At 69.0% G+C, this 113,774-nt stretch carries 111 protein-coding genes (1 of these 111 cut by a window edge); 31 read left to right on the top strand and 80 right to left on the bottom strand.

Annotation, left to right across the window (positions count from 1 at the left end):
* The first annotated feature begins 87 nt into the window (after positions 1 to 87).
* A complete protein-coding gene (locus LBN7_RS03760; RefSeq protein ID WP_116634602.1) occupies positions 88 to 492 on the top strand; it encodes a YccF domain-containing protein in 405 nt (134 codons plus the stop codon).
* Positions 493 to 502: 10 nt separating this feature from the next.
* Here the strand turns inward: LBN7_RS03760 and LBN7_RS03765 are convergent, their stop codons facing one another.
* Positions 503 to 1,489 (bottom strand): glycerophosphodiester phosphodiesterase family protein, encoded by a 987-nt coding sequence (locus LBN7_RS03765; protein ID WP_341946052.1) that lies wholly within the window; start codon positions 1,487 to 1,489, stop codon positions 503 to 505.
* A gap of 90 nt (positions 1,490 to 1,579) precedes the next feature.
* Here LBN7_RS03765 and LBN7_RS03770 point away from each other — a divergent pair, with 90 nt between their 5' ends.
* On the top strand, positions 1,580 to 2,488 hold the full coding sequence (locus LBN7_RS03770) for a Bax inhibitor-1/YccA family protein (protein WP_116634601.1): 909 nt from the start codon (positions 1,580 to 1,582) through the stop codon (positions 2,486 to 2,488).
* Positions 2,489 to 2,663: 175 nt separating this feature from the next.
* Complete coding sequence (locus LBN7_RS03775; protein WP_116634600.1) at positions 2,664 to 2,936, top strand: GlsB/YeaQ/YmgE family stress response membrane protein; 273 nt, start codon at positions 2,664 to 2,666, stop codon at positions 2,934 to 2,936.
* Between the two features lie 71 nt (positions 2,937 to 3,007).
* Here the strand turns inward: LBN7_RS03775 and LBN7_RS03780 are convergent, their stop codons facing one another.
* The 11 genes from LBN7_RS03780 to LBN7_RS03830 all read right to left on the bottom strand — a co-directional run bounded on the left by LBN7_RS03780 (position 3,008) and on the right by LBN7_RS03830 (position 14,763).
* On the bottom strand, positions 3,008 to 4,303 hold the full coding sequence (locus LBN7_RS03780) for an RNA polymerase sigma factor (RefSeq protein ID WP_407360989.1): 1,296 nt from the start codon (positions 4,301 to 4,303) through the stop codon (positions 3,008 to 3,010).
* A complete protein-coding gene (locus LBN7_RS03785) occupies positions 4,303 to 4,728 on the bottom strand; it encodes a YciI family protein (RefSeq protein WP_116634781.1) in 426 nt (141 codons plus the stop codon). The genes LBN7_RS03780 and LBN7_RS03785 overlap by 1 nt, the downstream gene beginning before the upstream one ends.
* 133 nt (positions 4,729 to 4,861) lie before the next feature.
* Positions 4,862 to 6,250, bottom strand: a complete 1,389-nt coding sequence (locus tag LBN7_RS03790; RefSeq protein WP_407360990.1) for a glycosyltransferase — start codon at positions 6,248 to 6,250, stop codon at positions 4,862 to 4,864.
* Between the two features lie 8 nt (positions 6,251 to 6,258).
* Positions 6,259 to 7,845, bottom strand: coding sequence for a glutamine-hydrolyzing GMP synthase (gene guaA / locus LBN7_RS03795; protein WP_116634597.1), 1,587 nt, complete (start codon positions 7,843 to 7,845; stop codon positions 6,259 to 6,261).
* The gene (locus LBN7_RS03800) at positions 7,842 to 8,333 is read right to left on the bottom strand and encodes a DUF3817 domain-containing protein (protein ID WP_116634596.1); all 492 of its coding nucleotides are present in this window, start codon (positions 8,331 to 8,333) and stop codon (positions 7,842 to 7,844) included. The genes guaA and LBN7_RS03800 overlap by 4 nt, the downstream gene beginning before the upstream one ends.
* Positions 8,334 to 8,489: 156 nt before the next feature.
* Entirely contained in the window at positions 8,490 to 9,467 is a 978-nt protein-coding gene (locus LBN7_RS03805) for a class I mannose-6-phosphate isomerase (RefSeq protein ID WP_407360991.1), read from the bottom strand.
* Positions 9,464 to 10,660 (bottom strand): ADP-dependent glucokinase/phosphofructokinase, encoded by a 1,197-nt coding sequence (locus LBN7_RS03810; protein WP_407360992.1) that lies wholly within the window; start codon positions 10,658 to 10,660, stop codon positions 9,464 to 9,466. Before LBN7_RS03810 ends, LBN7_RS03805 begins: the two co-directional genes overlap by 4 nt.
* 43 nt (positions 10,661 to 10,703) lie before the next feature.
* Positions 10,704 to 11,567 (bottom strand): ketose-bisphosphate aldolase, encoded by an 864-nt coding sequence (locus tag LBN7_RS03815; RefSeq protein ID WP_116634594.1) that lies wholly within the window; start codon positions 11,565 to 11,567, stop codon positions 10,704 to 10,706.
* A gap of 46 nt (positions 11,568 to 11,613) precedes the next feature.
* Complete coding sequence (locus LBN7_RS03820; RefSeq protein WP_116634593.1) at positions 11,614 to 12,459, bottom strand: carbohydrate ABC transporter permease; 846 nt, start codon at positions 12,457 to 12,459, stop codon at positions 11,614 to 11,616.
* 2 nt (positions 12,460 to 12,461) lie between these two features.
* Positions 12,462 to 13,385, bottom strand: coding sequence for a carbohydrate ABC transporter permease (locus LBN7_RS03825; RefSeq protein ID WP_116634592.1), 924 nt, complete (start codon positions 13,383 to 13,385; stop codon positions 12,462 to 12,464).
* A gap of 79 nt (positions 13,386 to 13,464) precedes the next feature.
* Positions 13,465 to 14,763, bottom strand: coding sequence for a sugar ABC transporter substrate-binding protein (locus tag LBN7_RS03830; protein WP_116634591.1), 1,299 nt, complete (start codon positions 14,761 to 14,763; stop codon positions 13,465 to 13,467).
* Between the two features lie 231 nt (positions 14,764 to 14,994).
* On the opposite strand from LBN7_RS03830, the gene LBN7_RS03835 reads away from it, so the two are divergent.
* On the top strand, positions 14,995 to 15,798 hold the full coding sequence (locus LBN7_RS03835) for a DeoR/GlpR family DNA-binding transcription regulator (protein ID WP_116634590.1): 804 nt from the start codon (positions 14,995 to 14,997) through the stop codon (positions 15,796 to 15,798).
* Between the two features lie 78 nt (positions 15,799 to 15,876).
* Positions 15,877 to 16,500: a glyoxalase gene (locus tag LBN7_RS03840; protein ID WP_407360993.1), complete on the top strand. Its 624-nt coding sequence runs from the start codon at positions 15,877 to 15,879 to the stop codon at positions 16,498 to 16,500.
* A 60-nt stretch (positions 16,501 to 16,560) separates the two neighbouring features.
* On the opposite strand, the gene LBN7_RS03845 is transcribed toward LBN7_RS03840, so the two are convergent.
* The 3 genes from LBN7_RS03845 to LBN7_RS03855 form a co-directional block, all read right to left on the bottom strand.
* On the bottom strand, positions 16,561 to 21,120 hold the full coding sequence (locus tag LBN7_RS03845) for an ExeM/NucH family extracellular endonuclease (RefSeq protein WP_407360994.1): 4,560 nt from the start codon (positions 21,118 to 21,120) through the stop codon (positions 16,561 to 16,563).
* Positions 21,121 to 21,442: 322 nt separating this feature from the next.
* Complete coding sequence (locus LBN7_RS03850) at positions 21,443 to 22,201, bottom strand: SURF1 family protein (RefSeq protein ID WP_407361696.1); 759 nt, start codon at positions 22,199 to 22,201, stop codon at positions 21,443 to 21,445.
* A 58-nt stretch (positions 22,202 to 22,259) separates the two neighbouring features.
* Positions 22,260 to 23,375: a GuaB3 family IMP dehydrogenase-related protein gene (locus LBN7_RS03855; protein ID WP_116634586.1), complete on the bottom strand. Its 1,116-nt coding sequence runs from the start codon at positions 23,373 to 23,375 to the stop codon at positions 22,260 to 22,262.
* A gap of 75 nt (positions 23,376 to 23,450) precedes the next feature.
* Here LBN7_RS03855 and LBN7_RS03860 point away from each other — a divergent pair, with 75 nt between their 5' ends.
* Positions 23,451 to 24,605 (top strand): FAD-dependent oxidoreductase, encoded by a 1,155-nt coding sequence (locus LBN7_RS03860; RefSeq protein ID WP_407360995.1) that lies wholly within the window; start codon positions 23,451 to 23,453, stop codon positions 24,603 to 24,605.
* On the opposite strand, the gene LBN7_RS03865 is transcribed toward LBN7_RS03860, so the two are convergent.
* The 12 genes from LBN7_RS03865 to LBN7_RS03920 form a co-directional block, all read right to left on the bottom strand.
* A complete protein-coding gene (locus LBN7_RS03865) occupies positions 24,551 to 26,239 on the bottom strand; it encodes an ABC-F family ATP-binding cassette domain-containing protein (protein WP_407360996.1) in 1,689 nt (562 codons plus the stop codon). The genes LBN7_RS03860 and LBN7_RS03865 overlap by 55 nt on opposite strands.
* Before the next feature lie 77 nt (positions 26,240 to 26,316).
* Positions 26,317 to 26,682 carry a type II toxin-antitoxin system VapC family toxin gene (locus LBN7_RS03870; protein ID WP_407360997.1) on the bottom strand — a complete coding sequence of 122 codons (366 nt, stop codon included), beginning with the start codon at positions 26,680 to 26,682 and terminating at the stop codon, positions 26,317 to 26,319.
* Complete coding sequence (locus LBN7_RS03875) at positions 26,679 to 26,927, bottom strand: AbrB/MazE/SpoVT family DNA-binding domain-containing protein (protein WP_407360998.1); 249 nt, start codon at positions 26,925 to 26,927, stop codon at positions 26,679 to 26,681. The genes LBN7_RS03870 and LBN7_RS03875 overlap by 4 nt, the downstream gene beginning before the upstream one ends.
* A 40-nt stretch (positions 26,928 to 26,967) precedes the next feature.
* The gene (locus tag LBN7_RS03880) at positions 26,968 to 27,519 is read right to left on the bottom strand and encodes an OsmC family protein (protein WP_116634582.1); all 552 of its coding nucleotides are present in this window, start codon (positions 27,517 to 27,519) and stop codon (positions 26,968 to 26,970) included.
* 99 nt (positions 27,520 to 27,618) lie between these two features.
* Positions 27,619 to 29,409, bottom strand: a complete 1,791-nt coding sequence (locus tag LBN7_RS03885; RefSeq protein WP_407360999.1) for a sensor histidine kinase — start codon at positions 29,407 to 29,409, stop codon at positions 27,619 to 27,621.
* Positions 29,406 to 29,753: a response regulator gene (locus LBN7_RS03890; protein ID WP_116634580.1), complete on the bottom strand. Its 348-nt coding sequence runs from the start codon at positions 29,751 to 29,753 to the stop codon at positions 29,406 to 29,408. The genes LBN7_RS03885 and LBN7_RS03890 overlap by 4 nt, the downstream gene beginning before the upstream one ends.
* Positions 29,750 to 29,893: a hypothetical protein gene (locus LBN7_RS03895; protein ID WP_165807993.1), complete on the bottom strand. Its 144-nt coding sequence runs from the start codon at positions 29,891 to 29,893 to the stop codon at positions 29,750 to 29,752. Before LBN7_RS03895 ends, LBN7_RS03890 begins: the two co-directional genes overlap by 4 nt.
* On the bottom strand, positions 29,890 to 31,377 hold the full coding sequence (locus LBN7_RS03900) for a glycosyltransferase (RefSeq protein ID WP_116634579.1): 1,488 nt from the start codon (positions 31,375 to 31,377) through the stop codon (positions 29,890 to 29,892). Before LBN7_RS03900 ends, LBN7_RS03895 begins: the two co-directional genes overlap by 4 nt.
* Positions 31,377 to 32,090, bottom strand: coding sequence for a PHP domain-containing protein (locus tag LBN7_RS03905; protein ID WP_407361000.1), 714 nt, complete (start codon positions 32,088 to 32,090; stop codon positions 31,377 to 31,379). The genes LBN7_RS03900 and LBN7_RS03905 overlap by 1 nt, the downstream gene beginning before the upstream one ends.
* Positions 32,087 to 33,076, bottom strand: a complete 990-nt coding sequence (locus tag LBN7_RS03910) for an ATP-grasp domain-containing protein (RefSeq protein WP_407361001.1) — start codon at positions 33,074 to 33,076, stop codon at positions 32,087 to 32,089. The genes LBN7_RS03905 and LBN7_RS03910 overlap by 4 nt, the downstream gene beginning before the upstream one ends.
* Positions 33,076 to 34,119 (bottom strand): response regulator, encoded by a 1,044-nt coding sequence (locus tag LBN7_RS03915; protein ID WP_116634576.1) that lies wholly within the window; start codon positions 34,117 to 34,119, stop codon positions 33,076 to 33,078. Before LBN7_RS03915 ends, LBN7_RS03910 begins: the two co-directional genes overlap by 1 nt.
* Positions 34,120 to 34,286: 167 nt before the next feature.
* Positions 34,287 to 34,598, bottom strand: a complete 312-nt coding sequence (locus LBN7_RS03920; RefSeq protein ID WP_116634575.1) for a DUF2277 domain-containing protein — start codon at positions 34,596 to 34,598, stop codon at positions 34,287 to 34,289.
* A 143-nt stretch (positions 34,599 to 34,741) separates the two neighbouring features.
* Here LBN7_RS03920 and LBN7_RS03925 point away from each other — a divergent pair, with 143 nt between their 5' ends.
* Positions 34,742 to 35,155, top strand: a complete 414-nt coding sequence (locus tag LBN7_RS03925; protein ID WP_341946084.1) for a hypothetical protein — start codon at positions 34,742 to 34,744, stop codon at positions 35,153 to 35,155.
* Between the two features lie 64 nt (positions 35,156 to 35,219).
* Here the strand turns inward: LBN7_RS03925 and guaB are convergent, their stop codons facing one another.
* Positions 35,220 to 36,722, bottom strand: a complete 1,503-nt coding sequence (gene guaB, locus LBN7_RS03930; protein ID WP_116634573.1) for an IMP dehydrogenase — start codon at positions 36,720 to 36,722, stop codon at positions 35,220 to 35,222.
* Between the two features lie 315 nt (positions 36,723 to 37,037).
* Between guaB and LBN7_RS03935 the strand changes: the two genes are divergently transcribed.
* The 4 genes from LBN7_RS03935 to LBN7_RS03950 are packed head-to-tail and all read left to right on the top strand — an operon-like array spanning position 37,038 to position 41,077.
* Positions 37,038 to 38,321, top strand: coding sequence for an ABC transporter permease subunit (locus LBN7_RS03935; RefSeq protein ID WP_407361697.1), 1,284 nt, complete (start codon positions 37,038 to 37,040; stop codon positions 38,319 to 38,321).
* Positions 38,322 to 38,326: 5 nt separating this feature from the next.
* Positions 38,327 to 39,304 carry a branched-chain amino acid ABC transporter permease gene (locus LBN7_RS03940; RefSeq protein WP_407361002.1) on the top strand — a complete coding sequence of 326 codons (978 nt, stop codon included), beginning with the start codon at positions 38,327 to 38,329 and terminating at the stop codon, positions 39,302 to 39,304.
* 52 nt (positions 39,305 to 39,356) lie between these two features.
* On the top strand, positions 39,357 to 40,310 hold the full coding sequence (locus tag LBN7_RS03945) for an ABC transporter ATP-binding protein (RefSeq protein WP_116634779.1): 954 nt from the start codon (positions 39,357 to 39,359) through the stop codon (positions 40,308 to 40,310).
* Entirely contained in the window at positions 40,307 to 41,077 is a 771-nt protein-coding gene (locus LBN7_RS03950; RefSeq protein ID WP_116634570.1) for an ABC transporter ATP-binding protein, read from the top strand. The genes LBN7_RS03945 and LBN7_RS03950 overlap by 4 nt, the downstream gene beginning before the upstream one ends.
* Positions 41,078 to 41,257: 180 nt before the next feature.
* Here the strand turns inward: LBN7_RS03950 and LBN7_RS03955 are convergent, their stop codons facing one another.
* From LBN7_RS03955 to groES, 3 genes are all read right to left on the bottom strand, one after another.
* Positions 41,258 to 42,529 carry an ABC transporter substrate-binding protein gene (locus LBN7_RS03955; protein WP_407361003.1) on the bottom strand — a complete coding sequence of 424 codons (1,272 nt, stop codon included), beginning with the start codon at positions 42,527 to 42,529 and terminating at the stop codon, positions 41,258 to 41,260.
* A 144-nt stretch (positions 42,530 to 42,673) separates the two neighbouring features.
* Positions 42,674 to 43,606 (bottom strand): EamA family transporter RarD, encoded by a 933-nt coding sequence (gene rarD, locus LBN7_RS03960; protein WP_407361004.1) that lies wholly within the window; start codon positions 43,604 to 43,606, stop codon positions 42,674 to 42,676.
* Positions 43,607 to 43,750: 144 nt separating this feature from the next.
* A complete protein-coding gene (gene groES, locus LBN7_RS03965) occupies positions 43,751 to 44,047 on the bottom strand; it encodes a co-chaperone GroES (RefSeq protein ID WP_028502311.1) in 297 nt (98 codons plus the stop codon).
* A 160-nt stretch (positions 44,048 to 44,207) separates the two neighbouring features.
* Here groES and LBN7_RS03970 point away from each other — a divergent pair, with 160 nt between their 5' ends.
* Entirely contained in the window at positions 44,208 to 45,416 is a 1,209-nt protein-coding gene (locus LBN7_RS03970; protein WP_407361005.1) for a class I SAM-dependent methyltransferase, read from the top strand.
* A gap of 6 nt (positions 45,417 to 45,422) precedes the next feature.
* Here the strand turns inward: LBN7_RS03970 and LBN7_RS03975 are convergent, their stop codons facing one another.
* The 12 genes from LBN7_RS03975 to LBN7_RS04030 form a co-directional block, all read right to left on the bottom strand.
* On the bottom strand, positions 45,423 to 46,691 hold the full coding sequence (locus LBN7_RS03975) for a hypothetical protein (protein ID WP_407361006.1): 1,269 nt from the start codon (positions 46,689 to 46,691) through the stop codon (positions 45,423 to 45,425).
* A complete protein-coding gene (locus tag LBN7_RS03980) occupies positions 46,675 to 47,769 on the bottom strand; it encodes a hypothetical protein (RefSeq protein ID WP_407361007.1) in 1,095 nt (364 codons plus the stop codon). Before LBN7_RS03980 ends, LBN7_RS03975 begins: the two co-directional genes overlap by 17 nt.
* 4 nt (positions 47,770 to 47,773) lie before the next feature.
* Positions 47,774 to 48,262 (bottom strand): hypothetical protein, encoded by a 489-nt coding sequence (locus LBN7_RS03985; protein ID WP_407361008.1) that lies wholly within the window; start codon positions 48,260 to 48,262, stop codon positions 47,774 to 47,776.
* On the bottom strand, positions 48,259 to 49,338 hold the full coding sequence (gene tsaD / locus LBN7_RS03990; RefSeq protein ID WP_407361009.1) for a tRNA (adenosine(37)-N6)-threonylcarbamoyltransferase complex transferase subunit TsaD: 1,080 nt from the start codon (positions 49,336 to 49,338) through the stop codon (positions 48,259 to 48,261). The genes LBN7_RS03985 and tsaD overlap by 4 nt, the downstream gene beginning before the upstream one ends.
* Positions 49,335 to 49,823: a ribosomal protein S18-alanine N-acetyltransferase gene (gene rimI, locus LBN7_RS03995; RefSeq protein WP_407361010.1), complete on the bottom strand. Its 489-nt coding sequence runs from the start codon at positions 49,821 to 49,823 to the stop codon at positions 49,335 to 49,337. Before rimI ends, tsaD begins: the two co-directional genes overlap by 4 nt.
* Positions 49,820 to 50,437 carry a tRNA (adenosine(37)-N6)-threonylcarbamoyltransferase complex dimerization subunit type 1 TsaB gene (tsaB, locus tag LBN7_RS04000; RefSeq protein WP_407361011.1) on the bottom strand — a complete coding sequence of 206 codons (618 nt, stop codon included), beginning with the start codon at positions 50,435 to 50,437 and terminating at the stop codon, positions 49,820 to 49,822. The genes rimI and tsaB overlap by 4 nt, the downstream gene beginning before the upstream one ends.
* Positions 50,434 to 51,633 carry a hypothetical protein gene (locus LBN7_RS04005; RefSeq protein WP_407361012.1) on the bottom strand — a complete coding sequence of 400 codons (1,200 nt, stop codon included), beginning with the start codon at positions 51,631 to 51,633 and terminating at the stop codon, positions 50,434 to 50,436. Before LBN7_RS04005 ends, tsaB begins: the two co-directional genes overlap by 4 nt.
* Complete coding sequence (locus tag LBN7_RS04010) at positions 51,630 to 53,228, bottom strand: ATP-binding protein (RefSeq protein WP_407361013.1); 1,599 nt, start codon at positions 53,226 to 53,228, stop codon at positions 51,630 to 51,632. The genes LBN7_RS04005 and LBN7_RS04010 overlap by 4 nt, the downstream gene beginning before the upstream one ends.
* A gap of 207 nt (positions 53,229 to 53,435) precedes the next feature.
* A complete protein-coding gene (locus tag LBN7_RS04015; protein ID WP_407361014.1) occupies positions 53,436 to 54,242 on the bottom strand; it encodes a response regulator transcription factor in 807 nt (268 codons plus the stop codon).
* Complete coding sequence (gene tsaE / locus LBN7_RS04020; RefSeq protein WP_341946115.1) at positions 54,239 to 54,721, bottom strand: tRNA (adenosine(37)-N6)-threonylcarbamoyltransferase complex ATPase subunit type 1 TsaE; 483 nt, start codon at positions 54,719 to 54,721, stop codon at positions 54,239 to 54,241. Before tsaE ends, LBN7_RS04015 begins: the two co-directional genes overlap by 4 nt.
* The gene (alr, locus tag LBN7_RS04025; RefSeq protein ID WP_341946117.1) at positions 54,718 to 55,824 is read right to left on the bottom strand and encodes an alanine racemase; all 1,107 of its coding nucleotides are present in this window, start codon (positions 55,822 to 55,824) and stop codon (positions 54,718 to 54,720) included. The genes tsaE and alr overlap by 4 nt, the downstream gene beginning before the upstream one ends.
* On the bottom strand, positions 55,821 to 56,180 hold the full coding sequence (locus tag LBN7_RS04030; RefSeq protein WP_407361015.1) for a holo-ACP synthase: 360 nt from the start codon (positions 56,178 to 56,180) through the stop codon (positions 55,821 to 55,823). Before LBN7_RS04030 ends, alr begins: the two co-directional genes overlap by 4 nt.
* Positions 56,181 to 56,409: 229 nt before the next feature.
* Between LBN7_RS04030 and LBN7_RS04035 the strand changes: the two genes are divergently transcribed.
* Complete coding sequence (locus LBN7_RS04035) at positions 56,410 to 57,240, top strand: DUF559 domain-containing protein (protein ID WP_407361016.1); 831 nt, start codon at positions 56,410 to 56,412, stop codon at positions 57,238 to 57,240.
* 135 nt (positions 57,241 to 57,375) lie between these two features.
* Here the strand turns inward: LBN7_RS04035 and glmS are convergent, their stop codons facing one another.
* Together glmS and coaA are read right to left on the bottom strand one after the other, a co-directional pair.
* Complete coding sequence (gene glmS, locus LBN7_RS04040; RefSeq protein WP_341946122.1) at positions 57,376 to 59,223, bottom strand: glutamine--fructose-6-phosphate transaminase (isomerizing); 1,848 nt, start codon at positions 59,221 to 59,223, stop codon at positions 57,376 to 57,378.
* A gap of 67 nt (positions 59,224 to 59,290) precedes the next feature.
* Positions 59,291 to 60,235, bottom strand: coding sequence for a type I pantothenate kinase (gene coaA / locus LBN7_RS04045; RefSeq protein WP_407361017.1), 945 nt, complete (start codon positions 60,233 to 60,235; stop codon positions 59,291 to 59,293).
* Positions 60,236 to 60,271: 36 nt separating this feature from the next.
* Between coaA and LBN7_RS04050 the strand changes: the two genes are divergently transcribed.
* The 4 genes from LBN7_RS04050 (at position 60,272) to LBN7_RS04065 (ending at position 64,021) form a co-directional block, all read left to right on the top strand.
* Positions 60,272 to 61,216: a Ppx/GppA phosphatase family protein gene (locus tag LBN7_RS04050; protein ID WP_116634552.1), complete on the top strand. Its 945-nt coding sequence runs from the start codon at positions 60,272 to 60,274 to the stop codon at positions 61,214 to 61,216.
* Positions 61,217 to 61,251: 35 nt separating this feature from the next.
* Positions 61,252 to 61,725: a VanZ family protein gene (locus LBN7_RS04055; RefSeq protein WP_116634551.1), complete on the top strand. Its 474-nt coding sequence runs from the start codon at positions 61,252 to 61,254 to the stop codon at positions 61,723 to 61,725.
* Positions 61,722 to 62,468, top strand: a complete 747-nt coding sequence (locus LBN7_RS04060) for a low molecular weight phosphatase family protein (RefSeq protein ID WP_407361018.1) — start codon at positions 61,722 to 61,724, stop codon at positions 62,466 to 62,468. The genes LBN7_RS04055 and LBN7_RS04060 overlap by 4 nt, the downstream gene beginning before the upstream one ends.
* A gap of 95 nt (positions 62,469 to 62,563) precedes the next feature.
* Positions 62,564 to 64,021, top strand: a complete 1,458-nt coding sequence (locus tag LBN7_RS04065) for a polysaccharide biosynthesis tyrosine autokinase (protein ID WP_116634550.1) — start codon at positions 62,564 to 62,566, stop codon at positions 64,019 to 64,021.
* Here the strand turns inward: LBN7_RS04065 and LBN7_RS04070 are convergent.
* Positions 64,012 to 65,100 carry a hypothetical protein gene (locus tag LBN7_RS04070; protein WP_407361019.1) on the bottom strand — a complete coding sequence of 363 codons (1,089 nt, stop codon included), beginning with the start codon at positions 65,098 to 65,100 and terminating at the stop codon, positions 64,012 to 64,014. The two genes, LBN7_RS04065 and LBN7_RS04070, sit on opposite strands and share 10 nt — an antisense overlap.
* 326 nt (positions 65,101 to 65,426) lie before the next feature.
* Between LBN7_RS04070 and LBN7_RS04075 the strand changes: the two genes are divergently transcribed.
* From LBN7_RS04075 to LBN7_RS04085, 3 genes are all read left to right on the top strand, one after another.
* Complete coding sequence (locus LBN7_RS04075) at positions 65,427 to 66,323, top strand: helix-turn-helix domain-containing protein (RefSeq protein ID WP_341946136.1); 897 nt, start codon at positions 65,427 to 65,429, stop codon at positions 66,321 to 66,323.
* 197 nt (positions 66,324 to 66,520) lie between these two features.
* Complete coding sequence (locus tag LBN7_RS04080) at positions 66,521 to 67,024, top strand: hypothetical protein (protein ID WP_165807992.1); 504 nt, start codon at positions 66,521 to 66,523, stop codon at positions 67,022 to 67,024.
* A gap of 90 nt (positions 67,025 to 67,114) precedes the next feature.
* Complete coding sequence (locus tag LBN7_RS04085) at positions 67,115 to 68,107, top strand: MauE/DoxX family redox-associated membrane protein (protein ID WP_407361020.1); 993 nt, start codon at positions 67,115 to 67,117, stop codon at positions 68,105 to 68,107.
* A 12-nt stretch (positions 68,108 to 68,119) separates the two neighbouring features.
* Here LBN7_RS04085 and LBN7_RS04090 read toward each other — a convergent pair whose 3' ends face one another.
* A complete protein-coding gene (locus tag LBN7_RS04090) occupies positions 68,120 to 69,190 on the bottom strand; it encodes an acyltransferase family protein (protein ID WP_407361021.1) in 1,071 nt (356 codons plus the stop codon).
* A 49-nt stretch (positions 69,191 to 69,239) separates the two neighbouring features.
* Between LBN7_RS04090 and lepB the strand changes: the two genes are divergently transcribed.
* On the top strand, positions 69,240 to 69,920 hold the full coding sequence (gene lepB, locus LBN7_RS04095) for a signal peptidase I (RefSeq protein ID WP_407361022.1): 681 nt from the start codon (positions 69,240 to 69,242) through the stop codon (positions 69,918 to 69,920).
* A 10-nt stretch (positions 69,921 to 69,930) separates the two neighbouring features.
* On the opposite strand, the gene LBN7_RS04100 is transcribed toward lepB, so the two are convergent.
* The 15 genes from LBN7_RS04100 to LBN7_RS04170 form a co-directional block, all read right to left on the bottom strand.
* Positions 69,931 to 71,685: a DUF4012 domain-containing protein gene (locus LBN7_RS04100; RefSeq protein WP_407361023.1), complete on the bottom strand. Its 1,755-nt coding sequence runs from the start codon at positions 71,683 to 71,685 to the stop codon at positions 69,931 to 69,933.
* 224 nt (positions 71,686 to 71,909) lie between these two features.
* Positions 71,910 to 73,037, bottom strand: coding sequence for a hypothetical protein (locus tag LBN7_RS04105; protein WP_407361024.1), 1,128 nt, complete (start codon positions 73,035 to 73,037; stop codon positions 71,910 to 71,912).
* A 37-nt stretch (positions 73,038 to 73,074) separates the two neighbouring features.
* Positions 73,075 to 74,544: an O-antigen ligase family protein gene (locus tag LBN7_RS04110; protein WP_407361025.1), complete on the bottom strand. Its 1,470-nt coding sequence runs from the start codon at positions 74,542 to 74,544 to the stop codon at positions 73,075 to 73,077.
* Between the two features lie 172 nt (positions 74,545 to 74,716).
* A complete protein-coding gene (locus LBN7_RS04115; protein ID WP_341946151.1) occupies positions 74,717 to 75,949 on the bottom strand; it encodes an oligosaccharide flippase family protein in 1,233 nt (410 codons plus the stop codon).
* Positions 75,950 to 75,962: 13 nt separating this feature from the next.
* On the bottom strand, positions 75,963 to 77,279 hold the full coding sequence (locus LBN7_RS04120) for a glycosyltransferase (protein ID WP_407361026.1): 1,317 nt from the start codon (positions 77,277 to 77,279) through the stop codon (positions 75,963 to 75,965).
* Between the two features lie 36 nt (positions 77,280 to 77,315).
* Positions 77,316 to 78,554 (bottom strand): glycosyltransferase, encoded by a 1,239-nt coding sequence (locus LBN7_RS04125; protein WP_407361027.1) that lies wholly within the window; start codon positions 78,552 to 78,554, stop codon positions 77,316 to 77,318.
* Positions 78,547 to 79,674, bottom strand: a complete 1,128-nt coding sequence (gene wecB, locus LBN7_RS04130) for a non-hydrolyzing UDP-N-acetylglucosamine 2-epimerase (RefSeq protein ID WP_407361028.1) — start codon at positions 79,672 to 79,674, stop codon at positions 78,547 to 78,549. The genes LBN7_RS04125 and wecB overlap by 8 nt, the downstream gene beginning before the upstream one ends.
* 2 nt (positions 79,675 to 79,676) lie before the next feature.
* On the bottom strand, positions 79,677 to 80,771 hold the full coding sequence (locus LBN7_RS04135; RefSeq protein WP_407361029.1) for an NAD-dependent epimerase/dehydratase family protein: 1,095 nt from the start codon (positions 80,769 to 80,771) through the stop codon (positions 79,677 to 79,679).
* Positions 80,768 to 81,817, bottom strand: coding sequence for a polysaccharide biosynthesis protein (locus LBN7_RS04140; RefSeq protein WP_116634537.1), 1,050 nt, complete (start codon positions 81,815 to 81,817; stop codon positions 80,768 to 80,770). Before LBN7_RS04140 ends, LBN7_RS04135 begins: the two co-directional genes overlap by 4 nt.
* Complete coding sequence (locus tag LBN7_RS04145) at positions 81,814 to 83,037, bottom strand: glycosyltransferase family 4 protein (protein WP_407361030.1); 1,224 nt, start codon at positions 83,035 to 83,037, stop codon at positions 81,814 to 81,816. The genes LBN7_RS04140 and LBN7_RS04145 overlap by 4 nt, the downstream gene beginning before the upstream one ends.
* The gene (locus LBN7_RS04150; RefSeq protein ID WP_407361031.1) at positions 83,034 to 83,699 is read right to left on the bottom strand and encodes a NeuD/PglB/VioB family sugar acetyltransferase; all 666 of its coding nucleotides are present in this window, start codon (positions 83,697 to 83,699) and stop codon (positions 83,034 to 83,036) included. The genes LBN7_RS04145 and LBN7_RS04150 overlap by 4 nt, the downstream gene beginning before the upstream one ends.
* Positions 83,692 to 84,312: a sugar transferase gene (locus tag LBN7_RS04155; protein ID WP_341946163.1), complete on the bottom strand. Its 621-nt coding sequence runs from the start codon at positions 84,310 to 84,312 to the stop codon at positions 83,692 to 83,694. The genes LBN7_RS04150 and LBN7_RS04155 overlap by 8 nt, the downstream gene beginning before the upstream one ends.
* Complete coding sequence (locus tag LBN7_RS04160) at positions 84,309 to 85,439, bottom strand: DegT/DnrJ/EryC1/StrS family aminotransferase (RefSeq protein ID WP_407361032.1); 1,131 nt, start codon at positions 85,437 to 85,439, stop codon at positions 84,309 to 84,311. The genes LBN7_RS04155 and LBN7_RS04160 overlap by 4 nt, the downstream gene beginning before the upstream one ends.
* Positions 85,436 to 87,244: a nucleoside-diphosphate sugar epimerase/dehydratase gene (locus LBN7_RS04165; RefSeq protein ID WP_341946168.1), complete on the bottom strand. Its 1,809-nt coding sequence runs from the start codon at positions 87,242 to 87,244 to the stop codon at positions 85,436 to 85,438. The genes LBN7_RS04160 and LBN7_RS04165 overlap by 4 nt, the downstream gene beginning before the upstream one ends.
* Positions 87,245 to 87,382: 138 nt before the next feature.
* Positions 87,383 to 88,546 carry a hypothetical protein gene (locus tag LBN7_RS04170; RefSeq protein ID WP_407361033.1) on the bottom strand — a complete coding sequence of 388 codons (1,164 nt, stop codon included), beginning with the start codon at positions 88,544 to 88,546 and terminating at the stop codon, positions 87,383 to 87,385.
* A 71-nt stretch (positions 88,547 to 88,617) separates the two neighbouring features.
* Here LBN7_RS04170 and LBN7_RS04175 point away from each other — a divergent pair, with 71 nt between their 5' ends.
* From LBN7_RS04175 to LBN7_RS04185, 3 genes are all read left to right on the top strand, one after another.
* Complete coding sequence (locus LBN7_RS04175; protein WP_407361034.1) at positions 88,618 to 89,982, top strand: polysaccharide biosynthesis tyrosine autokinase; 1,365 nt, start codon at positions 88,618 to 88,620, stop codon at positions 89,980 to 89,982.
* Positions 89,983 to 90,093: 111 nt separating this feature from the next.
* On the top strand, positions 90,094 to 91,509 hold the full coding sequence (locus LBN7_RS04180) for a polysaccharide biosynthesis tyrosine autokinase (RefSeq protein WP_407361035.1): 1,416 nt from the start codon (positions 90,094 to 90,096) through the stop codon (positions 91,507 to 91,509).
* A gap of 149 nt (positions 91,510 to 91,658) precedes the next feature.
* Positions 91,659 to 92,642: a hypothetical protein gene (locus LBN7_RS04185; RefSeq protein ID WP_407361036.1), complete on the top strand. Its 984-nt coding sequence runs from the start codon at positions 91,659 to 91,661 to the stop codon at positions 92,640 to 92,642.
* Between the two features lie 17 nt (positions 92,643 to 92,659).
* On the opposite strand, the gene LBN7_RS04190 is transcribed toward LBN7_RS04185, so the two are convergent.
* A complete protein-coding gene (locus LBN7_RS04190) occupies positions 92,660 to 93,097 on the bottom strand; it encodes a GtrA family protein (RefSeq protein ID WP_341946179.1) in 438 nt (145 codons plus the stop codon).
* 55 nt (positions 93,098 to 93,152) lie between these two features.
* On the opposite strand from LBN7_RS04190, the gene LBN7_RS04195 reads away from it, so the two are divergent.
* Positions 93,153 to 93,938 (top strand): glycosyltransferase family 2 protein, encoded by a 786-nt coding sequence (locus LBN7_RS04195; RefSeq protein WP_407361037.1) that lies wholly within the window; start codon positions 93,153 to 93,155, stop codon positions 93,936 to 93,938.
* Positions 93,935 to 95,389 carry a hypothetical protein gene (locus tag LBN7_RS04200; RefSeq protein WP_407361038.1) on the top strand — a complete coding sequence of 485 codons (1,455 nt, stop codon included), beginning with the start codon at positions 93,935 to 93,937 and terminating at the stop codon, positions 95,387 to 95,389. Before LBN7_RS04195 ends, LBN7_RS04200 begins: the two co-directional genes overlap by 4 nt.
* A gap of 86 nt (positions 95,390 to 95,475) precedes the next feature.
* Here LBN7_RS04200 and glmM read toward each other — a convergent pair whose 3' ends face one another.
* From glmM to LBN7_RS04220, 4 genes are all read right to left on the bottom strand, one after another.
* A complete protein-coding gene (gene glmM, locus LBN7_RS04205) occupies positions 95,476 to 96,834 on the bottom strand; it encodes a phosphoglucosamine mutase (RefSeq protein WP_116634524.1) in 1,359 nt (452 codons plus the stop codon).
* A 14-nt stretch (positions 96,835 to 96,848) separates the two neighbouring features.
* Entirely contained in the window at positions 96,849 to 97,334 is a 486-nt protein-coding gene (gene rpsI, locus LBN7_RS04210; RefSeq protein ID WP_046012472.1) for a 30S ribosomal protein S9, read from the bottom strand.
* Between the two features lie 27 nt (positions 97,335 to 97,361).
* The gene (rplM, locus tag LBN7_RS04215) at positions 97,362 to 97,808 is read right to left on the bottom strand and encodes a 50S ribosomal protein L13 (RefSeq protein ID WP_116634523.1); all 447 of its coding nucleotides are present in this window, start codon (positions 97,806 to 97,808) and stop codon (positions 97,362 to 97,364) included.
* A 183-nt stretch (positions 97,809 to 97,991) separates the two neighbouring features.
* Positions 97,992 to 98,744, bottom strand: a complete 753-nt coding sequence (locus LBN7_RS04220; RefSeq protein ID WP_407361039.1) for an MBL fold metallo-hydrolase — start codon at positions 98,742 to 98,744, stop codon at positions 97,992 to 97,994.
* A 70-nt stretch (positions 98,745 to 98,814) separates the two neighbouring features.
* Between LBN7_RS04220 and LBN7_RS04225 the strand changes: the two genes are divergently transcribed.
* Positions 98,815 to 99,786 (top strand): GlxA family transcriptional regulator, encoded by a 972-nt coding sequence (locus LBN7_RS04225; protein WP_407361040.1) that lies wholly within the window; start codon positions 98,815 to 98,817, stop codon positions 99,784 to 99,786.
* A gap of 11 nt (positions 99,787 to 99,797) precedes the next feature.
* Here the strand turns inward: LBN7_RS04225 and LBN7_RS04230 are convergent, their stop codons facing one another.
* The 5 genes from LBN7_RS04230 to LBN7_RS04250 form a co-directional block, all read right to left on the bottom strand.
* Positions 99,798 to 100,466, bottom strand: coding sequence for an endonuclease/exonuclease/phosphatase family protein (locus LBN7_RS04230; protein WP_116634520.1), 669 nt, complete (start codon positions 100,464 to 100,466; stop codon positions 99,798 to 99,800).
* Positions 100,467 to 100,509: 43 nt separating this feature from the next.
* Positions 100,510 to 101,403, bottom strand: coding sequence for a hypothetical protein (locus LBN7_RS04235; protein ID WP_116634519.1), 894 nt, complete (start codon positions 101,401 to 101,403; stop codon positions 100,510 to 100,512).
* A gap of 103 nt (positions 101,404 to 101,506) precedes the next feature.
* Positions 101,507 to 102,361, bottom strand: a complete 855-nt coding sequence (truA, locus tag LBN7_RS04240; RefSeq protein ID WP_341946186.1) for a tRNA pseudouridine(38-40) synthase TruA — start codon at positions 102,359 to 102,361, stop codon at positions 101,507 to 101,509.
* 41 nt (positions 102,362 to 102,402) lie between these two features.
* Positions 102,403 to 103,944: an APC family permease gene (locus LBN7_RS04245; protein WP_116634517.1), complete on the bottom strand. Its 1,542-nt coding sequence runs from the start codon at positions 103,942 to 103,944 to the stop codon at positions 102,403 to 102,405.
* 99 nt (positions 103,945 to 104,043) lie between these two features.
* Positions 104,044 to 104,409 carry a helix-turn-helix domain-containing protein gene (locus LBN7_RS04250; protein WP_116634516.1) on the bottom strand — a complete coding sequence of 122 codons (366 nt, stop codon included), beginning with the start codon at positions 104,407 to 104,409 and terminating at the stop codon, positions 104,044 to 104,046.
* A 93-nt stretch (positions 104,410 to 104,502) separates the two neighbouring features.
* Between LBN7_RS04250 and LBN7_RS04255 the strand changes: the two genes are divergently transcribed.
* Complete coding sequence (locus LBN7_RS04255) at positions 104,503 to 105,348, top strand: SDR family oxidoreductase (RefSeq protein ID WP_407361041.1); 846 nt, start codon at positions 104,503 to 104,505, stop codon at positions 105,346 to 105,348.
* Positions 105,349 to 105,421: 73 nt separating this feature from the next.
* On the opposite strand, the gene LBN7_RS04260 is transcribed toward LBN7_RS04255, so the two are convergent.
* The 4 genes from LBN7_RS04260 to LBN7_RS04275 form a co-directional block, all read right to left on the bottom strand.
* Positions 105,422 to 105,787, bottom strand: a complete 366-nt coding sequence (locus LBN7_RS04260) for a hypothetical protein (protein WP_407361042.1) — start codon at positions 105,785 to 105,787, stop codon at positions 105,422 to 105,424.
* A complete protein-coding gene (locus LBN7_RS04265; protein ID WP_407361043.1) occupies positions 105,784 to 106,389 on the bottom strand; it encodes a hypothetical protein in 606 nt (201 codons plus the stop codon). The genes LBN7_RS04260 and LBN7_RS04265 overlap by 4 nt, the downstream gene beginning before the upstream one ends.
* On the bottom strand, positions 106,386 to 106,952 hold the full coding sequence (locus tag LBN7_RS04270) for an RNA polymerase sigma factor (protein WP_407361044.1): 567 nt from the start codon (positions 106,950 to 106,952) through the stop codon (positions 106,386 to 106,388). The genes LBN7_RS04265 and LBN7_RS04270 overlap by 4 nt, the downstream gene beginning before the upstream one ends.
* Positions 106,953 to 107,028: 76 nt before the next feature.
* The gene (locus tag LBN7_RS04275; protein WP_116634512.1) at positions 107,029 to 107,442 is read right to left on the bottom strand and encodes an Asp23/Gls24 family envelope stress response protein; all 414 of its coding nucleotides are present in this window, start codon (positions 107,440 to 107,442) and stop codon (positions 107,029 to 107,031) included.
* Positions 107,443 to 107,617: 175 nt separating this feature from the next.
* Between LBN7_RS04275 and LBN7_RS04280 the strand changes: the two genes are divergently transcribed.
* The 3 genes from LBN7_RS04280 (at position 107,618) to LBN7_RS04290 (ending at position 110,313) form a co-directional block, all read left to right on the top strand.
* Positions 107,618 to 108,229, top strand: a complete 612-nt coding sequence (locus LBN7_RS04280; RefSeq protein WP_407361045.1) for a TetR/AcrR family transcriptional regulator — start codon at positions 107,618 to 107,620, stop codon at positions 108,227 to 108,229.
* Positions 108,230 to 109,915, top strand: a complete 1,686-nt coding sequence (locus LBN7_RS04285; RefSeq protein WP_407361046.1) for an MDR family MFS transporter — start codon at positions 108,230 to 108,232, stop codon at positions 109,913 to 109,915.
* Positions 109,916 to 110,013: 98 nt separating this feature from the next.
* Positions 110,014 to 110,313 (top strand): hypothetical protein, encoded by a 300-nt coding sequence (locus LBN7_RS04290; RefSeq protein ID WP_116634510.1) that lies wholly within the window; start codon positions 110,014 to 110,016, stop codon positions 110,311 to 110,313.
* 13 nt (positions 110,314 to 110,326) lie between these two features.
* Here LBN7_RS04290 and LBN7_RS04295 read toward each other — a convergent pair whose 3' ends face one another.
* The 4 genes from LBN7_RS04295 to LBN7_RS04310 all read right to left on the bottom strand — a co-directional run.
* Entirely contained in the window at positions 110,327 to 111,040 is a 714-nt protein-coding gene (locus tag LBN7_RS04295) for a TIGR00266 family protein (protein WP_116634774.1), read from the bottom strand.
* Between the two features lie 55 nt (positions 111,041 to 111,095).
* On the bottom strand, positions 111,096 to 111,368 hold the full coding sequence (locus LBN7_RS04300; protein WP_407361047.1) for a hypothetical protein: 273 nt from the start codon (positions 111,366 to 111,368) through the stop codon (positions 111,096 to 111,098).
* Between the two features lie 75 nt (positions 111,369 to 111,443).
* On the bottom strand, positions 111,444 to 113,468 hold the full coding sequence (locus tag LBN7_RS04305; protein ID WP_407361048.1) for a hypothetical protein: 2,025 nt from the start codon (positions 113,466 to 113,468) through the stop codon (positions 111,444 to 111,446).
* 65 nt (positions 113,469 to 113,533) lie between these two features.
* Positions 113,534 to 113,774 carry the final stretch of a hydroxyacid dehydrogenase gene (locus LBN7_RS04310; protein ID WP_407361049.1) on the bottom strand. 764 nt of this gene lie beyond the right edge of the window, so the window shows 241 of its 1,005 coding nt (coding positions 765–1,005); its start codon lies beyond the right edge, outside the window — the gene reads right to left on this strand; its stop codon occupies positions 113,534 to 113,536.

A 113,774-nucleotide genomic window follows, 5' to 3' on the forward strand; every position in this document is an offset into this window, starting at 1 on the left:
GGTCAGTCTGCCATCCGGGTGCAGCGCGGCCCGGGAGCTCGGGGCGGATGCTCAGCCGGCTCGGATCGCAGGTGACACAATCGATCCATGCGCACGATCCTCAACATCATCTGGGTGATCCTGGCGGGATGGGCTCTGTTCCTCGGCTACATCCTGGCCGGCGTCCTGCTGTGCATCCCGATCATCACGATCCCGTGGGCGATCGCCTCGTTCCGCATCGCGCGGTACGCGATCTGGCCGTTCGGCCGCGAGGTCGTCAGCAAGCCGACCGCCGGCGTCGGGTCGTTCCTGGGCAACGTGCTCTGGGTGATCCTCGCCGGCTGGTGGCTCGCGATCGGGCACATCATCTCGGGTATCGCGCTGTGCATCACGATCATCGGCATCCCGATGGGCATCGCCGACTTCAAGATGGTCCCGGTCTCGCTGATGCCGCTCGGCAAAGAGATCGTCTCCACCCGCAGGGGCGCGTTCGACCGCACGCTCGGATCCTGACGCCGCGAGGTCAGCTGCGGAAGAAGCTCACGCCCAGGTCGGGGTGGTCGACGAAGACGCCGTCGACGCCCGATCGGGCGATCACGCCCCACTCCGACTCGTAGTCGCCGAAGGCTCCCTTGCCGCCGGGCCCTCGGAACTCCGCCGCGAGGAACGCGTTCTCCGGGCGGCATGTCCAGGTGAAGACCTTGAGCCCGCGCGCGTGCGCGTCCGGCACGATCGTGCTGCCGCGGGCGAGCAGCATCTTCTTGTTCACGCTGATCCCGTCGACCTTGCCGACCAGCTCGTCGAGGCCGTGCGGCGTGACCGTCGCCTTGTAGGTGAGCGCCTGCTTGCCCTCGGCGACGAGCAGGTCGTACGGGCGCCCCGCCGCCTCGATGAGATACACGTACGACGCGGAGATCCCGCGTGCGCGCAGCTGGCCGAGCACGGTGGACTCGAAGCACTCGATGATCAGCGGCAGCTCGCCGTCCGCCCAGCCCGCATCGCGGAGCTCCCTCTCGATGAGCGGTGCGAGATCGAGCCCGATGCTGGCGAAGTACGTCGCGTGCTTGACCTCGAGCACGACGCCGATCTCGCGACCGTGCTCCACCGAGCCCTCGCGCACGATGTCGAGCACGTCGCGCAGGCGGAGGATCGCCTGCGCGTCGTCGAAGCTCGCACTGGAGGCGCGCACCTCGGGCAGCCGCTCGCGCCCGCGCAGGGTCGACAGCTCCGCCCAGGTGAAGTCCTCGGTGAACCAGCCCGTCAGCGCCTGCCCGTCGACGCGCTTGGTCGTCTTGCGGTCGGCGAACTCCGGATGCCGGGCGATGTCGGTCGTGCCGGAGATCTCGTTCTCGTGGCGGACGACGAGGACGCCGTCCTTCGTGGCCACCACGTCGGGCTCCACCGCGTCGACACCCATCGCCAGTGCGAGTTCGTAGGAGGAACGGCTGTGCTCCGGGCGGTAGCCGGGCGCACCACGATGCCCGATGACGAGGGGCGATTTCCTTGGCACGCTCTCAGCGTAGAACACCCCACACCCGCCACCACGCGGGTATCGTAGAGGAAAGCGACCTACGACCCCCTTTTGGAGTGAGGCCCACCAATGAGCAACTTCGCCTTCAACAACCCGGCGTTCAAGCAGCAGGATCCGCGCAATGTCGCGACCTACCCGGGCGGACCGCAGGCCGCTCAGGGTGCGCAGAACGCCTCCTTCCAGCACGCCACGATGGATGCCGCGGCCAACGCGCAGCTCGAGGGCATGTACGCGGCACCTCCCGCCGGCGCCATCGAGACCGACCGGATGTCCGTCGAGGACACCGTCTGGAAGACCGCCGGCCTGTTCGCCATCCTTCTCGTGACCGCGGCCGTCGGCTGGGTCTGGACGCTCGGCGGGGTCCAGATGAACCCCTACGGCGGCGTCTCGATGCTGCCGTGGATCATCGGCGCCCTCGGCGGCTTCGTGCTCGCCATGGTCATCACCTTCACGTCGCGCAAGAAGGTGCGCCCCGCGCTGATCTTCGCCTACGCGGCTTTCGAGGGCCTCTTCGTGGGTGGCATCTCGGCGTTCTTCGAGGTCATCTACCCCGGCATCGTCTTCCAGGCGACCCTCGCGACGGTCTCCGTCGTCGGCGTCACGCTGGCCCTCTTCGCCAGCGGCAAGATCCGCGCGTCGAAGAAGGCCACCAAGGTCTTCATGATCGCCATGGTCGGCTACCTCGTCTTCTCGCTGCTGAACCTCGTCCTGATGTGGACGGGCGTGCTGCCCGAGGGACAGGCGTTCGGCCTGCTGAGCGCGTCGATCGCCGGAATCCCGCTCGGACTCATCATCGGTGTGCTCGTCGTCATCATGGCCGCGTACTCGCTGGTGCTCGACTTCGACCAGATCCAGCAGGGCGTCCGCAACGGCGCTCCGCGCCAGTTCGGCTGGATGGGCGCCTTCGGCATCATGGTCACGGTCGTCTGGCTCTACGTCGAGATCCTGCGCATCATCGCGATCGTCCGCAGCAACTGATCACGATGATCAGCTGATCAGAGACCTCGTCGAGAGGCCCGTCTCCCCTGGGGAGGCGGGCCTCTTGCCATACCCGGGGAGGTGCGCGCAAGGGGGTGTCCTCGCGGATGGTCGAACGGCATAGTCATCTGCGAGACCCGACACCACGGGTATTCGCAACACAAAGGAGCAGACCATGAGTTTCCTCGGATTCCTTCTTCTCGGCCTCATCGCCGGCGCCATCGCCAAGCTGATCCTCCCGGGCAAGCAGGGCGGCGGCTGGATCGTCACGCTCCTGCTCGGCGTGGTCGGCGCCTTCCTCGGCGGCTGGCTCGGATCCGTCATCTTCGGTGTGGGCCTGGAGGAGTTCTGGAGCCTGCAGACCTGGCTCCTCGCGATCGGCGGCGCCATCGTCGTGCTGCTGATCTACGGCCTGATCGTCGGCCGCGGCAGCAAGGCTCGCAACTGAGCGGATACTGACGCCCGCACAGCACCCCAGAGGCCCGTCCCTTCGGCAGCATCAGCTGTCGGAGGGGCGGGTCATCCTTCGTGTCCGTGCGCCTTCCGATCCAGCAGCGCTCTCTCCCGGTCATTTCCGGCCAGCCCCGCTGCCACGGCGAACTCGCTCCGCGCCTCCTCCTCGCGCCCGAGACGCAGGAGCAGCTCGCCGCGCGTCGCGGGCAGCAGGTGGTAGCCGCGCAGCACGCCCGACGACGACAGCTGGTCGATGATGCGCAACGCCGATGCCGGGCCCGTGGCCATCGCCACCGCGGCCGCACGGTTCAGCTCGACCACGGGTGAGGGGGCGATGCGTCCCAGCGCTTCGTAGAGCAGCACGATCCGGTCCCATTCGGTGTCGTCGACGGATGCCGCGACGGCATGGCACTCGGCGATCGCTGCCTGCAAGCTGTAGGCGCCGCGACCGCGACCGACGGCATCCGCCGCAGCGAGAGCCGCACGACCCCGCGAGATACGGCTGCGATCCCAGCGGCGCCGGTCCTGATCGGCCAGCAGCACGGGATCGCCGTTCGCGTCCACCCGAGCCGCGAACCGCGCCGCCGTCAGCTCCATGAGCGCGAGCAGGCCGTGCACGTCGGGCTCGCCGGGCATCAGCGCCGCCAGCACTCTGCCGAGCCGGATCGCCTCGTCGCTGAGCTCCGGCCGCATCAGGTCCGGGCCGCTCGACGCGGCGTGCGCCTCGTTGAAGATCAGGTACAGCACCCCCAGGACGGCTCCGAGGCGCTGCGCGTGCTCCTCGCGGGGCGGCACCTCGAACGGGGCGTTCGCGGCGGCGAGCGTCTTCTTCGCACGGACGATCCGCTGCTGCACGGTCGCCGTCGGCACGAGGAACGCGCGGGCGATCTCCTCGCTCGACAGACCGGCGACGACGCGCAGGGTGAGTGCGACCTGCGCCTCCTTCGAGAGCACCGGGTGACAGGCGATGAAGATCAGGCGCAGGACGTCGTCGTCGACGGCATCCGGATCCCACAGCATGTCCCCCGCTTCCGCCTGCTCCCGCTCCAGGTCGTGGGCGAGCAGCGCGACGCGCTCGTCGAGCCGCTCGCGACGGCGCCACCCGTCGATGGCCTTGCGCTTCGCGACCGCGGTGAGCCAGGCCGCCGCGTTGCGCGGAACCCCCTCGACGGGCCACTGCCGCAGCGCGTCGACGAGCGCCTCCTGCGCGAGATCCTCCGCCAGGCCGAAGTCGCCGACGATGCGGGTGAGGGCACCGACGATGCGCGCGGATTCGATGCGCCAGACGGCGGCGACGGCGCGCTCCGTCGACCCCTGATCGGGGGCGGAACGCGCCGTCTCGCTGCGCGGGGAGTCGTCCATCACTGCTGTGCGCGCTGCGCCTGCTCGTCGCGCCAGCCCTCTTCCTTCTGGATCCACTCGTTGTCGGCGGGGAAGTCGGACATGTCGGTGACGCGGCGCACCTCGAGGAAGGAGCCGGGTCCGAGGGGTGCGCGGCTCGCCCACTCGGCAGCCTCCTCGCGACTGGAGACCTCGATGATCCAGAACCCGTTGAAGAGCTCCTTGGTCTCGCCGTAGGGGCCGTCGGTGATCAGGGGCGTCTCGGCGCTGAAGTCGACGACGAATCCCTCGGCGGCGTCGGTGAGGCCTTCACCCGCGGCCAGCACGCCGGCCTTGATCATGGACTCGTTGTACTTCCCCATCGCCTCGATGACCTCTTCGAACGGCATCTCCTTGAAGGACTCCACCGCTTCGTCGGTCGCGCGCATGATGAGCATGTACTTCATGATGTTCTCCTTGTTCGAGGGGCCGTCTCTCGACCCTCTCATCACAGACGTCGAACGGGAATGCCCCGGATCGACATCCTCGGGAGATTTTCTCGAGATTCTCTCTCGAGGCCGTGCCGGTCGCGCGCGGAGCTCAGCGGCGCGAAGGACGCGATACCGCGTCCCGGATCACCGCGGCGAGAGCGGCGAGGGAGTGCTCGGGGTTCCAGGCCGCTGCGACCGCGGGGGCCTCGGCGCTGAGCCGCGCGCGCCACTCGTCATCAGTGAGCACGCGCCGCAGGGCGTCGCCCAGGGCCTCGACGTCGCCGCCGGGGACCAGGACTCCCCCGCCCTGCTGCAGCACATCACGGATGCCGTAGCGCACGTCGTAGGCGATGACGGGCGCACCATGCAGCAGCGCCTCGACCACTCCGAGCGGCTGGCCTTCGAACGCCGTGGACGTCACGACGACGGACGCACGATCGAGCACCCGCCCCGGGTCGTCGGTGTAGCCCGCGAGCAGGATCCGCTCCCCCGCATCGAGCTCGTCGAGCAGGGTCTGGATCTTCTCGTGCTCGGCTCCCTCGCCCCAGATCTCCAGCCGGGCGCCCGGAACATCGGCGGCGAGGAATGCGCGGATCGCCTGATCGACGCGCTTGGCGGGAGCGAGCCGCCCGAGCACGACGACCAGGCCGTCTTCGCGCAGGTCATCCCGCCGCTCGACCGGTGTGATGGGGTTGGGGACGACGACGTGCCGCGCCGCGTCGCCGAACCGGGCCACCACGTCGTCGCGCTGCGTCTCGGTCGGCCACACGACCGCGTCGAACCGGTCGGCCAGCGCGAGCCAGCGCTTCCAGAACACGCTCATCGGCGCATCCGGCGTGTACGGCGCCTCGAGGTGGATGGTGTGGATCGGGTGGATGATGCGCACACGGGGATCCGACCAGTCCGCGACGAGCTCGCCGAGCTGTCGGGACTCGCAGATCACGACGATGCGGCGGTCGCCGAAGGACGCCGTGACGTGGTCGAGCCACGCACAGTACAGCCCGCGGAACCCGCGGACACCGCCCACGACCTCCCCCGATGCATCGTGGATCAGCACGGGCTGCTCGGTGAGATGCCAGTCGGGATTCCCGGGGATGACCGGCAGCGCCGCGAACGGGCGGCCGTCGGCGTCCTCGAGCACCCGGTACTCGATGCCGGGCTCGGGTGACGCCGCAGCATCCGCCACCGCGAGGAGCCAGGCCGCCGCTCCCCCGCCGGGCGCGGCGGCCTCGTCGAAGAGATTGCGCATCCGCGACGGGTCGGTCAGCTCGCCGTGCTCGGCGAAGAACGCCCGGTGCTCCGCGTGCGCGGCCGCCGTACCGGGATCGAAGGTGAGCAGCTGCGGCCCACAGCCGTCGGCGACGCCGGCACGGGCCAGCTGCCGGGCGCGGGCCAGCGAGGCGATCGTGTATCCGCCGTCCCGGCCCGGGATCAGACGGCTGGACAGCACCAGGTACTCGGCGTCGGGGAGCTCCCCGGCCGCCGTATCCGGGGACACGGCGTCCCCTACTCCCACTCGATCGTCCCCGGCGGCTTCGACGTCACGTCGAGCACGACGCGGTTCACGTCGCGGACGCCGTTCGTGATGCGGTTCGAGATCTTCGACAGCACGTCGTACGGCAGGCGGGTCCAGTCGGCCGTCATGGCGTCTTCGCTGGAGACCGGACGCAGCACGATCGGGTGACCATAGGTGCGGCCGTCGCCCTGCACGCCGACCGAGCGCACGTCGGCGAGGAGCACGACCGGGCACTGCCAGATCTCCTGGTCGAGGCCCGCCTTGGTGAGCTCCTCGCGGGCGATGGCATCGGCCTCGCGCAGGATCTCGAGACGATCGGCCGTGACCTCGCCGATGATGCGGATGCCGAGACCGGGGCCGGGGAACGGCTGGCGGCCGACGATCGCCTCGGGGATGCCGAGCTCGCGGCCGATCGCGCGGACCTCGTCCTTGAACAGCGCGCGCAGCGGCTCGATGAGCTCGAAGTCGAGGTCGTCGGGAAGTCCGCCCACGTTGTGGTGCGACTTGATGTTCGCGGTGCCCGCTCCGCCGCCGGACTCGACGACGTCGGGGTACAGCGTCCCCTGCACGAGGAACTTCACGGGAGCGCCGCCCGAGGCCTTCGCCTCGGCGACGAGGTCGAGCTGCACCTTCTCGAACGCGCGGATGAACTCGCGGCCGATGATCTTGCGCTTCTCCTCGGGGTCGGTGACCCCCTTGAGGTGACCGAGGAAGGTGTCGGCGGCATCGACCGTGATGAGTCGGACGCCGGTGGATTCGACGTAGTCCTTCTCGACCTGCTCGCGCTCGCCCTTGCGGAGGAGCCCATGGTCGACGAACACGGCAGTCAGCTGGTCGCCGATCGCCTTGTGCACGAGAGCCGTCGACACCGCGGAGTCGACGCCGCCGGAGAGGGCCGAGATGACGCGGGCGTCGCCGACCTGCTCGCGGATGCGCTCGATCTGCTCGGCGATCACATTGCCGCTGTTCCAGTCGGAGGCGAGACCGGCGCCCTTGTGCAGGAAGTTCTCCAGCACGCGCTGGCCGTGGTCCGAGTGCTTGACCTCGGGGTGCCACTGCACGCCGTAGAAGCCGCGCTCCTCGTTCGCGAACGCCGCGACCTTGGTGGCGTCGGTGGTCGCGAGGACCTCGAAGCCCTCGGGAGCCTTGGCGACCTGGTCGCCGTGGCTCATCCACACGTTCTGCTCCGCCGGCTGGCCGCCGAGCAGGGTTCCGCCGTCACCCGAGATGACGGCATCCGTCGCGCCGTATTCGCGCAGGCCCGTGTGGGCGACCTCGCCACCGAGGGTCTGCGCCATGTACTGGAAGCCGTAGCAGATGCCCAGCGTCGGGACGCCGAGGTCGAACACGGCCGGGTCGAGGCGCGGAGCGCCCTCCTCGTAGACGGACGAGGGCCCGCCGGAGAGGATGATCGCCACCGGGTTCTTCGCCGCGATCTCCTCGGCGGTGGCGGTGTGCGGCACGATCTCGCTGTACACACCCGCCTCACGCACACGGCGGGCGATCAGCTGCGCGTACTGCGCGCCGAAGTCGACGACGAGAGCAGGGCGCTGCTCGGTCTCGGAATGCTCGGTCAACGGACACCTTCCGGGGCATTGTTCGGGTGGGTCGCTGAGCTTGTCGAAGCGTCTGCGGCCTCCCTGGTGGCGAGATAGGTCTTCACGTCGCGGGCGACGATCGTCTCCATGATGAACGAGAGCAGCGGGATCACACCGCCGAGCGCGAGCAGGATGAAGCGCAGGAACGGCCAGCGCATCAGGCTCCACATGCGGAAGCACGCGAACAGGTAGACGACGTAGAACCAGCCGTGCGCCACGAGGATGAACAGCGACAGGTTGAATCCGTCGCCCGTGGATTCGAGGCCCTCCGGGCCCTCGACGACCGGAGCGAACCAGAGCGGTCCGCCCGAGCCCCCGGCGAAGAGTTCGAGGTGGATCGGCGTGTACTTCAGCACCATCTCGGCGACCAGCAGGAGCAGCATGACTCCGGTGATGATCGACGCGATCTGGTAGAACTTCAGCGCACCGCGGATCGCCGGAAAGCTGGCGACTTTCGGTTCGGGCATGAGTCCAGTCTAGACGGCGCGCGAACAGTCCGATTCAGGTGTCGGCACCGCCTCCGCGCGTGCACGACTTCGGAGATCGAAGGCGAATCCCCGGGCGTCCGGTCCGTTCCGGCGGCGTGTCGGGCCCCATCTCCGCGGTTGTGCACGGGATGCCGCTCAGGGCGCCGGCGGACGAGCGACCAGCAGCTCGCCGTCTCCGCTGACCTCGAGACGGCCCGCGGCTGCGGGGACGAGCACCGTCGCGCCGGCGGCGAGCTGCTGCCCGGCGAGATCGACCGTTCCGCTGACCACGACGACGATCGCGAAGCCCGGCTCGACGACGGCAGCGCCGTGGACCGGCATCCGCTCCAGGCGGAAGTACCCGTCGGCATCGCGGGGGAACACCGAGCCCGACGGCGGTGCCGCATGCACGAGCGCTCCCATCTCGGCGAGACTCCGCGCCGTCCTGGTCACGGCGGCGAGCGCGAGGTCGAAGCCGAGGCCCAGGTGCCCGTGCTGAGGGCCGTCGATCTCGAACGCCTCCCACTCGAGCAGGATCGACAGATCCTCGGGCTGCTGCAGCTCGACGAGGAGCACGCCGGCGCCGATCGCGTGCAGCTCTCCCGGCGGGACCCAGACGACGTCGCCCGGCTGCACTTCGACGGCGTGCAGAAGGCCGAGGAGCGTATCGACGTCCTGGCGCGCGACGAGATCTGCGAGGGCCTCGACCGCCACATCCTCGCGCAGCCCGACGTGGACCGTGCCGCCCTCGAGGATGTACCACGCCTCGGCCTTGCCATGCGCGCGGCCGAGGTGCGAGGCAGCGAAGTCGTCGTGCGGGTGGGCATGCACGGGCAGGCGCTGACCGGCGTCGAGGAGCTTGACCAGCAGGCGGGCGTCGGAACCCCAGCGCCGCGCGTGACGCTCGCCGAGCCACGCGACCGGATCCGCGTCGATCGCGTCGCGGAGCAGCCGCCCGTCCGGGAGGCTGGTCAGGCCGAGAGCCTCCTCGCCACGGATCGTCGTCGTGGACCCGACCCAGTCCTCCGGCTCACGGGGAGCCGCCGCCGCTTCCCCTCGGAACGCGGAGATCCGGGCGCCGCCGCGGTAGAAGCGTTCCGGCGGGCGATTCGAGGGGAGGATGATCGGTCTCACTGCTGTTCTCCGTTCCGGGCATGGGCGGCGAGGAACCCGCCGACGAAGGTGTCGCCGAGGCCGATGGTGGTGGGCGATGCGACATCAAGGGCGAACGCGGCGACGCCGACGGCATCCGGGGTGGTTTCTTCGATCGCACGGACGAGCGAGACTCCCCCGTCGTGCCGCTTCATGGCGGCCGTCGCGTCCGCGTCGGCGGCGGTGAACCCGTCTCCGAGACGATAGCGGGTCGCGGCCACCCGCACCGCGCTCTCCAACGCCGCACGATGCCGCGACGCGTCGGGTCCGACCGCGAGCGCCCAGTAGCGCGTGTGCACCACGAGGGCGGGCACGGGGATCAGCCGGTGGATCTCCCCCAGCGCCGCGGCGACCTGCGCCGGATCGAGCAGATCGACAGCCCGGCCGAGATACTCCTGCAGCTCGTCCTCGTTCATGCCGTACACGTGGATGTGCGGCAGCAGCCGCGCGCGCACCGTCTCGGCGAACGCGCGGGTGTAGAAGCCGGCGTCCTCGTAGTACACCAGAGCCCCCGCCGCCAGGCGCGCCATCGCGGTGAGGAGCTCGCTGAGTCTCCGCACCAGCAGGTCGTGGTCCTGCATCGTGTTGAACCCCGAGATGAGGAACGCGGAAGCCTCCGCGAGCGCCTCGGAGAGGCCTGCGGCGATCGCCATCGTCCGATTCGGCGGATCGTTGGCGAAGATGAGCCGATTGGCCCCGGATGAGACCACCTCGCCGTCGGTCAGGCGCACACGCGCCCCCGCCGGATACTGCACGATCAGGTGCGGATCCAGCGTGTCCCCGTCGGCGGACGACAGGATCGTGATCCTGTCGGGAAGAAGGCGACGCACGTTGTCGTCGATGCTCACCAGATGCTGCACGCTCGGGATGCCGAGACCGTCGAGCACGAGACCGGCGCGGACTCCCGTGCCGCCCAGGGTCACGTCGTAGACGAAATGCGCGGCGAAGCGCTCGACGACCTCGGAGGAGGCGACGAAGCGCTCCGCCCCGATCCCCTCTGCGGCGAAGGCGAGCACGGCGACCAGGAGAGAGCGCTCGTCGACGATCGGCCCCGTCGTGATGAGGTCGCCGACGCCCACCTCATGCTCGCCGGCGAGCCGTTCGAGCACCGCGGAGTCCCACCGCAGCTCGTAGTCGACCGTGCCGCCGAGCCCGAGCACCAGCTGCCTGCCCACATCGCCGATCATCCGTCGAGCGCCCTCCCCGTCGATTCGTGCGTCAGTACAGGCCGGCCTTGCCGTCGGCACCGAACAGCTTGATCTTCTCAGCCGCCGTGGCCTTCATGGCGGCGATCGGCTCGGGCTGGATCGCGTTCGGCTCACGCAGACGCTCGTCGGTGCCGAGGATCTCGCGCATGCGGTTGTGGTACGCGACCTTGATGTCGCTGGAGATGTTGATCTTGTTGACGCCGAGCTCGACGGCGCGGCGCAGCTCGGAGTCGGGGTTCGACGATCCGCCGTGCAGGACGAGCGGGATGCCGACGGCGGCCTTGATCTGCTCGAGCAGATCGTGACGCAGCTCGGGGTTCTTCTCGGCCGGGTAGAGCCCGTGCGAGGTGCCGATCGCGATGGCCAGGCTGTCGACCCCGGTCTCCTGCACGAAGCGCACCGCGTCGTCGGGGTTGGTGTAGATGATCTCCGCCGCACCCGACTCGCCGTAGCTGTCGTTCGCGCCGATCGTGCCGAGCTCGCCCTCGACCTGCACGCCGACGGCGTGCGCGGCCTCGACGACCTTGCGGGTCAGCGCGACGTTCTCCTCGAACGGCAGCAGCGAGGCGTCGATCATGACCGAGGTGAAGCCGGCCTGGAACGCCGTGATCATCTGCTCGTACGTGCCGCCGTGGTCCCAGTGGATCGCGACCGGGACGCTCGCCCGATGGGCACGCGAGCGCATCGCGGTGATCAGATCGGTCGTGATGTGCGAGACCTCGTCGGGGTGGATCGCGATGATGACCGGGGCGTTCAGTTCCTCGCTGATGTCGATGATGCCGGTGAACATCGCCCAGTCGCTGATGTTGAACGCCGGGATCGCGAAGTTGTTCGCATTGGCGACGTCGAGGATGGATTTGCCGGTGTAGAGCACGTGTTTCTCCTGTTTCGTGGTGGTCGTGGGTCCGGTCGGACGGAGGTCAGCTCTTCACGGAGCCGGCGGTCAGCCCGCTGATGAAGTAGCGCTGGAAGAAGAGGAAGAGCAGCAGCACGGGGATCGAGCCGAGCACGCTCATCGCCATGATCTGGTTCCACTCGTAGGAGTGCTGTCCCATGAGGAGCTGGATGCCGATGGGGACGGTGCGCATGTCGATCGTGCGCGTCAGGGTCAACGCGAACAGGTACTCGTTCCACGCGATCATGAAGGTGTAGATGCCGACCGAGACGATGCCGGGGACGGAGATCGGGACGAGGATCCGCCAGAGCGCCGTCATGGAGCCGGCGCCGTCCACGCGCACGGCTTCGTCGAGCTCGCGCGGCAGGGTGTTGAAGTAGCCGGTCATCATGATGATCGCGTACGGCAGGGTGAACACCATGTACGTGAGGATCAGGCCCGCATACGAGTTGTAGAGGCCCAGCGCCACCATGAGGCCGAAGTACGGGATGAGCAGCGTGATGGGCGGCACCGCCTGCACGCTCACGATCACCACGTTCAGGATGCGCTTGCCGCGGAAGTCGAACCGGCTGAACGCGTAGGCCGCTTGGATCGCGACGATCAGGGTGAGCACGGTCACCGCACCGGCCACGATGTAGCTGTTCAGGAAGAACCGCATGGTCTCGGGGTTCGTGAAGATCGCGATGTAGGCGTCGAACGAGAACGTGTCGGTGAGCAGCCGCGGGGGCAGCTCGAAGATCTGGGTGTTGGACTTGAACGAGCTGGACAGCATCCAGAGCACGGGTCCGGCGGCGAAGACCGCGCCGATGATCAGGCCGATGGACACACCCGCGGTGGCGACCCGGCGCTTGCCCTTGACGGTGAGAGCCATGGTCAGTCCCTCGCTTTCTGGTGACGGACGTAGAACACGGCGAGCACCATCGACATCAGCAGCACGAGGACGGCGGAGGTCGCGGCGAGCGAGAAGTCGTACTTGGCGAACGCCAGCTTGTAGGTGAAGGTGCTGAGCACCTCGGTCACGTCGATCGGACCGCCGCCCGTCGTCATCCAGATGAGGGCGAACTGCTGAGAGGTCCAGATCAGGTCGAGCAGCACGAGGCTGACGATGATCGGCCGCAGCTGCGGGATCGTGACGTTCCAGAACCGCTGGATGGCGCTCGCACCGTCGACGGTCGCCGCTTCGTTCAGCTCACCGGGGATGCCCTGGAGCCCGGCGAGCAGGCTCACCATGAAGAACGGGTACCCCGCCCAGATGTTGATGAACGTGATGGTGCCGAGCGCGAGCTGCGGCGAGGCGAGCCATTCGATGTCTGTGTTCAGCAGGAAGTTGATCACACCGTTCGGAGCGAGCAGCATGCGCCAGAGCACGGCGATCACCGCGACTGTGAAGAGCCACGGAAGGACGTAGAGGGCCCGGAAGATCGCGCGGGCCGCATGGTGGAGCAGCGTGCTGTTCAGCATCATCGCGAAGCCGAGCCCCAGGATGAGGTGGGCGATCACACTGCCGATCGTGAAGACGAGGGTGTTGCCGGTCGCCTTCCAGAATCCGGGATCGCCGAGGATCTCGACGAAGTTCGCGATGCCGACGAACTCGGGCGACTTGTTCAGGATGACGTTGTCCTGGAACGAGTAGCCGATCACCATGATGATCGGCACGATCATCAGCACGAGCAGCAGGATGATCGTGGGCGACAGGAAGGCGTAGGACTCCGTGGTCTTGCGCAGCTGACGTCGCCGGCGCGACAGCGGCACTCCCGTGACGATCACCTCGGTGTCGTCGGTCGTTCTCAGGCTCATGGGAACCGGTGCTCCTTGGTTGGTCGGGTGCCGCACCGCAGCGGCGATGCGGCACCCCGTTCATGCGGGAGGCGGGAGATCAGAACTCCGCTTTCCAGGCCTCCTGTGCCTTCTTGAGCGCATCGTCGATCGACTGCTGACCGTCGAACGCCGACTGCAGCTGCTCGCCGAGCTGACGCATGAGCTCTTCCGCGACGGGAAGACCCGTGAACTCGTTCGCCGGGTAACCCGCCTGGTAGATCTCGAACGCCTTCTTGAACAGCTCGTCGTCCTCGACGAAGGCCGGGACCGATTCCGAGTTGCCCGGGAACGCGTTGGCCATGGTCGAGAGCTCCGAGTTGGTCTCCTCGCTCATCAGGAAGGAGACGAGCTTGAAGGCGGCGTCCTTGTGCTCCGAGTTCTCGGCGACGCCGATGCCCCAGGATGCGTACGGGATGCCTCGTTCTCCGTCGTAGCCGTCCTCCGCGGGGAGCGCGGAGATGGAGAACTTCAGGTCGGGGTTCGTCTCTCGGATCAGGTTGATGTGCGCGAGCGAGTCGATCATCATGCCGGCACGGCCGTTGGTGAACTCCTCGACCTTGTCCTGCTCCTTCATCGTGAACGATCCGGAAGCGATGACGCCGTCGTCCCACAGGCCGCCGATGTACTCGACAGCCGAGGTGACGTCGCCGTTGGTCAGGTCGGGCTGCCCGTCCTTCAGCATCGAGCCGCCCGACGCCCAGACCCACGACATCACGTCGTTCTGCACGCCGTTCGGTGTCTCGAGCGACAGCGGGAGCACCCAGCCGGAGACGTCTCCGCCGAGGGCTGTGACCTTGGCTGCGGCATCCGCGAACTCCGTGCGGTTCGTCGGCGGCGCGGTGACGCCGGCCTGCGCCAGCAGGTCGTCGTTCGTGAACATCGGATAGACGAAGTTCACGACCGGGATCATGTAGGTGCTGCCGTCGACCTGGATCTGGCTGGCGAGCTGACTGTCGTCGTAGTCGTTCTCCTTCATCAGCGCGGTGAGATCAGCGATCACACCCTGCGAGGCGAAGTCGTTCACCCAGGCGCCGTCGAGTCCGACGACGTCGGGCATGGTGCCGGATGCCGCTCCGGCGAAGAGCTGCTCCTTGGTCGACGCGTACGGACCGCTGACCAGTTCGACCGTGATGCCCGGGTTCGCCTCCTCGAACTTGTCGATGAGCGCGCGGAACTCGCCGTCAGGCAGCTCCGGCTCCCACCACTGAGCGAACTCGATCGTGACATCCTCGCCGTCGCCGCCCCCGTCGCCTGAGGTGCTGGGCGTGCAGCCCGCCACCGCCAGAAGGGCAACCGTCGCGGTCGCGGCGCCGACGATCATTCGGGTTCGTCCGCGCCCTCGTCCCACTGTGCTCATCACTTCTCCTCTTCGAGATCGTGCCGCATGACGCGCTTCAATGCTTCTTCATGCGGTTTTGAGCCATGTTATGCCGACATCTGCGTGATCGTCAAGGGCAACTTTGTCGCATTTCCTCCTGCCTCTCCCAGAATCACAGGGATTTCCTGCACCGATCGCCGGTGTCGCTGATGTGCGTCTTTTTGCATGACTATGCGGTGTTGGTCTCTCGAATGTGCTAAAGATGAGGTCATGGATGCTTCCGGAACGGCGCGACGCCGCCTGCCTGCGGGCAGAAAAGCCGACCTCGCCAGCTACGTCGAGCAGACCGGGCAGGTGACGGTCAGCGATCTCGCCGAGCACTTCGGCGTCTCGATCGACACGATCCGCCGCGACCTCGACCAGCTCGACCGCGAGGGCGTGCTCGTCCGCACCCACGGCGGGGCGGTCAGCTCCGCGAGCGGCCCCCTCAAGGACCGCGCGCTCGACGTGCGCATGCGCGTGCAGACCGAGGAGAAGGAGCGGATCGCGCGCGTGGCGGCCGGGCTCGTCGAGGACGGCTCGGTCATCATGCTGAACGCCGGCACGACGACCCTCGCGGTCGCACGAGCGCTGCGGAATCATCACGACCTCACGATCGCCACGAACAACCTCCGCATCCCGGGCGAGCTCTCGCCGTCGGCCTTCCGCGACCTGTACGTGTTCGGCGGAGCCGTACGCTCGATCACCCAGGCGACCACCGGACCGGTGACGTTCACCATGACCCCCGGCGGACCGGAGGTCGACATCCGCTGCGACCTGGCACTCATCGCGGTCGGCGCGATCGACGAGGCCGGATACTCGACCTCGAACCTCGGCGATGCGGCCATGATGTCCGAGATGATCCAGCGCGCGGAGCGGACCGCGATCCTCGCCGACTCCACGAAGCTGGGTCGCCGCTTCTTCGCGCAGATCGCGCTGCTCGACCGCGCCGACTACCTGATCACCGACGCGCCGCCGCCGGCGCGCATCGCCGCCGCCCTCGCGCAGGCCGACGTGCAGGTGCTCACTCCCTGAGTCGACGACGCCCGGGCAGACGCGGATCGGTCAGGATTCGAGAAGCGCCGCCCGCTGCTGCTCCGTAGCGTCGATGACATGAACACGATCATCGATTCCGTCACCCTCGACGTCGCCGACCTCGAGGCCGCACAGTCCTTCTACGCAGACACGTTCGACCTCGGCGATCGTCTGCGATTCCGCACCTCGGATGCCGAGACATCCGGGTTCCGCGGATACACCCTCTCGCTGGTGGTCTCGCAGCCGGGGAACGTGCACGCCCTCGTCGACGCCGCCGTCGCCGCGGGAGCCAGCGTGGTCAAGCCCGTCACGAAGTCGCTCTGGGGCGTGGGCGGCACCGTGCAGGCGCCGGACGGGGCGATGTGGAAGATCGCCACCTCGTCGAAGAAGGACACCGCTCCCCCGAGCCGCTCCATCGACGAGATCATCCTGCTCCTCGGCGCCGAGGACGTCGTCGCCTCGCGGACGTTCTACACGGAGCGCGGCATCCCCGTCGCGAAGAGCTATGGCCGCAGCTACGTGCAGTTCGACACCGGGACGAGCCCGATCGGACTCGGGCTCTACCGCCACGCCTCGCTCGCGAAGGATGCGGGCGTGCCCGCTGCCGGCTCCGGATCGCACCGGCTCACCGTCAACGGCGCACTCGGGACAGCGGTCGATCCCGACGGCTTCGCCTGGGCCCCGGTGGAGGTGTACTCCTGAACGACGGAGGCCGTCGGGATCTCTCCCGACGGCCTCCGCTCTGTCATCCTGCGTGCAGGATCACCACCACCCGGTGAGCAGATCCCACAGCCAGTCGAGGATGTCCCCGATGACGCCGCCGATGCCGCCGGCGCGGTTGACCGTGACCGTGGCCGTCGCCTCGTCACCGTCCGCCTGCGCCACCGCCACCGTGTACTTGCCTGGTTGCGTCTTCTTCGGAACCGTCACCGAGGTGCTGAACGAGCCGTCGTCGCCGACCTGGATCGTGCCGACCTCGATGGCCTGCCCCTTCTTCGGGCGCAGCTCCACCGTCACGGTCTCACCGGGCTGGTAGCCCTCGCCGGTGATGGTGAGCTTCTTGCCCGCCGTCACCTTCGAGGAGCCGAGCGCGATCGTGCCGGCGAACTCCTCCTCGCCCGCGATCGTGAACGGCACCTGCACGGTGGTCCCGGTGCCCGCGACCGCGACGGTGAGCTGCTGCTCCCCGAAGACGCCCGACGGCACCGTGAACGTCAGGCTCGCACGCCCGACCTCGTCCGTGGTGTCGACGATGGCGGGATCGATCGCTCCGGCCGCGAGCTGCGTGCCGCCCAGCGAGAGCGACACCTCGCCCGGAGCCGGCTCCCCCGCGCTGAACGCGAGCGAGGAGAGCGAGACCGTCACCTGGTCACCGGCGCTGTAGCCGTCGGCATCCGCCGGGCTGATCGCGACGCCGACCGCGCGCTGGGCGTAGTCGGGGCTCGCGGTCTTGTTCGCGTCGAACCAGTCGACCATGGACTGCAGGTCGATCTTGCCGGTGTCGCGCTTGCCCGTGCCCTGCTTGAAGGTGGAGAAGTTGTCTCCACCGGCGGCGAGGAACGAGTTCGCGGCGACCGTGTAGTCGGCCGCCGGATCGATCGGCGTGCCGTCGAGCGTGATCGACGTGATCCGCGAGCCCTGCGCCCCTGCGGGGTCGTAGGTGTACACGAGCCCTTCGGAGACGCCGAGCTTCAGGAACGGCCGCGCCGAGCCCGCCGGCTGCCACTGCTCCTCCAGCACGCCCTTCAGCTGAGCACCCGTGAGGGTCAGCGTCACCAGCGTGTTCGCGAACGGCTGGACCGTCGCCGCCTCACGGTAGGTGACGTTGCCGTCGGGATCGGATGCTCCGGTCGAGGCGTACGCGAGGTTCGCCCGGATTCCGCCCGGGTTCATCAGCGCGATGTCGGCATCGGTGGACCACTTCTGCACGTCGGCGACGAAGTTGCCGATGGTGGACTCGCCACCGCGGTTCTCCGAGCCGCTGGTCTGACGCGCGCGGTTGAGGTCGGCGGTGATGTCTCCGACCTTGATCGCCCCCAGCACGTCGGCCTCGGCCTTCGCCTTGGCCACGATGTCGGCGACCTCGGGGACGGCCGGGTACAGCGGCGCACCCGCAGCCGTGAGGGGCTTGATCTCGTTGGTGATCGAGATCAGCTCCTTCGTCTTCGCGTCCACCTGGATGTTCATCAGACCGAGGTTCTCGCCGTACTGCCCCGCCGAGACGACCGGGCGGCCGTCGATGACGTGGTTGTACGCGAGGTGCGTGTGCGCCGAGACGATCGCGTTCACGTCGTCATCGACGCCGTAGACGATCTCGCCCAGCGGCGATTCCGGGGTGATGGCCCCGACATCGACGCTCTCCGCGCCCTCGTGGACGAGGAGGATGACGACATCCGCCTCGCCGTTGGACTCATCGCCGTCGCGCAGGTCGTCGGCCACCGCGTTGACCGAGTCGACGATGCTGCGCACCTCGAGGTCGGCGATGCCTTCCGGCGACACGAGCGAGTCGAGGTCCTCGGTGACGGCGCCGACGAACCCGACCTTGACGCCGTCGAGCTCCTTGACCCATGCCGGGGCGAGCGCAGGCTCACCCGTCTCCGTCATGAACACGTTCGACGAGATGTACTCCCAGTCCGCGCGGTCCTGCACGCGATCGCGCAGGTCCTCCCAGCCCTGGTCGAACTCGTGGTTGCCCGCGGCGCTGACGTCGAGGCCGGCGGCGTTGAGCGCGTCGATCGTCGGGTTGTCGTCATTGATGAACGAGGTGAACGTCGACGCGCCGATCAGATCGCCGGCTCCGGCGAAGATCGTGTTCGGGTTCGCGTCGCGGAACTGCTTGACCGCACCCGCGAGGACGGCCGCGCCTGCGGCGGCGCCGTCGGCCTCGATCCGACCGTGGAAGTCGTTGACCGTGACGACGTCGATGCTCACCGGCGGGATCTCCGAGGAGACGCCGACGATGATCGGGTCGTGGTCGCTGGAACGGTAGGGCGTGCCCGACTCGGTGGCGCCGAACGCGTAGCCGCGGTCGCTCCACTCCGGCGAGTTGATGCCCCAGACGCCGGCGCCCGTGATCGACGCGGCGAGCGACGGCGACGCGATGACGTGGTCGAGCGAGCCGAGCTCGCCGTCGAACGTGTACGTGTACTGACCGGCGGCCCTGTCGGCGACCAGGTCGCTCCAGCCGTTCGCGGTGAAGACGTCGATCGGGTCTTCCTTGCCGTAGGCGTTGAAGTCGCCGATCAGCAGCATGTCGCCGCTGCCCGATGCCTCTTCGAGGTCGGTCGTGAACTCCAGGAGCGACTGCGCCTGCGCGACGCGGTCGGCGTTGAAGAAGCCCTGGCCGTCGGCGGGCTCTGCACCCGCACCCTGGGGCGGCGACTTCGACTTGAAGTGGTTCGCGACCACGGTGACGACCCGGCCGTCGATGTCGAACGCCTGGGCGATCGGCTCACGCGCGTTGCCCCAGACGGTCTCGTCGGTGACGGTCGCGCTGTCGCCGACGGTGGTGACGGCATCCTTCTTGTAGATGATCGCGTTGGTGATGTAGTCCGTCGTCGCCGCATCGTTCAGCGCGTCAGGGGTGGGCACGTAGTCCCACACGTCGCTCCCGGCGTCCTCGTTGAGACCTGCCACCAGGTCCTCGAGGGCCGAGTCGATCGGCTCGCCGAGCTTGACGGAGTTCTCGATCTCCATGAGCGAGACGATCTCGGCATCCAGGCCGTTGATCGCCGCGACGATCTTCGACTTCTGGATGGCGAACTGGGCCGCATTCGCGGCACCACGGGCATCGGGGTTCTCGGACGTCAGCGTCGTGAAGTAGTTGTAGACGTTGAACGAGGCCACCTGCACATCGCCGCCGACCTCGGGAGCCGACTCGGTGCGCGGGTTCGTCGCCGCGAAGCCGACCTTGAGGTCTGCCGGAGAGGCATCGTCGATCGGGATGACGGGCTGCAGACGCCAGTCGTCGAAGCCCCACTGCAGCACGTAGCCGTTGTCGCCGAAGTCGACGGTGTCGCCGTTGCGGACCACCGCGTCCTTCGTGAAGTACGGCTGGGCGCCGGGGTGGCCGTTGTTCGTCACCTGGATGGACCAGCCGTCGTCGAGCAGCAGGCGGTTGGCCCGGTTTGCCGCGGCGATGGCCGCCGCCGCGTCACCGGGGCGCGTGGTCTCGGTGCTCTTGACGTTGAGGTCCGCGCCGGCGTTGAGCCAGAGCGTGCCGAAGTTGAAGAGCTGGTGGCTCGAGGCCAGACGGTAGGTTCCCTCCGGAGCCACGTACATGTTCTCGTACTGCTCGCGGTCGGCGCCGCGCACGGTGTCGGGAAGCGGAGTGACCGCGGGGACTCCGGCACCTGCCGCGAGCACCTCGATGTCGGTCACCGCGCCGGGGTTCAGCTGCGTCTGGCCGAAGTACTCGCCGACCGCGCCGGTCACGGAGACGAGGTCGCCGATCGCGAGGGTCGGGGCCAGCGCGTTCAGGAAGACGAAGATGCCGTCGGACGCTCCGGGCGTGGCGTCGGTCGCGCCGCCGGAGCCCTGGGTCTGGATGACGATCCCCTTGTAGCCGCCGGTGCGGTAGTCGGCGGTGACGACGCCCTCGACCGTGACGGTCTGGCCGCTCAGCGGTGAGACGTCGGCCGTGCCCTGCACGTCGGCGATCGCGACCGTGGTCGGATCGGGATCGGGATCGGGATCGGGGTCGGGATCGGGGTCGGTGCCGCCGGTGCCCTGCGGGGTGATGGTGGCCGAGAGCGTGAAGTCGACGCTGTTGTCGTCGGTGTCGGCGCCGCCTGTGCGGTTCAGCGACTTGACGTCGGTGTTCCCCGCCGGCGCCGTGGCCGCCGCGGTCTCGAAGGTGTTGGAGGTGCCGTAGCCGAGCAGATCGACCACGCCGTCGACGCCCGCGACCGAGCCGGGGGTGAGGGTGACGGCGGCCGTGCCCTCGACGAGCGCGAGCGTGCCGGTGGTGCCGCTCGGGGTCAGGGTGCTGACCGCGTCGGGAGCCGGGAGGTCGGCGCCGTTGGCCCCGTTGCTGTTGCCCTGCACCAGGTAGTAGCCGCCGGCCGGGATGACGCCGGTGAGCGGCGCGACGCCGTTCGAGGGCCCGGTGCCCGTCGCGGAGCGGTACTGCAGCGACATGCCGTCGAGGGTGACCGGCTCGGAGGTCGGGTTGTAGAGCTCGACGAACTTGTTCTTGAAGGCGGCCCCTGCGCTGCCACCGGAGAGGTACGCCTCGTTGATCACCACCCCCGTCCCTGCCGGATCGGCGAAGGCGGGCACGGCGGTCAGCGAGCCGAAGCCCAGCGCTGCCACACAGGTCACGGCGAGAGCGCCGACGCGCCCCCGGTTTGTACGGTGAGCGACGGGAGCCATGCGGTTCCCGTCCTCTGGAGCGGACATCATCGGTGCGGTCTCCTCGGTCGGTGGTGCGACATCTCTCATGAATCTGTCACGGCGCGCACCGGGGTCTCCCAGCCCGCACACATGTTGCGAGCATACGGAGCGCTCCGGACATCCTCAATGGAGTTCTCCGATTCGTCACCGACCGCTCACCGGATGGCCGCGGCGACCCCCGACGAAGGTCCATATCCCGGCATTCCGGCGCACATGTGCGCACGGATCTCCGCGCAGATGCGCGATGTGATCAGGCTGTTTCCGCGCTCCGCGCCTCGTCGAACTCCTCGACCTCGCGCTCCCAGGCGTCTTTCGCCAGGCGGTACCAGAGGTAGAACGCGAAGCCCGCGAAGATCGCCCACTCGACCGCGTAGAAGATGTTCAGCCAGTTGATCGGCGATTGCTCTTCCGGCGCGGGAGAGGAGATGTCGATGAGCCCGGCCGTCGCCGTGGTCGAGGCGAGATACGGGCGGTACACGTCGAGATCCGCGGTGTCGCTCCACCGGCTGAGAAGCGCTGCCGTCGACATCCGATCCATCCGCTCCGGGTCGGTGCGCGGCGGGACCGCCGGGCCCTCGTCGGAGATGATCCTGCCGCTGATCGCGACCTCGGAGCCGTCGTCCTCGGCGGCGAGGCGCTCGACGGCCGCATCCGCCGCTTCGCGGTCGGGCGCCCAGCCGATCGCGACCGCGATCGACGTGCGGTCGGCGACTCGCAGCTGGCCGGTGACCCAATATCCCTCGACGTCGTCGTTGAACCGGCTCGACACGACGAGGAAGTCGCCCTCGACCCACGTCCCCGATGTCTCGACGCGCTGGCCGACGAGAGGCTCGGGAAGGTACTGCCCCGGTTCCACGACATCGGTGAGCGGCCGCACCTGCTCGGTCGCCCCCGCCGGGGGCGGATCCGTCTCGATCGCGCGCTCGAGCTGCCACTGCCCGAGCCACGCGAACACCCCGGCGACGAAGAGGCACAGCAGGAGCATCCCGATCCAGCGTCCCCGGAGCATGACCTCACGAAGGGTCGGCGGGAACGGCGCAGGAGTGGTCACGGTGACGCGCGGAGCCTCAGGCCTCGTACGGGGCGAGCACGACCTCGACCCGCTGGAACTCCTTGAGGTCGGAGTATCCGGTGGTCGCCATGGACTTGCGCAGGGCGCCGATGAGGTTCGCGGTGCCGTCGGCGACGGGCGCGGGACCGTAGAGGATCTCCTCGAGCGTGCCGATGCCGCCGACCTCGACGCGGCGTCCGCGCGGCAGCTTCGAGTGATGGGCCTCCGGGCCCCAGTGGAACCCGCGGCCGGGAGCGTCGGTGGCGCGGGCGAGCGCGACGCCGAGCATGACGGCATCCGCTCCCATGGCCAGCGCCTTGACGATGTCGCCGGAGGTGCCGACGCCCCCGTCAGCGATGACGTGCACGTAGCGGCCGCCGGACTCGTCGAGGTAGTCGCGTCGCGCGGCGGCGACGTCGGACACCGCGGTGGCCATCGGCGCGTGGATGCCGAGCGTCGCACGGGTCGTGGAGGCCGCTCCCCCGCCGAAGCCGACGAGCACGCCCGCGGCGCCCGTGCGCATGAGGTGCAGGGCCGCGGTGTAGGTGGCGGCGCCGCCGACGATCACCGGGACGTCGAGGTCGTAGATGAACTTCTTGAGGTTCAGGGGCTCGTCGACACTGGACACGTGCTCGGCCGAGACGGTGGTGCCGCGGATGACGAACAGGTCGACGCCGGCCGCGGCCACGGTGTCGTAGTGCTCCTGCGTGCGCTGCGGCGTGAGGGAGCCGGCGACCGTGACGCCCGCCTCGCGGATCTCGGCGAGCCGGCGCGTGATGAGCTCGGGCTTGATCGGCTCGGAGTAGAGCTGCTGCATGCGGACGGTCGCCTCGCCGTCGTCGAGCCCGGCGATCTCCGTGAGCAGCGGCTGCGGGTCTTCGTAGCGCGTCCACAGTCCCTCGAGGTCGAGCACGCCGAGGCCGCCGAGCTGCCCGAGCATGATCGCCGTCTGCGGGCTGACGACCGAGTCCATCGGCGCTCCGAGCACCGGGATGTCGAAGCCGAACGCGTCGATCGTCCACGCGGTCGAGACATCCTCGGGGTTGCGCGTGCGGCGCGAGGGCACCACCGCGATGTCATCGAACGTGTACGCGCGGCGTGCGCGCTTTCCTCGGCCGAGCTCGATCTCCATGGTCACCCGTCCAGCCTACCCGGCGCCCGGACGAGCCTGCGGCTGGGAGACTGGAACCGACCACAGGAGGAGCGCATGACCAGGGATCCGGCGGACGTCGTCGTCGTGGGCGGCGGGGTCATGGGATTGGCGACGGCGTGGGAGCTGACGCGGCGCGGCATCCGTCCGCTCGTTCTCGAGCGCTTCGCCCGCGGGCACCGCGCGGGGGCCTCGCACGGCGCGACGCGCAACTTCAACAACGCGTACGACGAGGAGCACTATCTCGACCTGCTCGTGCGGTCCCGCGAGGGGTGGGACGCGCTCGGTCGTGTCGGCGGCGAACCGCTGCTGCGCCTGCACGGGCTGGTCACGCACGGCGACGTCGACATCGCATCGGTGCGCGCGCGCCTGGTCGAGCGGGGAATCGCAGCGGAGGTCCTGACCGCCGCGGATGCCTCCGTCCGCTGGCCGGGCATGCGATTCGACGACGACGTGCTCTGGTCGGCGGATGCCGGCGTCGTGCGGGCGGCTGACGCGCTGGTCGAGCTCGAACGTCGCGTCGTCGCCGGCGGAGGCGAGGTCCGCTGGAGCACGCCGGTCGCCCACATCGGCGAGGACTCAGCCGGCATCATCCTCGATCTCGCCGACGGCGGCCGACTGCGGGCCGACACCCTCGTCGTCACGGCCGGCGCGTGGACCGCGAAGCTCCTCGGCCGACTCGGACTCCCCCGGCTCACCGTCACCGAGGAGACGCCCGCGCACTTCGCCCCGCGGACGGACGCCGCCTGGCCCTCGATCAACCACTATGTGGATCCTGAGGCATACCCCGGCACCGTCTACGGGATGCCGACCCCGGGCGAGGGCGTGAAGGTCGGATTCCACCGGGTCGGCGACGAGGCCGATCCCGACTCCCGCCCGCACCGCCCGACGCATCAGGTCGCGCTGGCGGAGTACGTGCGCGAATGGATGCCGGGCCTCGACCCGGCATCCGGCGTTCCCATCAGCTGCACCTACACCTCGACCGACGACGGCACGTTCGTGCTCGACCGCCGCGGCCGGATCGTCGTCGGCGCCGGGTTCTCGGGACACGGCTTCAAGTTCGCGACCGGGATCGGCGCGGTGCTCGCCGACCTCGCCCTCGACTCGAAGGCACGCGCCGCTGAGCCGTTCCGACTGCCGGCCGCCCGTGGTGACGGTCAGCGGGAGCGCACGACCCGCCTCTCGTCCCAGACCGGCGCATCGGACTCGTAGACCTCGCCGTCCGAGCCGAACACCAGGAATCGGTCGAACGACCGGGCGAACCAGCGGTCGTGCGTGACCGCGAGCACCGTCCCCTCGAAACGCGCGAGCGCGTCTTCCAGCGCCTCAGCCGATTCCAGGTCGAGGTTGTCCGTCGGTTCGTCGAGTAGCAGCAGCGTCGCACCGGACAGCTCCAGCAGCAGCACCTGGAGCCGCGCCTGCTGCCCACCGGACAGCGAGTCGAACGTCTGCTGCGCCTGCCGGACGAGCCCGTACCGATCCAGCGCTGAGCTGGCGGCATCCCTCGGCATCCCGGCGCGGCGGTCGTCTCCGCGGTGCAGGATCTCCAGCAGCGTGCGCCCGACGAACTCGGGGTGCGCGTGCGTCTGCGCGAAGAGCCCCGGCACGACCCTGGCGCCGAGCGTCGCCGTGCCCGTGTGCGGCACCTCGCTCAGCTGCTCTCCGGTGGACGTGACGTGACCGAGGGTGGCATCCGGATCGCTGCCACCCCTGGCCAGAAGCCGCAGGAAGTGCGACTTCCCCGACCCGTTCGAGCCGAGCACCGCGACGCGATCGCCGTACCAGACCTCGGCGTCGAAGGGCTTCATCAGACCGGTGAGCTCGAGGCCTGCGGCGACCACGGCCCGCTTGCCCGTGCGCGACCCCCGCAGACGCATGTCGAAGTCCTGCGCGGGGGGCCGCTCCTCGGGCGGACCGGCCTCCTCGAACTTGCGGAGCCGCGTCTGAGCGGCCTGATACCGCGACGCGAAGCCGTCGTTCGCCGAGGCCTTCACCTTGAGGTTCGCGACCAGGGTGCGCAGCTTCTCGTGCTGCTCGTCCCAGCGTCGCCGGAGCTCGTCGAGCCGGTCCATCCGATCGGTGCGCGCCTGCTGATAGGTCGCGAAGCCGCCGCCGTGCACCCACGCGGTGGAACCTGCGCCGCCCGGTTCGAGAGTGATCAGGCGGTCCGCGGCACGAGCGAGGAGTTCGCGATCGTGCGATACGAGGAGCACCGTCTTGGGCGTCTGCCGCAGCTGATCCTCGAGCCAGCGCTTCGTCGGCACATCGAGGTAGTTGTCCGGCTCGTCGAGCAGCAGCACCTCGTCGGGACCGCGCAGCAGCGCCTCCAGCGCCAGTCGCTTCTGCTCGCCGCCGGAGAGCGTCGTGAGCTCGCGGAAGCGCGCACGCTCGAACGGCACGCCGAGCGCCGCCACCGTGCACTGATCCCACACGGTCTCGTGCTCGTAGCCACCGGCATCCGCGTACTCCGCGATCGCCGACGCGTACGCCATCTGGGTGTCGTGCTCGTCGCGTTCGATCAGTGCGTTCTCCGCCGCCGCGAGCCCCTGTGCCGCCCCGCGGATCCGCTGCGGAGCGACGCTCACAAGCAGTTCGTGCACGGTCTGACCCTGGCGTCCGTGCCCGACGAACTGGTCCATGACGCCGAGGCCGCCGTCGATCGTGACGACGCCGTCATCGGCCGGCTGATCTCCGCGGATGATGCGCAGCAACGTCGTCTTGCCGGCGCCGTTCGGTCCGATCAACGCGCTGGTGGACCCCGCGCCGACCCTGAATGTCGCCTCGTCGAGAAGCGGTCTGCCGTCGGGGAGAGTCAGAGACACTCCGGAGACATCGATGTAGCCCACTGTCCGTGGCCGTCCTTCCGCCCGCGAACAGCGAGCCGACCAGGCTATCAGCCCGCGATGGAACGGAGTGACCGGTGTCAGGGACGGAGCTGGGTGATCCGGCCCGACTCTCCCCATGCACGGTCCGCCGTGACCACCGTCACATCGAGACGTCGGGCGAGCGCGAGGCAGAGCCGATCCCCGAGCGACAACCCGCTGCCGCGCTTCCACATCGCTGCGGCGACCTCGGCGTCCGCGTGCTGCACGGGCTCGATCACCAGCTCATAGCTGCGCAGCAGTCCGGAGGCGACGCCCCAGTCGGCTCCCGACGCTCGGACCCTCTGGGCCACCTCCGCCCAGTTCGCCGCCCCGATGACCGCACCGTCCAGAAGCTCCTCGACGGCATCAGCGCCCGGCTCGGCCTGCAGGAATGCCAGGACGACTGACGCGTCGAGAACGGTCACGCGACCTCGTCCTCCGCAGCCGCTGCGGACCGACGATCGGCGAGAAGCGCCGCGACGAGGTCCTTCCCGGCGAGCTGCGACCGCACCAGGGACTTGGCCTGCTCCCGGGTGACCAGGATCACTCCGCCGTCCGTCTCGATCATCAGCAGCCGCGCACCCTGTTCCCAGTGCTGCCGCGCACGGAGCTCGGCGGGGACGACCAGGCGGCCCCGGTCGCCCATCGGAGCGACAAAGGTGGTATCCATGAGATCAGAGTACCACCGGGTTCTTGCCGATGGGTTTCCCTCAGGCGAGCGCGCTCGCCGTGGGAACCGTGTTCGCGAAGAGGTCGAGGACCGGGCAGTGCGCGTCGACGACCTGGCGGAGGTTCTCATACTGCTCGGGGCTGTCGGGGCCCGAGATGTCGACCTTCACCCGGATGTCGTGGAACCCGGCACGGCCCGACTCGTCGATGCCGAAGAGCTTCCGCACGTCGAGATCCCCCTCGGCCGTGATCTCGATCTCGTCGATCGTGAGACCGAGCGCCTGGGCGTAGAGCCGGTACACGACCACCTGGCACGACACCAGCGCGCCCAGCGCGTACTCGACGGGGCTCGCGGCCACGTCGTCTCCGGCGAGCGCGCTCGGCTCGTCCACGAGGAACCGGTGCTTGCCGGCGCGGATCTCGGTGGCGACCGACCCGATTCCTCTGCCGCTCACCCGGTAGGTCAGCTGTGCGCTGCTCGCATCGGCGGCGATGCGCTCGTTCCACGCCGTTCCCGCATCGGTCAGGCGCTGTGCGCGCTCGGCCGGCGTGACATCGGAGACGGCGGTGATCTGGTCCTGGAGAAGAGTCATGCCGCGACCGTAGCCGGGGCGTCGGCGCACCCGCACCCCCGACGTCACAGGGGTTCACGGCCCGTCATCGACCGTCACGAAGGACGGGGGGCGACGGACTCAGTCGGCGCGGCTCAGGGTCCGCAGCGTCTCGGTCTTGGCCGCCGAGGGCAGCACGAAACGGAACTCCGTGCCGATGCCCTCTTCGCTGCGCACATCCATCGTGCCGCCGTGGGCGAGGACGATGGCGCGCGTGATCGTGAGACCGAGTCCGACGCCGGGCACGGCGTTGCTCGTCGCGGTCGACGCCCGGAAGAACCGGGTGAACAGCATCCCCTGTTCGTCCTTCGGGATACCGATGCCGGTGTCGCTCACCGACAGCTCCACTCCGCCGTCGACGGGCCGCACGCGGGCGACGACACGACCACCGCGGGGCGTGAACTTGATCGCGTTGGAGAGCAGGTTGTCGAGCGCCTGTCCGATCCGGCCGGCATCGATGAGGATGCGGACGGGCTCGGGAGCGAGCTCCGCGGTGATCTCGATGCCCTCGCGCTGCGCGTGCGGCCCCGCCGACGCCACGGCGGAGCGCACGAGCTCGCCCACGTCGACCTCCGCGCGGTCCAGCGGGAACCGCCCCGACTCGACCTGCGCCGTGAAGAGCAGATCTCCCACGAGGTTCAGCAGCCGCTGGGCATTGCGCTCGATGATGGCGACGAACTCCTGCTGCTCCTCGCTGAGCGGCTGTCCTGGATCGCTCTGGAGCAGATCGAGGAAGCCGATGATCGCGCTCAGTGGCGTCCGCAGCTCGTGCGAGATCATCCCGACGAACTCGTCCTTCATCCGCGCGACCTCGACGGCCTTGCTCTCGTCGGTCACCACGAGCAGATACCCCTGCTGCGTGCCGGAGGCGTCGCGGTGGGGGTTCACGGTCACCCGCGCGGGAACCGAGGTCCCCGCCGACGTCACGATGTCGACGTCGTCCTCGACGTTCTGGTCGTCGTCCGCGCCGGCGAACAGCGCCCTCAGCCCCGGTGGCAGGTCGGAGTCGGCATCCACACGCTGTTCCTTCGTGCAGTCGCTCGCGAGCGCGGTCAACGACGCCTCCGCGAAGAAGCGATCGACGCGCACGTCGTCCATCGCCTCGCTGAACGCGACGCCGAACAGCCGCTCCGCCCCCGGATTCCAGGCGGTGATCGTGCCGTTCCGGTCGGTCGCGATCACGGCCTGCGCCGTGATCGACGACCACAGCCCCTCGTACGACTCCACCAGCGAGCGGTACTGATGCTCCTTCTCCCGCAGCTGCACGATCATCTTGACGTTGTCGGCGAGCGCCGCCGTGCGTTCGCCGACCAGCTCCTCCGCCTGCTCGGCGCGCACGCGCTGCTGACGGGAGAGCTCGTTGATCACCGCGGCGACGGCGGCGAACACCAGTGGCCCGATGACTCCGCGCAGCCAGTCGACCGCGCTGTGCGGCGGATCGGCGAAGTACGGCATGAGCAGGGCGATCGAGGTCAGTCCGCCGACGACGAAGACGTAGCGGATGCCGGGCGCCGCGGCGATCCAGATGACGGGCAGCAGCACGAGCGAGGAGAAGAGCGAGCTCGCCCCACCGGTGCCGGTGCGGAACAGACCGAGTCCGACGATGTCGATCAACGGGACGAGCAGGACGACCCACCCGTCGTACACCCGGCGAGCGCTCAGCACGGCCGAATGAGCGGTCGCGGCCAGCACCAGTCCGACACCGCACACCACCGCGACGAGGTGCGTGACGGGCAGATCCGGGATCCACCAGGTCAACAGCACGGCGGCGACCGTCGCGATGAGCGTGGGGGCCTGCTTCACGAGCGGGCTGGGGTTGTCGAAGACCTGGTACCACCGGTTCTCGGCGCGGTCCAGCGGGGTCGCCCTCATCGTGTCACCCGCTCGACGATGCCGCGCAGATCCGCACCGGTGATCGGCTTGGGCAGCGCCGCATCCGCCGGCGGATAGTCCGCGGCGTCGAGGACCGAGCTGATCACGAGGAAGCACTCCGGGAAGCGCTCCTGGACGCGTCGCGCGCACTCCTGACCGGAGATCCCCGGAAGCAGCAGGTCGATCACCGCCAGGACGGGATCGATCTCGTCGAACGCGGCGATCGCGGATTCGGCGTCGTAGGCGACGAAGGCGTCGAACCCCTCGCGGTCGAGGTAGCGACGCAGAAGGGCAGCCTGATCGACGGTGTCCTCGACGACGAGGGCCAGCGGCCTCCCGCTCATCGGAGGAGCAGCTCTCGCACGATGACGATCACGGCGACGACGGCCAGTGAGAGGAGCGCCTGTGGGACGAGTCGGCGCTCCCGACGTTCATCCGCGGCGATCTCCTCCACCTCGGAACCCTGCGGCGGCGCATCCGTCATGAGACGACCCGTCCGATCTTCTCGGTCTTTATCCACGAGGCGTCAGCACGACGCCACTCCTTGATGTACGAATCCACGGTGATCGCGCACAGCAGCGAACCGTATCCACAGATGTAGACGAGCAGTCCGGCGAAGAACCGGCCGCCCGGAAGCGGCTCGACCGCGCGGGCGAGCCAGATCCCCAGCATCGAGATCGGCCCCCAGAGGTAGAAGATCACGGCCCAGGCGAAGCGGCTCTCGTCGGTCAGGGCGAGACCGACCTGCGCGAGCCCCTCCTCGAACAGCCAGGGGAACAGTGCGAGCGCCATGAGGATCAGCGCGCCGAGCCCGGGGAACATGACCGCCTCGCGCCACGACTGCCTGCCGATGCGGGGATCCAGCTGGACGGAGTAGAGCATCGAGAACAGGTAGACGCACGCCGCGGAGATCCACATGAATCGGAACACGAACTCCGCGATGTCGCTGTGCACGAGGAGGAGTATCAGCAGGGCCGACGCCGCCAGGAGCATGAAGGCGGGAAGGAGCAGGATGACGAACCACGCGAGCCCGAAGGTGAAGCTGCCGAGGTTGTGGGTGCGGCTCGGCCGGAACCAGAGCTTCCGATAGATCGACGTCAGTTGCACGTTGCCACGGGCCCACCGGAGCCGCTGCTTCCAGAGGCTGTCGACCGTGCGAGGCTCCTCGGCGAGGACGACGGCGTGTGGCTCGAACACCATGCGCCGCCCCTTGAGCTGGCCCTCGAAGGTCGTCATCGTGTCCTCGGCGAGGGTCCCGGTCGGGATGCGCCCGCCGATCGCCTCGAGGTTCGCCCGGGAGTGCAGCTGCGCCCCGCCGGCGAGGCACGCGATCGCGCCGCCGACGTTCTGCACCCGTCGGGCGGAGAGCTGGCCGATCACGTACTCGATGGCGATGAAGCGCGTGAGGTAGTTGCGGTCCCGACTCCCCTCGGCGATGTACGCGGTGACGGCCCCGACCTTCTCATCGGCCAGGTGCCGACTGAGCTTGCGCAGCGAGTCCCTGGCGAAGATGACGTCGGCGTCCATGATGAGCACCGCCTCGGTCCAGGCGTCCGCGAGGACGACGTCGAGTCCGTGGTTGAGGGTGTGCGCCTTGCCCTCGCCGCCCTTGTCGCGACGCAGGTGCACGACGCGACCGGGATGCGCCGCCGCCATGGCCGTGACGATCTCGGGGGTGTCGTCGGTCGAGGCGTCGTCGACGACGAAGATCCGCAGGCGCTCCGGGGCGTACTCGAGCTGCAGCAGCCGTTCGATCGCCGGCCCGATGACGAGCCCTTCGTTCCAGGCGGGGATCACGACGGCGATGTTCGGGTGGTACGGCGCCGCCTTGGCGTAGTGGTTGCGGAACGCGTGCAGCGGCAGCGTGAGGAACTGCAGCGCGGTGTTGATCACGGGCAGCGTGCCCACCAGCACGCACAGCACCAGGAACACGACCAGCGTCGCCTCGGGCCAGGTGAGCTCCGCCATCAGGCTTCGCCCTCCGCGTCGAGGAGCTCGAGGACCCGCGAGTAGCGGCCGACGTCCGTTGCGACGTGGCTGTCGGTGGACGCCACGATCCGCGCTCCCGAGCGTCGCAGCGCGGCGAGCGAGCGGATGCCGGGACACCCCCACTTCTCGTTCACCTCGACGAGCGTGTCGGTGGCGGCGGCGGCGCGCGCCCACGCGTCGGTGCGCTCGTCGCCGAGGTCGTCCTCGGACAGGCCGATCTTCGGCAGGATCGAGAAGCAGTGCGCGAGCTGGTTCCCCGGGTGCCGCTGCATCGAGGCGATCAGCGCCGCGACGAGCTGGTCCAGGACATCATCGGTCGCCCAGCCGTCGGCGATCCGCTCGCGCACGGCGGTCGGCCCGAGCGGTCCGTCGACGCCGGGGAACTGGTGGTCGGCTATGAGGATGCGGTCGATGCCCGCGGGTAGAGCGGGGATGTCGAGCGTGCCCGCTGCATCGAGGATCTTCGCCTCGACGCCGGTGAGGACCTCGAGGCCGTCGGGCACGGACAGCTCCCGGACGGCGGCGAGGTACTCGGGCACCCAGGTGGTGCTCTGCCGCACATGATCCACGAGGCGCACCGTGCTCAGCCCCGCGGCCGCAGCCGCGGCGACGTTCTCCGCGAGCGTCGACACCGCATCATCCGAGAACGTCGAGTGGACGTGGTGATCCCCGCGCAGAGCGGCGTGGCTCACAACTCCTCCTGGTGCCCCGCGTGGGCGGAGACGAGCAGGTCGTCGACCTCGACGATCACATCCTCGAGGAAGCGCACCGAGGCGACCTCCCGGAACGGGACCCGCGTCGGGAGCTCGATGCCGAGGAAAAGATCGGCGACGAGCGAGGGGATGTCGACACCCGCGGCGATCGTCAGCGGGAGCGCTCCGGGGAAGCGCGGATTGACCTCGAGCAGCACGGCGCGGCCGGTGCGATCCCGACGCAGTTGCACGTTCGCGACGCCGACGAGGCCGATCGCCCTGGCGATGGACGCGGCCGTGTCCTCGAGCTCCGGGTCGCGGACGGTCTGCCCCGCGATCGCCACGCCCGAGTCGACCCTGGCGCGCGTGCGCGGGACGGCGGCGACGACGTTCCCCGCCGCATCCGCGATGACGTCGACCGAGTACTCCTCCCCCGGGAGGAAGTCCTGCACGATGAGTCCCTCGTCGGTCGGCAGCGCCTCCAGCGCGGCACGATCGGGCACGAGCCGGATGCCGCGGCTGCCGGCGCCCTGGCGCGGCTTCGCGAAGGCCGGGAACTCCCAGTCGACCTCCTCGGCATCGGGCCCTGCGAGAACCGTGCGCGGGGTGCGGCCCGTCGCGGCGCAGCGCTCGGCGAGGGCCAGCTTGTCGAGCGCGGTGTTCAGGGTGTCGGCCGAGGGCGCGGCGAGCACGGCCGGCGCCAGCTCTCCCCGGCGATCGGCCAGTGCGATGAGCTCCACGTCGACCGTGGAGATGACGAGATCGAGCGCATCCTCGGCGACCATCCGTGCGATCGCGGGAACGAAGTCCTCGTCGCGACCCGGAGGGACGAGGCGGCGCTGCGCCGGTGGGACCAGGTAGATGCCGCTCGCCCAGCCGTCCATGTCGGCGGCGAACACGGTCAGGTCGGAGCGGCGGAGGAGCGAGCGGATGACGGCCACCCCGGCCGGACCCCCCGCACCCGTCACCAGCACGCGCTTCGTCATCAGCTCTCTCTTCTCGTGAGTTCATGGGCGCCGACGAACTCCGCCGTCTCGCGCACCACCTCGAGGGGCTCCACGGCCTTGCCGCCGCCGAACCGCGACCAGTAGCGCGCCGTCGCGGTGACGAACTCGGGTTCGAGGTAGTCGCGGCTGGCGGTCTGCGACTGGAAGCGCTCCAGGAGTCGCAGCTTCTGATCGAGGTACTGGTCGATGCGCACGAACCGCGTCGGACGGAAGTCGATCGTGGCCGACGGGCTCTGGTAGCACGCCACGGTGCCGACGCGTCGGGTGGCGACGATGGTCGCCTCGCTCACGGCTCGGTGATCCTGGTGCCGATCGTGACCGGAGTGCGTGTAGACGATGGTCGGCGTGATCTCCTGCACGACCTCCTCGATGAGGCGCACCGTCGTCCCGCCCCCGGAGATCTCGGTGTCCACCAGATCCTTGACGAAGAGCCGCGCGCCCAGCATGTCGGCGGCCGCGAGGGACTCGCTCTGCCTGCTGTCGGCGTCGCCGCCGCGGGCACCGCGCGAGAGGGTGAGGATCGTGATGGCGTCCCCGGCGTGCGCGTGGGCTGCGAGCAGCCCTCCGACGCCGATCTCGACGTCGTCCGGATGCGCGCCGATGGCCAGCACGGTCTCCTTCGGCCGGGCTTCCTCACGGCGACGTCGGCCTTCGGCGGCGAGCCGTGTGACGACCTCGATCAGGCGGGCGTTGTCGAGCGGCTTGGTGAGGAACTCGTCGGCCTGCGCGCGCAGGGCCGACACCGCGTACTCCACCGAGACATGCGCCGTCATCACGATCACGGGGACGTTCGGGCTCGTGCGCCGCAGCTCCGCGAGCAGCTCCAGACCGCTCAGCCCCGGCATCTCGATGTCGGTGACGACGACGTCGGGGCGCACCTCCGCCATCCGCTCGATCGCGACGCGGCCGTCCTGCGCGATGTCGACGATGCAGCCCGCGCGCCGCTCGAGCACCGTCTTCACGAGCAGAGCGACGTCGGGGTCGTCATCGACGACGAGGACGCGCGGAGCTTCGTCAACCATAGAGCGGCTCTCCTTGGGGAGGATCCCTGCCGATGCGAAGATCGGCGTCGCGGTCTCGGTGCCCTACCACCGGGTCCGCGGGGAAAGTCGAGCGGGGTACGTCGATTCTGGCATAGGCGCCAGCGCCCGCTGCGCAGCGCCGGATCGCGGTGCGGCGCGCTCCCGTGTCAGACGGCCCTGGCTGCGCGCTTCTCCTGCTGATACACCCGGATCGCCTCATAGCGCTCGGCCGAACGGGCCTGTCGCTTGGCCGCTTCCGCCGCCCGGTTCTTCGGCGGAGCCGAGGTCACCAGGTCGTCGAGCAGCTGACGGGCCGCGCGGGCGATCTCATCGACGGCCCGGTCGAAGACCGCTTGGTTCGCGCGGGAGGGCGCGTTCGCTCCAGAGATCTTGCGGACGAACTGCAGCGCCGCGTCGTGGCACTCCTCGTCGGTCGCGGCGGGTTCGAGGTTGTTCAGCGGGACGATGTTGCGACACATACCGGCACGCTACGCCGGGCCGACGACGGACGGAAGAGGTCGATCCGGTGAACGGCATGGTGCGACGCGGGTGCTGCTCGCTACGCTCTGGCTACGAGAACCGGCGACGGCCGATCCGCCGTCTCCCTGGAACAGGAGAGAACATGACGATTCCCCAGCCCCCCGATTCCCCGCAGACTCCCCCGGCCTGGAACGGCGCGCCCACCCCGGATCCCACCGCCGCCTACGCGCCGCCCGCGCCCAACGGCGGCGCTCCCTACGCTGCAGCTCCGGTCTCCCCTCCGGGGCGCGTGCTGTCGATCATCGGCCTGGTGCTCGCCTTCGTCGCGGCGCCGATCGGCCTGATCCTCAGCATCGTCGCGGCCGTCAAGCTCGGCAAGGCCGGCGCCCCCAAGGGCATCGCCATCGCGGGCATCATCGTCGGCGCGGTCATCACCCTGCTGTACATCATCGGCATCATCCTGTTCGTGACGCTCTTCGCGGGCATCATCGGGACGTGCGCGGAGCTCGGCCCGGGCGTGTGGACCGTCGACGGCGTCACCTACACCTGCAGCTGATCTCCCCGGAGAGAGACGAAGGGACCGGATGCCGCGCGGCATCCGGTCCCTTTCCGTCGAATCCCTACTTCTTGTAGTTGGGCGCCTCGACGACGATCTGCACGTCGTGCGGGTGCGACTCCTTGAGACCCGCCGAGGTGATGCGCACGAACTTCCCGCGGGTCTTGAGCTCTTCGATCGTGCGCGCGCCGACGTAGAACATCGACTGACGCAGGCCGCCGACGAGCTGGTACGCGACCGCGGCGAGCGGGCCGCGGTACGGCACCTGCCCCTCGATGCCCTCGGGAATGAGCTTGTCGTCGCTCGGGACGTCGGCCTGGAAGTAGCGGTCCTTCGAGTACGAGGTCTGCTTGCCGCGGGTCTGCATCGCGCCCAGCGACCCCATGCCGCGGTACTGCTTGAACTGCTTGCCGGACTGGAAGACGATCTCGCCCGGCGACTCGTCGGTGCCCGCGAGGAGCGAGCCGAGCATCACGGCGTCCGCACCGGCGACGAGGGCCTTGGCGATGTCGCCCGAGTACTGCAGGCCGCCGTCGGCGATCACCGGGACACCGGCGGGACGCGCGGCGAGCGATGCCTCGTACACGGCCGTGACCTGGGGCACGCCGACACCGGCCACGACGCGGGTGGTGCAGATCGAGCCCGGTCCGACGCCGACCTTGACGGCGTCGACGCCGGCATCGACCAGCGCCTGGGCGCCCTCGCGCGTGGCGACGTTGCCGCCGATGATGTCGATGTGCTCGAACGTCTCGTCGGCCTTCAGACGGCGGACGAGGTCGATGACGCCCTGCGACTGGCCGTTGGCCGTGTCGACCACGAGCACGTCGACGCCGGCATCGCGCAGCGCCTCCGCCCGCTCCCACGCGTCGCCGAAGAATCCGATCGCGGCACCGACGCGGAGCCGGCCCTGGTCGTCCTTGGTGGCGAGCGGGTACTTCTCGCTCTTGTCGAAGTCCTTGATGGTGATGAGGCCGGCGAGCTTGCCGTCCTCGTCGATGAGAGGGAGCTTCTCGACACGGTGCTTCGCGAACAGCGCGATGACCTCGCCGGCCGCGACGCCCACGGGGGCGGTGACGAGGTTCTCGCTCGTCATGACGTCCTTCACGAACGTGGTCTGCCGCTCGAAGCCCGAGACGAAGCGCATGTCGCGGTTGGTGATGATGCCGACGAGCTTTCCGTCGTCGTCGATGACGGGAAGACCCGAGATGCGGTACTTGGCGCACAGTGCGTCGACCTCTTCGACCGTGGCGTCGGCCGTCGTCGTGATCGGGTCGGTGATCATGCCGGACTCGCTGCGCTTGACGCGGTCGACGTGAGCGGCCTGATCCGCGATCGACAGGTTGCGGTGCAGGATGCCGATGCCCCCCTCACGCGCCATCGCGATCGCCATGCGCGATTCGGTGACCGTGTCCATCGCGCTCGACAGCAGCGGGGTGGCGACCGAGATGCGGCGTGTGATGCGCGACGACGTGTCGGCCTCGCTGGGGATGACGTCGGTGTGCCCCGGAAGGAGCAGCACATCGTCGTACGTCAGTCCGACGAAGCCGAAGGGATCGTGCTGGTCCATGGAAGCTCCTCCTGCGCGAGTCGCGCGAATCCGAGTGCGAGTGGGGTGGTCGACGTCGGCCGGTGCGGGTCGAAACCCGTATGAAGATTCTAAGCGAGACACGCCCGCGAACATTCCCGGAAGCGCCCCTCGTCCGCACGGGATGCCGCCGGTGTAGGTGAATCGCAAAACGCGCACTACGCTCAAAACGTCGTCCACCCTGCGGTTCACACCCGATGCCGCAGAGAAAGCACTCACAGTGGAGGTTGCGTGGGACCCACAACAATCGCCGTGCAGCGAAAACGACCCTGGGTGGTCGCTTTCCTCGGCATCCTCATGGCGCTGACCGCGTTCCTGGTACTGCCTCCGTCATCCGCCTCGGCGGAGACCTCCGACGACGAGCAGGAGGTGACGGACTTCTACTTCGCCGGGGTCATCACCTTCGACGACGAGCCTGTCGAGGGCGTCGTCATGCAGATCGAAGGCAACGGATTCAAGGGCGAGACCGAGACCGACGTCGACGGCAAGTGGCGGCTGTACGTGCCCGAGAAGGACAAGTACACCCTCACCGTCGACGAGAAGACCCTTCCGGACGGCGTGATCGTCGACGCGAGTCTGCTGCCGGAGGGCACGCAGCCCATCGCCGGCACGACAGCCTCGTTCGAGGTCGAGTTCGGCCTCACCGGCACCAAGATCATGAACCTGTTCCTCGGCGAGGGGCAGCGGATCACGGTGTCGTTCCTCGATCAGCTGCTCTCACGACTCGTCGGCGGCCTGAACTTCGGTCTGCTTCTCGCGCTCGCCTCGATGGGAGCGGCCCTGATCTACGGCACCACCCGGCTGTCGAACTTCGCCCACGCTGAAATGGTCACCTGGGGCGGCCTCGTCGCCCTGGTGACGACCACGTTCTGGCAGCTTCCGCTGTGGGTCGGCATCATCGCGGCGGTGATCGGCGGAGGGCTCTTCGGCTGGGCCCTGGATGCCGGCATCTGGCGGCCGCTTCGGCGGCGCGGTCTCGGTGTCGTGCAGCTCATGATCGTCAGCATCGGCCTCTCGCTGGCGCTCCGCTACGCGTTCCAGTACTTGATCGGCGGCGGTACGCGGCAGCTTCCCGGTGCCAGCCCCGCCCCGATCCAGTTCGGTCCGATCTCGCTGTCCTACATCGACATGATCGGCATGGGCGTGAGCATCATCGTGATCCTCGGCGTCGCCTTCTTCCTGACGCGCACCCGCATCGGCAAGGCGACCCGCGCGATCTCGGACAACCCGCAGCTCGCCGCGGCATCCGGCATCGACGTCGACAAGGTGGTCCGCTACGTCTGGATCCTCTCCGGCACGCTCGCGGCGATCTCCGGCATCCTGTGGGCGTACTTCCGCCCCGGGGTGAAGTGGGACATGGGCGCGCAGATGCTGCTGCTCATCTTCGCCGCGATCACGCTGGGCGGCCTCGGCACCGCGTTCGGTGCTCTCGTCGGCTCGCTCATCGTCGGCATCGCGGTCGAGGTCTCGACGCTCTGGATCCCCTCCGACCTGAAGTACGCGAGCGCCCTGGTCGTGCTCATCGTGATCCTCCTCGTCAGACCCCAGGGACTGCTGGGCCGCAGGGAAAGGTTGGGCTGACCGCCATGGACTTCGGAAGCATCTTCTCCAACACCGCCGTCTACCTGTTCAGCCCGGTCACCCTGGCGTACGCCCTGGCGGCGACGGGTCTCGCGATGCACTTCGGCTTCGCCGGCCTGCTCAACTTCGGTATGGCCGCGTTCATGGCGATCGGCGGCTACGGCTACGCCATCTCGGTGCTCACCTTCGGGCTCCCCTGGTGGATCGGCATGCTGATCGGTCTGCTCGGCGGCGCGCTCTTCGCGGTGCTGCTCGGCATCCCGACCCTGCGTCTGCGGGCCGACTACCTCGCGATCGCGACGATCGCGGCCGGTGAGATCGTGCGCCTGCTGTTCACCACGCAGGTCTTCGACGAGTACACCAACTCCGCCGACGGCCTCGCCCAGTTCAACGGCGGCTTCCGCGACGCGAACCCCTTCCCCGTCGGGACCTACGGGTTCGGGCCGTGGACGTACAGCGCGGACGATCTCTGGAACCGCGTGTTCGGGCTGATCGTGCTCGTCGTCGCGATCCTGCTGGTGTGGGCGCTGATGCGCAGCCCGTGGGGCCGTGTGCTCAAGGGCATCCGCGAGGACGAGGACGCCGTGCGCTCGCTCGGCAAGAACGTCTTCGCCTACAAGATGCAGGCGCTCGTCGTCGGCGGCGTCATCGGCGCGGCGGGCGGGATCGTGTTCGTCCTCCCCTCTGCCGTCGTCCCCGGCAGCTACACGACCTCGCTGACGTTCTTCCTGTGGACGGTCCTCCTCCTCGGCGGCGCGGCCACCGTGATCGGGCCGACGCTCGGAGCGATCCTCTTCTGGGTCGTGTTCGCCTTCATGGCGAACCTGCTGCCGGCGATGGCGAAATCGGGGATCCTGCCGATGTCCGACAGCCAGGCCTCGACGCTGGTGTTCATCTTCATCGGCATCGCGCTGATGCTGCTCGTGATCTTCCGCCCCCAGGGCATCCTCGGCGACAAGAGGGAGATGACCTTTGTCAAGTGAACTGACCCCCGAGGCGGTCCCCGAGGGGACCGCCGCCCCGGCGACCGGGAGCATCCGTCGCCCGAAGACCACCGGTCTGACCACGGGCGAGGTGAAGCCCGGCGTCGCCAAGGTCGATCCGATCCTCATCGCCGACGGCGTGGAGCGGCGCTTCGGCGGACTCACCGCCGTCGACGTGGACCACCTCGAGATCCCGCGCGGCGCGATCACGGCGCTCATCGGTCCCAACGGCGCCGGCAAGACGACGCTGTTCAACCTGCTCTGCGGCTTCGACAAGCCCAACAGCGGCACGTGGTCGTTCGACGGAAAGAACCTCTCCGGCGTGCCGTCCTTCAAGGTCGCACGGATGGGGCAGGTCCGCACGTTCCAGCTGACGAAGTCGCTGTCGCTGCTGACGGTGCTCGAGAACATGAAGCTCGGTGCTCCCGGCCAGCGCGGCGAAGGGTTCTGGTCGAGCCTGTTCCCGTTCCTGTGGCGCAAGCAGGACACCGAGATCGAGGCCAAGGCCCGCGACCTTCTGGCGCGGTTCAAGCTCGACGCCAAGGAGCAGGACTTCGCAGCCTCGCTCTCGGGCGGACAGCGCAAGCTGCTCGAGATGGCCAGGGCGCTGATGAGCGACCCGACGCTGGTCATGCTCGATGAGCCGATGGCCGGCGTGAACCCCGCGCTCACGCAGTCGCTGCTCGACCACATCCTCGATCTCAAGGGCCTCGGCATGACCGTGCTGTTCGTCGAGCACGACATGCACATGGTCCGCCACATCGCCGACTGGGTCGTGGTCATGGCCGAAGGACGCGTCGTCGCAGAAGGACCGCCGGACGAGGTCATGGCGGACCCCGCCGTGATCGACGCCTACCTCGGCGCCCACCAGGACGTCGACCTCGGCGCCGTGACCGGCCGCATCCCCGTGATCTCGGAGATCGACCCGGTGAGCTTCCGCGAACAGGTCGAGGCCGAGGTCGAGGCCGAGGAATCCGCCGACGACGCCGAGGAGAAGAAGGCATGACCGACCAGACGCCTGTCCGGAACGAGATCAAGAACGACGACGTCATCGTGGAGCTGAAGGACGTGCACGCGGGCTACCTGCCCGGCGTGAACATCCTCAACGGAGCGAACCTCGTCGCGCACAAGGGCGAGCTGATCGGCATCATCGGCCCGAACGGTGCCGGCAAGTCCACTCTGCTGAAGGCGATCTTCGGCATGGTGAACGTGCGCGAGGGTGATGTCACGCTCCACGGTGAGAGCATCGTGGGACTCAAGGCCGACAAGCTCGTCAAGCGCGGCGTGGCCTTCGTCCCTCAGACCAACAACGTCTTCCCGTCGCTCTCCATCGAGGAGAACCTCCAGATGGGGCTCTACCAGAACCCCAAGATCTACGCCGAGCGTCTGGAGTTCGTCAGCAGCATCTTCGCCGAGCTCGGCAAGCGGCTCAAGCAGCGTGCCGGTTCGCTGTCCGGCGGTGAGCGGCAGATGGTGGCGATGTCGCGCGCGCTCATGATGGATCCGTCGGTGCTGCTGCTCGACGAGCCATCCGCTGGCCTCTCCCCCGTGCGCCAGGATGACGCGTTCATCCGCGTCTCCGACATCAACAAGGCCGGCGTCACGACGATCATGGTCGAGCAGAACGCCCGGCGCTGCCTGCAGATCTGCGACCGCGGCTACGTGCTCGACCAGGGACGGGACGCCTACGAGGGCACCGGTCGCGACCTCCTCAACGACCCCAAGGTCATCGGCCTGTACCTCGGCACGCTCGGCACCGAAGACGCCGCCTGACGCGGAAGAGAAGAGGGGCGGATGCTGCGGCATCCGCCCCTCTTCCGTGCCAGGACGCTTCGACAGGCTCAGCGACCCAGAGGGCTGGGTCCCTGAGCCTGTCGAAGGGCTGAGCCTGTCGAAGGGCCGAGCGCACGACGAAGGCCCCGGATGCTGAGCATCCGGGGCCTTCGCGTGTGATCAGTTCGTGCGAGTGATCAGGTTGTCCGCACCGTACTTGTAGGTACCGATCGAGGCGCCCTGCGGGTCGCCGTTCTCGTCGAACGTGACCTCGCCGGAGTAGCCGTCGTAGTCGGCCGTGCCACCGTCGTTGATGATCTTGGCGCAGTCAGCGAAGCTGGTGCACTTCTCACCGTCACCGGTGCCGCCGGAGACCTCGGCCATCTTGGCCGCGATGTCCGCGCCCTCGGTGGAACCGGCCGCGAGCGATGCGAGAGCGACGAGGACGACGGCGTCGTATGCCTCGGCGGCGTACGTGAAGTCGTTGACCTCGGGGTTGCCCTCACCGGTCCAGAACGTCTGCAGACGCTCGGTGAAGTCGTCTTCGAGCGCCGGGCCGGGCTTGGTGCCCTGCGCGCCCTCGAGCGAGAACGAGAAGTTCGTGTCGGGCGAGGAGCCGTAGTCCGACAGGTTTCCGTCGACCAGGTACCACTTGTCCGGCGTGATGCCGGCGTTCTGCAGCAGCGGGGCGATGGTCTTGAACTGGTCGAACGACACGATCGCGACGGCATCCGGGTTGGCGGCCTTGATCGTCTCGACCTGAGCGTCGAACTGACCGTCACCGACGTTGTAAGAGGCGTCGGCGACGACCTCGCCACCCGCGCCCTCGAAGGTCGACTTGATGTTGTCGAACAGACCCGTGCCGTAGGCGTCGTTCTGGTAGATGACGCCGAGAGTCTTGTGTCCGTCTTCGGCGATCAGGTTGCCGAGGACCTCGCCCTGCAGCAGGTCGCTGGGCGCGGTGCGGAAGTAGAGTCCCTTGTCATCCCAGTCGGTGAAGTCGGGGCCGGTGTTCGACGCCGAGATCTGCAGGATGCCGGCGCTCACGTTGCCGTCGAGGATGAGGCGGGAGACGCCGGATGCCGCAGCGCCGACGATGGCGGTGACGCCCGCGCCCTGGAGCATGGTGATCGAGGTCTCGTACGCCTTGGTGTCGGTGTCGCCCTCGTCTTCGGCGGTCAGGTCGATGGTGACGCCGGCGGCGGCCTCGTTGACCTCGGAGACGGCGAGTCCGACGCCCGACTCCATGGGCGGGCCGAGGAACGACAGCGAACCGGTCTGCGGCAGCAGAGACCCGAGCTTGAGTGTCAGGTCGGCGGCCGGCTTGTCGCCGCCCTCGGAGGGCGAGCCCTCCGGAGTGCTGCTGCAGCCGGCGATGACCATTGCGGATGCGCTGAGAAGCGCGATCCCTGCGAAGACCTTCGCGCTGCGCGAACCCTTCAGTGCGTTCATGATGCTCCCTTGCGTAACTGAACGTGGATTGTGACCACGCTCGGGTGCTCTAACACTAGAGCGTGGGACACGCCGTCAGGGGTCGCTAGTGTTTCGGTGCGTTAACGATCCGACACCGAGTCCGGCCTGCGACAGGACCGGGGATCAGACCGGTTCGGGCTCGGCGGCGGCGCGGCCCCGGCGAGCGGCCAGGATGAGGTCCACCACGAAGACGATGATCGCGATCCACACGATGATGAATCCGGCCCATCGCTCGGCCGGCATCGGCTCCCCGAGGACCACGACGCCGAGGATGAACTGCATCACCGGGGTGACGAACTGGATCATGCCGATCACCGTGAGGTCGATGCGTCGCGTGCCCGCCGCGAAGAGCAGCAGCGGCACGGCCGTGACGACGCCGGCGAACCCGAGCACCAGGGCGTGACCCCAGCCGTTCGCCCCCATCGTGATTCCGGCGGGCGTCTGCGCGACGATGATCAGCTGCACGACGGCGATCGGGATCAGCCAGAACGACTCGAGCGTCAGCCCGCTGACGGCGTCGACGGCAGGCCCGATCTTCTTCTTGATCAGTCCGTAGACGCCGAACGACGCCGTCAGCGACAGCGCGATCCACGGGAAGGCGCCGTACGCGACGACGATCACGACGACCGCGATCGCGGCGATGGCGATGGCCGCCCATTGCAGGCGGCGGATGCGCTCCTTGAGCACGAAGACGCCGAGCAGCACCGTGGTGATCGGATTGATGAAGTAGCCGAGGCTGGTCTCGACGACATGACCGGTGAGGGTGCCGAGGACGAACACCTGCCAGTTGATGTAGATGAGGAGGCCGGCCAGCGCGGTCCAGGCCAAGAGCTTCGGCTGTCGCAGGATCACGCCGAAGGCGGCCCAGCCGCGCGTCACCGTCAGCAGCAGGAGGCAGAAGACCAGCGACAGCAGCACTCGCCAGGCGACGACCTCCCACGGCCCGGTCGGCACGAGGAGGAGGAAGTAGAGCGGGAGGATGCCCCAGAGCAGATAGGCGCCGCCGGCGTAGGCGACTCCGGCGGTCCGAGTGGCGCGGGTCGTCTCAGGGGGCACTGCACAACCCTATGCCGCGCGACAGGCCGCGGACGCCACATGGCCATGGACCGAAGGAGTCCGGCAGGAAACCGACGCCGTCTGGCGGAAAGCAGAAGGGACCCGGATGCCGAAGCATCCGAGTCCCTTCCGAGGAACGCTGGTTCAGCGGACGACGACCGCGAGCACGTCGCGGGCCGACAGGACGAGGTACTCGTCTGCGCCGAACTTCACCTCGGTGCCGCCGTACTTGCTGTACAGGACACGGTCGCCGACGGCGACGTCGATCGGAACGCGGTTGCCGTTGTCGTCGATGCGGCCGGGGCCGACAGCCACGACCTCGCCCTCCTGGGGCTTCTCCTTGGCGGTGTCGGGGATGACCAGGCCACTCGCGGTGGTCTGCTCGGCCTCGACCTGCTGGATGACGATGCGGTCCTCGAGCGGCTTGATGGAAACCGACACGGTCTACCTCTTCTTTCTTGACGCTGACACGAAAGACTTGTTCGCACTCTCAACCCGAGAGTGCTAATCCAGTCTATGCGCTCGGCTGGCACTCATGCAATGCGAGTGCCAATGCCACCCGCCGGCTCGGCGACGGGGGCGGGGGAATTAGGCTGAGGTCGTGGAGATGTCCGAGCTGCGAGCCCTGCTGACCCCCGAGGGGCTCGAGCTGCTCGATGAGCTGGGCGCCCTCGACTCGACCGCGGAGGTCGCTCGCGCCGTCTCCCGTCTGCGCGCGGCAGGGCACTCTCCCGATCTGGTTTCCGCCGTGGTCGGTCAGGCGCACCTGCGCTCCAAGGCGACGGCGAAGTTCGGCGCGTTCGCCGGTCGGATGCTGTTCACCCGCGCGGGGCTCGAGCAGGCCACCCGGCTCGCCGTCGCCGCGCGGCACGCGCAGCGCATCCGCAGCGTCGGCATCACGCGGGTCGCCGACCTCGGCTGCGGCATCGGCGGCGACGCCCTCGCCTTCGCCGGCGCGGGACTCGACGTGCTCGCGGTCGACGCCGACGAGGTCACCTCGGTGATCGCCGCCTACAACCTCGCCCCGTTCGGGGGTTCCGCGGTCGTCCGTCACGGCACGGCGGAGGAAGCTCTCGACGTGCCCGGCGAGACACCCGGCGCCGTCTGGATGGACCCCGCGCGGCGCACCGCCGGCCACAGCGAGACGCGACGCGTGTCCGCCGACGACTACTCCCCCTCCCTCGACTGGGCCTTCGACGTCGCCGCACGGATGCCGACGGGCATCAAGCTCGGCCCCGCGCACGACCGCGACGCGCTCCCGTCCGACAGCGAGGCGCAGTGGGTGAGCGCCGACGGCAGCGTGGTCGAGCTGGTGGTGTGGAGCGGTGCTCTCGCGCGCGAAGGCGTGCGTCGTGCGGCCCTCGTGATCCGCGGCGAGCGCTCGCACGAGCTGACCTCCGGCGCAGACGCCGACGATGCTCCGGTCCGCGAGCTCGGCGCTTTCCTGCACGAACCGGACGGGGCGGTCATCCGTGCGCGGCTCATCGGCGACGTCGCGCGGAGCCTCGATGCGGGGATGCTCGACGAGCACATCGCCTACCTGACGTCGGATGCCGCGGTGACGAGCCCGTTCGTGCAGTCGTTCCGCGTGCGGGAGACCATGCCGGCCACGCCCAAGGCGATCAACGCCGTGCTGAAGGCGAACGGGATCGGCCGACTCGAGATCAAGAAGCGCGGGGTCGACGTCGATCCCGCGGCCTTCCGCAGGAAGCTCACACTGCGCGGCGACGCGGAGGCCACGCTGATCCTCGTGCGGGTGGGCGACCAGCGCCGGGCGATCCTCGCCGACCGCGTTCCCGCCGCGGCCTGACCGCCGTCACTCGCCGGGATCGTCCGGCGGAGCCTCGACGCGGATCGGATCGCCCGGAGGGGACTCGATGCGGACCGTGTCGCCGGGGGAAGAGGGCGACGTGAACGAGGAGTCCCTCGTGATGGTGAGGAACGGCGTCTGGTTCTGCGTGTTCTGCACGCCGATCGTCCAGGAGACGGGGACCCCGCCGTCGACCCCGTCGACCACCGCGAAGAGCCCCGCACCGGGCAGGTCGAAGTTCGTGCTGCACACCGGGCGCTCCTTCGGGGCGTCGATGATCATGCACTGCTCGAACGAGGTCGCGTCATCGCCGTCGGCGAACCGGGACCCCAGCCACACCGGCTCGTCCTGGAAGTAGCCGACCAGCGACAGACCCATCGAGAACCCCTGCTCGAACAGCTCCGTCGCCCTGGCGCGTTCGTCGCCCTGGAACTGGTTCACCATCGTGAGGTTCGGCGTCCACCGCTGGATCGAGACCATGGGCTCGCCCGTCGTGGAGAACATCATGTAGACGTTCACGCTGGTGCCCGAGGCGACGGCGGGATCGGCATCCGCATCGACGGTGTCCGGCACCATCACGAACGTCGACAATCCGAACGGACCGACGGCGTCGCGGTCCTCGCAGGAGTCGGACGACGCCTCCTGCACGTCCATCACCACGCAGATCAGTCGTCCGTCCTCTCTCGTGCCGTACCAGACCAGGGCGTCGTCGTCCTGCCCGACCGCGCGCAGCGTGCCCGGATCGTATTCGCCCTGCTCGTACAGTTCGAGTCGCCGCTGCTGCTGCTCCTCGGTGAGAGGGATGACCTCGGGGCGCTGAGCGAAGAGCGCCCAGCCCGCGCCCACGCCGATCGCGAACAGCAGCGCCGAGGCCGCGGCCACCAGCCCCCACCGGCGTCGAGGAACCGCGAGCCACGCGCTGCGCCGCCGCTCGCCTCCCGTCTCGGCGGTGCTTCCCGTCTCGATGGAGCTTCCCGTCTCGGCGGCGGGGCCGTCGGTGCCCGCGAACGGTTCCTGCGCCTCGGCGCCGGGCGGCACGGCGGCCCCGAGCGAAGCCGTCGCAGCTGTGCCCTGCGGCACGTGCTCGCGATCGATGAGCGTCGGCGGCTCGGCCGCGCGTGCCGGCACCGGCGGCGTCGTCGAGAGCATCAGCGCCGGCCGCGCGTCCTCGAGCTCGCGCAGCCGTCGCGCCTCGGCATCCGTCAGTCCGCCGGCGCGCCCGTAGGCCTTCCGCTGCAGTCTCCCCCGCTCCTCGGCGTCAGTCTCCCCCGGCACCGACCTCACCCCGCTCCCGGGTGATCACGAGGGCTGACGGTCCGTGCGGCGAGAACTCGAAGGTGGTCGTCGTGCCCGTCTGCGGATCGACGACGTTCAGGACGAGCCCCGCGCCCTGTTCCACGATGGTCTGCGGGTCGGCGCACACCATCGGAGACGGAGAGAGGGAGCCGTCGTAGATGAGACATGCCCCCGGCGAGTCGAGCTGCATCGCGCTCCAGATCGGCACATCGCCGTCGTAGCCGGCCACCCAGATCGAACGCGGGTCGAACCCCTCGTCGGCGAGCTTCTCCGCGATGCGCGTCTCGTTCTCGTTCGCGTAGATCATGCCGGCGGATCCCGAGCTGTAGTCGTAGCTGCTGACGGCGACGGCGGGTTCCCCCGATGCGGCGAACAGCAGCTGGGCGGAGACTTCGCGCTGCGTGACGCCGACGGAGTCGACGATGAGCGACCCGTACATGCCGGACTCGGCGACCATCTCGGTGAGCTGGCAGATCGGTGAGGTGCTCTCGCCGTCACCGAGGATCAGGCAGGTGCGCCGGCGCTCCTCCTTCGTCGCGGTCCAGACGACCACGCCCTCCTTCACGGCCAGGGCGCGGATCGACGACGGGTCGTAGTCGCCCTCGGCGGTCAGCGCGTTCTGCCACTCCTGCTGCTCGGCGGTGAGGGCGACCGCCGCGGCACGGCTCTGGCCGAACAGGAGCCATCCGATCCCGACGCCGCACAGGAGCACGACCACGGCCGCGAGCGCGATCCACCGCGCGGGCGGGCGCAGCGGAGCGGGAGCGGATGCCGGAGCCTCATCGACCGGCTCCCGGACGGCCGGGGAGGTCGCGGCGGAGGCGGGTTCCGCCGGCTCGACGGCTCCCGTGACGCGGCTCTCGGTGATGCTGCCCGCGGCGCGGGCGTCGACGGCTGTCCGCCCGCTCTCCGGTGCGACGCTCGACACCCCACGCTCGACCCCGCCTTCCTGCAGGCCGCGCAGTCGCGCGGCCTCGGCGTGCGAGAGCCCGCCGTCGCGCCCGTATGCCCGCGCCTGCAGTGCACGCATCTCCGCGAGCTCGTCGGCGTCCAGCATCCGGCTATCCGAGCCGCTCGAACTGCATACCGGCCCAGACGAGCCAGCCCAGGCTGTAGACCGTCGCGCAGAGGCCGAGCACCAGCGCCCAGCGGGCGATCGCGCGGCTCTCGACCGGCCGACGCAGCGACATGATCGCGGCGATGACCGAGACGACCGCCACCGGGATGCCCCAGCCGACGAAGAAGGATGCGCCCAGCGCGACGATGGCGGCGAGGAGCGCCCACGGCGCCAGCCGGGTGTCGTCGATCACGGCGGTGTCCGTCGTGGGCTCCCACTCGGTGTCGTCGACGGCGTCGAGGTCGGGCCCGCTCACGACCACGGGCTCGATGCCGACCGGCCCGGTGGGGAGCTTGGCGTACCCGTCCCGGCGTGCACCGGGAATCCTGGTCGCACCCGCCGGCCGCTCGACCTCGCCGCTGGGGCGCTCGATGCTCGGACGCGGGGCCGGTGCGGTCCCCTCGGCGTCGGGGGTGCGCGGGAGATCGCTCATGCCGGAACCGCCTCCGCGACCTGGATCTCCGTCACCGGGAGCGTGGAGTCCGCCCCGAACGCGAGGGTCGACGGTCCGCGCCCCGAGGAGATCAGCTCGGCGGCCAGTGCCGCGATCATCGCGCCGTTGTCCGTGCACAGCGAGAGGGGCGGGATCCGCACGGTCACGCCGGCCGCCTCGGCACGCGCGAGGGCGACCTCGCGCAGGCGCCTGTTCGCGATGACCCCGCCGCCGAGCAGCAGCCGGGGAACACCGAGATCCGCGCAGGCGGCGAGGGCCTTCGTCACCAGCACGTCGACGACCGCTTCGCGGAAGCTCGCGGCGACATCGGCGACCGGGATGGCCGCGCCCCGGTTCGCCTCGTCGGCCTCGAAGCCCTCCACCCAGCGGGCGACGGCGGTCTTCAGCCCCGAGAAGGAGAAGTCGTAGCGGTGCTTCGCCAGATCGGATGCGCGGGAGAGCCCCCGCGGGAAGCGGATCGCGTCGGGGTCGCCGTCGAGGGCCGCGCGGTCGATCTCCGGCCCGCCGGGATACGGCAGCGAGAGGAGTCTGGCCACCTTGTCGAAGGCCTCTCCGGCGGCATCGTCCATGGTCTCGCCGAGCAGCTCGACGTCGGTCGTGAGGTCGCGCACGTGCAGCAGCGAGGTGTGCCCGCCGGAGACCAGCAGTGCGATGGTCGGGTACTCCAGCGGTTCGGAGTCGGGGGTCAGGATGTCGGCGGCGATGTGGCCGACGAGGTGATTGACGGCATACAGCGGCTTGCCCAGCGACACAGCGAGGCCCTTCGCCGCACCGACGCCGACCATGAGCGCGCCCGCGAGGCCCGGCCCGCTGGTGACCGCGACCGCATCGAGGTCGTCGAGCGTCACCCCGGCCTCGGCCAGGGCCGCGTCGATGGAGGGCTGCAGCGCCTCGAGGTGCGCCCGGGCGGCGACCTCGGGAACGACGCCGCCGAAGCGCGCGTGCTCGTCCATGCTCGAGGCGATCGTGCTGGAGAGCAGGGTGCGCCCGCGGACGATGCCGATACCGGTCTCGTCGCAGCTCGTCTCGATGCCGAGCACCAGAGGCTCACTCATGCGTTCGCCTCCTGCGGCTCATCGGCGGACAGCGGATGCCGGCGCAGGTCGCGTCGCATGACGATGGCGTCCACGTCGTCCGGCTGATAGTAACGAGGACGTCTGCCGATCTCCTCGAAGTGCTCCGCGAGATAGAGGCCGGCCGCCGCAGGGTTGTCCGCACGCACCTCGAGGAAGACCTCGCGCGCACCGCGCTCCCGTGCAGCCGCCAGCAGGGCACGCAGCAGAGCGCGTCCCCGTCCCTCGCCGCGATGCTCGGCGAGGAGGGCGATGGTCTGGACGTCGGCATCCGCGCTCCCCTGCAGCGCACGGATGCCGCCGTAGCCGATGACGACGCCGTCGTGCTCGTCGATCAGGTACTGTCCGTGCGGACTGGCGAGCTCGGCGGCCATGGTGTCGGCGCTCCACGCGTCCGTCGGGAACGAGCGGTTCTCGATCAGCATGATGGCGTCCAGGTCGGCAGGGATCGCGGGGCGGAGCGTCATGACCGGACCTTCTTGGGTGCCCCGGGCAGGGTGACGTCGGGATGGCGCATGTAGAGGGGCTCGTCACCCGCGAGCGAGCGCCCGGCGGCGAGCGCGCGGGCACCCACGCGTGCGAGGTCGGCACCGGAGAGCGTCGAGACGTCGACACGGCGGATGCCTGCGAGGTGCGCGTCGGCATCGACGGCCTTGACGAGGACGGTCTCGGCGACGACGCGCGGGATGCCGTCGGCATCCGCTCCGTCGAACACCGTGATCGCGACTTCGCGGCGGCGGGCATCGGTGACGATCGCGAAGGGGCCGGACTCGGTCTCGAGAGCGGTCAGCGCGGCTCCGAGGTGGCTGGGCACGGACACCACGGGGATGCGCCGGCCGAGCGCGAACGCGCGGGCGGCGGCGATGCCGATGCGCAGGCCGGTGAAGGGGCCGGGGCCCATGCCTGCGACGACATGCGTGATGTCCCCGGGGCCGGCCTCGGCGAGCACCTGGGCGAGCAGGACGCCGATGACCTCGGCGTGACCGAGAGGATCGACGGTCGCCGCCTCGGCGCGCCGGGTCCCGTCGGCGTCGATGAGGGCGACGGCGGTGCCCAGGGAGGTGTCGACGGCGAGGATCACCTCTCCAGGGTAGTCCGGCCCGCCGGGGGCACGCTCGTCGGCGCCTCGACCTCTGCGGCGGGCGCATCCGACGAGGTCGACAGCTTCCATCGGTCTCCGCCTGCCGCACGGGCGCGGACCGCCGCCGCTCCCGCCGCGGCGGCGAGCTCGTCGTAGTCGTATCCGGTGGAGGCGACCGTCGCCCAGCCGATGCTCGCCGACGCCCGGATGCCGTCGATGGGGTCGCCCCGCTCGATGGTCGAGATGCGGGTGAGGATATCGCGCATGTGGAACCGGACCGCTTCCTCGCTCCCTCGGATGATGACGATCGCCCGGGTGTCGTCGATGCGGATGGCGTCTGCGGCAGCGGGAAGCGCGTCCTGGATGTCGTCGTGGAACCGGTCGGCGATCATCGCGAAGGTGGAGCCTGTCGATGCCTCACGCAGATCGGCGGGGTCGTCCAGGCGCACGTCGAGGAGCGACCACACCTGCTCGTTCTGGGCGCCGGCCTTCTGCAGCCGCCACCGGGCGCGCTCGATCGCGGCCTCGATCGCGGAGGGCGGTGTCGCCTCCGCCCTGACCATCAGCACCAGGGTGAAGGCGGCGCACGTGCTCAGCACGAGCGTTCCCACCGCGTTCATCCCGCGCAGCGTGCTGAGCTGCTCATCGGTGCTCACCCCCTGGTTCATGGCGGCCGCCACGGCTGCGGTGACCGCGACCACGATGAACGCGCACGAGGCCAGGGCGAGCGGGAGGAGGATGTCGCGCGGGCCCGGCTGCCGGCGCAGCAGCTCGTAGCCGACGAAGGCGGCGAAGACGCCGCTCACGACGAACACGGTGTGGAAGGTGAGCAGATACACCGGCGTCTTCGCCGTCAGCACCAGCAGCGACGGGACGATCGCCAGGTAGACCGCCACGGGCCACCCGACGACCCGCCGGCGCAGATGCATCCGCAGCCCGATCCAGACGAGCGGCTCGAAGCACAGCAGGAGGCCCGACGCGGCGGCTCTCATCAGGGGGTCCGACGTCTGGTTCCCGGCGAGCCAGAGATATGCGCCGAGCACGCCGAGCCCGAACGCGGCCCCCCAGGTGACGGTCGCCCTGCTGGGACGCGCCAGCGTCGCGAGGGTGAAGACCAGGGCGGCCAGGACCGTCACGACGGCGACCATGCTGGTCGTGATGTCGACGTGCACGGGCACATGGGCGGGCACGATCATTCCAGGACCTCTTTCACTCGCCGCTGCGGAAAACGCAGGGTGACGGTCGTGCCGGCGCCGACTCCGCTCTCCACGCCGATGCTTCCTTCATGTGCCTCGATGATGCCCCGGGCGATGCCCATGCCGAGCCCGGTGCCCGCGATACCCGCCAGGACGGCGCGGTCGGTGCGGAAGTACGGGTCGAACAGGCGCGGCAGCTCATCGGCGGCGATGCCCGTTCCGGTGTCGCTGATGACCACTTCGGCCTGCCCATCGGCCGCCGTGCCGAGGCGGACGTCGATTCGGCCGCCGGCCGGCGTGTACTTGACCGCGTTGCTGAGCAGGTTGTCGAGCACCTGCCGCAGCCGGAACGCGTCGCCGTAGATGACGAGGCTCTCCGCACCGCTGATCCCGAGCTCCTGGCGATTGCCGGAGATGAGGGGCGCATATGACGCCGCCGACGCCTCGACGACCTCGCGCAGATCGACGGGTTCGAACGGCTCCGCCGGCGCGCTCTTCGTCGTCTCCAACGTGCTCGCCACGAGACCCTCCATCCGCTCACCCGCGTTCGCGATGACCTCCAGCTGCGCGGTGACCTGTGGAGCGAGATCGTCGCGCTCCAGCAGCAGATCGACATGTCCGATGATGGCCGTGAGCGGATTGCGCAGCTCGTGCGAGACCACGGCCGCCAGCGCGCGGCGCTCCTCGGCCGCCTCCAGCAGCTCGGTGACGTCGTCGATCACCACCAGCGTGACGTGCGCGCCTTCCGCCGCGGCGGCGATCGGCTGCGTGCTCACCTGAAGGGCGCGCCAGTGCCCCTCGCTGTCGAAGAGCCAGACCCGCTCGTCGTGCAGGCGCTCGCCGTTCGCGGCGCGCGCCAGGGTCGTGCGGCCCGGCGGCACGGCGGCACCGCGCCGCCGGTCGTACTCGACCGCGGCCGACGCGAGCGTCTCGCCGAAGCGGCCTCGGCCGTACAACGCGCGGTAGGCGTCGTTCATCTGGAGGATCCGCCCGTCCGCGGCGACGACGACGAGAGCAACGCCCAGCGCGTCGATGATCTGGGTGACCCGGCGCTGGTTGGTCTCAGCCCGTTCGGCCGCGCGGTTCACCTGCTCCGAACGCCGCTCGAGAAGGCGTCGTGCGGCCCGTGCCCGCTGCGAGCCGATGCGCACCGTGACGCCGAGGAAGCTCAGCGTGATGATGACGGTGAGGACGCGCAGCAGCAGATCGGCGGTATCCCCCGTGCGCTCGGCGAAGAGCACGAGGCAGACCCCGCAGAAGGCCACCCCTGCGAGCACCCAGGGCATCGTGAAGTACGTGGCGAGCCACGTGACGGGGAAGACCCAGAGCAGTCCGAGCCGGATGTCGGGTGCACTCGTGGCGAACCCGACGGCGAGCGCGTCGAGCAGCGGAAGGACGGCCACCGCCCGGCGCGGGAGCCGGTGCCATGGCATGACGAAGGCCAGCAGCGTCGTGACGACGACGAGGGCCAGCGCCGCGATGAACAGCGGGATTCCCAGCGTCTCCGGCGTGAATGCGGTGATCATGACGACGATCGCCACGATGCTGGCTGTGAACACCAGCTGCCATCGCCAGATCGAGACCGTGCGGATCATCCTCGCCCGCCCTCCGGTCGATCCTCAGCTTTCACGCAAGATTACTCAAAGATCGGGTCACTGCGCTCTTCAGGCGGCCTCCCGGCTCTAACATCCTGAGTGGGGGCTGACTCTGCGACTGGGGATTCGCAGGCGCTGGGCCGCGCGAGTTAGGGGATTCGCAGGCGTCGGGGCCGCGGCTGGGGAGCCGCGGCCTCACCAGCAGACCTACCGCGTGTCGTCGTCCGCGGGGGTGAGACGGTAGCCCACGCCACGCACCGTCTCCACGTATCGCGGCTCCGCGGAGCTGTCGCCGATCTTGCGTCGCAGGTTCGCGATGTGCGTCTCGATGGCGCGCTTGTCGGGCTCGCTGACATGACCGGACACCCCGGGAGGCACGCCGCGCAGTCCGAGAGCCAGCTCGGCCTTGCTGCACACCCTCCGCTGCGCCGTGAGAAGCGCCGCGAGCAGCTCGAACTCGGTCGGGGTGAGGTCGATCCGCCGCTGACCCGCCAGGACGATCCTGGTGTCGAGGTCGAGGCTGAGGTCGCGGTGCACCATCCCCCGCCACGTCAGCACCGTCGCGTCGGCGCTCGGTGCCGGTGGAGTGTCCGCCACGGTGCGGGCCGCCGGCACGCTGCGCGGGTCCTCGCTGCGCGGACGGCGGAGAAGCGCCTCGATCCTCGCCCGGAGCTCGCGCGGCCGGAACGGCTTGACCAGGTACTCGTCCGCGCCGGAGGTCAGCCCGAGCACGACATCCGACTCGTCCGCCAGCGCGGACAGCATGATGATGAACGTCGAACTGATCCGACGGATCCTGCGGGCGACCTCGAAGCCGTCGATCCCCGGAAGGTTGATGTCGAGCGTCGTGATGACGGGAGCGTGCTCCTCGATCGCGGCGATGCCCTCCAGGCCCGAGCCGGTCAGGACGGTCCGGAAGCCGGCAGCGCGGAACACCTCGTCGAGCAGCGACCTCACATCGGCATCATCCTCGATGATCACGGCCACGAGAGCGCCGATGCTTCGCTCGCTCATGATGCCGCCTCCTTGCGGATCGTGACGACCCGCGGGGCGTCGGCATCCAGCTCCGACGGGTCGATGTCCCCGCCGCCCACCGGGCGCTCGAGCTCGATGTCCCACCACGAATCCGCGAGCTCCTCGGCCATCCCGCGGCCCCACTCGATCACGACCACCGACCGCGCGAGATCGAGATCGAGGTCGTCGAGCTCGGCGGCGGAGCCGAGGCGGTACGCGTCGACGTGCACGAGCGGTGCCCGCCCGACGAGGGACGGATGCGTGCGCGCGATCACGAAGGTCGGGCTCTGCACGGGTCCGCGCACGCCGAGGCCCTCCGCGAGTCCACGCGTGAACGTCGTCTTCCCCGCGCCGAGCGGACCGGTAAGGATGAGCAGATCTCCCGCCGCGAGCTGCTCGCCGATGCGCAGGCCGAGCTGCTCCATCTCCTCCGAGGTGGCGATCTCCCGGCGCCCGAGGAACGCGGTGTCGACGCTCATGATGCCCGCCGGGGCACCCGATGGCCGATGCGCGTGACGATCTCGTAGTTGATCGTGCCCGCGGCATCCGCCCACTCCGCGGCCGACGGCACGCCGAGTGTGGGGTCGCCGAACAGCACCACCTCGTCGCCGATCGAGACCGGGGTGTCGCCGACGTCGACGACGAACTGGTCCATCGCGACGCGCCCGACGTTCAGGAAGCGCCGCCCGGCGATCGACACCGGGAGCCTGCCGGAACCGCTGCGGGGGACGCCGTCGGCGTACCCCAGCGGGACGAGCACCAGCGTGGTGTCGCGGTCGGTGCGGTGGTCGTAGCCGTACGAGACGCCGGAACCGGCACTCACTCGGCGCACGGCCGCGATCGATCCGCGCAGGGTCATCGCGGGGCGCAGCCCCAGTTCGGCGGAGCGGCGATCGTCGAACGGCGAGAGTCCGTACAGCCCGATGCCGATGCGGACCGCGTCGAGGCGCATCTCGGGCAGGTCGATGGCCGCCGCGGTGGCCGCGATGTGCCGGATCTCCGGACGGATGCCGAAGGACGCCGCAGCGGCGACGCCTTCCTCGAATCGTGCGAGGGCCGCCCTGTCGTCCTCGGGCGAGGTGTTCGAGAGGTGGCTGAACAGGCCGACGATGCGCAGACGTCCGATCCGCTCGAGCCGTGCCGCCTCCGCGAGCACGCGCGCCCAGTCCGCCGGGGCGATGCCGTTGCGCGAGAGTCCGGTCTCGAACTTCAGGTGCACGCCGACAGGTCGGTCGACGCTCGCCGCGGCCGCCGCGGCCTCGAGCTGATCGAAGGAGGAGATCCCGAGCTCGATGTTCTCGGCGGCGGCGCGCTCGAACCGCTCCCCCGGCGCATGCAGCCACGCCATGATCGGGGCGTGCACGCCCTGCCGGCGCAGCTCCAGCGCCTCGGGGATCTCGGCGACGCCGATGCGGGTGGCGCCGGCGGACAGGGCGGCGACGGCGGTGGCTGCCGCACCGTGGCCGTAGGCATTCGCCTTCACGACGGCGATGATCTCGACGCCGGTGAGTCGACGGAAGTGCCGCACGTTGTCGGCGATCGCATCGAGGTCGATGGTCGCTTCGCGGAACGGGACGGTCACAGTGGCGCTCCTTCGGCGACGACGAACGCAGCGGCGAGACCGGCGTCGTGGGTGAGGGTGAGGTGGAGCGCGAGGATGCCGCGCTCCTCGACGACGGCGGCCGTCGAACCCGAGAGGACGAAGTGCGGCTTGCCCGAGGACTCCGAGGCGATCTCGATCTCGGTCCAGTGCACGCCGTCCGAGCCGCCCAGCGCCTTGATCAGCGCTTCCTTCGCGGCGTAGCGCGCGGCGAGGGAGGGAAGACGGAGGGCCCGCTCCGACGGCGCGAAGAGTCGCTCGCGCAGACGTGGCGTCCGCTCCATGGTCCGTTCGAACCGCGGGATGTCCACGAGGTCGATGCCGGTCCCGATGATCACCCGTTCAGCCTACCGAGCCGTGGCGGTTGGCCGCCGGTTCGATGGGGTTCGGCAGTTCGTCGGTCAGGATCACATCTGCAGGTCGAATCGGGCCTATCCGACCTGCACGTGTGATCTCGACCTGCAGACGGCCGACGACGAATACTGCACAGCCGTCGCCGCGCCGATATCCATCCACAATCCCCTCCTTCCGGACTGCGGCACGGCCGGAGTGTCGGAGGCTCGGGACATGATGGATCCGGCCTATCTCCTCGCCCGCTTCGGCGGCGTCGCACGGGGAACCACACTCCAGGATTACGGATGCTCGCGCACGAGGATCGCGGCCGCGGCGGATGCCGGCGAGATCCGGCGTGTGCGACAGGGGGTCTTCGCTCTGCCGAAGACGGATGCCGGAGTCCTGGCGGCCGCCGCACACGGGGGCAGCCTCACCTGCGCTGCGGCGCTGCGCGCCCACGGTGTCTGGATGCTCCCCGCGCCGAACCACGAGGTTCACGTCTGGATGGGACGGAGCGGCCGTCCGCACTCCCACGAGGGATGCTCGTGCACCACCCACTACTCGCCCGGCTCCGCGGGGCTCGGACTCGCCCCCGTCGTGGTCTGCCTGATCCACGCCTACCGCTGCCTCGATGAAGAGGCCTTCTTCGCCGCGTATGAGTCAGCCTGGAACAAGCGCCTCATCGGCGCCCACGACCGCGCACGGATCCGCCGCGAACTGCCCCGAGCGGCCGGCTGGTTGCTCGATCTCGCGCGGCCGGATGCCGAGAGCGGGCTCGAATCCCTGCTCAGACTGCGGCTGCATCTGCACGGCATCCGCCTGGACTGTCAGGTCTCGATCCCCGGCGTGGGCCGCGTCGACTTCGTCGTGGCCGGGCGGATCATCCTCGAGGCCGACGGCAGGGAGAACCACACGCACGCCAAGCGGCATGACGATCTGCGAAGGGATGCCGCGGCATCCGCCCTCGGATTCGAGACCCTGCGATTCGATTACGCCATGATCGTGCACGACTGGCCGACGGTCCTCGCCGCGATCCTTCCCGCGCTCGGACGATCCCGAGGGTGAAGCGGAGTCGGAGTCGGATCGCAGGCTGAGAATACATCTGCAGGTCGAATCAGCCCGATCCGACCTGCAGATGTATTTTCGACCTGCAAAGTGCAGGGACTGCGAAGCGCGCGACGCGCAGACCGCCGAGAGGGCCTACTCGACCGTGACGGACTTCGCGAGGTTGCGCGGCTGGTCGACGTCGAGGCCCTTGGCCGTGGCGAGCGCCATGGCGAAGATCTGCAGCGGCACGACCGCGAGCAGCGGCTCGAACATCGGGCCCGCGAGCGGGATGTGGATGACCTCGTCGGCGAAGGGCAGCACCGCGGCGTCGCCCTCTTCGGCGATCACGATGACCCGGGCGCCGCGGGCGCGGATCTCCTGGATGTTCGAGACCACCTTGGAGTGCACGAGCGCCGAGTGACGCGGCGACGGCACGAGCACGAACACCGGCTGGCCGGGCTCGATGAGCGCGATCGGACCGTGCTTGAGCTCACCGGCGGCGAAGCCCTCGGCGTGGATGTACGAGATCTCCTTGAGCTTGAGAGCTCCCTCGAGCGCGATCGGGTAGCCGACGTGGCGGCCGAGGAACAGCACGGAGCGGGTGTCGGCCATCCACCCGGCGAGCTGCGTGACGTGCTCCTGCTCGCTCTCGAGCACGCGGGCGACCTTCTCGGGCAGAGCGGCGAGCTCTGCGACGTCTGCCGACGCGTCGGAGACCGTTCCACGGACGCGACCCATGTGCAGGCCGAGCAGCAGGAGCGCGGTGATCTGCGCCGAGAACGCCTTGGTCGACGCCACGGCGACCTCGGGACCGGCGTGCGTGTAGACGACGGCATCCGACTCGCGCGGGATGGTCGCGCCCTGCGTGTTGCAGATCGAGAGGGTGCGGGCACCGCGCTCGCGGGCGTACTTGACGGCCATGAGCGTGTCCATGGTCTCGCCCGACTGGCTGATCGAGACGACGAGCGTGTCGGCGCCGATCACCGGGTCGCGGTAGCGGAACTCGTGCGCGAGCTCGACGTCGACCGCGACGCGCGCCCACTGCTCGATCGCGTACTTGCCGACGAGCGCTGCGTAGGATGCCGTGCCGCAGGCCGTGATGATCACGCGGTTGATGCCGGTGAAGAGCTCGTCGAGCCCGTCGAGCTCGGGGATGACGACCTGGCCGTCCTGGATGCGGCCGCGGATCGTGTTCGCGACGGCCTCGGGCTGCTCCGCGACCTCCTTGGCCATGAAGCTCGACCATCCGCCCTTCTCGGCGGCGGCGGCGTCCCAGGAGACATCGAACGGCTCGGCCTGGACCGGCGCTCCGAAGAAGTCGGTGACGGTGACGGCATCCGGGGTGATCGAGACGATCTGATCCTGCCCGATCGCGAGCGCCTTGCGGGTGTGCTCGATGAACGCGGCGACGTCGGAGCCGAGGAAGTTCTCGCCCTCCCCCAGGCCGATGACGAGCGGGGAGTTACGGCGAGCGCCGACCACGAGGCCCGGGTGGTCCTCGTGCATCGCGAGCAGGGTGAACGCGCCCTCGAGGCGGTTCACGACGCTGCGGAACGCGAGCTGCAGGTCGCCGCCGTTGCCGGCGTACTCGCGGCCGAGGAGGGCTGCAGCCACCTCGGTGTCGGTCTCGCTGCGGAACACGACGCCGTCGGCGAGGAGCTCCTCGCGCAGCGCCGAGAAGTTCTCGATGATGCCGTTGTGGATGACGGCGAGCTTGTCGTCGTCGGCGAGGTGCGGGTGCGCGTTGACGTCGGTCGGGCCGCCGTGCGTCGCCCAGCGGGTGTGGCCGATGCCGGTCGAGCCGTCCGAGAGGGGTGCATCGGCGAGCGAGTCGCGCAGCACGGCGAGCTTGCCCGCCTTCTTGCGCATCCCGAGCGCGCCGTCTCCGTCGATGACGGCGACGCCGGCGGAGTCATATCCGCGGTACTCGAGGCGGGCGAGGCCGGCGAGAAGGATGTCCTGGCTGGGGCGCGGGCCCACGTATCCGACGATTCCACACATGCTTCAAAGATAAGCGGCAACTTTTGCGAGTCGTCCGAACAATAGCCGGGGCCGCTCCCGTGGAAAGTCAGAGCTTGCGGAGCAGGACGGATTCGACCGTGTGGTCGGCGCCCTTGTTCAGGACCAGACGCGCGCGGTGCTTGGTGGGCATCACGTTCTCGACGAGGTTCGGCATGTTGATCTCGTTCCAGTAGCCGAGCGCCGTCGTGATCGCCTCCTCGTCGGTGAGGTGCGCGAAGACGTTGAAGTACGACGACGGATTGCTGAACGCGCCCTGCCGCAGCGCGAGGAAGCGGTCGACGTACCACTTCTCGATGTGCGAGGTGTCGGCGTCGACGAAGATCGAGAAGTCGAACAGATCGCTGACCGCGACGTCGTTCGGCGCGGGCGGCGGCTGCAGCACGTTCAGCCCCTCGACGATCACGACGTCGGGCCGCCGTACGACGACATGCGCGTCGGGGACGATGTCGTACCGCATGTGCGAGTAGAAGGGAGCGCGCACCTCGGGGGCCCCGCTCTTCACCTCGGTGAGGAACTCGATGAGGGAGCGTCGGTCGTACGACTCCGGGAAGCCCTTGCGCTCCATCAGACCCCGGCGCTCGAGCTCGGCGTTCGGGTAGAGGAAGCCGTCGGTCGTGACGAGCTCGACCCGGGGCGTGCCGGGCCAGCGGCTCATGAGCTCGCGCAGCAGTCGGGCGATCGTGGACTTGCCGACGGCGACCGAGCCGGCGACGCCGACGACGAACGGCGTCGTCGTGTCGTCCTCCTGCAGGAACGACGAGGTCGCCGCTCCGAGGCGCTTGGTCGACGTGGCGTAGAGGCTGAGCAGGCGGCTGAGCGGCAGGTAGACCTCGCGGACCTCGGTCATGCTCAGCCTGTCGCCGATGCCGCGGACCTCGACGACCTCGGTCTCGCTGAGCGGCTGATCGAGGTCGGCGGCCAGACGCGCCCATTCCGCGCGACCGATCTCACGATACGGAGACAGCGGCTGCGCGGAGTCGACGGTGGTCACTGTTCCATCGTATCGGGGCACGAGTAGTCTCTTCCCGTGCGCCTGGGAGTCCTCGACATCGGTTCCAACACCGTTCACATGCTCGCCGCCGACGTCCGCCCCGGCGGTCGCCCGCTCGCGAAGACGAGCGACCGGACGGTGCTGCGCCTCATGCGCTACCTCACACCGGAGGGTGCGATCTCCGAGGAAGGGGTCGTCGCGCTCGAGGAGGCGGTCGCGCAGGCGCGCAGGGTCGCCGACAGCGAGAAGGTCGACGAGCTCCTGGCGACCGCGACGAGCGCCGTGCGCGACGCGCAGAACGGCGTCGACGTGATCGCCCGCATCGAGGCCGCCCTCGGGCAGCCGCTCCAGGTGCTCGACGGCGAGACCGAGGCCGAGCTGACCTTCCTCGCGGTGCGCCGCTGGTTCGGGTGGTCGGCGGGGCAGCTGCTGCTCCTCGACATCGGCGGCGGCTCGCTCGAGATCGCGGCGGGTGCCGAGGAGATGCCGGATGCCGCGGCATCCGTCCCCCTGGGCGCCGGACGAATGACCGTGCAGTTCCTGCCGAACGACCCGCCCGGCGAGGAAGACGTCGAACGGCTGCGAGCGCACGCGAAGAAGACGCTCGCCGCCGTGCTGCCGCAGTTCCTCGCGCTCCCGCGTCCCGATCACGTCGTCGGCTCGTCGAAGGCGATCCGCTCGCTCGCCCGGCTCGTCGGATACCCGGCACCCGGCTGGTCGGGGACCGATCGGATGCTGCTCCCCCGCGCTTCGCTCGGCTCCTGGATCCCGCGTCTCGCGCGGCTCCCGGCATCCGCTCGTCAGGAGCTCCCCGGGATCACGCCGGACCGCACGTTCCAGATCGTCGCCGCGGCGGTCTCGCTGCATGCGGCGATGACCGTGCTCGACATCGAGGAGCTCGAGGTGTCGCCGTGGGCGCTGCGCGAGGGCGTGCTGCTGCGCTATATCGAGCAGCTGAACTGGAGCGGCACCCGAAGCTGAGAACCGGGGTCGGCTGCGGTGGCTAGCATGGCGGCATGTCCGCTCCCGCCGTCGTCCGCGCCCGCACCGGCGCCGTCGTGGCGCGGGCGCTGCTGGTCGGCTACCTGCTCTTCGTGGGCTTCACGGTATGGCTGCCCGCGACGGTCTCGGCCAAGGTCACGGGTCTCGTCGGCATCGTCGCCACCTGGGTCGCGGATGCCGGGATCGCGTCGTACTCGCGGAGCGCCTTCGTGCTGGAGATCCTCGCCAACGTGGCGCTCTTCGTGCCCGTCGGCCTGCTCCTCGCACTGGCCTGGCCGCGCCTGCGGCTGTGGCAGACCGTGCTGATCGGCGCGCTGATGAGCGTGCTCATCGAGACCGTGCAGGGGGTGATGCCCTCGCGGTTCCCGACGCTGTCGGACGTGATCGCGAACACCACGGGCACGCTGATCGGCGCGCTGATCGTGACGATCATCCTGTCTCTCGCGGGCGTCGGCCGACCGTCTCCTGCGCGTAGGCTGACGGCGTGAACGCGCATTCTCAGGACGGTCCGCCCGCCGGCATGAGCCGCCGGGAGTGGCGTGAATCCCAGGCGCCCGCCGCCGCGGCCGAGGCTCCCCCGGCGGAAGCGCCGGTCATGCCCGACTTCCTCGGGGGCCCGCCGCCCGCCGAGCAGCCGAGCGCGAGCCTCACGATCCTCACCGTCTGCACGGGGAACATCTGCCGCTCCCCTCTGGCCGAGGTGCTGCTGCGCGGCAGGCTCGAGCCGCTGGGCGTCCGCGTGCACAGCGCCGGGACGCACGCCCTGGTCGGCCACGGCATGCCCGAGCCCGCCCTCGACCTCGCGCTGAAGGCCGGTGCGGATGCGCAGGTCGCCGCCGCTCACCAGGCCCGCTATCTCGTCGAGCCGATCATCGGCGACGCCGACCTCGTCCTCGCGATGGCCCGCGAGCACCGGTCGCACGTGGTCAAGATGATGCCCAATCGGCTGCGCCGCACGTTCACGGTCCGCGAGTTCGCCCGCCTCGCCTCGACCCTGAGCACGGAAGACGCGCGCCGCGCAGCGGATGCCGCCGGCGGATCGCCGCAGGATCGGTTCGCCGCCGTGCTCCGCGCCGTCGCCGACCAGCGCGGCCTGACGCCGTCGGCCGCCGAGGACGACGACGTGGTCGACCCCTACCGACGCTCCAGCGAGACGTATGCTCGCTCCGCCGCTCAACTGGTTCCGGCGCTCGACGAGGTCGAGCGGATCGTGCGCGCGGCACTCGGCTGAGCCTCGTCTTTCCCACGGCAGGCGGTGGTTCACCGTATGCTCGATGTCGTATCTGCATCCCGAGTTCCCCACGGGATGCATGAGGGGATAAAGAGTTGGAACTCAGAGACTACGTGCGCATTCTGCGCGCGCACTGGATCGTGATCATCGTCGCCACGATCATCGGAGCCGCCGCGGCCTTCGGGTGGAGCGCCATCCAGCCTCGCGTGTACTCGGCCGACACGACCGGCATCGTCACCGCGGTCGGCGGCGACGGCACGAGCGGCAGCGCCCTCGTGGGCAACCAGCTCGCCCAGAGCCGGGTGAAGTCGTACCTGAACCTGGGCTCGTGGCGCGCCGTCGCCGAGCACGCGATCGACGAGCTCGACCTCGACACCTCCCCCGACGTCCTCGTCAACCACGTCACGGTGACGAACCCCGTCGACACGACGGCCCTGAAGGTGACCGCGACGGGTTCGACGCCCGAGTCCGCGCAGGCGCTCGCTCAGGCCTGGCTCGACGGCATGGCGATCGAGATCGAGAAGCTCGAGGGAGGGACGACGACGTCCCCCGCGGCGATCTCGCTCATGGTGGGCGATTCCGCGCGACTCCCCTCTGCGCCCTCGTCTCCGAACACCCGCCTGAACCTCATCATCGGCGCCCTCGTCGGCCTCGCCCTCGGGCTCGTGTACGCGTTCGTGCGCCACACGGTCGACCGTCGGGTCCGCCACCCGCGCGACATCGAGCGCGAGACCGGCGTCTCGGTCATCGGCACGCTCCCGCTCGAGAAGTCGATGTCCGACGAGCGCCAGGTGATCGACTTCTCGCTGGAGTCGCAGCACGGCGTCTCGCACCACACGATCGAGTCGATGCGCGAGCTGCGCACGAATCTGCAGTTCATCGACGTCGACAATCCGCCGCGCGTCATCGTCGTCACCAGCTCGGTGCCCGGCGACGGCAAGTCGACCGTGTCGGTCAACCTCGCCTCGAGCCTCGCCGCCGCGGGCCAGTGGGCGATCCTCATCGACTGCGATCTGCGTCGCCCGGTCATCGCCGACATCTTCGGGATGTCCAAGGATGTCGGCCTCACCGACGTTCTCGCCGGGCGTGCCGACCTGCAGGATGTCGCGCACCGCCCGTCGCGCGACGTGCCGCTGGCCGTCGTGGGGGCGGGGCGCATCCCGCCGAACCCGAGCGAGCTGCTCGGCTCGCACCGCATGCGCGACTTCCTGGCGGAGATCAGCAAGTCCGCGATCGTGATCCTCGACTCCCCTCCGGTGCTGCCGGTGACGGATGCCGCCGTGCTCGCCGCCGGCGCGGACGGCGTGCTGATCGTCGTGTCGTCGGGGAAGACCACCTTCGACATGCTGCAGCGCGCCATCGAGAACATCACCCGCACGACGGGTCGTGTGCTCGGCGTCGTCCTGAACCGCGTCCCCCGCAAGGGCGCCGAGTCGGCGTACTACGGCCGCGAGTACTACGGCGCGTACGAGCGGTATGCGCAGAAGGAAGAGGACACCGAAGCGGAGACCCCGGAGCCGGGCGTGCGCCGTCGCGGCGCCGCTCAGGTCTGAGTCGTCGGCGCCTGCAGGAGCCCGTCCTCGACCAGCTCCTGGAGAGCTGCCTGCACGATCGAGCGCGCGTCACCGGTCTCAGGCTCGCCGTGCGCGGTGACGACCGCCTCGACGATCTCCGTGAGGGTGTGGTCGTGCGCCGCCGCCCACAGGGACGGCCCGATGCCGTCGAGCACGTGGACCTGTCCTCCCGTCGGCGTCCGCTGCAGGATCGCGATGCGACCGTCGAGGCCGAGCTCGTCGGCCGTCGCAGCGCGCGCGAACGCGTCGGTGCGCGTCGGCGCGGCATCGGATGCCGTCGGACGGGGTGAGACCGCGTCCACCGGGCGGAGCTCGGTGCGCAGCAGACGCTCGATGATCGGATCGATATCGGCGACCTCGCGGTACCGCAGCCGCACGGCGCCGCCGGTGGCCTCGAGAAGGGCCGCGATCCGCTGCAGCGGGGCCTCTCCGTCGCACAGGTAGCTGGTCTGGGGTCCGAGCAGTTCGAGGGCCTCCGCGACGTCGAGCTCCTCGAGCGACGGCTGCTCAGGGCCGTCGGCTGACCGATCGATCACGACGATCTTCGCGACGCGCAGCGGGAACGGGAGCGGACGCCCTCCGTCGAGACTCGACAGCGCCACCTGCGCCTTATGGGTCGAGTGCGCCTCGATGATCGACAGCGGCTTCCGATACGGTTCGACACCGCCGTCGGGGGCGATCGCGATCGTCTCGTCGCTCACATACGCGTACCGCCGGGACAGGTGCCGTGCAGCCGTGGTCTTGCCTGTGCCCGACGGCGCGCTGAGCACGACGACGCGACCGCTCTCGTCGGCGAGGCCGGCCGCGTGCAGCATCCACACCGGATCGGCGCGACGGTGCGCGAGGGCGGCGATCGTCACGTCGGTCGAGAGCATCGAGAGCGCTGCGTCGTCTTCGAGTCCGTCACGCACCGCGACGATCACGTCCGGCGTCCGAGCTCCCTCGTACCAGGCATCCGCCCATGCCTCATGGGCACGGATCCGGAACTCCGCATCACGACTCGAGACATCGACATCGACGACGGCACCGACCGCGCTGACGAGAAAGCGATCAGGCATGGGAACAGCCTATCGACCGGGATGGAGCCCTCATCGAACGCACGAAAGAACACATCGCGCGCATTTAACGAACAATCTGCGCAGTGTTCTTCACTTCGATGTTCGAATTCCGCTGCTCGTCATAGCGTGACGGTATCCAGGACAGGGGAATCCTCGCGAGAAGAAATCCTCTGACTCCAGAAGAAAAGCGGAGTAACGGTCACCGCGACGGTCTTCGAGACGGTAGCGTATCGACCACGCGAAGCCAGAGTGCGGGTCGATCTGAGGGGGTCGACGAGCACGGATCAGTCTGGCGCGCGTTCATTCGGCGCACGGAAGGGTGATGCGTGGATCTCGGCAACGTGAGGGAGATCGGTCCGCAGGAGCTGATCGATCACGGCATCCGGCCGGTCGGTGACCGGGCCTCCCTGCGTGCTCGGGAACGGACTCCCGGCTCCGTCATCCTGCTGACCATGAGCGGCACGTCGAGCGAGGTCGCGATCGACACGCTGACCGCTCACCCGGAGCACGCGGTCTTCGCCTTCATCCAGGCCGAGGCCCTCTGGTCGAGGATGCAGGACGAGCCGTGGCTGCAGATCGAGAACGGCATGGTGATCGCCGCTCCCGGCCTCACGCGCGGATTGCGCTGTCAGGGCGCGTGGAGCGCGACCGTCGCACTGGTGCCCCGCACGGCGATGGCGTCGTTCGTCTCGACCCTGCCGACCGACGCCCGGATCTTCCCCGAGCGTCGCCTGCTCGACCGGGCGATGCAGGACTTCGTCGAGGGGCTGCTGGATGCCGACGAGCGGGCGACCGCGATCGAGCGCTACGCGGTCGAGCAGCTGGTCGTGGAGATGGGCGGCGCGATCCTCCTGGACCGGGTCGGCGCCGTCTCGGGTCAGGGCTCGCCGCGCGCTGTGCTGCGCGACCGTGCGATCGCAGTGATCGCCCAGCAGTGCGGGGATCCGAGCCTGACGCCGACGCAGGTCGCCCGCGAGGTGCAGTCCTCGCTCCGTCAGCTGCAGCTGGTCTTCGCCGAGGCCGAGAACAGCGTCGCCGGCGAGATCCGCCGCCAGCGCGCACGCCTCGCGCGCTCGCTGCTCGTCGACAGCCGCTACGACGTGCTGAGCATCGAACAGATCGCGCAGCGCTCCGGGTTCCAGTCGCCGATGAGCCTGCGCCGGGCCCTCGACGAGGCCTACCGGGCGACGCCGCGCGCCCTCCGCGCACGTCGTCGCGCATAGCTCGAAATCGGTCTTTTCGCTCAGATCGCGCAGGTTCGGCGCACAATGCGCTGACTTCCTCCATTCGATGTTCTCGGCCGTTCTCCCCCGCCTACGTTGATGCCTACGAAGAGGCTCCTGGGGGATGCAGACGAACGTGTCGCCTCTTCGCGACACAACGGGGAACCGTATCTGCATCTATGAGGGAGGGCACTCACGTGACCGAAGAAATCCAGAAGAACAGCGGCTTCTCGCGCCGCACCGTCGTCAAGGGCGCCGCATGGTCGGTGCCGGTGATCGCGGCTGCCGTCGCAACGCCGCTCGCCGCGGCATCCGGCGGAGACATCGGAGCCTTCGCGCTCGACGGCTCCTGTGGAGTCCTCGGCGTCCTGGGCCCTGGGTTCACGCTCGAAGCCAGTGCCACCGAGCCGATCCCGGCGGGTACCACGGTCACCATCACCGGCGGCGGCATCGCCAACATCGGTGTCTTCAGCGTCACGGGCGGCACGGCTGCCGTCAACGTCCTGTCGCCCACGAGCACCCAGATCGTCCTGAGCGCTCCGGTCCCGGCCGGCGGCACCATCGCCTTCCGCACCACGCTTTCGATCTCGGTCGCGTTCACGCTGAACGCGACGACCACGCTCCCCGCCGGTTACACCGGCACCGGTGGCAAGCCTGCCGGTTCGGTGAGCTCGACCCTCATCCTCTGCTCGGCCACCTGATCGGGCACCAGAGGATCTGAGAAGTCAGACCACCAGAGCGGCCGGATCCTTCGGGGTCCGGCCGCTCTGCTGATCCGCCAAGATGAAGTCATGCACGCATTCGTCGTCCCCCTGACGGTGTTCCTCGCCGTGGTGTTCGCCGTGAGCGCCCTCGGCAAGCTCCGGTCCGCCGACCGCGGGAGCGCGTCGTTCGCCGCCCTGCAGATCCCGGTACGCCACCCGGATGCCGCTGCAATCGCCCTGATCGCTGCGGAAGCCGTGGTCGCCGTCGGACTCGTCTCCACCGGGGGATGGCTCTTCGTCGGCTTCGCCGGGGCCGCGCTCGTTCTCACGGCCGGTCTCCTCATCGTCGTCGTCCGGGCGCACCGGAAGGGCGCCACCGATGACTGCGGATGCTTCGGCGAGTGGATCCCGTCCGCGATCGGTCCGCGACTGATCCTGCGCAACGTGATGCTGACCATCGCGGCCTCCGCCGTGCTGGCGTCGTCGATCCTCGTTCAGGCGCTCCTCGGCGGGCCCGTCGGGGTGCCGCTCGCCCTCTCGTCGCCGTCGTCGGTCGCGCCGACGGTCGGAGCGCTCGCGGCCGCGGCGCTGATCGCGGTGGCCACCTGGGCGACCGTCCGCGCCTCCGCCGCGACCCCGGCCGCCTCATCGCCCGCTGACCGCGGAGCGGGTGCGGTCGTCGTGCCGGAGACGGGCGAGATCGTCGATCTGCTCGCCGCGGGCTCCCGCGCCCGCCTGCTGGTGTTCGTCTCGCCAGGCTGCCACGCCTGCGAGACCGCTCTGACGGCCCTCAGAGCGGCCGAAGTCGACCTGAACGGGCTCGTCGACCTCTACGTCGTGCAGAGGGCCGCGTCGGGGACTGCGGACACCGCCTCCGCCCATTCCCTCCCCCGGGCAGCGCGCTTCGCGCTCGACGTCGGCGGATCGCTGAGCGCGAGTCTGGGCACGGGCCGGGCGACCCCGGTGGCCGCCCTGATCGGCACCGACGGGCTGCAGGCCGGTCCCCTCGCGGTCGGCAGCGACGAGACGGCGCTGCTCATCGACAGCATCCGCGCCCTCGCGACCGCCCCGCCGGCGTGAGCCGCCGCGGGTCTACGCCGTGCGGCGGATCGCCTTCGGTCGACCCGTGAGCCAGCCCATGACCCATTCGACGGGCCCGGTGCCGACGAAGCGCCACCACAGCCATCCGATGAGGATCATGCCGGGCACGATGACGAGCCAGCCCGGATAGAAGTTCTCGGCAGGACGACCGTAGACGTTGTTCCAGAGCGCGATGAGCCCGACGTGCAGCAGGTAGAGCGAGAGCGCGACCTGGCCGCAGGCGCGGAGCGGGACGAAGATCGCGCCCCAGACGCGCTGCGCGCGCTCCCGACGGACGGTCGCCGCGAGGACCACGCAGACGTAGACGGCGAAGACGAGACCGAAGTCCTTGAGGGTGTCGAGGTAGTCGCCCGACTGCACCGTGCCGAGACGCTGGCCGACGCCCCAGGCCAGGTACGCCAGCGGCGCCGCAGCGGCGAGCACCCAGAGCAGGCGATCCCGCTTGAGGCCGTGACGGATGAGCAGCGCGCCGATGAGGAACATCGGCAGCAGGTTGACGACCCGATACTGGGGGCCGAGGAACAGCCAGGTCATGACCTCTCGCACCGGGTCGCCGCTCGTGTAGGCCCACACCCAGGTGCGGGCGAGGGCGAGCAGGGGCTGACTCACGACGAGGATCACCACGGTCACCGCGATCACGACGGGCGTACGGGCGAGCAGGATCGGCGCCCCGATGATGATGAGCAGGCCGAGGTAGGCGAGCACCACGGCCACCCACGAGCCCCAGGAGGCCATCCAGACGCCCAGGACGACGAGGAAGAGGCCCCGGAGCGTCTGCTGGAGCAGCGTCGTCCCCACGCGTCCTCCGCGCCGCCACACCAGCTCCGCCGACATCCCCATCACGAGCGCGAACAGGGGCGACGCGACGTCGCTGAAGTTCGCCGTGATGAAATACACGGCCCACGGAGCGTTCGGCACGAAGGATGCCGCGTGGGCGATGAGCATCGCGATGATCGCGAAGCCGCGCAGGACATCAGGAATGAGAAGGCGACTCGGTGCAGACCGGAGCCGCGCGCGGGCCTCCGGCGCGTGCGTCGCCGCACTCGCAGAATATTGGTCCATTCCCTGACAGTATTGGCTGGACCCCCACGCGCGCGACCTGGAGACCGAGATGACGACCGCAGAATCCCCTGCTCCTCGTCGCCGCAGAATCGGCGGAGTGTGGCTCAACGTCGCCCTCGCGCTGGCGCTCACGGCCATCATCGTCGCGTTCCTCGGGCAGCCCTCGTCCGGCTCGATGTCTCCGACGCTCGAGCCCGGCGATCGGATCGTCGTGAACAGGCTCGCGTTCCTCGGCTCCGACCCCGCTCCCGGCGACATCGTCGTCTTCCGGCCCGACGACAGCTGGGGCGAGAAGCCCACAGCCGGCAACTGGGCGACCGGCGCGCTGCAGTGGATCGGCGAGACCACCGGCATCCGCCCGTATGTGCTCGTGAAGAGGGTCATCGCGGGCGAGGGGCAGACGGTCGAGTGCTGCGATGCCGAGGGGCGGGTCCTCATCGACGGCGAGCCGCTCGACGAGCCCTACGTCGTGAAGGACCTGCCATTCGTCAGCGGCGAGCTCGACTGCGACACCACACCCCTGTCGACGCGGTGCTTCGCCGAGGTGACGGTGCCTGAGAATTCGTACCTGGTGCTGGGCGACAACAGGGCGAACTCCGCGGATTCCGTGTTCCTGTGCCGCGGTGTCGCCGACCCGGACGACGGATGCTGGCGCTGGATGCAGCGGGACTCGGTGTTCGGCAAGGCCGGGCCGATCCTCTGGCCCGTGTCGCGCTGGGGCGGACCGTAGGCGCTGCAGATCAGCCGCAGCCGGGCGTCTCCAGGGTCACCGGCGTCGCACGCACCATCGGTGTCGTCCAGACGTCGTAGGCGCCGTAGTCCGCTCCCGTCGTGCCCTCGGCGCCCTTCATCGAGACCGTGATCGTCGCGGCCGTCTGCGGGGGTGTCACGACGTTGATGCGCACGACGGAGCGCCCGAGGTGCGTGCCCTCCGCGATCAACGCGAAGCTCTCCGCTCCCTCGACATTCCACGAATCGATCGTCGCGCCGACGGGAGCGTAGACGACGACATCCGTCGCGATGTGCCCGGGCTCGTAGTACGGGCCCGTGATGAAGTACGGGAGCGCATCGGCCTGCTCGGGCGTGATGTTGTTCGCGAACGTGATGGTCTGCTGGAAGGTGGGCGCTCCGGTTGCCGTGCACTGGTCGGTGCTCGAGACCACGCTCGCATCCGCGTAGTAGTCGGTCTTCGCGCCCGTCGTGTCGTTGAAGTACACGCCGGCGATCGTCTTGTCGTCGTTGGTCGCGGGAAGCGTGCCTGCGAGGCGGGTGTCCGACATCATCGCCTCGATGTCGGGGTTCGACGACCAGATCTTCATCCGGCTCTCATCGCTCGCCTGACGCAGAGCGTCGAAAAGCGCGAGGGGGTTCTCGACGCCTGCTGTCAGCGTGGCGAAGATCTGCGCGGCGGCGGAGGCGAAGAAGAGATCCTGGGCGGACGCGTCGACATTGTTCCCGTTGATGACCTCACCGTAGTTGAAGTACACCTCGTTGAGCAGGAGCGCGACAGCATTCTCACTCGTGAGCGTCTCACCGGTGGCGAGTTGAATCGGGCCCGTCGCGTTGAGAATGTAAGAGAGGGCCACGGGATCAGTGGAGATCACGTCGTCAAAGGGCGGAAGCCCTTCGTCTGCCCACCATGCGCGCATGATGTCGACAGTTGTGGGAAAGTCGGGCGTTGCGGTCATGTTGGGAATCCATCGCCCGATGATGTCCGAGTACAGGTTCTCCGTCTCCGCGTCGAGCGGCGAGATGCTCTCGGGACGAGCGTTCGCGAACTGCACACTCGTCGCCTGCGTCGTCAGCTCGATGCGGCCCTCGGTGGCCGTGACGAGCGCGAGAGCGGCGGGGTTGCCACCCGACGCCCGCAGCTCCGAGTTGCCCTGGAACATCAGGAGATAAGTGCGAGGTGTGCCTTCGCCCAGTGCCGCCGGAAGGACCTTGAGTATCGGCGACAGCGTGCCGAGCGTGTCGTCCACACCGGAGACGGCATCGTCCAAGGTGGTCAGCGCCTCGGTCACCTGAGGCAGCAGGAAGGTGCGGTCAGCGTTCTCGATCCGCGTGCTCACGCCGGCGAAGGTCGCGGCTCCGGTCGAGACGACCTTCTCGAGATCATGCACGGCGGCCAGATCAATGGCGCCGTTCACCGGCTTGAAGGCGGTGAGATCGAGTTTGGGCAGTGAATTCACAGCGAAGTCGGCGACATCGTCGATGCTCTCGGCCGCCGCGCGCACAGCGGCGAGGTTCTGGCCGACGACCGGAACCCATTCCGCGACGCGCCAGTCCCAGCCTTCCGTCTCGGCGACGGCCCGTGCGGAAAGCTGCTTGAGCGAAGCCGCGTCCGCCGCTGCGCCCTCCGTGTCTCCAGCCACGACCTTCGCGGGCATGCCGCTGGCGATGGGCACGGCCGGAGTGAGTGAATCACGAACCGACAGAGCCTTCGACGCCGCGACTGCGGTCAGTGCTGCGACCGCGACGAGAAGAAGGAAGACCACTCCGACGATGATCCAGACGACTCGCCGACGACGGGGTCGCTTCGACTTACGCCGACCTCGGTCGGCGTTTGCGCTCGCGCTCGCGCTGGCGTTCACGTTGGCGTTTGCACTGGCGCGCAAGCTGGCTCGGGTCTGGTGCGAGGAGGACATCGGTCCTATTCAATCGCAACTTCTTGACACTCCGCTCGATGAGCTGCCGAGTCGGGAGCAGCCCTGAGGACGACTCAGCGTCGAGAGATCAGTTTCCGAACGCTCACTCCGACGCGTCGCACTCGTGCCCTCAGGACTGCCAGCCTCGTCGCCGACCGGTCCCCCATGGCAATTCGCATGGTGTCCGAGTGCGGCCAGACGAGCCGATACAGCACGGCTGGTCTCTGCCGGATCGGCAGCAGGCGCAGGGCCTTGAAATGTCGACGGGAGGAGGCGGTCTCTAGACGCATGCCCCAATCCCTCGGCGCTGCCGCCGTTTTGAACGGCGCCGCCTCCTGGCCGAAGACCCTTTCGAGGGGGTTACTCAAGACGAACCCTGCGTCGAGACGGCTGACGACCGGAAGCACGGAACGCCCGCCACGTCGAAGCACGAATTCGGACTTCTCGATCGCGGAGGCGCCCGCGGGTACGCCGTCGTAAGGACGCATGTCATGAAGCGCGGCGATCACCGCGTGCTCGGGAACCCTCGGCGTTCTGGCCATCGCTCCGGCGAACAGTCTCATCTCGGAACCTGCGTACAGCGCTTCGAACGCCTCAGTGGGCGGCAGCCCGATCCCGGGAAAGGACGTGTGTACATCCACCGCGCAGCCCCACTCGCCGGCGACGAGGGTAAGCGAATGAGTGACGGTCGTTCCGGTGAAGGGAAGGAACAGCGGCGTCCACCCCCAGGCCTCCATCGCCCCCGCGAGCTTGCGATCATCGCCGGGACGAACCCAGCAGTCCACGTCTCCGGAGTGCTCCCGGACACGCAGACCCTGCGCGTGGAGAGTCGGCCCCTTGATGAACAGAATGTCTATGCCTTCCGACGCAGCTACGTTCGAGATCAGCGCGTAGACGAGTTCATGGAACAGGGAGACGAGCCATGGCCTATTCAGTTCTCGCACGCGCGACGGGTGCCCCTCATCACCGGAGGCGAGGCCCATCTCCGCGAGACCTCGAGCGACCTCCTGCTCATGCGCGCTGAGCGAGGCGACCGTGACCGGCCCTGCCGCCATCCGACGCCATAGTTCGGCCCCTTCTCCCAGGAGAAAGACGGGTCCGCCTGGGGTAGCGGGAACAACGACGATGTCGAACCCGTCGGCTGCGTACTCGCTCTCGACTAGGTCGAGAGCCCCGAACCCGATAGCAATCCAGACCGACACGCATTCATACTCGCACATGGTGTCAGCATCAAGTCGCCTAGCGCACGAAGGATCGCGGAGACGGACGCTGTGGTCGGGTCGAGGCGACAGACTGCTCGTCATCTTGAGGCTCTTCCTCGCTTCGGGCGATGAGGAGCAGCATGGCGAAGTAGATCCAGGTGGTCGACGGCTCGATCGCAGAGCTGTGCATGGTCAAGATGAACGGCAGGCAGACGATACCGACCGCGACGACCATCCACCCTCCACTCGAGAACCGATTCGGTCGGCGGCGAGCGCGTGACGCCATCTGCAACATCCTGAACAACCAGATGATGAAGACGACGAACACGATTGCGCCGTACTGAGAGAGCACCTCGATGAATCCATTGTGCGGATTGACGATACCCAGCGTCTGGCCACGCGCCCCGCTGAGGTCGACGTAGTCTTCGAACGAGCCGGCTCCGCCGCCGAGCGCGAGATTGCTCCCTGCCAGCGTCAGCCCGGCGAGAACCAGTTGCCAGCGAACGAAGGTCGAGATGTCGATGGGAATGCTCAGTCCGATGAACTCGATCGCGTAGCCCGAGGTTCCCGCGTACTGTGCGTAGCCCTCGAAGGGATTTTGTGCGATGCCCTCCAGGACCAGGATCAACGCGACGAGCGTCAATAGGAGGAACATGATCATCAGTCCCGGCCGAGCGCGAAGCGCAAGGAAAATCGAGACCAGCACGAAAACCGCGAGGATGAGCACTCCTGTGCGACTGTTCGTCGCAGCCATAAAGACCGGAACGGTTATGATCGCCAGGGCCGCGGCCAATCGGGTTCCCCGCCCTCGTGAGCGGCTCCAGAGGACGACGAGCGCAATGTAGGAGAAGAGCAGGAACGTCGCGTAGTTGTTGGGGTTGTAGAACGAGACCGTGATGCCCCACCCATCCAACGCCCTCTCGTCAGCGTATGAGGAACTCAACGAGAATCCGGTCACGATCTCGATGACGGCATAGACGGAGATGACGCCGTACGCAAGCAACCAGCCTCGGAGCAACGCCATCAGCAGCGCAACGGGTGCTCGCGCAATGGCGATCGCGATGAGGATCGCGAGGCCTGTCAGCAGAGACAACAACTCCGAGAAGGTATTCGACGACGGTCCTGCCACCAATAGACCAACGGCAGTGACGAACAGCCAGGTGACGGCGAGAATCAGCGTGATTGTCCGAGTCGCCGAACGAGTCTGCCCCTTCTTCGAGAGAAGCGCGACGATGAGGAGCAGCACAGCGGCCAGCCGGAACGCGAACAGCGAGCCGATCCCGGGGATGAGCGGACCGAACGCTGCGAGCGCAGGAAGGAGGTAGACGACCGCCGCCATCACTCGACCCACCGCCGGCTTCGTCGAAAAGCTCGCCGCATCTTCTGTCGTCGTAGATCCGGTTGCGACGGCAACCGGTCCGACCCCGTCGACAGGCACTCGACCTGTGCCCCAGACCATCGGCTGCTCCTCTTGAGTCATGGCGGCGATGGCCGACGTTCGCTCCATCCATCCGAGGGAACGAGTTCTGATTGCGCTCGTTCCGCAGGCGCCTGCCCGTCTCAGAACGCGATGAGTGATTCAACACTATGCGATGCTCTGGACGACCTCAACCTGCCGCCGACACCGACGAGCGTGGCTCGGTGACTCGCATTCGCTGCTCGCCTACTTCGCGTTCCGGCTAATGGTCGCGCTGTGTCAAGGCGGCGCGGCGTGCGATCCACCCGGCCAAGCCCAGGTTGAAGACGAGCAGAATGCTCTGGACGATGCTCATGAGGACGATCGCCAGATACATGTCGCTGCTGAAGAGCGCAAGGACTGCGATGGGCGCCGCAGCGTAGATGACTGAGAAAGGCAACCCGATGTGTTGCTTGTCGAGAACGACGAACAACGTCGAGATCGGAGACGCGGCGAGATTCAGGTACAACCAAGGGGTCAGCGCCTGCGCGTACAAGCCTGCATCGCCCCACTGCGGGCCGAGTGCCCAGGGAACAAGGTAGGGACTGAGAACGAAGATCAACGCGAACGGCAGAATACCGAAGAGCAGGGACTTTCCCACGCTGGAGCGCACGACCTGCGGCAGGTCCTGTCGCGGAGTGGTGGCGAGACGCGGAAAGTACACCTGACTGAGAGCCGACCCGATGAGTGCCGCCGGGACGTTCACCAGGCGCCAAGCCTGGGAGTACTGTCCGAGGGCGTCGAGAGAGTATTGCCCGATGACGAGATTGATCCCGTTCAATCGGAAGGAGTCGACAAGAGTCTGCGGCGTGGTCAGCGCGGGCATTCTCCAGTACTTCCGCAGAAGGTAAGACCACCGCCGCCGAGCGAATGCTCCCGCAAGATGATTACGCGAACCATCGGAGACCGCGAGAACCGTGACCGCAAGCAATTGGCCCAGGAGGAGTCCGACGACGAGTCCAAGGCCTCCGCCGAGGGCAGTGAAACTCATCGCTATCTGGGCGCACGCCACGAGCACTGCGAGCAATATGCGGTTTCGACTGAGCACTCCATACATCTGGGTGCGCGTGAACCAGAAGGTGAGCAGGCTCAGCCACCCGAGCACGAAGACTTCCACCCCGATGAGCAGAATCAGCCACCGCCACGTGTCAGACAGATCGGAGGGCCACAGAGCCACGAGGACGCAGACGGCCGTGACGAAGATCGAGCTCGCGGCAAGGAGGCGACCGGTGAGCTTCTTGACTGCTGCCGCCTCTCTCACTGAGCGAGGGAGAACGATCGCCAGCTCATATCGCAGTGTCGCAAGCACCGCTATCAGCAGGGTCACGGAGACGAAGATCGAATACTCACCGAACGCCTCGGGGCTGTAGAGACGGCTGAGGATCGGCATCGCCGCGAGAGTGGCGAGCTGCGCGACCAGAGACCCGGAGATCAGCGTGACCACGCTGCGGCCCATACCGCGTGATCCGTCAGCCGACATCGGCGCCGCGCCCCTCTCGGGTCTGCGCATCGGCGAGAAGCTCAGACACGAAGACGCGGTAGTTGGCTTCGCTCGACCACGCTCGTTTCCAGTTCTCGCGACTCGCATCGACATACCGACGGTAAGCGGCCGGGTCGGATTGAAGGAGACCTTCGACGCGATCGGCGATCTGACGAACCGTCGGATCAGCAGGCAGCAACCCGTCGAACATCCCCAGGCTTGTATCTATCGTCTCCCCGTTCCCGCCGACGTCGGTTGCCAGAATCGGAAGCCCCTGGGCAAGCGCCTCCATTATCGAGACAGGAACTCCCTCTGATTCCGAGACGTTGATGAACGCGGACGCGGGGTTACGGGCGTACCAGTTCCGCACGCCACCGTTGTCCAACTCGCCGACGAATTCGAACGTTCCGTCCGGCAATGCACCGGCCGCGTAACGCTTGAGGTCCGCGGCATAGGGTGAGTCCGTCGGCCCGATGTGCTTCCAGTGCACATCATGCCCCCGCGATTGGAGCTCGGCCACGGTGTCGATGACGAGTTCGAGGCGCTTCAAGGGCACGATGAAGGCGCACGAGACGAGTGTCGCCACGGACTGCTCAGCATTCCCGGCGTTCTCGGCAGGCGCGGTTCCGAGATGAGCGATCGACATCTTGTCTGCGTGATCCGGCCATCGACGGCGCATGTAGATACAGCCGGCGCGGGATACGGAGAAGATCCGCGTGACGCCCCGAAGAATGTCGTCCCGCATGGGCAGGTAGTTCGAGATCCGACGCTCCGCATAAACGTCGAACCCGTGAGCGCGAGCGACGATCTTCCCCCGAGCGAACCCCATGGCGCGCCTGACATCGATAGCGATGGCGGCCGGCAGATCAAGCCAGTAGGCGTAGAAGACGACGCGCGATCGATCGCGAAGGAACATACCAACTCGACGCCGCACCGTGTTCGCCCTGACATGCACCGCGATCCGGAATCTGAGATCTTGCAACTTGCCGCGAAGGTCAGTCGGCGCGCGCAGGGCATGAAGCAGGGCTCCGAGCGTTTGAGGCAGGTGCAGGACGATCTGCCGAGCAGCGGCCCGCGGCACGCTGGCTCTTACCGCACCGAGCACCGTGACGTTGGAGGGGACTGCTCTGGGTTGCCGCGCGAAAGCCGTGACCGAACTGGGAACGATGAGCACTCGGTCGAACTGGCGAGAAAGCTCTGCCACCTCTGCATGGAGGAAGGGCTCACCGTTTCCGTACGGGTAAGCCAGCGTGAACAGGACGACGACCGTCTCTGCGCTTTCGCCGCTATCTTCTGCTCTCACCACGTCGTCTCAAAACTCTCTTCGCGCAAACTCCGGTAATCAGCCGTCCGTGTGCGACGCCATCCTGACGAACATTTTGCTCAGCCCGGGCTGGACGGCCAGTTCCCACGTGAACTCTCGTTGTGCTTGTTCAGCGCGATCCTTCAGGCGGCTGCCGGTCTCCGTGCTCTCATCGGCGAGCCTCATCATCTGGTCCAGCATGAGATCCGGGTCGCCCCCGTGACCGCTGATCCCAACCGCGAACGACTCCGCGAACGCCCTCTGCGCACGCCGGTCAGTCACGACGTCGACGAGTCCCGCCATAGCGTACTCGTAGTTCTTGCTGGGGACCGCAGACTCATTCTGTCCGTCCGGCATGAGAAGCGAGAGTCCATATCCCATATCCGACAGCAACGCCGGCATCTCATGGGTCGGCCGCGTGGGCACGAGTCGAACGTTTACGGGACTCGAAGCCGCCGTGAGCAATTGCTCGAAATCGGCCTGATGGTCAGGTGAGGGGTAGCGAGCGATGACATGGAATGTGAATGGCAGGGACCGTTCCGCCGATCGGGTCGCCAATCGTACGAGCAATTCTGTGCCGTACTCACGGCTCAGAGTACCGATGTGCACCACATTCCAGCGCCGGGATTCGAAATCAGCGGCGGGAAGCCCACGGAACTGGGCGAGCAGCGGAAAGTTCGGAGAAACCGAGACCGGCACTCCCGCTGCACGAAAGCTCTCGGCCATCTTCTCGGTCACGACATTCGCGCCACCGAGCTTCTTCGCCATCGTCACTTGGTACCACTCGAGCGCCTTCGCGACAGCGCGTCGAAAGACCGACGGAATCGGCAGCTTCTCCGAATAGTAGGACGCGTAGTATTCGTGCACGTCGTAGAGTACGGCCTTCCCCGACTTGCGCTGCCAACGTCTCGCGGCGGCCAGGAAATAGTAGTCGTGGATGTGCCAGAGAACTGCGGGGAGCGGCCGTGCAGCCCGGGCGACTGCCTTGACCAACCCGATTCGTTCCCGCGCGTTGCGCGGCGAAGGAAGGATGGTCTCGCTGACCGCAGGATCATTGGACGCTTCGCCGTCCCCCAACCAGATGAAGTGCACTCTGAACCCCGCCTCGAGAGCCACCTGTGCGCACCGGACTATGCGGCGATCACCTCTGGGGTGCACCGTCGGAACGACGAGCAACGGCGAGGATTGCGACACGGCGGCGGGAACGACCAACTGCCATGCATCTGTGCCAACGGTTCGACCGGCGAGGCTGAGCTCGTCGCCTTCGCCCTCAGTCATGCAGACCCAGCCGTGCGCGGTGCGAGTGAGCGGTCGACAGGATGAAGGCCGTCGCCCGCCACGCGGTGTTGTCGATCTCGTATCCGGCGGGCAGCGATGCCAGATCAGCGGGGATGCTGAGCCGAGCCTTGACAGCACGCAGCACGCTCGCCGGCGTCAGCCCGGTCGTGATGATGGCGCCGGCGTCCAGGGCCTCGGGACGCTCGATGAAGTCGCGGACGGTCACGGCGGGGAAACCGAGCGTGCTCGACTCCTCGCTGATCGTGCCGCTGTCCGAGAGCACGAGCTTGGACTCCTGCTGCAGCTTGATGTAGTCGTGGAACCCGAACGGCGGGTGGAAGGTGATGCCGTCGACCGCCGCGGCGTCGTCGAGCGCTTCGATCCGCTTGCGCGTGCGCGGATGCGTCGACACGAGGATCGGGATGCCGTACTCGCTCCGCAGCGCCTGCAGCGAGGCGATCGCGGACCGGAGACGAGCAGGGTTGTCGACGTTCTCCTCGCGGTGCAGGCTCACGAGGAAGTACTCCCCCGGCGTGAGTCCTGCTCGTTCGACCGCGTCGCTTGCCTCGATCTGCGCCCGGTTCTGCTCCAGGACCTCGCGCATGGGCGAACCCGTGAGCAGGATCTTCGAGGGGTGCAGACCCTCGGCCAGGAGGTTCCGTCTGGCGTGCTCGGTGTAGACCAGGTTGTAGTCCGCGACGTGATCGACCAGGCGGCGGTTCGTCTCCTCCGGCACGTTCTCGTCGAACGAGCGGTTGCCCGCCTCCATGTGGAACACCGGGATCTTCATGCGCTTCGCGATCACCGCGGAGATGCAGCTGTTCGTGTCGCCGAGCACGAGGAAGGCATCCGGCTTCTCCTCGCGGAGAACCTCTTCGGTCTTGGTGAGGATGGATCCCAGCGCCGCGCCCAGCGATGAGGTGTCGGCGTTGAGGAAGTGATCCGGCCGGCGCAGCCCGAGGTCTTCGAAGAACACCTCGTTGAGCTCGTAGTCGTAGTTCTGCCCGGTGTGGACGAGAACCTGGTCGGTGTGCTCGTCGAGCATCTTGATCGTCGCGGACAGGCGGATGATCTCCGGCCTGGTGCCGACGACCGTCATCACTTTGATTTTGTCGGCCATGGTCACACTGCCTCGGCAATCGTGTCGGGGTTCGCGGGGTCGAAGATGTCGTTCGTCCAGAAGGACGTGTACAGCAGGTCCTCGCCGATGTTCGTGATGTTGTGCGCCCACATCGTCGGCATGTCGACGGCACCGGGCGCGTCGCCCGAGACCTCGAAGGACACGACCTCATCAGAGTACAGGCGGCGCAGCGAGATGCGGGCTCGGCCCTGGAGCACGGTGAAGCGCTCGATCTTGCGGCGGTGGAAGTGGTCCCCGCGGGTGACGCCGGGAACCGTCGTCGAGAACGACGACTGGCCGGGACCACCGTGCGAGCGGATGATCTCGAAGAACGACCCGCGGGCATCCGCGTGCCGGGTCAGATCGATCGGCGACTGCGCGGGGAACGTGTACGAACGGTACGTGTTGAAGAGGTCGCGGTCGAAGTCCTCGGCCACGCTCGGGATCTCGCCGCGGCCGTACAGCTCGGCGTACCCCTGCAGGCGGGCGAGCAGCCCCGACACGGTCTCGTCCTGCTGCAGCTCGCCGAGGGCGGTGAGGGGCACAGCTCCGCTGAGGATGTCGGCGGCGTTCTGCGCATGCAGCAGCGTGAGCTGCTTGTCGTTCTCGACCGTGGGGCTCTCCCCCGCCGCGATCAGGTGGCTGAACGTCGCCGTGACCGCGTTGTAGAACGGACGCCCGTGCTCGCCGAACAGGTTCGGGAGCCGCACGTCGACGAACTCCGCTCCGATCGTGGATGCCGCGTCGGCGAGGATCTCCGCAGCCTTGGCCTTGGCCTCTCCGTACACGGAGCCGTTGGTGGCCTGCGTGGAGTTCGCGTAGACGATCACAGGAGGCGGTGTCGCCGCGGCGAGCAGGGCCGACGCGAGCTGCTCGGCGAACGCGATGTTCCCCTCGCTCACTTCCTGATCCGAGGCGCGGTTGATGCCGGCGATGTGCACGACGCGGTCGCTGCCGTCGACCGCGGCCGTCGCCTTCGACGCCTCGAATGCGGCTCCGACGGGGATGGCCTCGCCGGGCGTCCCCGATTCCTTCATCGCCGCGCGCAGGTGCCAGCCGAGGAACCCCCCGGCACCGGTGACGGCGAGTCCGCTCACGAGTCCGACCCGCTCACGGGGATCCCCGCCAGGCGGAGCTCGTCGCGCACCTCGGGGAGCGTCAGCAGCAACTCCTCGACCTCGCCGACCGACATCTGCTGCACGGTGTGCGAGTCGTAGTCCTCGAAGCGGTTCTGTGCGACGTCGCCCTCTTCGAAGTAGACGCTGTAGTTGAGGTCGCGGTTGTCGGCGACGACGCGGAAGTAGTCGCCCATGTCGCGGGCACGAGAGAGCTCTTCCCGCGTCGCGAGCGCTTCGGACAGCTTCTCGGCGTGCCGGGTGCCGATCACCTCGAGCTTCGCATCCGAGCGGAAGAGGTTCAGCACCGCCTGCGCGAGGGTGCCGATCGAGGTCGCCCTCGCCTTGCGGACGAACAGGTCACCCTGCGAGGCGTTCTGGAACGCGAACTCGACGAGGTCGACCGAGTGCGCGAGCGACATCATGAAGCGCGTCATGTCGGGGTTCGTGACGGTGATGTTCTTCCCCGCCTTGAGCTGACGGATGAACAGCGGGATCACCGAGCCGCGCGAGTACATGACGTTGCCGTAGCGGACGCAGGAGACGGTCGTGGCGGTGTTGGGGTTGTTCAGGCCGTGCGACTGCGCGACCTTCTCCATCAGGGCCTTGGACATGCCCATCGCGTTCACCGGGTAGACGGCCTTGTCGGTGCTGAGCGCCACGACGGATCGCACACCGTTGCGGTCGGCCGCCCGCACGACGTTCTCGCTGCCGTGCACGTTCGTGCGCACGGCCTCCATCGGGAAGAACTCGCAGGAGGGCACCTGCTTGAGCGCCGCGGCGTGGAAGATGAAGTCCACGTCGCGCGTGGCGCGGTCGACGCTGTCGTAGTCGCGCACGTCGCCGACGTAGAACCGCAGACGAGAATCGGGGATCTCGTGGCGCATCAGATCCTGCTTGGCCTCGTCGCGGCTGAAGATGCGGATCTCGGAGACGTCGCGCTCGAGGAGCTTCTTCGCGACCGTGTGGCCGAACGATCCCGTTCCGCCGGTCACCAGCACCCGCGCTCCGCCGTATGACTCGCTCATCGTCGTCTACTCGTTCCCTTCGCGGCTGCCGAGAGCAGCTCTTCGATCCTTGCGATTCCCGACTCGCGGGAGAAATGGTCGTCGTACATCGTGCGTCCGCGCCGGGCCATCGCCGCGCGCTCATCGGAGGAGCGTGCGGCCGCCGAGCGGAATGCCGCTTCGAGCGAGTCGACGCTCTCGGCATCCGCCGTCAGTCCCACGTCCCCGTCTTCGACGAGGCGGCGCACATCGCCCTGGACCGTGGTCACGACGGGAACACCCGCCGACAGCACGGCCTGGAACTTCGAGGGGATGGTGCCGCGGAAGACCGGCATGTCCCTCAGCGAGACGAGCGCGTAGTCGGCGCGCGCGTAGACCTCCGGCATGCGCTCGCGCGGGACCGGGTCCTGGAAACGCACGTTGTCGGCGCCCAGGTCGCCGACGAGCGACTGCAGGTCGGCCTTCACCACGCCGTCGCCGACGAGCGTCAGCGTCACGCCGGCATCCGCCGCGGCGTGAGCCGCTCGGACGGCCGTGTCGAGGTCCTGCATGTCGCCCACGTTGCCCGCATAGACGATCTCGGCGCGCGGCTCCTCGGCCGCGGGGAGCACGGATGCGACGGGCTCGCCGGCATCCGCCCAGTTGTAGACGAGATGGGCGCGGTCGGCCGGCACACCTCGCGACACGAGCGTCGACACCATGGTCGGAGCGATGCCGATGACACCGGCGGCCCGCCGGTAGGCGCTGCGCAGCCACGGTCCGAGCGCTCCGGAGATGACCCGTTCCTTCGCGCCACCGGACATCATCGACGAGCCGACGATCGAGTCGGGCCACAGGTCCTGCACGTGCAGCACGTACGGGCGCCCGCCCGTGACCCGCCATAGCCAGGGGCCGAACCCGGCCGTCATCTGGGTGGCGTACACGTAGACGACGTCCGCTCCGCGGGAGAGGCGCCGGGCCGTCGCCGAGCTGAACGCGAACGAGAAGTAGTTGAGCATGCGCTTGAGCGCGCTCTGCGAATGGTCGGCGAACAGCGGGACCCGGCGGATCTCGACCCCGCCGTCCTGCTCCGTCGAGCGCCAGCGCTGTCGATAGCCCGGGAAGACCTTGCCGGTCGGATAGTTCGGGAAGCCCGTGAGCACCTTCACCTGATGCCCGCGCGCGGCGAGCCCCTGAGCGAGGTCCGCCGGCAGCGGCACAGCCTCGGGCGGGTAGTACTGCGAGACGATCAGCACCCTCATGACGCCGTCCCGTCTCCGAGCAGGCGAGCCGGCACGCCGACCACGACCGTCCCCGCCACGACATCCTTGGTGACGCAGGCCGCAGCCCCGACGGTCGCACCCGCCCCGACCGTCAGCCCCGCGAGCACGACAGAGCCGGCGCCGAGAAGCACTCCGCTCTCGACGACGACGTTGCCCGAGACGATCGCCCCGGGATTGACCGAGACGAAGGCGGCCAGCGTCGCGTCATGGCCGAGGATGCTGGCCGGATTGAGATGCACGTGGTCGCCGATGCCGACGTTCGTCGAGACCTGCACACCCGAGGTGATGACGACGCCGTCGCCGATGCGCGCCCGCGATCCGATCACCGCGCGCGGGTGGATGAGCGTCGTGGCGCGCAGCCCCGCGTTCGAGAGCCGCTGAGCGACGGCCTCGCGCACCGACGGCGAGCCGATGGCCACGACGAAGCGCTCGTCCCCCGCCGCGGTCGGGAGCCATTCCTCTTCCGTGCCGAGATAGACGATGCCGCGCTCCGCGAGACGGCCGAGGTCGACCGGGCGCGGCCCGGAGTCGACGACGCCGAGAAGCTGCAGGGGCTCGCCTGCGGCGATCAGAGCCTCGACGACATCGAGGGTCTCTCTGCCGAAGCCGCCGGCTCCGACGATGACGATCCGCTCAGCCATGCGCCTCACCGAACTTCGTCATGGTCACGTGCCCCTCAGCCGAGATGCCGTCGCGCTTCACGACCGAGCCGACGGTCCGGGCGACGATGCGGAGGTCGAGGCCGACGCTGCGGCGATCGACGTAGCGGACGTCCTGGGCGAACTTGCTCTCCCAGGAGATCGCGTTGCGGCCGGTCACCTGAGCGAGGCCGGTGATCCCCGGGCGCACCTCGTGCCGCCGGGCCTGCTCCGGCGAGTAGCGCTCCAGGTACTCGACCAGCAGCGGCCGCGGGCCGACGATGCTCATGTCGCCGCGCAGCACATTCCAGAGGCTGGGGAGCTCGTCGAGGCTCGTCGAGCGCAGCCGCATGCCGAACGGCGTGAGCCGGTCGGCATCCGTCACCCATCCGCGGGCCTCGTCGACCGAGCGCATGGAACGGAACTTGTACAGCGTGAAGATGCGGCCGTCCTTGCCGGGGCGCTCCTGCGCGAACACGACGGGGCGTCCGAGCTTCACCGCGACGAGCACGGCCGTGGCGACGATGATCGGCGAGAGCACGACGAGCGCCACCGCGGCGGCGACGATGTCGAGACCCCGCTTGACGACGTCGTAGGGACGGAATCGGGCGCTCATCGCGTCAGGAAGCCGCGGATCGCCGCCAGCACGCGCTCACGCTGCGGCGATGTCAGAGCGGAGCCGCTCGGCAGCGTGAGGCCGCGGGCGAACAGGGACTCAGAAGCACCGCTGGTATTCCGACGCGCTCCCGCGAACACGGGCTGCGCGTGCATGGGCTTCCAGAGCGGACGGCTCTCGATGTCATCCGCGGCGAGGGCGGCGGCGAGCTCGGAGGGCTCCCAGCCGGTCTTCGCCGGATCCACGACGATCGACGTGAGCCAGACGTTGTCGGCCTCGTCGCCCTCGGCCCCGAAGACCTCGACGCCGTCGACATCCGCGAACAGCTGCTTGTACAGCTCGCGCACCTCACGACGGCGCGCGATCATCGCATCGAGGCGGGCGAGCTGCGCGCGCCCGAGAGCCGCGAGCAGATTGCTCATCCGGTAGTTGTATCCGATGTCGGTGTGCTCGTAGTGCACGACCGGCTGACGGGCCTGCGTGGCCAGGTACCGCACGTGCTGTGCGAAGTCCGCGTCGTCCGTGAGCAGCATCCCGCCGCCGGACGTGGTCATGATCTTGTTGCCGTTGAAGGAGACGATGGATGCTCGGCCGAAGCTGCCTGCCGCGCGCCCCTGGTGCGTGGCGCCCAGCGACTCCGCGGCATCCGACAGGACGGGCACCCCGAACTCGTCCGCGATCGCGAGGATCGCGGTGTAGTCGACGGCCTTGCCGAGCAGGTCGACCGGAACGATCGCCGACACCCGCTCGCCCGCTTCACGGAGCTCGACGAGCGCCTCTCGGAGCAGCGCGGCATCCATGTTCCCCGTCAGGGCGTCGGCGTCGATGAAGTACGGCTCAGCACCCGTGTAGACGATCGCATTGGCCGTCGCCGCGAAGGTCATCGACGACGTCAGCACGACGTCGCCGGGCTTCACTCCCAAGGTCAGGAGACCGAGGTGGAGCGCCGCGGTGCCCGAGCTGAGGGCAACAGCGTGAGCGACGCCCACACGTGCGGCGAGCTCGCGCTCGAAGGCGTCGACATCGGGACCGAGCGGGGCGATCCAGCCGGAGCGCATCGCGGCGACGACGGCCTGTTCCTCGGCCTCTCCCACGTCGGGCGAGGACATGTAGATCCGTTCGCTCACGCCTCTGCGCCCTTCGGGAGGCGGATCGGCTCGATCACGACCGTGTCGTTGTTCCGCGGGCTCGCGAACATGCGTTCCATCCATCCGGTCTTGTCGAGTCGCTCGGGGGTGATCACGTCGGCGCGCGTGTGCGAGACCTTCGGGTGGAAGGGACGCTCGAGGTTCTCGCGGGACCCGACGAGCTCCTCGTGCAGCTTCTCGCCCGGACGCAGGCCCGTGAACACGATCTCGATGCTCTTGCCCGACATCGCGACCATGCGCTTCGCGACCTCGAGGATCGACACCGGCTCGCCCATGTCGAGGATGAGCACCTCGCCGGCGCGGCCGATCGCTCCCGCCTGGACCACGAGCTGGCAGGCCTCGGGGATGGTCATGAAGTACCGCGTCGCATCGGGGTGGGTCACGGTGATCGGGCGACCGTCGGCGATGAGGCGCTGGAACGTCGGCAGCATCGATCCGCGGCTGCCGATGACGTTGCCGAAGCGCACCGAGAGGTAGCGCATCCCGGTCTCCTCGCCGGCCCAGGCGGTCAGCTTCTCGGCGACGCGCTTGGAGTGCCCGAGCACGCTCGTCGGGTTGGCCGCCTTGTCCGTAGAGATGTTGACGAACGTCGAGACGCCCACGCGGCGCGCCGCGTTGAGCACGTTCAGCGATCCGATGACGTTGGTCTTCCACGCCTCGTCGGGGTACTGCTCGAGCATCGGGAGGTGCTTCAGCGCTGCCGCATGGAAGACCACCTCGGGCTTGCGCTCGTCGAAGATGCGGTCGAGGAGCTCGACATCGCGGATGTCGGCGAGGACCACGTCGTTGGTGTCGAGCAGTCCGTGCCCGGAGGTGCCCAGCTGCGCGTCCTGCAGCCCGGTCTCGTCGCGGTCCAGCATGATCAGCTCGCTCGGGCCGTACTTGGCGAGCTGTCGGCAGAGCTCGGACCCGATCGATCCCCCGGCACCGGTCACCAGCACGCGGCGGCCCGTGACGTAGCCGGCGATCAGCTCGACGTTGGTGTCGACCGGATGCCGGCCGATGAGGTCTTCGATGCTGATGTCGCGCACGTCGCTGATCGACTGCTCCCCCGACGCCAGGGTGTTGAGAGAGGGCGTGACGGCGACGCGGAGACCGGCGGCCTCGGCGCGGTCGCTGAGCTTGCGCAGCAGCGCGCTGTCGGCGCGGCCGATCGCGATGATCGCGAGCTCCGCTCCGGTGCGCTGGGCGGCCTCCGCGAAGTCACGCGTGGTGCCGATGACCGAGACGCCGCGCAGCCGCAGGTTGCGCTTGTCCGGGTCGTCGTCGATCAGTCCGACGGGGCGGATCGGCGACGTCGGATCGGTCGTCACGTTGGCGAGCAGCTTGTCGGCGATGAAGCCGGCGCCGACGATGAGCGCAGGCGAGGCATCCTCCCCGGGCTTGCGTGCGCGCTCGATGAGCAGGCGCGCGAAGTAGCGCACGCCGAACATCAGCAGGAGCACGAACGGGAAGGCCAGCAGGAGCGTGCCGCGCGGCACGCCGACGGCCGGACCGATCGGGATCACGATGAGCGAGAGCGCGACGGCCTCGATCACGACGATGACGCCGACGGCGCGCACCTCGTCGAAGGACCCGTAGGTGAAGCGTCCGCGGTACAGCGCGGTCGCGTAGCCGATGACGATCTGGATCGCGCCGGCGATCAAGGCGAGCACCGTGGTCGAGATCCAGCCGCGTGCGTCCATGATGAACTCGAAGCGCAGAGCGACGGCGAGCACGACGCCGAAGCTCCAGGCGAGTCCGTCGACGATCGCCGCCAGCATCCGGCGTCGCTTCTGTGTCACGGACACCTCCGCGACAACCGGTATATCGCCGGTCGAAGTATCGACGAACGGCTTTTTCGCATTCAAGACTGGAAGCCCCCTCAGACTTACTCACTCCCCTGGAGATATGTTCTCACAGGTATTGAGCAGGTCCGTGAACTATGGCGTCCCTTCGCCCTCGGGCGGCGTCTCGGGATCGACCGGGGTCTCCGGCGCGGGCGGGTCCGTCGGAGTGGTCGGATCCGCCGGTGGCGCGGTCTCCTCGGTCACGGGTCGCCGGGCGGTCTGGCGCGAGCTCTGCTCCTGCTCCTGCTCGGCATCCATGCGCGCCTGGTCGGCGACCACGGCGACGAACGCATCGTGGTACCCCTGGAGCGCCGTGGCACCCCCGGGACCCCAGAGCCCGGTCGCGCCGATGCGGGCCGCAGCCTCCGACAGTCGGGCCTTCAGCGCCTCGTCCGCCTCGGGATAGGCCGACTTCGCGGCCTCCGCCGCGCCGGCGAAGCTCGCCGCATAGGCCGCCACCGCGGCGTCCGCGGGAGGGCGGAGCGCGTCGAACTGCGTGCGGATCGACCGCATCTCGGTGGTCGCGCCGTCGAGTGCGACGAGCTTCTCCTGCGCGCGGTCGATCGCGCTTCCCACGTCTTCCAGCGACTCCTCGTCGATGTCGCCGCGGCGGTACTCCGCGGGCAGCTTCGGCACCGTGATCGCCGCGAGGCCCGCTGCATAGACGTCGACCGCCGCGACGGCAGACGCCAGCGCCGCGGGATCGGTCACCGCGATCACGCCGCCGCCGTCGGATGCCGGATCCGGCGCGGTACTCGTCGACACCAGCGCGCTGCGCAGGGATGCTGCGGCCGCCGTCTGCGTCTCGATGTCGGCGACGATGCGGTTCCTCGTCGACATCAGCGCCTGATGCGCGTTCTGGAGCGTCGCCTCATCCGCCTCGAGCGACACGAGCGAGCTCGCCGCCGGACTCGCGGTCGCCATCTGCACGCCGCCGACCGCCGCTGCCGCGACCACGGCGACGACGGCGAGCGCACCGACCGACGTGGCCAGCGGATCCCAGCGCCGACGGGAGCGCTTCGCGGGACGCCCGGCATCCGCAGACCCGGCCGCGATCGGCGCGGCGTTCTGCGCGGCGACCTCGACCCGGCGCATCAGTTCGTTCGTGTCCGCCAGCGGCCGCACGGGGCCGCGCGTGTCGCGGGGCTCGCCGATCATCTCCCGCAGGCGCCGGACCGTGTGATGGTCGTCCAGCGGCGCGCGCCCGGACGCACCGTCGCGCGGGCCGTTCGGGAAGAGTTCGCTCAGACCAGTCATGGTGCCTTCATAGGAATCGGTAGTCTCAGAAGACGATACCGTCGATCCGCGCCGTACCGACCGGGAGAGCCATGGAGTTCCACGACTACGTCCGAGTCCTGCGACGGCAGATCATCCTGATCATCGCCGGCGCGGTCATCGGGCTCTCGACCGGCGCGCTCGTCGCGATGCTCACCCCGCAGCGATTCGAGGCCTCGGCCGACGTCATGGTCACGGTGCAGGTCAGCGACACCGCGACCCCCGCCGAGCGGGCGCTCGCCACCAGCTATGCGATGCAGACGGTGGGCACCTACCGCGCGATCCTCACCAGCACGCTGGTGCTCGAGCCCGTGATCGAGGACCTGAACCTGTCGACCACGCCCGCCGGTCTCGCCGGTCGCATCCAGACGAGTGCCGCACTCAACAGCGCGATCATCACGATCAGCGTCGAGCACGGCAACCCCGGCCAGGCCGCGCGCATCGCGAACGCGGTGAGCGAGAGCTTCACGACGGTCGTCACCGAGACCCTCGAGAAGCGCGAGCAGCAGACCGCGTATTCCGTGCGTCTCGTGACCCTCCAGGCCGCACAGGTCCCGACCACGGCCGTCGCGCCCAACATGCAGCTGTCGCTCACCCTCGGTGGGATCATCGGTCTCGCCGCCGGCATCGGGATCGCGCTCCTGCGTGCGACGCTCGACCAGCGGGTGCGCACGGCATCCGATGTCGAGGCCGCCGTCGCGGTGCCCGTGCTCGGGCAGATCCCCCTGGATGCCGACACCGGCGACCACCCGCTCGCCGTCAGCTCGGCTCCCCACGGCCTCAGGGCCGAGGCGTTCCGCGCCCTGCGCACCAACGTGCGCTTCCTCTTCACCGAGGGTCAGGGCGTGTTCGTCATCACCAGCTCCGGCCCCGGTGAGGGCAAGTCGACGACAGCAGGCAACCTGGCCCTCGCCTTCGCGGATGCCGGGCACCGCGTCGCGCTCGTCGACGGCGATCTGCGCCTCCCGCGCGTCGCCGAGTACTTCGGCATCGAAGGCGGGATCGGTCTGAGCGACGTGCTGGCGGGTCGCGTCGAGCTGAACGACGTGATCCAGCCCTGGGGACGCAGCGCGCTGTTCCTCCTCCCCGCCGGGACCGTCCCGCCGAATCCGGCGGAGCTCCTGGGCTCCCGCGCGATGGCGCAGCTCGTCGAGGCGCTGACGGCCGCGTTCGACGTCGTGATCATCGATGCCCCGCCGCTGCTGCTCGTGACGGATGCCGCCGTCATCGCCCGCGTGGCCACCGGGGCCATCCTCGTCGCGGCATCCGGATCGACCCACGCCACGCGTCTCTCCGACGCCGCGAAGAGCATCGAAGCCGTCGACGCCCGCGTGCTCGGCACCGTCGTCACGAAGGTGCCGGTGCGCGGTGCCGAGAAGAATCCGTACGGCTCGGAGGCCGAGCGCGTCAGCACCTGACGCGCGACGCGCGGTGCCGGAGGGCGACGCGCGCCATGAAACAATGTCGAGAATCGTCATGCGGCTCGTCTCAGCAGACGGGGACCGCACACAACAGGGGGAATCTGCCGCGTGGAACTTCGCGACTATGTGCGTATCCTGCACCGCAACTGGATCCTGATCGTCATCCTGCTGATCCTCGGGCTGGCCGGCGGCGCGGGTTACGCCGCGCTCCAGCAGCCCAAGTACGTGGCGTCCACCCAGCTGTACGTCTCGGTCCACACCGAGGGCGCCGCCACCGGTGACCTCGTGCAGGGCACCACCTTCGCGCGTCAGATGGTCACCAGCTACGTCGACGTCGTCAGCACGGCGCTCGTGCTCGAACCCGTCATCGACGAACTCGGCCTCGACGACAGCGTCGCAGACCTCAGCGGCCGGGTGACGGCCACGACCCCGCTCAACACCGTGCTGATCGACATCACCGTCACCGACGGAGAGGCCGGGCAGGCGGCGGAGATCGCCAACACGGTCGCCTCGAGCTTCCAGGACGCGGTCCAGGAGACGCTCGAGCAGCCCGCCGTCGAAGGCGCCGTCAGCCCGGTGCAGATCACCGTGACCGAACCGGCCGTCACTCCGACGCAGCCGACCAGCCCGAATGTGCGGATGCTCATCATCCTCGGCGGCATCATCGGCCTGGCCGTGGGCATCGCGATCGCGACGCTGCGGACCGTGCTCGACAACCGCATCCACACTCTGCACGACATCGAGACCCTCACCGACCGCCCCGTGCTCGGCGGCATCGCCTTCGACCCGGAGGCGACCAAGCGTCCGCTGATCGTGCACGCCGACCCGCGCAGCCCCCGCGCCGAGTCGTTCCGCAGCCTTCGCACCAACCTGCAGTTCCTGAACGTCGACGCGGGACCGCGGATCTTCGTGATCTCCAGTGCCGGCCCCGGTGAGGGCAAGTCGACGACGACCGCCAACCTCGCGATCGCGCTGGCCGAGACCGGTGCGCGCGTCGCCCTCGTCGACGGCGACCTGCGCCTGCCGCGCGTCGCCGACTACATGGACATCGAAGGCAGCGTCGGGCTGACCGACGTGCTCATCGGGCGCATCGACGTGGCCGACGCCCTGCAGAAGTGGGGCACGAACGACCTGTACGTGCTGCCGAGCGGGCAGGTGCCGCCGAACCCGAGCGAGATGCTGGGCTCCGCCGCGATGGACCAGGTGCTGGCACCCCTCGGCGAGTACTTCGACTACGTGCTCATCGACGCGCCGCCGCTCCTGCTCGTGACCGACGCCGCGGTCGTCGGCGCCAAGACCCGCGGAGTCATCGTCGCCGCAGCATCCGGCAAGACGAAGAAGCAGGAGCTCGAGGGCGCGGTGCGCTCGCTCGAGACCGCCGGCGTCAACCTGCTGGGCGTGGTCGTCACGATGCTGCCGACAAAGGGCCCGGACAGCTACGGGTACGGTGCCTACACCTACGGCGCGACCCATCCCGAGGACGCGAGCCCGAAGAAGCGCAAGCGCGCCAAGACCTCCGCCTGACTTCTCCTCCCCTGCCGCGGCGCTTTCGACGCTCCCGTGGCAGTTGTGGTGGGTGTTCGGCCGGAGTACCCACCACAAGTGCCACGGGAGCATCGTTCTGCCTGTGGAGGAACGGGGCGCGGAGAGAAACGGCGGCGGATGCTGGGGGCATGACCCGGATCGGAGAGCTGCCGCCGTCGCTCGGACAGCACTTCAGCGTGTCCACGGCACGGGAGGAGGGCGTGCTGCGGAGCCGATTGCGCGCGAGCGACCTGGAGTCGCCGTTCCGCGGGACGCGTCGACGCGCGTCCGCGCTCGAGACGACGGATGCCGCGACCGACATCGGCCCGATGACCGGACCTCACCGGGCCGAGCAGTTGCAGCGCCGCGCCGACGCGCACGGGTACGCGCCGCGGATGCACCCGGAGCACTTCTTCGCCCTCGAGACCGCTGCAGCACTGTGGGGTGCTCCCCTCCCGCTCTTCCGGCGCCTCGGAGAAGACGGCGATGACTTGCCCGTGCATGTCGGGGTCTTCGGCACCGGCTCGCTGCCGCGCCTCGCAGGGGTGACGGGGCATCGTATGCGCCCCGCGACGACCGCGGTCTGCACTCTGGAAGGACTGCGCGTCACCACTCCGGCCAGTACTTGGGCGAGTCTCGGCACTCTGCCCCTGCACGACCTCGTCGCCCTGGGGGACTACTTCTGCCGCGTGTGGCGGCCGGGGTACGGTCGCCCTCGCACCGACCGGCAGCCGCTCACGACTCCGGCTCGGTTGCGCGCAGCCACGGCATCCGGTCGACGCGTCGGCGTCCGCCGTCTGCGAGAGGCGCTCGCACTCGTGCGCACCGACTCCTGGTCGCCGCGCGAGAGCCAGGTGCGCTGCATCCTGGTCGAGGCGGGGCTTGCGGAGCCGGAACTCAACATCGACGTGTTCGACGACGACGGCCGATTCCTCGGCTGCGCCGACATGGCCTACCCGCGAATGAAGGTCGCCGTCGAGTATCACGGCATCTGGCACAGCTCGACGTATGCGCGCGACGTCGAGCGCATCGCCCGTCTACGGGCCGCGGGGTGGACAGTGATCGAGGTGACCGCTGATCTCGTGGGCCGCCCCGCCGACCTGGTCTCGCGCGTCCGCCAGGCTCTCGGCTGACCGCTCCCGTGGCAGCGTCAGCGCTTCACCCGGAACACGACCCAGTGGTACAGGACGAAGCGCAGCAGCACGACGATCACGATGCTCACGAGGTTCACGACGTTGACGGCGAACGCGCCGGGCGTGCGTCCGAGCGACGCGGCCACCAGCTCGACACCGACCCAGACGAGCGCGGCGCCGATGGCCGTGCACACCGCATTGGTCGCGAGGAACAGCGCGACCTCGGCGATGCGGCCCCGGCGGTCGCGGTGGCGGAACGTCCACTCGCGGTTCCCGATGTAGGCGTTGATCAGCGCGACCAGTGACGCGGCGATCTTGGCGGCGACGACGTCCCAGCCCCACACGTAGACGAGAAGGTTGAAGACCCCGATCTCGATGAGGGTGCTGAGCGCCCCGACGACGAGGAAGCGGCTGCCGACGCCGACGAAGCGGCGCAGTCGGGAGGGAGGATTCATGGCTCAACTAGGCTACTTGCAGAATGCCCTGCGCCCGGCCACCCCTAGGACCCCTGTGACACTCACCCATCTCGCCATCGTCATGCCCGCCTACAACGAGGCCGAGGGCATCCGTGGCTTCATCGACGAGATCAGGGAATCCGTGGCCCCCCTGGCCGACCGCGTCACGTTCCACATCGCCGACGACCGGTCGACGGATGCCACGGCGTCGGTGTTCGACGACGTCGCCGACGTGACGGTCGACGTGCAGCCGGTGAACCGCGGGCACGGCCCCACCGCCCTCGCCGCCTACCGGGCAGGGCTCGCCGCCGACCCGACCGTGCTCATCCACGTCGACGGCGACGGGCAGTTCTACGGCCGCGACTTCCCCCGTCTGCTCGCCGCCCTGGACCAGGCGGATGCCGATGTCGTGCACGGCGTCCGCGACGGGCGCACCGACCCCTGGTACCGGAAGGTCCTCACCTCGGCCGTCGGCCTGCTGATCGCCCTCGCTGCCGGCCGCCGCATCCCCGATGTCAACACTCCGCTGCGGGCGTACCGCCCCGACGCCCTGCAGACTCTGATCGACGCGATCCCCGCCGATGCGACGGTGCCGCATGTGCACTTCTCTCTGGCCGAAGCCCGCGCCGGCTTCACGGTGCGCTACCTGCGGGTCGCCAGCATCCCGCGTCGCGGCGCATCCACCACGGGCACGATGTGGGGTCGCGGCAACGGTGTCAGCCTGCCGCCCAAGCGCCTGCGTGCCTTCGTGCGCACCGCGCTGGGCGAAGCCTGGACGCTCTCCCTGCGCCCCTCGGCGCCGCTGCGCGGCATCCGTCGGCCGGAGCCCGTCTCGCGATGACCCGCACGCGCACGATCCTGTTCTGGGCGGTCGCGGCCGCTCTGCTGATCGGACACGTGATCGTCGCGTGGCACAGCCTCGTGGTCTGGCGCTTCTGGGAGGACGAGGCGTTCAACCTCACCGTCCCCCGCAATCTGCTCGCCGGTCTCGGCTATTCGAGCGACGGCGCCCTCTCCGGTTCGACCATCACGCCGTTCGATCCGCGCATCTCCACGGGGCCTGTCGTGCTGCTGCCGGTCGCCCTGCTGCTCGCCACGGGCATCGACCCCGTGCTGGCCGCGCGCCTGGTCCCCCTCGCGTACTGGGTGCTGCTGCTCGCCGGGCTCGCCGTCATCGGTCGGAGGATCGCCGGGCGGTGGGCGGCGCTGCTCGCCGTCGCGGTGCCGCTCGCGTTCACGGCCGGAGCCGGCGTCTCACCGATCCAGGGGCCGGGCGACCTGCTCGGCGAGATCCCGGCCGCCGCGCTCCTCGTCTGGGCGCTGATCGTGCTGCCGCGGCGCGCCTGGCTGGCGGGACTCCTCGTCGGACTCGCCATCCAGGCCAAGCTCATCGTGCTGCTCGCCCTCCCCGCGTTCGCGGTCGCCCTCTGGGTCCTGTCGGACGGCACGGGCTGGGCGCGCCTGCGCGATCTGCTGCGACGCGCCTGGCTCCCCCTCCTCCTCGTCGCCGTGCCGACGCTCGTGTTCGAGCTGGCGGCGCTCATCTCCCTGGGCGCCACCGGATTCGTCGAGCATCTGCGCAACCTCGTGAACTTCGTCCGCAGCGGCGGGCAGGGAGACGCGGCGACCTCCATCATCCAGAAGCTCGGCGCGCTCGCGGACTCCTGGTCGCTGCCCGGAGTGATCGCGGCCATCGGAGCGGTCATCGCGATCGGACTCGCCGCCACAGGGATCGTCCTCCGCTGGCGCTCGGCCACCTCTGAGGAGCGCGTCGTGATCGCCTACGCGCTGGCGGCGTTCGTCGGCGCGCTCGCCTTCGTCGGCTGGTGGGCGACCGCGTCGCGGCTGCCGCTCTGGGTGCGGCATCCGGCTCCCGGCATCTTCGCGTTCTTCCCGATCATCGCGGCGGTCGCGGTCTGGGCCGTCGTGCGGATGCCGCGGGGCAGGGCCGTGCGGATCGCCGGTGTCGTGGCGGCATCCGCTCTGGCGCTCGTCATCGCGGCCGGCGGCGTGCTACACGTCGCGGCCCAGTTCGCCCCGCGCACCCTCATCACGCTCGACGAGCAGCGCGCGGGAGTGGCTCCGCTCACCGCCTGGGTCGAGGAGAACGACGTGGAGTGGCTCGCCGCAGATCCCTGGGGCGCGGCCGTCGCGCCGATCGTCCTCACCGGGGCGCACGTCGGCCTGTTCGACGCCGTGGCGATGCAGGACGCACCGCGCCTCACCGGCCTCGCCTGCACGACCGAGACCCTCGCCGACAGCGGCTACTTCCGCATCTGCGCCGCGCCCTGAGCGCACGGCGAAGCCCCGCAGACGCGCGAAACGCCCCCGGCCCGAAGGCGCGGGGGCGTTTCGATGTCGTACCGCAGACGGCCGTGTCAGAGAGCCAGGCGCTCCTGCACGACGCCGGCCAGACGATCCGCGTACTCGCGCACCGACTCGGCATCCGCCGCTTCCACCATGACGCGCACGAGCGGCTCGGTGCCGGACTTGCGCAGCAGCACACGCCCGGTCTCGCCGAGCTCGGCTTCGACCTCTCGGACGGCCTGCTGCACGTGCTCGTCGTCGGCCACGCGGTCCTTGTCGACGTCGCGGACGTTGATGAGCACCTGCGGGTAGACGTTCATCACCGAGGCGAGCTCGGCGATCGACTTCTTCTGACGCGCCATCTCGGCCACGAGGTGCAGACCCGTGAGGAGTCCGTCGCCCGTGGTCGCGTACTCGCTCATGATGACGTGACCCGACTGCTCGCCGCCCAGGGCGTAGCCGCCCGCGTTCATGTCCTCGAGCACGTAGCGGTCGCCGACGGCGGTCTGACGCACCGTAATGCCGTGCTCGCGCATGGCGACGTGCAGACCGAGGTTGCTCATCACGGTCGCGACGAGCGTGTCATCGGTGAGGTGCCCGCGCTCCTTCATCGAGACGGCCAGGATCGCCATGATCTGGTCGCCGTCGATGTGGTTGCCCTCGGCGTCGACAGCCAGGCAGCGGTCCGCATCGCCGTCGTGGGCGATGCCGATGTCGGCGCCCAGACGCACGACGGCCTCCGCGAGGTTGTCGAGGTGCGTCGAGCCGACGCCGTCGTTGATGTTCCAGCCGTCGGGGTCGGCGCCGATCACGGTCACCTCGGCGCCCGCGTCGCGGAACGTCTCGGGAGACACACCGGATGCGGCACCGTGGGCGCAGTCCAGCACGACGTGCAGGCCGTCGAGCTGGTTCGGCAGGGATCCGAGGAGGTGAAGGACGTAGCGGTCCTCGGCGTCGGAGAACCGCTCGATGCGGCCGACGCCGGCGCCGGTCGGGCGGAGCATCTCCCCCGACATCGCCTCTTCGATGCGCTGCTCGACCACGTCGGGCAGCTTGCGCCCGCCGCGCGCGAAGATCTTGATGCCGTTGTCGGGCGCGGCGTTGTGAGACGCCGAGATCATCACGCCGAAGTCCGCGTCACGGTCTGCGACGAGGAACGCGAGCGCCGGCGTCGGGATGACGCCCGCCTCGAGCACATCGACGCCCGAGGATGCGAGCCCCGCCGACACGGCGGCCGTGAGGAAGTGTCCCGAGACCCGGGGGTCGCGGGCGACAACTGCGGTGAGTCGCTTGCCTTCGGCTTTGCGAGACTCCGCAGTACGGCCCTGGCCCAGGACGACAGCAGTCGCCTGGGCCAGGGTGAGCGCCAGGTCGGCGGTGAGGATGCCGTTGGCAAGTCCTCGCACGCCGTCCGTGCCAAAGATCGGCATCGGAGCAGTGGACCTTAACGCTTCGAGTACTGAGGCGCCTTACGGGCCTTCTTGAGACCAGCCTTCTTGCGCTCCTTGACGCGAGCGTCGCGCGAGAGGAAGCCGGCCTTCTTGAGGGTCGGGCGGTTGTTCTCCTCATCGATGCCGTTCAGCGAACGGGCGATGCCGAGACGGAGCGCGCCGGCCTGACCCGAGGGGCCACCACCCGAGATGCGGGCGATGACGTCGTAGGCACCGGTGAGGTTGAGCACCGTGAACGGGTCGTTGATCAGCTGCTGGTGCAGCTTGTTCGGGAAGTAGTCCTCGATCGTGCGGCCGTTGACCGTGATCGTTCCCGAGCCGGGGACGATGCGCACGCGGGCGATGGCCTGCTTGCGACGGCCGACAGCGGCACCCGGGACGCTGAGCACGGGGCGGGGAGCCGCCTCGACTGCTTCGGTCTCGGGGGTCGACGTCGAGAAGTTCTGGGGGGTTTCGGTGGTGTCCTGGATGTCAGCCACGAGTATGTCCTTAAGTCTTTACGGCGCTTACTGGGCGACCTGGTCGAGGGTGTACGGCTGGGGCTGCTGCGCGGCGTGCGGGTGCTCGGCACCGACGTACACCTTGAGCTTCGACAGCTGCTGACGGCCCAGGCTGTTCTTGGGGAGCATGCCACGGATGGCCTTCTCCACAGCGCGGATCGGGTTCTTCTCGAGGAGCTCGGCGTAGGTGACCGACTTGAGGCCGCCCGGGTAGCCCGAGTGACGGTAAGCCAGCTTCTTCTGGAGCTTCTGACCGGTGAGCGCGACCTTGTCGGCGTTCACGATGATGACGAAGTCACCCGAGTCGATGTGGTTGGCGAAGGTGGGCTTGTGCTTGCCACGCAGGAGCGTAGCGGCGTGCGAAGCCAGGCGGCCGAGAACGACGTCGGTGGCGTCGATGACGACCCAGTCACGCTGGACCTCGCCGGCCTTCGGGGTGTAAGTGCGCGTCACGATAGTGCTGCTTTCTTGTTCGAACGGAGAAGTTCGTGAATCCCACTCCGGGGTGGTTCTTCCCCAGGGGGAGGAACACGCCAGTGGAGGGCTCACGTTCGGATAGTGCATCTTCCCCGCAGTGAGGAGAAGGGCACCAAAGAGACAGCATACGCCACCCGGTGCCCTTCCCCCAAACCGGCCTCAGCCGATCGCGACGCGCTCCCCCGCCGCCAGCACGCGGAGCCGGTCGCCCTGCCCGGCGTACTCGAACATCGCGACGAGCCGCTCCCGGGTCTCGGAGAAGTGGAACCAGCCCTCCGCGTGTACCGGGACGATGACGGCGGAGGAGAGCACCTCGGCCGCCTCCAGCGCGGTGCGCGCGTTCAGCGTCAGGTCGATGTCTCCGAAGCGCCCCACGTTCGCGGCTCCGGCGAAGAGCACGGCGACCCGGATGCCGGGGAAGCGCGCGGCGATCTCGCGGACCAGGTCGACGGACGCGTTGTCGCCGGAGACGTACACCGTGGGGTGGCCCTCGGCTTCGAGCACGAATCCCGTCACCGGACCGGACAGGGCCTCGGCGCCCTCGGGCCCGTGCAGTGCCGGCACCGCGGTGACGACGACGTCGCCGACGCGGTGCTGCTGCCAGGGGGCGAGGCCCGAGATGCCCGAGATGCGCGTGGCCGACTCCTCGGTGCCGAGCACGAGCGACACCTCCTCGAGCAGCGCCCGTCCGGCCGTGTCGAGGTTGTCATCGTGCTGGTCGTGCGACAGCAGCACGACGTCGATCGCACCGAGAGCGGATGCCGGCACCGCCGGGCCCGTCAGCTTGCGGAGCACGATCGGACCCTCGTACGAGCCCGGCTCGTCGAAGGTCGGGTCGGTCAGGAATCCGAGTCCCGCGTAGGTGAAGTGGAGCGTGGGGCCTCCGACGAGGAGAGCAGAGATCTGTGTCATGGATCGAGTCTCCGCCATCCTCCGTCGCGGGCCCAGTGGCCTGAACGCACACTTCCGATAAGATCGGGCCATGCTCTCCCCCGCTTCCCGCTCTCGCGTCGCGGTGCTCGCCTTCCCGCACATCAGCCCCTTCCACCTGTCCGTCCCGACGCTCGTCTTCGGCGGAGCCGGGCTCGACGGCGTGAGCGGCCTCTACGACGTCGAGGTCTGCGCCGAGCAGCCCGGATCGATGCCGACCGCGGCGGGATACGGCATCCGGGTCGAGGCCGGGCTCGAGGCGATGGACGAGGCCGACCTCGTCGTCATCCCCAGCTGGCGCCACGGGTCGGAGCCCTCGACCGAGCTGCTCGACGCGGTGCGGAGGGCGCACCGTCGCGGTGCGCGCATCGTCGGGCTCTGCCTGGGAACCATCGTGGTCTCCGCGTCCGGCATCGCGGATGGGCGCGAGGTGTCGACGCACTGGGCCGCCGCCGACCGGCTGTCGGCCGCGGAGCCGCAGGTACGGGTGCGCGACGACGTGCTGTGGTCCGATCTCGGCGACGTGGTGACGTCCGCCGGCGCCGCGGCAGCGCTGGACTGCTGCCTCCACATCGTCCGCTCGGACCACGGGAGCGTCGCGGCGGCGGCGCTGGCCCGCTCCCTGGTGCTCGCGCCTCACCGCACGGGTTCGCAGGCGCAGTACATCCCCGCTCCGGTGGTCGCCGTGTCGGCCGACGACCCGATCGGCGGGGCGATACGGTGGGCGCGCGAGCGCCTCGGCACGCCCATCGATGTGGACGGCTGGGCGGCGTCGACGCACATGTCCCGGCGCACGTTCACGCGACGCTTCCGCGACCGCACCGCGACGAGTCCGCAGCAGTGGCTGCTCGACCAGAGGGTCGAGTTCGCTCGCACCCTGCTCGAGAGCGGCGACGACACGGTCGAGAGGGTCGCGGAGCTCGCCGGCTTCGGCAGCGCGGTGTCGCTGCGTCTGCACTTCCGTCAGAGACTCGGCGTCAGTCCTGCGGCGCACCGTGCGGCATTCCGCACCGGCGCGGCCTGAGCGGGCGGCTCTCAGTCCGGCTTGACCGTCACCAGGATCGGTCGATGGTCGCTCGACCCCTGGGGCAGCGTGGTGATGCGCTCGATCTCGAAACCCGTCGAGGTGGCAAAGTCGTAGTGCCCGCGGAACACGCGGTAGCGCGTGTAGGTGTGGTCGTCGCTCAGGGTCAGCGCATACCCGTGGTCGCGAACCGCCTGTCCGAGATTCTCCTTGAAGATCGGGTAGTTGTAGTCCCCGACCATGAGCTGCGGCAGCCCCTCGCCGAGTGTCGCGAGCTCGGTGAGCGCGGCACGGATCTGATGACGGCGGAGGGAGTTGAGCGCTGTCAGGGGGGCGGCGTGGAACGAAGCCACGATGAAGTCGTGACCGTCGTCGATGTCGCGCAGACGCGCCCCGAGCACGCGCTCGTGCGCCGGCTTCGCGATCCGGTCGTGCAGGGACTTCTTGAGCCCGAGCATGCGGATCCCCTGCAGGTGATAGGTGCTCTCCCGATAGAAGAGCGCGATGCCGAGCCGGTTGCCGTGCGTGGCATCCGCGAGGACGAGTCCGCCGATCCGCGGCGGGAGCTCCGGCACGTCGCACTCCTGCAGACAGAGGATGTCGGGGTCGTGCTCGCGCACGAGAGCGGCGAGCTCGCCCGCGGCCCGGTGCTTCTGGAGGTTGTACGAGATGACCTTCATGACCCCTCCCACGCTACCCGTCGCGGCTGTGCACCGGCTCCGATCACTCGTCGTATCCCCAGCGGATGCCGAGCACCCCCGGCCCGAATCCGTGACGCACGAGATGCACGGAGCCGCTCTGCACCGGCCGCATCGACGACGTGCAGTCGTCTTCGGTCTCGATGTACTCCTCGCACCAGGAAGGCAGGGCATCCGGGTGGAAGCGCACCCAGATCAGGGTCTCGCGCGCGGGCCTCGACGTCGCATGCCAGGCGGACTGGCGCGGTGGATAGCCGGGCGGGAACGTCTCGGTGAACTCCACGAGCGTGGTGCCGCCGGTCGTGATCGGCTGATCGAGCGCGATCACCACCCCGGAGAGAAGATGGCCGGGATGCAGGTACTCCCGGTCGATGCGACCGCCGACGACGTCGGTGATCACCGACATCACCTCGGTCTCCTCGGGAGCGACGTCGACGAGCGGGAGCTCTGTGATCACGCCCTGCGTGGCCTGCACGAGCGAGCGCATCACGACGCTCTCGACTGCGCCGCTCGCTCCGACCCGCACGGTGACATGGGTGGAGAGATCGCGCAGCGCCTCCTGCGGGGAGGACTTCAGCGCGCGCAGCGTCTCCTCCGTCTCCCGGTTCTCACGCTCCTCGTCGAACGGCAGCCGAGGCGGCGCCACCGGTCCGAGTCGCGTCGACGGCCCGAGCAACGAGCTCAGGTGCCCGCGGGCGAGTCCGAGGCGATCCTCGATGCCGTCGACCGCGCTCAGCGACTGGGCGCCCTCCGGCTGCCGGTCGCCCGACCGCCAGTAGCTGAGGGTCGCCATCGACACGAGGTTGCCGTCGTCGGCGAGCCCCTGCTGGAGCCGTGACAGCGTGATGCCGCGCTCGGAGATCGCCGCGCGCAGGGCCGCGGCGAAGGCCCCTGTCCGGGCGTCGATCCGATCCGTCACGTTTCCCCCGTCGTACCGTGAAGAGGTCTGCCGGGTTCAGCTTACGGTCGGTCGGCGCCGTCGCGGGGAACGGCTTCCTCGACCTCCGAGGCGACGGATGCCGTCAGGCGCCGTCGTCTTTGGCGTCGCGGCGAGCGCGCGTCTGCTCCGCGCGGGCGGCGAGCAGCTCGTCGGCCGGGTAGCCGACCTCGGTCAGCGTCAGGCCGCGCGCCGCCAGCACCTTGAACTCGCTCGTGCGCGTCAGAGCGTCCCTCAGCACCACGAGGTCGCCGATGTCGAGCCGCCCCTCTCCGACGGCGACGCATCCGCCCACGAGGGCACGCACCATGCTGTGGCAGAACGCGTCGGCCTTGACCTCGGCCACGAGCACGCCGTCGGCGTCGCGCGTCCAGCGGTAGTCGAGGAGGGTGCGGATCGTCGTCGCCTCCTCGCGCGGCTTGCAGTAGGCCGCGAAGTCGTGGAGTCCGATGAGGGTGCGGGCCGCGGCATCCATCGCCTGCGCGTCGAGTCGTCCGCGGATGCTCGTGGTGTCGAGCCGCCGCAGCGGATCGAACCCGGCCTCCGCATCGGCGAGCCGGTAGCGGTAGCGACGCCACACGGCGGAGAATCGGGCGTCGAAGCCCTCGGGCGCGAGCGACGTCCGCGTGACCGTGACGTCGGAGTATGCGCCGAGCACGCCGCGCAGGCGTCCTGCGATCGAGCCGGCGGGGTCCTGCGCCGCGCGACCGTGCCGGGCTTCGATCCGTGCCCACTGCGCCTCGTCGAGGTCGACGTGCGCCACCTGCCCGGTGGCGTGCACACCGGCATCCGTGCGTCCGGCGACGACGAACTGCACATCGGAGCCGACGATGCGGGCGAGCGCGGGTTCGAGCGTTCCCTGCACCGTGCGGAGCGTGGGCTGCTTCGCCCAGCCGCGGAAGTGGGTGCCGTCGTAGGCGATGTCGAGCCGGATGCGCACGGAGCAAGCCTAGGGCAGACCCCCGCGCCGCCCGGTGACGCTCAGATGCCGCCGTCGATCGAGCGGATGGTCACGCTCGGCTCGTCGGGCACCATCACCTGCGTCTCGCGGTTCAGGCTCTCACCGCGGAAGAACCGCTTCGAGCGCGGGAACAGGTACCAGACGAACATGAGCACCAGTCCGATGGCGAGGGAGCCGATGCCGATCACGAACGTGCCCCCGATGCCGAAGAGCACGGTGTAGCCGTAGTCGACGTCCCACATGTCGATCGCGGACTGGATGAACGCCCACGCCAGCATCAGGCCGCCCAGCAGCGGGAACAGGCCCTTGAAGAAGAAGTCGCGGGCCGACCGGGTCAGGTCCTTGCGGAAGTACCACACGCACGCGAAGCCGGTGATGGCGTAGTAGAAGGCGATCGCGAGCCCGAGAGAGAGGATCGAGTCCTGCAGGATGTTGTCGCTGATCAGCGTCATCCCGACGTAGTAGGCCACTGCGACGACGCCCATGACGATCGTCGAGAACGACGGCGTCTTGTACGTGGGGTGCACGTCCTTGAACTTCGCCGGCAGCGCCCGGTAGACGCCCATCGCGAGCGTGCCGCGGGCGGTCGGCAGGATCGTGGTCTGGGTGGAGGAGATCGCCGAGATGACCACGGCGACCACGAGGACCCACCCGAACGGGCCGAGCAGACCGTCCTTGATGGCCAGGAAGAAGTCGTCGGCGTTGGCCTCGTTGCCGAGACCGGTGCCGGTCTCGCCGAGCCCCGCGTACATCATGGCGGCGATGGTCACGCCCACGTACGTGAACAGCAGGATGACGGTGGTGAGCAGAGCGGCGCGGCCGGGGATGCGCTTCGGGTCCTTCGTCTCCTCGTTCAGCGCGAGGCAGGTGTCCCAGCCCCAGTAGATGAAGAGGGCGAGCAGGATGGCCTCGGTGAATCCGGCGAAGTCGGTGAAGGCGAACGGGTTGAGCCAGGCCATGTCGAACGGCGTCGGGTCGGGTGCCGTGCCGGCGAAGAACTGCCAGAGCGCGGTGACCACGAAGATCGCGAGCGCGAGGTACTGGATGCCCAGCAGGATGTTCTGGATGCGCTCGCCGATCTCGACCCCGCGCCAGCTGACCCAGGTCATCGCGGCGATGAAGAGCACGGCGACCAGCACGACGCGCCAGTCGTTGTTCTCCAGGTCCTGACCGATCAGCGACCAGAAGTAGACCGAGGCGATCTGCGCGAGGTTGGCGAGCACCACCATGCCGGCGACCGCGACTCCCCAGCCGCCCATCCAGCCGACCCACGGACCGAAGGCCTTGGTCCCCCAGGTGAACGTCGTACCGCAGTCCGGCACCGCGTTGTTGAGCTCGCGGTAGGCGAAGGCGATGAGCAGCATCGGCACGAACGCGATGATGAACGCGATCGGCGCCTGAGCACCCACCGCGAGGACCACGAATCCGAGCGTTGCGACGAGCGAGTACACCGGAGCCGTCGAGGCCAGACCGATGACGGTCGATCCCCAGAGTCCCAGTGTTCCCGCAGCCAGACCCTTGCCGTCGGGTCGTTCCAGATGAATCGGCGTCGTTGCTGCCATGTCAGAACAGTAGAGCCACTGCTGTTCTCGCGTCAATCGTTTTCTTTCACCGACTGATTCCGCACTTCGATGCCGGGTACTACGACGGATTCCGCAGGTTCAGTCGCGCCCGAGCATTCCGTCGGCGTGGTCGGCGACCCACTCCATCAGCGGCAGCATCCGCTCCATCAGATCGCGGCCGAGCGGAGTCAGGCTGTACTCGACGTGCGGCGGCACGGTGGGCAGGGATTCGCGGTGCACGAGACCGTCGTCGGCGAGCGTGCGGAGAGTGGACGCGAGCATCTTCTCGCTGATGCCGTCGACCGCACGGCGCAGCTCGCCCCATCGATGCGTCCCGTCGGAGAGGGAGGAGAGGATCAGCACGCCCCATTTGCTCATGATGTGGTCGAGCACGACCCGGGTGCCGCATCCCTGATCGAAGACGGCAGGGGTGGACTCCTTGATCTGCGCGAAACTCACCGACATGTAGGTACCTTACCTGAAAGTGGGTACCCTCCGGATGGAATGCGCCGAGGGGTTCCGGGGGTTGTCGAGGGTGTCATCCACGAAAGGACTCCCATGACCACCCTCGTCACCGGCGCCACCGGAAACCTCGGCCGCCTCATCATCGCCAGCCTCATCGAGCGCGGAGCCGATCCGCAGTCCATCGTCGCCGGCGCGCGCGACGTCGCCAAGGGCGCCGACCTCGGCGTGCGCGTGGTGCTCCTCGACTACGCGGATCCCGCCTCGATCGCGGCGGCGTTGGAGGGCGTCGACTCCGTCGCGCTCGTCTCCGGCTCCGAAGTCGGTCAGCGCGTCGCTCAGCACCAGGCGGTCATCGACGCCGCGAAGACGGCAGGCATCACGAAGCTCGTCTACACGAGCGCGCCGAAGGCCTCGACGAGCGACCTGGTCCTGGCCCCCGAGCACAAGGCGACGGAGGAGCTCATCGCCGCGTCGGGTGTTCCCGCCGTGATCCTCCGCAACAACTGGTACACCGAGAACTACGTCGCCGATCTCCGCCGTGCCGCCGAGACCGGGGTGCTCGCCGCCGGCGTCGGCGAAGGACGGGTCGCCTCGGCGAGCCGGAAGGACTTCGCGGATGCGGCAGCCGTGGTGCTTCTCGAAGACGGTCACATCGGTCAGGTGTACGAGCTCGGCGGCGACGTCGCGTGGAGCTACGGGGAGCTCGCTGCGGCGATGTCGGAGGTGTCGGGGCGTCCGGTCGCGTACCAGGCCCTCACCGCCGAGGAGCAGAGCGCCGCGCTCGAAGCCGCGGGACTCGATGCCGGGACCATCGGCTTCGTGGTGGCCCTCGACGCGGGCATCCGCGGCGGTGCGCTCGCCGACACCGACGGCACCCTCGCGCGCCTGATCGGGCGGCCGACCACGCCTCTCGTGGACGGGCTGCGCGCCGCAGCCTGATCACCGCCGCTGAGACAGCAGTGCCGCCCTCCCCTGTCGAGGAGGGCGGCACTTCCTGTCGTCGCAGGATGCGTCAGGCGGCGTCGCGCGACTGCACGTACACGACCGTGAGCGTGATGCTCTCCCTCTGCAGCCCCGCGGCGCGGAGCACAGCGTCGACCCTCTCGTACGCCTCGCGCAGGACGACGCCCGACGACGCGGTGACGTCGACGCCGAGCGAGGCCTCGACGGCGACGCCCTCGTCCCTCACGACGACCGAGACGATCGGCCGTTCGTCGTCACCGACGCCGAGCGCGACAGCTCCCGCGCGGAGCAGGTTGGAGACCAGCGAGCCGGATCGGTAGACGTTCCGGACACCCGGCGTCGCCCGCACGGCCCCTTCGATCTCCTGCGCGAGCCCAATGCGGACCTCCGGCGTCATCGCTTCCGCTCCGTTCACGACGAGACCTCCTGGATGTCGCGGATCGCGATGTCGATCGCGACGATGTCGAGCTCTGTGTGCAGGCGCAGTCGCCTGTCGACCTCCGCGCGGAGACGATCCGCGAGAAGCGGGATCGGTTCGCCGTGGAAGACGTTCGCCTCGATCTCGACCCGGATGGGTGTCCCCGGCACCGTGACGTCGCCATCGAGTCGGCAGCGCCCGAGCAGCAGTCCTGGTACCGCGTTCTCGGCCGATCGGATGAGGCCGCGCACCGCGCCCTCGGTGATCGCGAGATCCGCGCCCGGCTCCGGCGACCCGAGCGGGATCCTCCGGCCCGCGCGCGCATCGATCGCGATACCCGCGAGGATCCGGTCGACCCAGCCCGCCTCGACCTCGGGAGCCGCCGCGGCATCGGCGTCGATCAGCTCGCCGCTCAGTCCGTGGAGACGCTCGAGGGCATCGAGGGCCAGCTGACAGCCCGGCGACTCCTCGATGGAGCGGTTCAGCGGCTGTCTGCCGGCGTCGAGGTACTCCGTCAGCTCCTCGATGGTGTGCCCATCCAGATCGGTCGGCTCGAGTCCGAGTCGACGGCGGTCGGGGGTGCCGTGGTCGTCGCTCATCGCCACTCCTCCATCCGTACGATCATGTACTTCCTCGCACGGGCCAGCAGGCCGCGTGCGGTCGTGACGGGTATGCCGAGCTCCTCGGCGATCTCGTCATACGAGTAGCCGCCCATCTCGCGGAGGACCCAGCATTCGCGCTGTGCATCCGGGAGCTCGCGCAGTGCGGCCCCGAGTGCCGCGATCCCGGCCCGCGCCTGCACGACCTCATCCGGTGAGGTGTGCGCGGGGGCAGGGCGGTCGAGGTCGTCGATGTCGACGAGCGGTCGGAGGGCGCGGATGCGGTCGACGGCCTTGCGGCTGACGATCCTCATCAGCCAGCTCTTGACCTTCGACGGATCCTCGAGCTCGGAGAACCGCTGCCATGCGGTGACGAACGCCTCCTGCACCACGTCGTCCACGTCGGCCGAGGCGTTCAGCATCCGGTGGGTGTACGCGCGCATCATCGGCGTGTACCGCCGGACGAGCACCGCGAACGACTCGACGTCGCCATCCATGGCGCGTCCGGCCACGATGCGGTCGTCGGCGTGCTCGAGCGCGCTGCGAAAGCGTTCGTCTGCCATCTGCTCACCTCCTCGTCCCGATCCCCTAGGAGATTCGGAACGGATGCGCCATCGGATCGGATCATCGCGCATCGACTCAGTCGTCGTCCGTCGCGATGTGCACGTCGTTGACCGTGACGTTGACCTCGGAGACCTCCTTGCCGACGAAGTCGACCATCGCGCGATGGATCGCAGCGCGCACGTCGTCGGCGACCTTCTGGAGGGAGACCGGGTACTCGGCGACGATGGTCACGTCGACGGCGACCTGTGTCTCGCCGACCTCGACGGCGATGCCCTGCGTGAGGTCGCTGGTGTTGAGCGCATCGCGGATCGCGCCGACCATGCGGGCGGCTCCTCCGCCGAGGGCGTGCACGCCGCTCACCTCGCGCGCAGCGATGCCGGCGATCTTGGCGACGACGGCATCCTCGATCGTGGTCGTGCCGGGCGCGACCGCCTCATGAGGCGCGACGGCCGGGGTCCCGGCCTGAGCGGCATTCGTCACATTCGCCATGGTGAGCTCCTTCGTACATGTCTCGCATCCGCGCGGGGTGCGGGTCGCAGGTCAGCGACACCACTAGGACGGATGCCGGGCGCCGATCGTCACAGATCCGTCCGACTTTTCTCTGTGAAGCGTGCCGGCGGGGCTCACAGTGCACTCCAAGCTTGAGAGTGCAAACTTGCACTCTATGGAGCAGGGTGCAGATTCACTGAGAGAGCAGCGCAAGCGGGAGACCTCGCGCGCGCTGACGAAGATCGCCAGGCGGCTCACAGCAGACCAGGGCTTCGCCGGTTTCACGGTCGAGGAGCTCTGCGCCGAGGTCGGGGTCTCCCGGCGCACGTTCTTCAACTACTTCGAGAGCAAGGAGAACGCCGTCTTCGGCTTCACCTCCAGCGACTCCCGGCAGGAAGCCCTCGAGGAGGCGTTCGTCTCCGAGCACGGCGAGCTGCTGGATGACTTCGTGGGTCTGACGATCCACCGCTTCGGACTCTTCAACCCGCTCGAAGATGCCGCCGAGCTCTTCGCGATCATCGAACAGGAGCCGCGGCTGCTGAAGGCCGCGTTCGAGCAGATCGCGAAGAACGAACGCCGCGACATCGAGCTGATCGTGCGCCGCATGGGCGATGTCGCCGATGCCGATCTGCGCGCCGAGGTCATGGTGCACTCCGTCGGCGCCCTCGTGCGGCTGTCCATGGACCAGCTCCTGCACCACCACTCGACCGATTCCTTCGAGGCGCTCATCACGCGACGTCTCGAACTCGCCCGCTCCGTCTACGCACCGACACAGAAAGTCGACTGAATGTCCGCCACCGCCACGAAGGATGCGCCCTTCCTCCTCACGAAGCGCCGCATCTGGATCATCTTCAGCGCGCTCATCGCCGGGATGCTGCTCTCCAGCCTCGATCAGACGATCGTCTCCACGGCGATGCCGACGATCGTCGGCCAGCTCGGGGGCGTCGACCACCAGGTCTGGATCACCACCGCGTACCTGCTGGCGACCACGATCGTCATGCCCATCTACGGCAAGTTCGGCGACGTGCTCGGCAGGCGGAACCTGTTCCTCCTCGCGATCGCCCTGTTCACGCTGGCATCCGTCGGCTGCGCCTTCGCCACCGACTTCTGGATGTTCGTCGTGTTCCGCGCTCTCCAGGGCCTCGGCGGCGGCGGCCTGATGATCCTGTCGCAGGCGATCATCGCCGACATCGTCCCCGCCAATGAGCGCGGCAAGTACATGGGCCCGCTCGGCGCGGTGTTCGGCCTCTCGGCCGTCGCCGGCCCACTCCTCGGCGGATTCTTCGTCGACCACATGACGTGGCAGTGGGCGTTCTACATCAACATCCCGGTCGGCATCGCCGCGTTCATCATCGCCCTCGTGGCGCTGAAGCTCCCGAGCAAGAAGGCCGAGAAGCCGATCGACGTCTTCGGCGTGATCTTCCTCTCGATCGCGACCACGTGCCTGATCTTCTTCACCGACTTCGGCGGCGACGCCGAGTTCGGCTGGGACTCGCTGGCCACCTGGGCCTGGGGCGCCGGACTGCTCGCCGCAGCCACCGCCTTCGTCATCACGGAGTCGCGGGTGCAGGACCCGATCATCCCGCTGAGCCTGTTCCGGAACCCGATCTTCGTCAACGCGACGGCCATCGGCCTCGTCCTCGGCATCGGCATGTTCGCCGCGATCGGATTCGTGCCCACGTTCCTGCAGATGTCGTCGGGCACCTCGGCCGCGGCATCCGGTCTGCTGATGATCCCCATGATGGTCGGCCTCATCGGCACGTCGATCTTCTCCGGCATCGCGATCTCGAAGACCGGGAAGTACCGGATCTACCCGATCGTCGGCACCATCCTCACGGGTGTCGCGATGGTGTCGATGACCACGCTCTCGGCGGCCACGCCGATCTGGCTCATCTGCGTCTTCCTGTTCGTGTTCGGGGCGGGACTCGGGCTCATCATGCAGGTGGTCGTGCTCGTCGTGCAGAACGCGGTGCCTGCGGGCGAGATCGGCACGGCGACCAGCACGAACAACTACTTCCGCGAGGTGGGAGCCTCGCTCGGCACCGCCGTGTTCGGCACGATCTTCACCACACGGCTGACCGAGAACCTGCTCGGCGTGTTCGCCGACGCCGGGGCATCGCCGGATGCCGCATCGCAGGCCGCGTCGACGATCGACCCCTCCACGCTGAACTCGCTGCCCGACGAGGTGCGGGACGGCATCGTCACCGCCTACGCCGACGCGCTGGCGCCGGTGTTCTGGTACCTCGTGCCGTTCATCGTGCTGGCCCTGGTGCTGTCGCTGTTCCTCAAGCAGATCCCGCTCTCCGACCAGGCAGGACTCGTCGCCCGCGGCGAGGCCATCAGCGGCGCGGAGGCCGAGCGGCTGGAGGCCGAGCTCCGCGGCGGCGGACGGACGCATGCCGCGTCGACCGATGCCGGGAGCGATCCGGCCGGCTCGGAGGGCGGCGGCGAGACGTCGCCCGCCCGCCGCTGACGCGGGACCGGCGCGGCATCCGCTCGTGATCCTGTCAAGGGGCTACCCGTCTCCTCCTGCTCCCGGCATCCTTCACAGTGAGGACAGGCAGGAGAATGATGGAGCAGGCGTCAGACCCACGGTTCGTGCTGACCCAGGTCAGCACCGAGGCCTGGGCGATCCACGACCTGCAGTATCCCGACGGCGATCACCGGCGGATCGTGTGCCGGATCTACGAGGACACGCCGACCGATGTCGAGGTGCTGTGGTTGCGCGACCTCCCGCTGGCCCCGCGCTATCCGTCCGTCGACGACGTCCTCGAGTCGGTCCGCCGCTTCCAGGACGCATCCCGCGCCACGCGCCCGATCCCGATCCCGCACCGGCCGCCGCCCTCGCTGCGGCGCGGAGAGCGCGGGTGATCCGCAGGGTCCTCTAGGAGGTGCTCGAGCTGCCGGAGCGTTCGGTCAGGTAGGGCTCGATGGCTGCCGCGAGCTTCGCGGGCGTCATCGACTGCAGCCAGATGCGTCCAGGGCCGTGGATCTCGGCGAGGAACAGCGAGTCACCGAAGAACTTGTTCTTGATGCCCTTGATCGAGGTGAACTGCAGATCCATGTTCGCGTCGAACATGGCGAGGTGCCCCGGGTGGATGAGAAGCGACTGACCCGCCGCGAGCGTGTACTCCGTGATCTCCCCCGCGAGCTGCACCCACGCCGTACCGGAGCCGGTCAGCTTCTGGAACACGACGCCGGCGCCGCCGAAGATCCCTGCGCCGAGCTTCTTCTGCAGTCCGACCGTGACCTCCACATCGCGTGTGCTCGCCGTGTACGAGCCCGCCTGCACCATGAACTGATCGGCCGCGTCGATGTCGATCTGACGGATCGTGCCCGGCAGCTGCGCCGCGAACGCGACCAGGCCGCCCTGCGCGGGAGCGGTGTACTCGGTGAGGAACAGCTGCGCGCCGCCCAGCACGCGCTTCAGACCGCTCATGAAGCCACCCTGTCCTCCGGTGCCGTGCACGGTCGACGTGTCCAGGGCGAACCCCGGGGACATCCAGGCCACGTCCCCACCCTCCGCGACGATTCTCTCGCCCGGGTCGAGCGTGACCTCGAGGACGGGCATGGTCGTTCCTGAGATGGATGACTTCATGCATCCGACCATAGACGCGGCGACGACCGGCGCGCCAGCCTCTTCCGCCCCGCGGTCAGTACTCCCATTCGGCGTGCGCGTACTCCCCCAGGTCCGACGGCGGCCCGGTCCCCGGGTCGTCATCGATCGCGATGACGACCCGGCTCGACCGCGAGATCAGCGCGCTGAGGCGAACGCCCTGGGAGATGAAGCCGACGAAGGTGCCCTCCGATCGCGCGGCATCCTCGATCCGGCGCATCAGGTCTTCGAGGTCCTGCCCGGGACTTAGCAGGAAGTCGTGACCGTCGATGTCGACGTGGGTATGAGTTGTTGCCGGTGCAGGGCTCATGGGGTGAACGTACGCGCCCGCAGCCGACTCCCTCAGGGGGTTGCGCTCACGCCTCCGATGCGCACGGCCATGAGGTCACGGCTTCCGGGGGTGGTCATCGACCTTCACGAGCGTGCGTCCGCGCAGGGTGTAGACGACACCCTCCTCGTCGACGTTGAGGTGCGGTCCGCTGTACCAGCCGCCGTTGATGGCCGCCACGACGGTGGTGACCTCGAAGGACTTCGGGTCGATGCGGAACAGCGTGGTGTCGGAGACTCCATAGATCACGCCACGAGCCGCCTTCATGGCCACGAACCCGGGGGCGATGGACTTCAGATCAGCGGTGTGGACGATCTTCCGACGCGGGCGGTCGATCACGAACAGGGTGCCCCGCTGCGTCAGCGCGAAGAGGTGTCGACCGTGGCTCGCGAGAGCACCGATCCCGTTCGCCTGCGCGGTCTCGATTCGCCAGAGCTCTCGATGAGCGATCGGATCCCACGCCACGATCGTGCCGCGCGGGCCCGTCTTCTGCGCGTTGTCGCCGCCGAGATAGGCGACGCCGTCCACGGAGACGACCGCACGGACGAGCTGCACGTCATCGATCGGATTGATCGCGTGCGTGCTCGCGCCCGTACGGGGGTCGTACGTCCAGAGCGAGCCACCGCCCTCGGTGTCGGCCTGCGCCGCCACCAGGAGCAGCCCGTTGCAGTCGTCCCAGTGCGTGTCGAGCGGCCGGTTCTGCTCGGAGGGGAACGACGCCACGCGGCGGATCGGCTCCCCGGAGGAGGGATCGTAGGACCAGATCCCCTGCGAGTTGTACTGACCGGTGAAGAGCACGCCGCCGATGACCTCGGCATCCTTCGCCTCACCCGGTGCACGGAGGTTGATGACCTCGCCGCTGCCGAGATCGTGGCGCGCGATGCCGCCGTTTCCCCCCACGTACGCGAAACCGGCGCCGACCGCGATGCCCATGCAGGTCTGCGCACTGATCGGCGCGCCCGCATCGCCGAGATCGACCTCCGACCGAAGGGTGCCGTCGCGGTCGAAGGCCGCGACGACCGCGTATCCCGACACCGCGACGAGTCCGCCGTCGTGGGCATCGAGGCCCCAGATCTCGCCGAGCTCGATGCTCAGCGGAAGCTGCTCGACCGCCACCGCTCCCGGTGACCAGCGCAGCACGCCCGCCTCGTTCGCGCAGTACACGTCGCCGTCGATCACGGCGAAGCTCTTGGCGGTCTTGCCGATCGAGGTGACGAGCTCGTACGACGTGTGATCCGCGAGCGAGATCGCGGCGATCTTCGACTGCTCGAGGGAACCCGCGGTCGATGCGAGCAGCCGGTCGCCGTCGACGGCGAGTTCGCGGATGCTCGGGTCGTTCACCATCTCGGACGGCGTGATGTCGGTGAACGCGGCCGACGCGCGGTCGTACGCGTAGAGCGCCGCCCGGCTCGTTTCGGTGCCGCCGCCGAGCGTGCTGCCGGCGCCGAAGTAGACCGTCTGGTCGGTCGCGGCCACCGCACGGGCCAGCGTCGCCTTCGGATCGGGTACCCCGAGGCTCGTGACGGCCCCGGTCGACGGGGAGTACTGCCAGAGGGCCGGCGCGCCGGTGCCGCCGCCGCCGACCGCGAAGACGGTGCCGTCGGGAGAGACGGCGAGATCGCGCACATCGCGGTCGCCGATCCGCCCGATCGAGACGGCGGGAGCGGAGAGATCGGCGAGGTCCCACCGGTAGAGGTTGTCGTTTCCCGCGGCCTTCTGCAGGATGCCGGCGTAGAGGACCTTCCGCACCGGATCGACCGCCAGCGCCTGGATGCTGTGCCCCGTGGCGAGCGTCGTCGAATGGGTCACCGTGCCGGAGGCGACGTCGAAGGCGAGGATGCCGGTCGGCTCGAGGTTGCGCGAGCCGATGTAGCAGATGCCGTCGAGGAGCACTCCGCTCATGAGGGAGTACTGCAGGATGCCGGGGCCGATCTCGGTGATCGTCGTCGAGCCGCGCCCGGCTCGCACGAGCGACGAGGCCTGAGCGGGCGACGGCGAGACGATGCCGACAGCGGCGGCGAGCAGACCGCCGGCTCCGGCGAGCAGCACGGTGCGGCGGGACATCGCGGTGTTTTCGGACATGGTGGAGCTCCTTGGGTCGTCGTTGAACTGCGGAGGGGTCGGGGACTCGGGTCGGGGAAGTGCGGTCAGGCGGTGATGGCGAGGAGATCCGGTGCGATCTCGTGCCGGAGCGGCTCGCCGCGGGCGATCCTCCGGAGCTCGTCGAGCATCGACCCGGAGAGCCGACCGAGCTCCGCACCGAGGGATCCGGCGATGTGCGGCGTGAGAAGGGCGTGCTCCGAGGCGTACAGCGGATGGTCCGTCTCCAGGATCCAGGGGACGGTGACGTCGAGGATGGCGAAGAGCTCGCCGTCGACGACCCTGCGG

This window comes from Microbacterium sp. LBN7, from assembly GCF_045690345.1.
Classification (GTDB): Bacteria; Actinomycetota; Actinomycetes; order Actinomycetales; family Microbacteriaceae; genus Microbacterium.

Coding starts and splice junctions, on each gene's coding strand:
- LBN7_RS03760 (WP_116634602.1), top strand. CDS start 88: ATGCGCACGATCCTCAACATCATCTGGGTGATCCTGGCGGGATGGGCT.
- LBN7_RS03770 (WP_116634601.1), top strand. CDS start 1,580: ATGAGCAACTTCGCCTTCAACAACCCGGCGTTCAAGCAGCAGGATCCG.
- LBN7_RS03775 (WP_116634600.1), top strand. CDS start 2,664: ATGAGTTTCCTCGGATTCCTTCTTCTCGGCCTCATCGCCGGCGCCATC.
- LBN7_RS03780 (WP_407360989.1), bottom strand. CDS start 4,303: ATGGACGACTCCCCGCGCAGCGAGACGGCGCGTTCCGCCCCCGATCAG.
- LBN7_RS03785 (WP_116634781.1), bottom strand. CDS start 4,728: ATGAAGTACATGCTCATCATGCGCGCGACCGACGAAGCGGTGGAGTCC.
- LBN7_RS03800 (WP_116634596.1), bottom strand. CDS start 8,333: ATGCCCGAACCGAAAGTCGCCAGCTTTCCGGCGATCCGCGGTGCGCTG.
- LBN7_RS03820 (WP_116634593.1), bottom strand. CDS start 12,459: ATGGCTCTCACCGTCAAGGGCAAGCGCCGGGTCGCCACCGCGGGTGTG.
- LBN7_RS03825 (WP_116634592.1), bottom strand. CDS start 13,385: ATGAGCCTGAGAACGACCGACGACACCGAGGTGATCGTCACGGGAGTG.
- LBN7_RS03830 (WP_116634591.1), bottom strand. CDS start 14,763: ATGAGCACAGTGGGACGAGGGCGCGGACGAACCCGAATGATCGTCGGC.
- LBN7_RS03835 (WP_116634590.1), top strand. CDS start 14,995: ATGGATGCTTCCGGAACGGCGCGACGCCGCCTGCCTGCGGGCAGAAAA.
- LBN7_RS03840 (WP_407360993.1), top strand. CDS start 15,877: ATGAACACGATCATCGATTCCGTCACCCTCGACGTCGCCGACCTCGAG.
- LBN7_RS03850 (WP_407361696.1), bottom strand. CDS start 22,201: ATGCTCCGGGGACGCTGGATCGGGATGCTCCTGCTGTGCCTCTTCGTC.
- LBN7_RS03855 (WP_116634586.1), bottom strand. CDS start 23,375: ATGGAGATCGAGCTCGGCCGAGGAAAGCGCGCACGCCGCGCGTACACG.
- LBN7_RS03860 (WP_407360995.1), top strand. CDS start 23,451: ATGACCAGGGATCCGGCGGACGTCGTCGTCGTGGGCGGCGGGGTCATG.
- LBN7_RS03875 (WP_407360998.1), bottom strand. CDS start 26,927: ATGGATACCACCTTTGTCGCTCCGATGGGCGACCGGGGCCGCCTGGTC.
- LBN7_RS03880 (WP_116634582.1), bottom strand. CDS start 27,519: ATGACTCTTCTCCAGGACCAGATCACCGCCGTCTCCGATGTCACGCCG.
- LBN7_RS03885 (WP_407360999.1), bottom strand. CDS start 29,409: ATGAGGGCGACCCCGCTGGACCGCGCCGAGAACCGGTGGTACCAGGTC.
- LBN7_RS03890 (WP_116634580.1), bottom strand. CDS start 29,753: ATGAGCGGGAGGCCGCTGGCCCTCGTCGTCGAGGACACCGTCGATCAG.
- LBN7_RS03895 (WP_165807993.1), bottom strand. CDS start 29,893: ATGACGGATGCGCCGCCGCAGGGTTCCGAGGTGGAGGAGATCGCCGCG.
- LBN7_RS03900 (WP_116634579.1), bottom strand. CDS start 31,377: ATGGCGGAGCTCACCTGGCCCGAGGCGACGCTGGTCGTGTTCCTGGTG.
- LBN7_RS03910 (WP_407361001.1), bottom strand. CDS start 33,076: ATGACGAAGCGCGTGCTGGTGACGGGTGCGGGGGGTCCGGCCGGGGTG.
- LBN7_RS03915 (WP_116634576.1), bottom strand. CDS start 34,119: ATGGTTGACGAAGCTCCGCGCGTCCTCGTCGTCGATGACGACCCCGAC.
- LBN7_RS03920 (WP_116634575.1), bottom strand. CDS start 34,598: ATGTGTCGCAACATCGTCCCGCTGAACAACCTCGAACCCGCCGCGACC.
- LBN7_RS03925 (WP_341946084.1), top strand. CDS start 34,742: ATGACGATTCCCCAGCCCCCCGATTCCCCGCAGACTCCCCCGGCCTGG.
- guaB (WP_116634573.1), bottom strand. CDS start 36,722: ATGGACCAGCACGATCCCTTCGGCTTCGTCGGACTGACGTACGACGAT.
- LBN7_RS03935 (WP_407361697.1), top strand. CDS start 37,038: ATGGCGCTGACCGCGTTCCTGGTACTGCCTCCGTCATCCGCCTCGGCG.
- LBN7_RS03940 (WP_407361002.1), top strand. CDS start 38,327: ATGGACTTCGGAAGCATCTTCTCCAACACCGCCGTCTACCTGTTCAGC.
- LBN7_RS03950 (WP_116634570.1), top strand. CDS start 40,307: ATGACCGACCAGACGCCTGTCCGGAACGAGATCAAGAACGACGACGTC.
- LBN7_RS03955 (WP_407361003.1), bottom strand. CDS start 42,529: ATGAACGCACTGAAGGGTTCGCGCAGCGCGAAGGTCTTCGCAGGGATC.
- LBN7_RS03980 (WP_407361007.1), bottom strand. CDS start 47,769: ATGCTGGACGCCGACGAGCTCGCGGAGATGCGTGCACTGCAGGCGCGG.
- LBN7_RS03985 (WP_407361008.1), bottom strand. CDS start 48,262: ATGAGCGATCTCCCGCGCACCCCCGACGCCGAGGGGACCGCACCGGCC.
- tsaD (WP_407361009.1), bottom strand. CDS start 49,338: ATGAGTGAGCCTCTGGTGCTCGGCATCGAGACGAGCTGCGACGAGACC.
- rimI (WP_407361010.1), bottom strand. CDS start 49,823: ATGACGCTCCGCCCCGCGATCCCTGCCGACCTGGACGCCATCATGCTG.
- LBN7_RS04005 (WP_407361012.1), bottom strand. CDS start 51,633: ATGATCGTGCCCGCCCATGTGCCCGTGCACGTCGACATCACGACCAGC.
- LBN7_RS04010 (WP_407361013.1), bottom strand. CDS start 53,228: ATGATCCGCACGGTCTCGATCTGGCGATGGCAGCTGGTGTTCACAGCC.
- LBN7_RS04015 (WP_407361014.1), bottom strand. CDS start 54,242: ATGAGCGAGCGAAGCATCGGCGCTCTCGTGGCCGTGATCATCGAGGAT.
- tsaE (WP_341946115.1), bottom strand. CDS start 54,721: ATGAGCGTCGACACCGCGTTCCTCGGGCGCCGGGAGATCGCCACCTCG.
- LBN7_RS04035 (WP_407361016.1), top strand. CDS start 56,410: ATGATGGATCCGGCCTATCTCCTCGCCCGCTTCGGCGGCGTCGCACGG.
- glmS (WP_341946122.1), bottom strand. CDS start 59,223: ATGTGTGGAATCGTCGGATACGTGGGCCCGCGCCCCAGCCAGGACATC.
- LBN7_RS04055 (WP_116634551.1), top strand. CDS start 61,252: ATGTCCGCTCCCGCCGTCGTCCGCGCCCGCACCGGCGCCGTCGTGGCG.
- LBN7_RS04070 (WP_407361019.1), bottom strand. CDS start 65,100: ATGCCTGATCGCTTTCTCGTCAGCGCGGTCGGTGCCGTCGTCGATGTC.
- LBN7_RS04085 (WP_407361020.1), top strand. CDS start 67,115: ATGCACGCATTCGTCGTCCCCCTGACGGTGTTCCTCGCCGTGGTGTTC.
- LBN7_RS04090 (WP_407361021.1), bottom strand. CDS start 69,190: ATGGACCAATATTCTGCGAGTGCGGCGACGCACGCGCCGGAGGCCCGC.
- lepB (WP_407361022.1), top strand. CDS start 69,240: ATGACGACCGCAGAATCCCCTGCTCCTCGTCGCCGCAGAATCGGCGGA.
- LBN7_RS04110 (WP_407361025.1), bottom strand. CDS start 74,544: ATGGAGCGAACGTCGGCCATCGCCGCCATGACTCAAGAGGAGCAGCCG.
- LBN7_RS04115 (WP_341946151.1), bottom strand. CDS start 75,949: ATGGGCCGCAGCGTGGTCACGCTGATCTCCGGGTCTCTGGTCGCGCAG.
- LBN7_RS04125 (WP_407361027.1), bottom strand. CDS start 78,554: ATGACTGAGGGCGAAGGCGACGAGCTCAGCCTCGCCGGTCGAACCGTT.
- wecB (WP_407361028.1), bottom strand. CDS start 79,674: ATGGCCGACAAAATCAAAGTGATGACGGTCGTCGGCACCAGGCCGGAG.
- LBN7_RS04140 (WP_116634537.1), bottom strand. CDS start 81,817: ATGAGCGAGTCATACGGCGGAGCGCGGGTGCTGGTGACCGGCGGAACG.
- LBN7_RS04145 (WP_407361030.1), bottom strand. CDS start 83,037: ATGAGGGTGCTGATCGTCTCGCAGTACTACCCGCCCGAGGCTGTGCCG.
- LBN7_RS04150 (WP_407361031.1), bottom strand. CDS start 83,699: ATGGCTGAGCGGATCGTCATCGTCGGAGCCGGCGGCTTCGGCAGAGAG.
- LBN7_RS04155 (WP_341946163.1), bottom strand. CDS start 84,312: ATGAGCGCCCGATTCCGTCCCTACGACGTCGTCAAGCGGGGTCTCGAC.
- LBN7_RS04170 (WP_407361033.1), bottom strand. CDS start 88,546: ATGACTGGTCTGAGCGAACTCTTCCCGAACGGCCCGCGCGACGGTGCG.
- LBN7_RS04175 (WP_407361034.1), top strand. CDS start 88,618: ATGGAGTTCCACGACTACGTCCGAGTCCTGCGACGGCAGATCATCCTG.
- LBN7_RS04185 (WP_407361036.1), top strand. CDS start 91,659: ATGACCCGGATCGGAGAGCTGCCGCCGTCGCTCGGACAGCACTTCAGC.
- LBN7_RS04190 (WP_341946179.1), bottom strand. CDS start 93,097: ATGAATCCTCCCTCCCGACTGCGCCGCTTCGTCGGCGTCGGCAGCCGC.
- LBN7_RS04200 (WP_407361038.1), top strand. CDS start 93,935: ATGACCCGCACGCGCACGATCCTGTTCTGGGCGGTCGCGGCCGCTCTG.
- glmM (WP_116634524.1), bottom strand. CDS start 96,834: ATGCCGATCTTTGGCACGGACGGCGTGCGAGGACTTGCCAACGGCATC.
- LBN7_RS04220 (WP_407361039.1), bottom strand. CDS start 98,744: ATGACACAGATCTCTGCTCTCCTCGTCGGAGGCCCCACGCTCCACTTC.
- LBN7_RS04225 (WP_407361040.1), top strand. CDS start 98,815: ATGCTCTCCCCCGCTTCCCGCTCTCGCGTCGCGGTGCTCGCCTTCCCG.
- LBN7_RS04230 (WP_116634520.1), bottom strand. CDS start 100,466: ATGAAGGTCATCTCGTACAACCTCCAGAAGCACCGGGCCGCGGGCGAG.
- LBN7_RS04245 (WP_116634517.1), bottom strand. CDS start 103,944: ATGGCAGCAACGACGCCGATTCATCTGGAACGACCCGACGGCAAGGGT.
- LBN7_RS04250 (WP_116634516.1), bottom strand. CDS start 104,409: ATGTCGGTGAGTTTCGCGCAGATCAAGGAGTCCACCCCTGCCGTCTTC.
- LBN7_RS04255 (WP_407361041.1), top strand. CDS start 104,503: ATGACCACCCTCGTCACCGGCGCCACCGGAAACCTCGGCCGCCTCATC.
- LBN7_RS04265 (WP_407361043.1), bottom strand. CDS start 106,389: ATGAGCGACGACCACGGCACCCCCGACCGCCGTCGACTCGGACTCGAG.
- LBN7_RS04270 (WP_407361044.1), bottom strand. CDS start 106,952: ATGGCAGACGAACGCTTTCGCAGCGCGCTCGAGCACGCCGACGACCGC.
- LBN7_RS04275 (WP_116634512.1), bottom strand. CDS start 107,442: ATGGCGAATGTGACGAATGCCGCTCAGGCCGGGACCCCGGCCGTCGCG.
- LBN7_RS04280 (WP_407361045.1), top strand. CDS start 107,618: ATGGAGCAGGGTGCAGATTCACTGAGAGAGCAGCGCAAGCGGGAGACC.
- LBN7_RS04285 (WP_407361046.1), top strand. CDS start 108,230: ATGTCCGCCACCGCCACGAAGGATGCGCCCTTCCTCCTCACGAAGCGC.
- LBN7_RS04290 (WP_116634510.1), top strand. CDS start 110,014: ATGGAGCAGGCGTCAGACCCACGGTTCGTGCTGACCCAGGTCAGCACC.
- LBN7_RS04295 (WP_116634774.1), bottom strand. CDS start 111,040: ATGAAGTCATCCATCTCAGGAACGACCATGCCCGTCCTCGAGGTCACG.
- LBN7_RS04300 (WP_407361047.1), bottom strand. CDS start 111,368: ATGAGCCCTGCACCGGCAACAACTCATACCCACGTCGACATCGACGGT.
- LBN7_RS04305 (WP_407361048.1), bottom strand. CDS start 113,468: ATGTCCGAAAACACCGCGATGTCCCGCCGCACCGTGCTGCTCGCCGGA.